Below are 114547 nucleotides of genomic sequence, written 5' to 3' on the forward strand. Positions count from 1 at the left end.
GCTCGGCTGGCTCCTCGTGGAGCGGCTGCGCGACGGTCACGCTACCTCGCTGGGCGCCGCCTCCGGCGCAGTCGCGGGACTCGTGGCCGTCACCCCGGCCTGCGGGTTCGTGGACCCCGTCGGGGCCATCCTGATCGGCACGGTGGCCGGGGCCGTCTGCGCGCTCGCGGTCGGGCTGAAATTCAAGATCGGGCTGGATGACTCCCTGGACGTCGTGGCCGTGCACTTCGTCGGCGGCCTGTGGGGGACCCTGTCCCTCGGGTTCTTCGCCCTCCCGTCCGCCAAGACCGGCGGCGGGCTGTTCTACGGCGGCGGCCTGGCCCAGTTCTGGCCGCAGATCCTCACCGCCCTGATCGTGACCGCGTGGAGCGCCGTCATGACCACGCTGATCGGCCTCGCGATCCACAAGACCATGCGCATGCGCGTCTCCGAGGCCGACGAGCTCTCCGGCATCGACGTGACGGAGCATGCCGAAACCGCCTACGAACTCCTGATGGTCGGCGGAAGCTTCCACCCCGGCGAATCGCGGGCCAGGACGGAACCCGCCGCTGCCCCGGCGGAAGTCCAGCCTGAAGTCCAATCCGAAGCCCATGCCGGCACGGAGTCCGTCGGCGGCAAGGTCTCGACATGAAGCTAGTCACGGCCATCGTCCGGCCGGACAGGGTCGGCGCCATCGGGGCGGCCCTGGAGCGGTTTGGCGTCAACGGCCTGACCGTGAGCCAGGCCAGCGGCTACGGCCGGCAGCGGGGCCATACCGAGGTCTACCGGGGCGCCGAATACACCTCCGACCTCGTGCCCAAAACGCGGCTCGAAGTGCTGGTCAACGAAGCCGACCTCGGCGGCGTCATGGCGGCCATTGCAGAAGGCGGCCGCACCGGGCGCTTTGGCGACGGCAAGATCTGGATCATCGATGTGAGCGACGCCGTCCGGGTCCGGACGGGGGAACGGGGTGCCGCGGCGATCGCGTAAGGGGTGAATTGGTAAACAAATGATGCGCAACACGAAACTTCGAGTGTATGATGGCTGTCACAACCGTCGATCAATCCTCGAAGGAGAGGCTTCTTTTGGAAGAGCTGCGCATCGAAGCCAATGGCAACCTTGGCCCCATCGATTCATCCCGGATCCCGCGTTATGCCGGGGCTGCAACCTACGCCCGCCTGCCGCGTCTGGACCAGGTGGCCAAGGCGGACGTCACGGTGGTGGGCGTGCCCTTCGACTCGGGCGTCTCCTACCGGCCCGGCGCCCGCTTCGGGGCCAACCACGTCCGTGAGGCCAGCCGGCTGCTGCGGCCGTACAACCCGGCCTGGGACGTCAGCCCCTTCGAGACCATCCAGGTGGCCGACGCCGGGGACATGGCCGTCAACCCGTTCAACATCAACGAGGCCATCGAAACCATCCAGCAGAACGCCCTGGACCTGACGGCGTCCGGCAGCAAGCTGCTGACCCTCGGCGGCGACCACACCATCGCCCTGCCGCTGCTCCGCGCCGCCGCCGAGCGCGCCGGCGGCCCGATTGCCATGCTGCATTTTGATGCCCACCTGGACACCTGGGACACCTACTTCGGTGCCGAGTACACGCACGGCACCCCGTTCCGGCGCGCCGTCGAGGAAGGCATCCTGGACACCGAGGCCATCAGCCATATCGGCACCCGCGGCCCGCTCTACGGCAAGAAGGACCTCGACGACGACCACCGCTTCGGCTTCGGCATCGTCACCTCCGCCGACGTCTACTACCAGGGCGTCCTGGAGACGGTGGCCAAGGTCCGCGACCGGATCGGCGACCGTCCGCTCTACATCTCGGTGGACATCGACGTCCTGGACCCGGCGCACGCCCCCGGCACCGGCACGCCGGAGGCCGGCGGCATCACGAGCCGCGAACTGCTGGAGATCATCCGCGGCTTCCGCGGCATGAACCTGGTGGGGGCCGACGTCGTCGAGGTCGCCCCCGCGTACGACCACGCCGAGATCACCGGTGTGGCGGCCAGCCACGTCGCCTACGAACTCGTGACCCTCATGGCCGACCGCGCCGTCGATGGCGACCGCTTCGGCGCCCCGAACGGCTACGCCGCCCAGGCCCTGGGCCAGGAAAACCGGCGCCCCGCGGGGTTCGGCTCCGCTGTGAATTCGACGGTGAACCCGACTGCGGTTTCGCCGGTGGCGTCCCGGTGACCGGCGTGCGCAACGGCGGGGACCTCGTCGTCGAAACCCTTGAAGCTCTGGGCGCCAAAACGGTGTTCGGCATCCCGGGCCAGCATGCCCTGGGCCTGTTCGATGCGATGGGGCGCGGGAACCTGCGCTTCGTCTCGTCCCGGGTCGAGAACAACTCGGCGTTCGCGGCCGACGGCTACTCCCGGGCCACCGGCGAGGTCGGCGTGCTGTTCCTCTCCACCGGTCCCGGTGCCCTGACCTCGCTGGCCGGGCTGCAGGAGGCCTACGCCACCGGCGTGCCCATGGTGGTGGTCGCGAGCCAGATCCCGCTGGAGGGCCTCGGCGCCCGGCGCAAGGGCATGCTGCACCAGCTCGATGACCAGAAGGCCTCGGCGGCGAACGTCACGAAGTCCCAGCGGCTGATCCAGCACGCCTCCGGCATCCCGTCGGCGATCCAGGACGCCTGGACCGAGGCGATCTCCTCGCCGCAGGGGCCGGTATGGCTGGAAATCCCGCAGAACGTGCTGCTGGATCCGATCGTGGTGCCCCCGGTGGAGGACGCCCTGGCCGAGGCCGCCGACAACCCGCCGCGGGTGGAACTGATCCGCGAAGCCGTCAAGTGGCTGGAGGCGGCGGAGCGCCCCGCGATCATCGCCGGCGGCGGCACCCGCCGCGGCCGGGCTGAGAAGTCGCTGCTCTCCATCGCCGAGAAGCTGCGCGCGCCGGTGATCTGCACCCCCGGCGGCAACGGCGCCTTCCCGTGGAACCATGAACTCTCGCTCCAGTCCTGGATCGAGGACCGGTACATGACCGAGCTCCTCGAGGACGCCGACGTGCTGATCGTGATCGGCTCCTCGCTGGGCGAGGTGACGTCGAACTACTTCACCTTCGAACCGCGCGGCCGGATCATCCAGATCGACGCCGAACCCCGCGTCCTGGAATCCAACCGGCCGGGCCTGGGCATCCGGGCCGACGCCGGCCAGGCCCTCGCGGCCCTCGACTCTGCCCTCGACGCAGCCCTCCGGCCGGAGCGGGACACGGCCCCGGACTGGCACGGCACCGCTCCCGAAGCCCTGGTCAAGGACACCCTGGCCAAGGTCAAGGCCCGCCTGGAATCCCAGGACCTGGGCAAGGAACTGAAGTTCATGGCGGACATCCGCGAGGCCGTGCCCGCGGACATGCAGACCTTCTGGGACATGACGATCTCGGCCTACTGGGGCTGGAGCTGCTGGGACGCCCGGCAGGGCCAGTTCCACTCCGCGCAGGGCGCCGGCGGGCTGGGCTTCGGCTTCCCCGCGGCGATCGGCGGCGCTGTCGGGCTGGAAACCACCGGCAAGGCCGCCGGCTCGGCACGGGTTCTGGCAGTCTCCGGCGACGGCTCGGCCATGTACTCCATCTCCGAACTCGCCACCGCGAAGCAGCACAACATCCCGGTCACCTGGCTGATCGTGGACGACGGCGGCTACGGCATCCTGCGCGAATACATGGTCGGCGCCTTCGGCAAGGCCACCGCCACCGAACTCGCCCGGCCCGACTTCGTCAAACTCGCCGAATCCTTCGGCGTCCCGGCCGTCCGGGTAGCCCCCGAAAACGTCGGGGACGCCCTCAAAGCCGGCTTCGCCGCGGACGGCCCCAACGTCGTCGTCGTCGAAACCCTGCTCAAAATGTTCGGCCCCACCCACCTGGCCACGTAGGCGCCCCGCCGAACCCGGCACGACACACCACCGGCACGGCACAGCGCACAGCGCGGGCCCGCCGCGTCCACCCCTCCTGAGGGCGGATGCGGCGGGCCCGCGCGTTTTCGTTTAACCCCGATTCGCGCCCGTCCCCGCAGCTCCCCGAAAAGGCTTAGTTTCCCAAAGCAACCAATTTCGGATATAGTTGCCTAGGGCAAACAAGGGAGGGGTGTCCACCATGTCAGTCGAATCCACTGCTGCTGCCAGCCTCGTCTACCAGATCTTCGATCTCCAGCGCGCCGTACGCTGCGTCGCTGCCGCCAACCTGCGCGGGCAGGATACCGGGGTGGCCCTGCAGGGCGTTCTGCGGTTCGTGGGGGAGGGCGAGTCCCGGGCGACGCACCTGGCCGAGCGGCTCGGCGTCAGCGCCCCGGTCCTCAGCCGGCACATCGCTGAACTCGAGGAGCACGGCTACGTGGTCCGCCGGCCGGACCCGGAGGACGGGCGCGCACAGCTGGTTGCCTTGTCCGCCTCCGGCGCGGAGAAACTGCGGGCCATCGAGGACCAGCGGACGGCAACCATCCAGGGCCTGCTGCAGGACTGGAGCGGGGACGACGTCGAACAGACGGCGCGGACCCTCAAGAAACTTACTGAGTCCCTCAGGGCCTCAGCCCGGGCAACGGCGGCCGGATCCACCAATACGACCGAGAATGTTGAGGAGTAGACATATGGCTAGCCACGCTGCCGTGACGGGGCCGGACACGGCACCGTTGAACACCGCGCCGTCGAGCCCTGCCGCAGAGCCTGCGGCCATGACCCACCGCCAGATCATGGAGGCCCTCACCGGGCTCCTGGCGGCCTTCTTCACCGCGATCCTGAGCAGCACGATCGTGGCCAACGCGCTTCCCACCATCATGTCCGAGCTCAAGGGCACCCAGACCGACTTCGCCTGGGTGATCACCGCCGCACTGCTGGCCAACGCCGCCACCACGCCGATCTGGGGCAAGCTGGCGGACCTCTTCAACAAGAAGGTCCTCGTCCAGCTGAGCATCGTCATCTTCGTGGCCGGCTCGGTCATGGCCGGCCTGTCCCAGACCATTCCGTTGCTGCTGACCGCCCGCGTCATCCAGGGCATCGCCATGGGCGGCCTCACGGCCCTCGCCCAGGCCATCATCGGTTCGATGATCCCGCCGCGGGACCGCGGGAAGTACTCCGGCTACATGGGCGGCGTCATGGCCGTCGGCACGGCCGGCGGCCCGCTGCTCGGCGGTTTCATCGTGGACAGCCCGCTGGGCTGGCGCTGGACCTTCTTCGTCTGCGTTCCGCTCGCCGTCGTCGCCCTCATCCTGCTGCAGATCACCCTGAAGATCCCGCACGTCAAGCGCCCGGCCAAGATCGACTGGCTCGGTTCCGTCCTGCTGACCTCCGGCGTCAGCCTGCTCCTGATCTGGGTCTCCTTCGCCGGGAACCCCGACTACTACGACTGGTGGTCGTGGCAGACGGTCGCCATGGTGGGCGGCGGCGTCGTGCTCCTTGGCCTGCTGGTGCTGGTGGAATCCCGCGTGGCCCAGCCCATCATCCCGCTCAAGATCATCTCCGAGCGCACCACCGCCCTCGCGATCCTCGCCTCCGTGGCGGTCGGCGTCGGCATGTTCGGCTCCTCGACGTTCCTGGGCCAGTACTTCCAGGTGGCCCGCGGCGCCACGCCGACGGAAGCCGGCCTGCTCACCCTGCCCATGATCGCCGGCAACCTGGCCGGCTCGGTGATCTCCGGCATGCTCATCAGCCGCACCGGCAAATGGAAGCGCTACCTGATCGCCGGCGCCGTCCTGCTGATCGGCGGTCTCGGCCTGGCCGGCAGCATGGACCACACCACTGATCTGTGGCTGACCGGCATCTACACGGCCATCCTCGGCATCGGGCTGGGCCTGCTCATGCAGAACCTCGTCCTGGCCGTCCAGAACACGGTCCAGGCCAAGGACATCGGCACGGCCAGCGCCTCGGTGGCCTTCTTCCGGTCCGTCGGCGGCGCGATCGGCGTCTCCGTCCTCGGCGCCGTGCTGGGCAACCGGGTCAAGGAACTCGTCGTGGACGGCCTCGCCGCCGCCGGCATCCAGGTCCCGGCCGGCTCTGCCGGCGCGAGCATGGACCTCAAGGACATGCCCGCCCCGATCCGCGACATCATGCGGGCCGCCTACGGTGACGCGATCGCGGAAGTCTTCCTGATTTCGGCCATCATCGGCGTCGTGGCGCTCGTGGCCATCCTGTTCATCAAGGAAGTTCCGCTGCGCCGGACGGTCGATATCCGCCCGGAACCGGCGGAGCAGGCCGGCGAGAAGGCGGCCGACGCCGCCGTGGCAGCCGCCGGAGGTGCCGCCGCGACCGCGCTGGGCGCCTCCGTGCGGACCACTCCGGGCGCCGCTGCCCGGGCCGCGGGGTCCGACGCCGGCACGGCCGGCGTGGACCTGGACCGGGAATTCATCGAGGTCCTTAGCCGGGAACGCGCCGAAACCCGCTTCCCGGACGGCGCCCGCCAGCGGGCCCGGACCCTGGTGGCGGAGGACCGGCCGGAAGCGGCCGACGTCGTCCCCGTGCTGCTGCAGACCCAGCAGCTGCTGGCCGAGCAGCAGCTCCAGCTGGCCGAAGCGCTGCGCGCCGTGTACGAGCAGGCCGCCAAGCAGCGCGCGGTGGCCGCCGAACAGGCGCGCGTCGCCGAGGAGCTCACGGCACTGCGCCGGCAGCTGGCCAAGCAGCGCAAGATGCAGCGCGCGGCGGCGGACTACATCGCCACGCACGGCCGGCACCGGACCGAGTAGGCCCGACCCCCAAGGTCGGACCCGAAGGTCGGACCCCGCAGGCCCTGTGGTCGCCTGACCGGCGGCCACAGGGCCTTCTCGGTTCGGGCCTTCGCCGTCCGCGGCCGGGCACAAAGTACACCGTATGGATGATATTCGCCCGTCCCGTGTTCCGCGCGGCCGGGGGATTTCGTAGAGTTGGATCGCTATTGCTGTCGGACCCTCCGGTTAGTCTCAGCTCAGCTTTACCGCACCTCATTTATCCAGTTCTCTGCAGTCTTCCAATCATCAGGTCTCCCGAAGGACTCGTGGGCATGCTCCTCACCCTCATGCGGCGTTATTCCAAGCCGTACCTGCCATACATCGCGGCTGTGGTCGTCTTCCAGCTGGCGTCGACCATCGCCGCCCTCTACCTGCCGAGCCTCAATGCCCAGATCATCGACGAGGGCGTCTCCCGCGGCGACACCGACTACATCTGGCGCACCGGCGGCGTGATGCTCGGCGTCGCCCTGGTCCAGGTGGCCACCGCGATCGCCGGCGTGTACTTCGGCTCGAAGGCGGCGATGGCGTTCGGCCGCGACCTGCGCCGCGGCGTCTTCCGGAAGGTCAGCAGCTTCTCGGCCCGGGACGTGAACCTCTTCGGCGCCCCGACGCTGATCACGCGCGGCACCAACGATGTGCAGCAGGTCCAGATGCTCATGCTCATGACGCTGAACTTCATGGTGGCCACGCCCATCATGTGCATCGGCGGGATCGTCATGGCCTTGCGCGAGGACCTCAACCTGTCCTGGCTCGTGTGGGTGTCGGTGCCGCTGCTCGTCGTGGTGGTGGGGTACCTGGTGGTCCGGCTCATGCCGCTTTTCCGGTCCATGCAGCAGAAGATCGACCGGCTCAACGGGGTCCTCCGTGAGCAGATCATCGGCATCCGGGTGGTTCGGGCGTTCGTGCGTGAGCCCCATGAGGCCGAGCGCTTCGGCGCGGCCAACAAGGACCTCACCGACGTTTCGCTGAAGATCGGGTCCCTGTTCGTGCTGATGTTCCCCGCTATCGGCATGATCCTGCACATCTCCACCGCGGCCGTGCTGTGGTTCGGCGGCCAGCGCGTTGACGCCGGCGAGATGCAGGTGGGCTCGCTGACGGCCTTCCTGCAGTACCTCCTGCAGATCCTCATGGCCGTCATGATGGGCACGTTCATGGCCATGATGATTCCCCGCGCCTCGGTCTGCGCCGATCGCATCGGTGAAGTGCTCGACGTCGAACCCTCCCTCCATGGGCCGCTCGCCCCGGTGGCCCCGGCCGCAGCGGCCGGGCGCGTGGAGTTCCGGAACGTGACCTTCGCCTACCCGGGCGCCGAGGCGCCGGTGCTGAGCAATATCAGCTTCACGGCCGAGCCCGGCCAGACGGTGGCGATTATCGGCTCCACGGGCGCCGGCAAGTCGAGCCTGCTGGCCCTGCTGCCGCGGCTCTACGACGCCGACGCCGGCGAGGTCCTGCTCGACGGTGTCCCCGTCACGGCACTGGACCGGGCCGAGATCACCCGGCGTGTGGCCATGGTGCCGCAGCGGCCCTACCTGTTCTCCGGAACCATTGAACACAACCTGCGCTTCGGCAGGCCCGAGGCCACGGACGAGGACCTGTGGGAGGCCCTGACGGTCGCCCAGGCAGCCGGCTTCGTGCGCGAGAAGAAGGGCGGACTCGCCTCGCGGGTCGCCCAGGGCGGCACCAACGTCTCCGGCGGCCAGCGGCAGCGGCTGTGCATTGCCCGTGCCCTCGTCACGGAGCCCAAGGTGTTCCTGTTCGACGACTCGTTCTCCGCCCTTGACGTCGCCACCGACGCCAGGCTGCGCCGGGCGCTCAAGGCCAAGACCGCCGACGCCACGGTGATCATCGTCGGCCAGCGGGTCTCCACCATCGCCGACGCGGACCAGATCCTCGTGCTGGACAACGGCAGGATCGTGGACCGCGGGACCCATGAGGAACTGCTGGAAACCTCCACCACGTACCAGGAAATCGTCGAATCCCAGCTGAGCGCGGAGGCCGTGGCATGAGCACCAATGAAAAAGTCTCCACTGTTCCCGCCACCGCGACCGACGTGACGGACGACGACTTCCTCGAAGAGGAGTACACGCCCGGTGAAGCCGACGGCGGCATGTTCGGCGCCGTGCCGGCCAAGAAGGCCCAGCACTTCTGGCCCTCGGCCAAGCGCCTCATGGGGCTGCTGAAGCCCGAACGCGCCGGCATCATCGCGGTCCTCGCCATGGTGACGGTCGCCGTCGTCCTGAACGTCATTGCCCCGCGGATCCTGGGCCAGGCGATGGACGTGATCTTCGCCGGAGTGGTCGGCAAGCAGCTCCCTGCCGGCGTCTCGAAGGATCAGTTCGTCGAAGGGCTCCGCTCCCAGGGCCAGGACAACTTCGCCGACATGCTGGCCAAGATGGACGTGGTGCCCGGCGCGGGCATCGACTTCCAGAAGCTCGCGTTCCTCATCAGCGTGGTGCTGCTGATGTACTTCGTCGCCAACATCTTCCTCTGGCTGCAGGGCTATGTCCTGAATGTGCTGGTCATGCGCGTGGTCCGCAAGCTGCGCGATGACACCGAGACGAAGCTCAACAGGCTCCCGCTGAACTACTTCGACACCCGCCAGCGCGGCGATGTCCTCTCGCGCGTGACGAACGACGTCGACAACATCCAGCAGGCGCTCCAGCAGGCCTTCGCGCAGCTCGTGAACTCGGCCCTGACGGTTCTCGGGATCGTGATCATGATGTTCATCGTGTCTTGGCAGCTGGCCCTGATCGCGCTCATCGCGCTGCCGCTGTCCGGGGTGGCCGCCGGCATCATCGGCGCCCGCAGCCAGAAGCTCTTCGCCGCCCAGTGGAAGAACACCGGCGAACTCAACGGCCAGATCGAGGAATCCTTCTCCGGCCACGACCTCGTCCGCGTGTTCGGCCGCGACGCGGACATGCTGGCCCGCTTCGACGAGCGCAACGAGGAACTCTACAAGGCCAGCTTCGGCGCCCAGTTCGTGTCCGGGATGATCATGCCGGTCATGCAGTTCGTCTCCTACCTCAGCTACGTCGGGATCGCCGTCGTCGGCGGTCTGCGGGTGGCCTCGGGCGCCATGAGCCTGGGCGACGCCACCGCGTTCATCCAGTACTCGCGCGAATTCACCCAGCCGCTGGGGCAGATGGCCGGCATGGCCAACATGCTGCAGTCCGGCGTCGCCTCCGCCGAAAGGGTCTTTGAATTCCTCGACGCCGACGAGCAGGACGCCGAAACCGCCACGGAGCACCTGCCCGCCAAGACGGACGGCCACGTCGAATTCCGGCACGTCACGTTCAGCTACTCACCGGACAAGCCGCTCATCGAGGACCTGTCCTTCACCGCCGAGCCCGGCCACACCGTGGCGATCGTGGGGCCGACCGGCGCGGGCAAGACCACCCTGGTCAACCTCGTCATGCGCTTCTACGAGCTCAACGCCGGCAGCATCACCCTGGACGGGGTGGACATCACCCGGCTCAGCCGCTCGGAGCTGCGCTCCAAGGTGGGCATGGTGCTGCAGGACGCGTGGCTGTTCGGGGGCACCATCTACGAGAACATCCGCTACGGCAAGCTGGACGCCACCGAGGACCAGATCATGGCAGCGGCCAAGGCCACGTTCGTGGACCGCTTCGTCCGGGCACTTCCCGACGGGTACAACACGGTCATCGACGAAGAGGGCAACAACGTCAGCGCCGGCGAAAAGCAGCTGATCACCATCGCCCGGGCCTTCGTGGCCGACCCGTCACTGCTCATCCTCGACGAGGCCACGAGTTCCGTGGACACCCGCACCGAGGCCCTGGTCCAGAAAGCCATGGCCGCGCTCCGCACCGAACGCACCAGCTTCGTGATCGCCCACCGCCTCTCCACCATCCGGGACGCGGACACCATCCTGGTCATGGAGGCCGGCCGGATCGTCGAACAGGGCCGGCACGCCCAGCTCCTGGCCCTGCAGGGCGCCTACTACCGGCTGTACATGTCCCAGTTCGCCGGCGAGGACGCGGACGCGTCCGTGGAGGACCCGGCGGAAGACGCGACGGCGGTGCACAGCTGAGCGCCGCCGGGCGCCCCGGGGATGCGGTCCCCGGGGTGCTTGAGGTCCAGGTGCCGATGCGCTGGGGCGACATGGACGCGTACGGGCACATCAACAACGTCCAGATCGTCCGGATCCTGGAGGAAGCCCGGATCGCGGCGTTCGGCCCGCCCCGCGGGGCCGGGCTGCCGGGGATAGAACCGCCGGTCTCGCTGTTCAACGCCGTCCCGGAGGGGACGCTGGCGCTCGTGGTGGAGCACAAGATCAGGTATGTCCGGACGCTTGAGTACCGCAACGTGCCGGCCGTGGTCCAGCTCTGGGTCGGGGCCGTGAAAGGCGCCAGCTTCGACATCCACTACCGGGTGCAGGATCCCCTCACGCGGGAGGACTGTGTCCGGGCCACGAGCCACCTGGCCTTCGTGGACGAGGCCACCGGACGGGTGCTGCGGCTGACGCCGGAACAAAAGGAACGGCTGGGCCCCTACACCGGGCCCCGCCCGGAGTAGGGTCTGCCCGGTTTCATAGCACCCCCGGTCCCATAGCCCCTACCCGGGCGCCGGTGCCGCTCCTACAATGAAAAATCCGGTCGCGAAAGGAGCAGTGGTCGCTGTGAATATGGGCAAGAGCATGCACAAGGGGCACCCCCGCAAGAAGACGTGGAAAGAGCTTTCGCCGCAGGCGCGGGTTGGCACCATCATTGGGGCAACAGTCCAGCTGATGCTGCTGGTCGCTGCCCAGCGCGACATCGCCCGCCGGCCGGCCGCGGAAATCCGCGGCAGCAAGGCATTCTGGCGGTTTGCCACGCTGGTGAACTTTATCGGCCCGGGATCGTATTTCACCTTCGGCGTGAAGCGCCACCTGGCCACCAAATAGCTCCGCCCGTCGGCCGCCCCGAATCCGCTGACCTGAACTACTGAGCAGTAGCTTCGGGGCGGGCTTAAATGCGTACGTTCAGATTAAGCCTGTAAATTGAACGTATGACCCCAACCAAAAAGCCCGCCCTGCACCGCGCCCTCGGCATCTCCAAGGAGATCGAAGACGCGGCGTGGTTCGTGCTGGGCCCGGGGCTGTTGGGCAAGGCCTCCGCCCTGGACGGCCGAACCAAGACGTGGTCTGTCCAGGCGGCCGCGGAGCTGCTGGAGCGCCTCGAGCGGGGCGTTCCGGACCCCAAAGCGCCGATGATGACCAACCTGCGCCAGAACCTGGAGGGCGCCACACGCGGGGCGAAGCAACTGGCGGTGGAGCTGTTGTTCCTGCAGTCCCTGCCGCTGGCCCACGAGGTCAAGTCGCTCAAGGTCAAGCGGGCCCGGGTGGCCGAGGCTGCGTCCTGGCTGGAGCCGCCGCTCGAGCTGCCCGAGGAACTGTACGCGGGGATGACGGACCACGGCGTGATCCGGGACCGCACCGCGGAGTTCAACTGGACCATCTGGGACCACCTGAAATGGCTTTGCCGGTTCGTGCAGCATGTCGCCCAGCGGCCGGCCGGGGTGGTCCAGGCCGCCGTCAAGGACCCGCTGGTCTTCCACCGGCTGGTCGCCGGTACCCCGGATGACCAGCCCGCCATCCGCCGCAGCATCGAGTTCCTGGTCTGGCCGAGCTACTTCGAACCCGTGGTGGCCGACGTCGAACGCCAGGAGATCCGGGACGCCTTCGCCTCGCTGGTCGGCGGGGCCAAGGGCGACACCGACGAGGACATTTCCGCGGACATCCACCGCATCCGCCTGCACCTGGACCAGCAGGCCGGGCAGCGGATCGACTGGTACTCCCGCCAGCTGGTGAGCCAGTGGCGGAAGGTCGGCGATCCCGGCCGCCGCGCGTGGCTGCTGCGCACCCACCACGACAACGCCGACCTGCTGGGGGAGTGGCGGGACGGGGAAGCGGTGACGCTCGACGTCGAACATCTCCGCCTGCTCGATCCCGGCGTCACCGCCGGGCTGGTTCAGAACGCGGTGGACGAGGACTACAAGCACCTTGGCTACGTGGAGCGCGAGGACACCAAGACCGCCGTCTTCGCCTTCCTGACCGTGATGAAACCCGGCGACCTCGCGCTGTACCAGAGCTCGGGGAAGGTCCGGATCGGCGTCATCCTGGGCGAACCGGAACACGGCAAGGACAACCGCCAGCTCCGCCGCAAGGTCCGCTGGTTCGACGACGAACACGACGTCACCGGCCTGCCCCGGCACGTGCAGCGGCAGCTGACTACTTCCGGCAACATCGTGGACATCACGCGCGTGATCCAGGCCCTCGAGGCCCTCCTGCCGGCCGAGGCGGAATCCGAGGACGGCGACGGCGTCGAGGCCGATACCGCCGTCGAACCGGCCCCCGACGGCTTCCGCCCGCTGACAGCCGAGTTCGCCGCGTCCCTGCACATGGACCTGGAACCGCTGCAGGAAATCGCCGAACTCCTCGAAGAAAACCGCCAGCTGGTGCTCTACGGTCCGCCCGGAACCGGCAAAACCTACCTGGCCAAGCACCTGGCCGCCGAGCTCGCCGGCGACACCACCGACGAGCGCGTCAAGCTCGTGCAGTTCCACCCCTCGTATGCGTACGAGGACTTCTTCGAGGGTTTCCGCCCGGACAAGACGGACGAGGGCCAGGTGTCCTTCAAGCTCGTCGCCGGTCCGCTGCGCCGCCTCGCCGAGGAAGCCGCCAAGCCCGGCAACGAGAGCAAGCCGTACTTCCTGATCATCGACGAGATGAACCGGGCGAACCTCGCCAAGGTGTTCGGCGAGCTGTACTTCCTGCTCGAATACCGCGATGACCGGATCTACCTGCAGTACAGCCCCAACGAGCCGTTCACGCTGCCGGACAACCTCTACATCATCGGCACCATGAACACCGCGGACCGCTCCATCGCGATGATGGACGCGGCCATCCGGCGCCGCTTCTCCTTCATTGAGCTCCATCCGAAGACGGAGCCGGTCAAGGGCTCCCTCCTGCGGTTCCTGCAGGCCCGCGACCTGGACACGACGCCGGCGCTGCTGCTGGATGCCTTGAACGACGCGATCGACGAATGGGACCGGGACCTGATGATCGGGCCCTCCTACTTCATGAAGAAGGCCGCGCAGACGCCGCAGGGCCTCCGCCGGATCTGGAAGTACGAGCTCATGCCGCTGCTGGAAGAGCACTATCACGGCCAGCTCAACCGCGCCCAGCTCGAGGAGCGGTTCGGGCTGGAACAACTCCTGGGCCGCCTTGCACACGTCTAGCCTGATGCCGCCCCGGCAGCCTACCGGTCAGATGCCCGGCCCGGTGGCCGGCCAATGGCCGGGCCAGGTGACCGGGCGGGGCCGCGGCCCGGTGGCGCCCTGCCGGCACATCGTCCTCGACGAACTCTCGGCCGGTGCCGTGGAGCGGCTCGACGCGGACACGGCGGCCTACATCAACGCCAGCGGCCTGGCGAAGGCCTCCCCGATGGGGATGGGCCTGTACCGGATTGAACCCGCGGGGACCGTCGGCTCGGTGCGCACTCCCACCGTGCAGCTGGAGGTCCGGCCGAAGGGACGGCTCGGGCTCAACGGGCTGCTGTTCCTGCTCGGCTACGCGGGGGACCAGGGGTTCCGGGACGAGTCCGTCGCCGCGGTGGAGCACACCGACCTGTGGAGCGCGCTGGCCGAATCCCTGGCGCAGTTGGCCGACCGGGCGCTGAGCCGCGGCGTGCTGCAGGGGTACCTCATGGTCGAGGAATCCCTCCGCACCGTGAAGGGCAGGATCCGGATCTCGGACCAGATTTCCCGCCGGCCGGGGATGCTGGTCCCGCTGGAAGTTTCCTATGACGAATTCACCGAGGACATCGCGGAGAACCGGATCCTGCGCGCCGCGCTGGAACGGATGTCCCAGGTGCCGCGCGTGCGGCCGGAGGTCCTCAGCCGGCTGCGCCAGCTCAAGGGAAAGCTCGACGCCGTGACGCGCCTTCAGTCCGGCGCGCCACTGCCATCGTGGCGGCCCAGCCGGATGAACGCCCGGTACCAGACGGCTCTCCGGCTCGCCGAACTGATCCTGCGGAATGCCTCGGCGGAGGCCGGCGACGGTAAGCAGCAGTCGGCGTCGTTCGTGGTGGACATGGCGAAAGTCTTCGAGGACTTTGTCGGGACGGCCCTGCGGGAGGCCATGGCTGCCTTCCCCGGGGAGATGCGGCTGCGCTACAACGCACTGCTCAACGAGGCCGTACACGACTCGGACCGGATCGTGGTGCAGCCCGGCGCCGTTCATTTCCTCGGCGGCCGGCCCGTGATGGTTTACGACGCCAAGTACCAGGCGGCGGCCGACGCCGGCGCGTCACTCTCGGGCGACCACTACCGAATGCTGGCCTACTGCACCTCCTTGCGGGTGCCGACGGCATGGATCATTTATCCGGGTGCGGGCGAGATCAAGCTGCGCCGGATCCTCAACACCGACATCGACATCGTCGAGTTCCCGCTGGATCTGTCCCGGCCGCCGTCGGAAATCCTGGCGCAGGTGGCAGACCTCGCCCAGCAGTCCTGGGGCGAGGTGCTCCGGCAGGCCAGTATCGACAGGTCAGCCGGTTAGGCCGATTCGTCCTGCCGGACGCCTACGGAGATCAGGTGTTCCAGAAGCGCCTTTTCGGGCCGGCCGGGGTTGTTCGCGACGTGCCACTTGAGCTGTTCGCGGACGTCGGCCTCGCCGGGGTCGACGCCGGCGAGGACTTCCTCAATGATCGAGATCGACTGCCGGCGCAGCGGCTCCACCTCCGGATCCGCCCCGCGGAACTGGCGGGGCCGGAGGACACGGTGCCTGGTATGGCCGAGGCGGCGGAACGCCAGCACGGTGGGGCTCGAGACGGCAGCCTCGGCGGCGGTGTCGGCAGACTCGGCGGTGGTGTCGGGTGCGTCGTTGGACGTCAGCAAGTGCGGCATCATGCGCTCCAGTGATAGCAGTACGCGTCGGTACTGTTCGAATAGTGCCTAAAGTCCCCCGAACCTGAATAGTAGCGGAGACTGTTCGGCCTGCCCCGGAGGCGGGGCTGCGCGACACGCCGCGCTTTTCAGCCCATCGTCTGGAAGAATTCGGCGGCTGTTCAGGCCGGCGGCGCGCCTTGGAGGAAGGCGTCCAGGCGGCCCTCCAGTGCCGACGCATCTTTGAGTTCGCACTCCCACACGGTAAGCACTTCCCAGCCGTCACGCTCGAGCCGGAGCCGCTGCTCGGCGTCGCGGGTGCGGGTCCGGGTGCGCTTGGTCTCCCAGAACTCGGCATTGGCTTCAGGGGCGTGCTGTCCGGCCCGGCAGTCATGGAAATGCCAGAAGCAGCCGTTGACGAAGATGACTTTGCGGCGTCCGGCGAAGACGAGGTCGGGGTTGCCCGGGAGTTTGCCGCCGGCCGCGCTGCCGTGCAAGCGGTACCGGTAGCCTTTGGCGTGCAGCAAACGGCGGACCAGCAATTCGGGTTTGGTGTTCTTGCCCCGGATGCGGGACATGTTCCAGCTGCGCCGCTCCCGGGTCAGCTTATCCGCCATTGTTTAAGTCTAGGCGGCCGACGATATTCGTCGTCGCGCGTCAGATGTCCCGCTCCGGGTGCTCGCCGAATTGGAAGTGGCGGCCGCTGACCGACGTCGGCGTTATTTCCACGTAGAAGTCCTTCAACGTGGGTACCCAGGGCTTGAGTCCGAGGGCCTCGGCCTCGGCGATATCGGCCGATTTGTCGAGAACGCGGGCAGTGCCGCGCAGGACCACCGACCACGCTTCCTCGGACAGGATGCCGTCCGTTTCGAAGAGCACCTTCGAATTGATGGTGAGTTCGGCCAGTTTGTTCCCCGGGGCCGTACGGAGGAACAGTTTCCGGTCGCCGACGGCGTAGTTGACCGGGAAGATGTCGGGCTCTCCGGCCACCGTGACCACGAGCCTGCCGTGTTTTGTGCCCTCGATCAGTTTCCAGGTTTGCTCGTCGTCGAGGGTTAGGACGGGATTGCCATCTTCGTGTTCGAACATCATGGGTTCATTCTTCTGAACCGGGCCGGAGATGGCTAGGGGCCAAAGGACCGGTCAGCAGCCTGTGGATAACACCTTCGCCCAAAATGTGACGTCGGTTACCCTTAATCCATTGCTTGGAATTGCTTGGATTCGCGCGTCTTGATTTCTATCGGGGGAGTAGCTGACCATGACATCTCGCATTTCGCTTTCCACTTCCTGGCGCGTCTGCGCAGCCGCCTTGGTGTCGCTCTCCCTGCTGTCGGTCACAGCCTGTACCGGAGGCGGAACTCCGCCGCCAGGATCCCCTCCGTCGGATTCCCAAGCTCCGTCTGCGTCGCCCACTCCCAGTGCCACCCCGACCCCCACACCCAGCTACAAACCCGCTGACGCCTCAGGCAGGGCGCAGAACGTCCCGGTTCCCGTGCTGCCCGAAGCGGCGAAGGCCGAGTCAAAGGAAGGCCTCGAAGCGTTCGCCAGGTACTGGTACACGACGCTTTCATACGCTTATGAGACGGGGGACATCAAGCCACTGGAGTCGGTCTCGAGTTCCTCGTGCGTTTCTTGTGGACGGGTGAAGAAAGTCGTTCAGGGATGGCATACCGAGGGGAGGTGGCTCGTCGGGGGAAAGATGGTCGTCGAAGGTGTCCAAACCAATTTCGTTGAAACAAGGCCAGCCGAGTACCAGGTTCTAATTCAGGTTTATCAGGACGCCCTGTCTTACTATCGGGCCGACAAGACTCTGGACGAAAAGACGGAGCCAAGCCCCGCGGCTGGTGACATCATGATCGCCTCGTACGGAGGCGGGTCTTGGAAAGCCGTAACCGTTGAGCACTTGGCCAAGAGCGGGTGATGACCATCATTGCCCGCAGAGTTTTTCCGGTTCTAGCGATGCTCATTCTCCTGTTAGGGCCAGCGAATCTCGACGCGAGAGCTGACTCGCCGGACTCTCCGGTGAAAGGGGGCTGGAACCAAACCGGCGCAACCGTTTCCTCATGGCATCTCGATCCTGCTTCCGGTGTCTGGGTGGATGCGCCCAGTGCGTTGTCGGAAGACCCGAACATCTACAAATTTGAGTACCTTTGCCTCGACCCGGCAAAGAACAATTTCGATACCGACTGTCTGGCGGGGGCCGTTCGGTGCGACAAGGGCGCTGACGGACGTCCCGTCCGGTGGTACTCCTCGCTGCGGGTCTTTGTTCCGCCGATATGGTCCACGATCCGTCCCGACCGCTGCGTCTACTCCGAGAACCCGGATGACGTCCTGGGTAGAATCGCCGCGCAGATCCAGTCCAAGTTTGAACAGTTGCCGGTCAGTCCGGGGACGTCGGTGATGCAGCCGAGCCCGCACACGCTCCGGGGCGCCGAGACCAACTTCTTCGCCGAGGCCGCCGAGCAAGCGTTCACCGTGGACATGTTCGGCCAGAGTGTCGCGATTACCGCCAAGCCTGTCCAATACGCGTGGAGCTATGGCGACGGCACGTCGCTGGGGCCGCAAACAGCCGCTGGCGGGCCCCTTCCACAGGACCGTTGGGGCGAAAAGACGCTGACAAGCCACGTCTACGCCCAGACCGGTGACTTCCCGGTGGTGCTGACGACGCACTTCCAGGGCACGTATTCCGTGAACGGGGGACCGGCTCTGCCGATTCCCGGCCAGGGCCTCTTCAGTTCGCCGCCGCAAACCGTCAGTGTCTGGCGCTCAATCACCCGGAATTACGCGGATACCTGCCTGCAAGACCCGCAAGGTCAGGGCTGCCCCGGCGTCGCCCCGGCCCCGTAGCCGGTCGCAGGGCCGGTACCGTGTTTAGGCGCGCAGTTCGCGGTCCACCCGGTCCATGCGGGCGCCCACCAGCTGCCAGCGCGGATCGCCCGGTCCGAGCAGTGTGGCCGCGGCCGCCGCCGTTGCGGTATCGGCCGATCCCATGTCGCTCATGCACCATTGCAGCATCAGCCGGGCATCGCCGCTGGACCGCACGGACGCTCCCATGGCCACGTTGAGCTCGTCGCGCATAAACCCGACAGCCAGGTTGGCCGACCGTGTGAGGAGCTGCGCCGGGTAGGCGGCTAAGGCCTCCGCAACCCGTCCGTCGCGCAGATGGCCGGCCACCACGGAGGCATCCGTCACGACGTCGACGGTTGATGAGAAACGGTACGGGTTTGCTTCGAGGACGTCGCCCAGGATGCTGCGGATCCGGTGCATCTCGGTCCGGATCGCCGCTCCCGTGCCCGCGTCGCCATGGATTTCGCAGGCCAGTTCATCGGCGCTCCAGCCTTGGCCGCGCGAGGCCAGGAGGGCCAGGATTTCGGCGCGCCGCACCGTGAGCGGGCGGCTGGCGCCGCCGTCGATCGCCGCCGACGGCGAGTCGCCCAACAGCCGCAGCACCAGCCGGGACCGGGTACCGCAGTCGCGCGCCGTCCGCCCGCCGGGATCTGCCGCCTGACTCCGGTGGCGCGTGCCGGCGTCGGGAGTTGGCGCTGATTTCAGCAGTTCCTCGGCAAGCCGCACGCCGCACCGCACCAGCCGGAGGCTGTCCGGCGTGACCGACTCGAACGGGCCGGAGACATCGAGGACGCCGACGATCTCGCCCGTGAAAGGGTCGCGAATGGGAGAGGCGGTACAGGCCCAGTCGTGATGGGTCCGCACGAGGTGCTCGGCCGAGAAAAGCTGCGCCGGGGCGCCCGTGACGAGAGCTTCGCTGATGGCGTTGGTGCCGACGCCGGACTCGGACCAGTCCGCACCCTCCACGAACTCCAGGGAGTCGGCGAGCCGCAGCGCCTGCCGGCTGCCGACCCGCCACAGGACTTCGCCCTCGTGGTCGGTCACGATCAGCAAATGGCGGCCGGTCACCGTCTCATCGGCCAGCAGCTGCGACAGGGCCGGCATCACCCCGGCGAGGCGGTGGCCAGCGCTGAGGGAGCGCGCCTCGGCGACGTCGTGCCGGTGGACCGGACGGTGCTGGTCCGGGTTGATGCCCAGCGCGAGGGACCGCTGCCAGGACTTGATGAGCGACGCCGGCAGGCGCGGGTCCGGGGTGCCGGAGATGGTGGCCTCGTGCGCCGCGCGCAGGGCGCGGGCGTATTCCTTGGGTGCGGAAAACCTGAGGTCGGACGGATGCGTGATGGAGCCGTTGCCCTGCCGCATGCTCATACTCCCAACTCGTCCTCGAATCGTCGCACCGGCAGGTTCCCCGCCGCCGTCGGATGCTGCGCGCACCGGCCGGCAGCGTCAGAGCTCCGTGTAACCCGATTGTAACCCCCTGCCACTTTTACTTGTGATGCGGGTCACTGCAAGGTCCGGGCGTCGCCCAGCGGGAGTGGCCCCTGTCAGCAACGGAAAGAGGAAACATGCCTGAGACACCAAACGGCGTCGTCGAGGCGTGGCTGGCGCAGTTCGATGAGGCGCTGCGCAGCCACAACACGGACGCCGCCCTGGAGCTTTTCGACGACGACTCGTACTGGCGCGACTTCGTCTCCTTCACCTGGAACCTCAAGACCCTCGAAGGCAAAGCGGACATCCGCCGGATGCTCGACGCCACCCTGGGTGACGTGCAGCCCGGCAACTGGACCCTGGCCGAGGACGCCACCGGGGACGCCGCCAACGCCGAAGCCTGGGTGAATTTCGAGACCGCCCAGGCCAGGGGACATGCCCACTTGCGGCTCCGGAACGGCAAATGCTGGACCCTGCTCACCACCATGCAGGAACTGAAGGGATTCGAGGAGAAGAAGGGGCCGAACCGGGACAAGGGAGTGGCCCACCAGATCACCAAGGGCCGCAAATCCTGGCTGGAACGCAAGGAAGAGCAGGAGGCCAGGCTCGGTTACGAGGACCAGCCCTACGCCGTGATCATCGGTGGCGGTCAGGGCGGGATCGGGCTGGGGGCGCGGCTGCGCCGGCTCGGCGTGCCCACCATCATCATCGAAAAGAACGAACGCGCCGGTGACTCCTGGCGCAACCGCTACAAGTCCCTGCACCTGCACGACCCGGTCTGGTACGACCACCTGCCCTACCTGAAATTCCCCGACGACTGGCCGGTATTCGCGGCGAAGGACAAGATCGGCGACTGGCTGGAGAACTACACCCGGATCATGGAGCTGAACTACTGGTCCAAGACCGAATGCACCAACGCCCGCTTTGATGACGCGGCCGGGAACTGGGTGGTGGAGGTGGTGCGCGACGGCGAACCGGTCACCTTGCGCCCACAGCAGCTCATCTTCGCCCTTGGCGTCTCGGGGTACCCCAACGTCCCCGCGTTCGACGGCGCCGAGTCCTTCCTGGGGGAGCAGTATCACTCGTCCAGGCACCCCGGCGGGGGAGACTGGACCGGCAGGAAAGCTGTGGTCATCGGCTCCAACAATTCCGCCCACGACATCTGCGCCGACCTCTGGGAACACGGCGCCGACGTCACCATGGTCCAGCGGTCCTCCACGCACATCGCCCGCAGCGAATCCCTTATGGACCTGGCGCTCGGCGGCCTGTACTCCGAGCAGGCACTGGCCAACGGCATCACCACGGAGAAGGCCGACCTTCTGTTTGCCTCCCTGCCGTACCGGATTCTGCCTGAGGCCCAGATCCCGGTGTACACCGAGATGGCCGAACGGGACGCCGACTTCTACGCCCAGCTGGAGGCCGCCGGGTTCGAGCTGGACTTCGGCGCGGACGGCTCGGGCCTGTTCCTGAAGTACCTGCGGCGCGGCTCCGGCTACTACATCGACGTCGGCGCCTCCCAGCTGATCATCGACGGCCGGGTCAAGCTCGCCAACGGCCAGGTCAGCAAAATCACCGGAAACTCCGTGGTGATGGCCGACGGGACGGAACTGGAGGCCGACGTCATCATCTACGCCACCGGCTACGGGTCGATGAACGGCTGGCTGGCGGATCTGGTCTCGCCCGAGGTGGCCGACGCCGTCGGCAAGTGCTGGGGCTTCGGATCCGATACGCCCAAAGACCCCGGGCCCTGGGAAGGGGAACTGCGCAATATGTGGAAGCCCACCAACGTGGACAACCTCTGGATCCACGGCGGCAACCTGCACCAAAGCCGGCACTACTCCGCCTACCTGGCGCTGCAGCTCAAAGCCAGGATGGAGGGGCTTCCGACGCCGGTCTTCGAACTGCAGCCCACGCACCACACCCGCTGACCCGGCCCGGCCGTGACAACCCGTGGCCGTGACAACCCGTGGCGGGGCGGCCAGACTGGGCGTACGCCCCCTGTTGTGAATCCAACGACAATCCGTGGATGCGCCCGGCCGGGCGCATCCACGGCCCGGAAAGCAAAGGTGAAACCATGAAAGCAGCACGATTCCATGCCCGGAAGGATCTCCGGATCGAGGACATCCAAGAGCCGGAGCTGCGCCCGGGCGCGGTCAAGATCGCCGTGGCCTGGTGCGGCATCTGCGGCACGGACCTCCACGAATTCCTGGAAGGACCCATCTTCACACCGCCGCCGGGCAGCCCCCATGTGCTGACGCATGAGGCCGCCCCGGTCACCCTGGGGCACGAGTTTTCCGGCACCGTCGAGGAACTCGGCGACGGGGTCACCGGCCTGGCCGTCGGCGACAGCGTGGTGGTGGAACCGTACGTCGTGTGCAACGAATGCGGTCCCTGCCTCAGCGGGCACTACAACCTGTGCACCAAGCTGGGCTTCATCGGCCTGGCGGGCGGCGGCGGGGGCCTGAGCGAGAAGATCGTTGTCGACGCCCGCTGGGTGCACCCCGTCGGTGACATCCCGCTGGACGAGGCCGCGCTCATCGAACCCCTCGCGGTGGCGTATCACGCCGTCGGCCGCAGCGGGCTCACCGCGGGGGACGTCGCCGTCGTCGGGGGCGCCGGCCCCATCGGCCTGCTGACCGCCGCCGTCCTTCGGGGCATCGGCGTCACCACGATCGTGACCGAGCTGTCGGCGGCCCGCAAGGAAAAGGCAACCTCCTCCGGGGTGGCCGATCACGTCCTGGACCCGGGCAGGGACGACGTCAAGGCCCGGGTGCTGGAACTGACCGGCGGCGAAGGTGCCGCCGCGGCGTTCGAGTGTGCCGGCGTGAATGCCGTGCTGGATACGATGCTCGACGTCGTGAAGCCGGCCGGCGTCGTCGTCAACGTCTCGATCTGGGGACACCCGGCGACGGTGGACATGCAAAAAGTGGTGCTGAAGGAGATCGACCTGCGCGGCACCATCGCCTACTGCGGTGATCACGCGGCCGCCATCAAGCTCGTCCAGGATGGCAAAGTCGACCTGAAGCCCTTCATCACCGGGCGGATTGCCCTGGACGACCTCGTGGATCAGGGGTTCGACACGCTGATCAACCGCAATGACACGGCGGTGAAAATTATTGTCCGGCCGAAGTGATTCGAGTCTCAGCGGGCTTCAACAGGAATAGTTGCAGACGCCTCGCAGTTGTGCACAGTGAACCCATTCACTGTGAAAGGAATTGCGCATGCTGTTTTCCCCGTTGACGCTCGGCGAGCTGGAGCTGCCCAACCGACTCGTGATGGCGCCGCTGACCCGGCTTCGCTCCGGCCGGGAGGGAATCCCGGGGCCGCTGGTTGCGGAGCACTACCGCCAGCGCGCCTCCCTCGGCCTGATTGTCAGTGAAGGCACCTACCCGAGCCACGCCGGCCAGGGCTTCCCGGGCCAGCCAGGCCTGGTGACCCCGGAGCAGCTCAAGGGCTGGTCCGAGGTCACCGCCGCGGTGCACGCCGAAGGCGGCCGGATCTTCGCCCAGGTCATGCACGCCGGCCGGGTCACGCACGAGGACACCACGGGCGGACACGAGGTTGTCGCGCCCAGCGCCATCGCGATCGACGGCGAAACCCGCACCTATGCGGGCAAGAAGCCGTTCCCGGTCCCGCGCGCCCTCACCACCGAGGAACTGCCGGGCATTCTCGAGTCGTTTGTGACGGCGTCGCGCAAGGCGATCGAGGCCGGGTTCGACGGCGTGGAGCTGCACTCCGCCAACGGCTACCTGCTCCACGAGTTCCTGACTCCCGCGGCCAACCAGCGCGATGACATCTACGGCGGCTCGCCCGAGAACCGCGCCCGCTTCGTCATCGAAGTCGCCGAGGCCGTGGTGGCCGCCGTGGGCGCCGACCGCGTCGGCATCCGCATCTCGCCGGAGCACAACGTCCAGGGCGCCCTCGAACTGGATGCGGCCGACGTGCGCGAGACCTACGGCCTGCTGGTCGACGGCCTGGCGCCGCTGAACCTGGCGTACCTGAGCATCCTGCACAAGGAGCCCACCAGCGCCCTGGTTCAGGACCTGCGCGCCCGTTTCGGCGGGACCTTCCTCGTAAACACCGGCTTCGGCGTCATCACCACCCGCGACGAGGCTCTCGCGCTGGTAGCGGACGGCCACGCTGACGCCGTCGTGGTCGGCCGACCGGCCATCGCCAACCCGGACCTGGCCCGCCGCTGGCGCGAGGGCCTGCCCGTCAACGAGCCCGACGCCTCGACGTTCTACGCCGACGGCGCCGTGGGCTACACGGACTACCCGGCCTACCAGAACTAGGCCCGGCCCCGGCCGGCCCCTTGCGGCTGGGGCATCGTGGCCTGACCTCCGCGGCTGGACATGCTCAGCTGCGACACTGGACATGCTCAGTTGCAACACTGGACATGCTCAGTTGCAGCCGCGAACAGTGGACAGAATGCCTTTCTGTCCACTGTTCGCGCTTAACGCTGAGCATGTCCCTCGCTAATCCGGGGCACCACTGGACATGCCCCGCCCCTGCGTCCCCGGACCAATGAGCATGCCCCACGCGGGGTGAACTGGCCCCGGGCCATTGGGCATGCCCCACGCTGCGTTCCTGGGCCAACGGACATGCTCAGCCCAGAGCGCGAGCACTGGACATAGTCCCAATCTGTCCAGTGCTCGCATCTAACAATGAGCATGTCCCTCGCGCCGGAGAGCTGCGGTGGGGCATGTCCCGTGATGGGGCTGAACCATCGAGCATGCTCCTCGCCGCGCGGGCGCACCATTGAGCATGCTCCTCGCCGCGCGGGCGCACCATTGAGCATGCTCCTCGCCGCGCGGGCGCACCATTGAGCATGCTCCACTGCCGGGGGTGGGACCGGGCATGCTCACCGGGCGGCGTTCGGAGCGGAGGGCCACCGATGAGCATGTCCCGTGGGGAACCCCAGCGGTGCCCGGTCCTATAGGATCTGAACATGCAACGAGCTTCCACCGGCAGCCGCTCCGAGGGGCGTTCCCCGGGCCGCGCCGTCAGCCGGCAGGTCCTGGCGGACCACGTCTATGAAGAACTTCTCGAGTCGCTCATGGATGGCCGGCTGGAACCCGGGGCCGCGGTGAGCATCGACGGGACCGCGAGGGACCTTGATGTTTCCCCCACCCCCGTGCGGGAGGCGCTGGCCAGGCTGGAACATACCGGCATGGTCCGGCGCGTGGCCCTCAAGGGTTACCGGGTCGCTCCGGTGTTCACCCAGGAGGACTTCGCGGAGCTCATGGAGGCCAGGCTCGCGATCGAGCCCGTCAATGCACGCTTGGCCTGCACCCGGCTGACGCCCGGCCGCCTGGCCGAACTGGAGCAGGCAGTAACCGATCTCAAGGACGCCCCGCGCGGGCCCTCCTTTGCCGAATTCCGCAGCTACCTCGAGGCTGATGAACGCTTCCACCGGCTCATCGCCGAACAGACCGGCAACCAGTTCATGGTCGCCGCCTACGCGGCCCTCGGCGGGCAGATCCAGCGGTTCCGCCTCTTCGGGGGAGTAGGCATCACCGACGCCGACCACGCCATCGCCGAACACCAGGCCGTCCTGGATGCGCTGGCATCGGGGGACCCGCAGAAAGCCGAAGCCGCCATGGCCGAGCACGTGCGCCAGGTCCGTGGCCGGGCCATCGCCGACGCCCCGGCCGACTGACCCCGGCGGCTGACCCCGGCCGACTGACCCGGCCGACTGATCTAGCCGGCGCCCCGGCGACCCCAGAATCCACCGCTTCAGCAGCCCTCTTCCCAGCTCAGCAAGATCCCTATAGGATCTTCGATTGTTACGAGCAGCCCCGATGTGACCTTGACAACAAGTTTTCGATAGTAAATCCTATAGGAAACAGGATTCCACGAAGGAGTGACCCATGGCCTACACCGCCGAAAACTGGCCCATCACCGCGGCGCTGCTGCAGTTCCCGGGCACCGACGCCCAGGGCACCCACATCAACGACGCCCCCGCCTCCGCCTGGGCCGAGGTGCTGCAGGAAGTCAAGGACGCAGGCTTCGCCAACGCCGACCTCACGGACAGCTGGGTCCGCCCGGGCGACCTCAGCCCCGCGCGGCTCGCCGAATTCAAGCAGACCGCCGACGCCGTCCGGATCGGCGTCCCGGTCATTTCCGCCATCCGCCGCAGCGTCATCGAGACCGGAAACTGGGAAGCCAACCTGGCCTACAGCCACCGCACCATCGACGCCGCGGCCGAGCTCGGCTGCGAGGTCGTCTCGTTCGGACTGCACCAGGCCATCACCCCGGAGCAGCAGAAGCAGCTGTGGTTCTGGACCGTCGAGGGCTACAAGGACCCGGTGGGGGACAAGGAAACCTGGGACAAGGCCGTCACCCGGCTGCGCGAACTCGGCCGGCACGCCGCCGACGTCGGCATCCTGCTCTCGCTCGAAATGTACGAGGACACCTACCTCGGCACCGCGGACTCCTCCGTCCAGCTGGTCCAGGACATCGGCCTGGCCAACGTCGGCCTCAACCCGGACCTCGGCAACCTGATCCGGCTCCACCGCCCCATCGAGGACTGGCGCGAAATGGTCGCCAAGACCCTCCCGTACTCCAACTACTGGCACATGAAGAACTACATCCGCGACGAGGACACCGCCCGTGGGACCTACGTCGCGATGCCGGCCCCGATGGAAAGCGGCCTCATCAACTACCGCGAGGCGTTCAAGGTGGCCCTCTCCGTCGGTTTCCAGGGCATCCTCTGCACCGAGCACTACGGCGGCGACGGTCTCAGCGTCACGGCCAGCAACCAGGACTACCTCCGCCGCCAGATCCTGCCGAAGACCGACGGCTACGCCCTCGGCCAAAGCCAGGTCGCCCAGGGCAGGCAGCTGCCCGCGACGGCGGAACTCGCCAGCGCCTGACCCCGGCACCCCTTCCCCAATACGGATTCAATGAGGAAACCATGACCCAGATCTTCGACAACCCCGCAGACTTTGCGGATGAGGCACTGGACGGCTTCGTGGCGGCCAACCGCGGCTACGTCGCCCGTGTCGACGGCGGCGTCGTCCGCTCCACCGAAGTCCCCGCCGGGCAGGTCGCCCTTGTGGTCGGCGGCGGCTCCGGGCACTACCCCGCGTTCGCGGGCCTCGTCGGCCCGGGACTGGCCACCGCCTCTGCCTGCGGCAACATGTTCGCCTCTCCCGCAGCCGGGCAGGTCTACCGCGTGGCCAAGGCGGCCAACGCCGGCGGCGGCGTGCTGCTCAGCTACGGCAACTACGCCGGCGACGTCCTGCACTTCGGCCAGGCCCAGCTGCGGCTCAACGCCGAGGGCATCGAAACCCGCACGGTCCTGGTCACCGACGACATCGCCAGCGCCCCGCTGGACCAGATCGAGAAACGCCGCGGCATCGCCGGGGACCTGACGGTCTTCAAGATCGCCGGCGCCGCCGCGGAAGCGGGCCTCAGCCTGGACGACGTCGAACGGCTGGCCATCCGCACCAACTACCGCACCCGGTCCCTCGGCGTCGCCTTCGACGGCTGCACCCTCCCGGGCGCCGCCGAGCCGCTCTTCCACGTACCGGCGGGACACATGTCCCTCGGTCTGGGCATCCACGGCGAACCCGGCATCTCCGACCACCCCATGCCCACCGCCTCCGAACTCGCCGACCTCCTGGTCGGCCGGCTGCTGGCCGACAAGCCGGAGGACGCCGGCACCCGCGTGGTCGCGATCGTCAACGGCCTCGGCACCGTCAAGTACGACGAACTGTTCCTGCTCTACGGCAAGATCGAGAAGCTCCTCACCGCCGCCGGGCTCACGGTGGTGGAACCCGAATGCGGCGAGCTCGTCACCAGCCTGGACATGTCCGGCCTCTCCCTGACCCTGCTGTGGCTGGATGAGGAACTCGAACAGTACTGGGCCGCCCCGGCCGACACCCCCGCGTTCCGCAAAGGCAACCTGGCGCCCCGCGCCCGCCGCGAACTCGCCGGCCCGGAGACCGCAACGGCCGCGGACGCCGAACGCGCCACCCCGGCGGCGGCGGAGCTGGGCCGGCTGGCCGCCGACCTCCTTGGCCAGGTGCGGGACGTCGTCGTCGAGCACGAAGAAGAGCTGGGCCGGCTGGACGCCATCGCCGGCGACGGCGACCACGGGATCGGCATGCGCCGCGGCGTGGAAGCGGCCGTCGCCGCGGCCCGGGAGGCGGCCGGGAACGACGGCGGCGCGTCGGCCGCGCGGATCCTGACCGCCGCAGGGGAGGCCTGGAGCGAACGCGCCGGCGGCACCTCGGGTGCGCTGTGGGGCTCGGCGGTGATCGCCGCCGGCCAGGCCCTCGGCAACCGGGACAGCTACAGCGGTGAGGACGCGGCCGCCGCGGTCACGGCCTTCACCGATGCCATCACCGCCCTCGGCAAGGCCGAGCCCGGCGATAAAACCATGGTCGACGCGCTGCTGCCGTTCCGGGACGCCTTCCTCACCGCGTTCGACGGCGGCGCCACCGCGGCCGGGTCACTCGCCGCCGCGGCGGCCGCCGCCACGGACGCCGCCGACCGGACCGCCGGGCTGCGCCCGCTCAAAGGCCGGGCCCGCCCGCTCGCCGAGAAGAGCCTCGGCCACCCCGACCCCGGGGCCGTGTCCTTCGCGCTCATCGCCGCCCGGGTCGCCGCCCGCGCCGCGGATTCACCCGCCCCAACCTCACCGGAACAGGCACTACAAGCAGGAGTACAAGCATGAGCACAGCACCAGGCTGGCGCGTCGTCATCGGCAACGATGAGGCCGGCGTCGAATACAAGAACGCGCTGAAGGCGCTCCTCGAAGCCGATCCCCGGGTGGCTTCCGTCCACGACGTCGGAGTCGGCGCCAACGACTCCACCGCCTACCCGCACGTCGCCGTCGACGCCGCCCGGAAGGTCGCCGGGGGCGACGCCGACCGGGCGCTGCTGATCTGCGGCACCGGTCTCGGCGTGGCCATCGCGGCCAACAAGGTTCCCGGCGTCCGGGCCGTCACCGCCCACGACAGCTACTCCGTGGAACGTTCGGTGCTGAGCAACAACGCCCAGGTCCTCACCCTGGGCCAGCGCGTCATCGGACTGGAACTGGCCAAGAAGCTCGTGGGTGAATGGCTGGGTCACCGCTTCGACGAAAACTCTTCCTCCGCCGCCAAGGTGGACGCCATCTGCTCCTACGAGCCCGACTACACGAAGGCAGTCTGACCATGACCGAACAAACCCAGCCGAACACCGCAGCCGCCATTAACGCCGCCCGCACGATCGCCGTCGTCGGCTCCGGCTACATGGGCGGCGGGATCGCGCAGGTCCTGGCCCTCGGCGGCGCGCGCGTCGCCCTGGCCGACGTCTCCGCCGAAGTGGCGCAGAAGAACTACGAGCGGCTGCTGGCCGAATCAGACGAGTTCGTCGCCGCCGGGCTGTTCCCCGAGGGCTCCACGGAGATCCTGAAGACCAACCTCTGGGCTGCGAAGGACATTGAGGAGGCCGTGGCGGACGCCGACTTCATCGAAGAAGCCGTCCCCGAGGTCATCGCCATCAAGCACGAGACCCTGGCCCGCATCAGCGCCGCCGCCCGCCCGGACGCGATCATCGGCTCCAACACCTCCACGATCTCCATCGCGGAGCTGTCCGAACCCGTCGCCCACCCGGAACGCTTCCTGGGTGTGCACTTCTCCAACCCGTCCCCGTTCATCCCCGGCGTGGAGATCATCCCGCACGCCGGCACCTCGGCGGCCACGGTCGGCGCCGTCCGCGAGCTCGTGCACGCCGCCGGCAAGCAGACCGCCGTCGTCAAGGACGTCACCGGCTTCGTGCTCAACCGGCTCCAGTACGCGCTGTTCCACGAGGCCGCCCAGCTGGTGGAGCAGGACATCGCGACCGCCGAGGACATCGACACGCTGGTCCGCACCACGTTCGGTTTCCGGCTGCCGTTCTTCGGCCCCTTCGCGATCGCCGACATGGCCGGCCTGGACGTCTACAACTTCTGTTACAAGTCGCTCCAGACCGACTTCCCGGAACGGTTCGCGACGCCGAAGATCCTCACCGACCTCGTGGAGGCCGGCAAGCTGGGCACCAAGTCCGGTGCCGGGTTCCTCAACGTCCCCGCCGAGCGCACACCGGAGCTGATCGCCTACCGCAACAAGGCCTACGTGGCCATGCAGCAGCTGCTCGAGGACCTCGGTCCCGCCCCGATCAACTGACCCCTCTTTCCGTTTTCTCCAAGGAGCACCATGAGCACTTTCCCCGCAGACCGCACAGCGATCGTCACCGGCGCCGTGTCCGAACGCGGCATCGGCCGCGCCACCGCCGGCTACCTGGCGGCGCAGGGCTGGAACATCGGCATCATTGACCTCGACGACGCCCTCTGCAAGGCCGCCGCGAAGGAACTGGCCGCCGAATACGGCGTCAAGGCCTACGGCGCCGGCGCCAACGTCGGCGACGAAGCCTCCGTCCGCGCCGCCATCGACGCCATCGAGGCCGAGCTGCCGCAGATCGTGGCCCTGGCCAACGTGGCCGGCGTCAGTTCCCCGGTGCCGTACATGGAACTCGACGCCGCCGAATGGGACCGGGTGCTGGGCATCAACCTCAACGGCGTCCACTACGCCACCCGCCGGGTCGCCGAATCCATGGTCAAAAACAGGATCGGGCGGATCGTCAACATCTCCTCCGTCTCGGCCCAGCGCGGCGGTGGCACCTACTCCAAGACGCCCTACTCGGTGGCCAAGGCCGGCGTGATCGGCCTGACCCGCTCCACCGCCCGCGAACTGGGCGAATACGACATCACCGTCAACGCGATCTCTCCCGGCCCCATCGACACCGACATCATGGGCGGAACCCTCAGCCAGGAACGCAAAGACGAGCTGACCAAAGACCTCGTGGTCAACCGGGTGGGCTCCACCCGCGACATCGCGGCCGCCATCGCCTTCCTCATCAGCGAGGACGCCGGCTACATCTCCGGCCAGACGCTGAATGTGGATGGCGGACTCTACATGCACTAAGGAAGAAGTCCCGTGGCACACCACAGCAAGACTGCAGCCCCCGGCGGATCCGCGGCCTGGAGCAAGGGCCGGAAGATCTACCTCGCCGTCGGGATCCTGGCCTGCGCGGCCGGGATCATGATGATGGCTTTCGGCCGCTAGCCGTTCGCCCCCTACGCACCACCCTGTTCTACCTTCCTGATCTACTCAAACTGATTCACTCAATGAGGAGTTTTGATGTCCGTAGCAACAACCTCCACCAGGGAGCTCCTGGAGACGCCGGTCCTGAAATCGGCCATCTCCAAGGCTTCCCGGCGGCTCATGCCCATGCTCGTCATCCTGTATGTGGTGGCGTTCCTGGACCGCACCAACGTGGGCTTCTCCGAGGCCGCCCTGGGGGTGGACAAGGGCATTAGCGCCGGCGCCTTCGCCCTGGGCGCCGGGATCTTCTTCATCGGCTACGCCCTGTTCGAGATCCCCAGCAACCTGCTCCTGACCAAGTTCGGCGCCAAGGTCTGGCTGGCCCGCATCGCCATCACCTGGGGCATCGTCTCCGCGTGCTTCGCGTTCGTGCAGGGCGAGACGTCCTTCATCATCCTGCGCTTCCTGCTCGGCGTGACCGAGGCCGGGCTCTTCCCGGGCGTCATCATGTTCCTGGCCGCCTGGTTCCCCAACAAGGTCCGGGTCAAGATGTTCGCGATCTTCTACCTGGCCCAGCCGTTCTCCCAGATGATGGGCGCCCCGCTGTCCGGCTGGCTCATCAACATCGGCGACCAGGTCCCCGGTGTCCACGGCTGGCAGGTCATGTTCTTCGTCGAAGGCATGCTCGCCGTCGTCGCCGGCGTCGCCGCGTACTTCTTCCTCATCAACAGCCCGCAGGACGCCAAGTTCCTGGACAAGGACGAGAAGAAAGCCCTCCAGGACGTCATGGCCCTGGAAGACACCGTCAAGGAGGAGACCGGCCCGCGCGGTGTATTCGCGGCCATGAAGAACGGCAAGGTCTGGTACTTCACCATCATCTACTTCTGCCTGCAGATCGCCGTCTACGGCGTCACGTTCTACCTGCCGCAGCAGGTGGCGCAGCTGACCGGGCAGAAGGTGGGCCTCGCCGTCGGACTCATGGCAGCGATCCCGTGGTTCTTCGGCATCTTCGCCTGCTACTTCATCGGCAAGGCCGCCAACACCGTGGTCCGCCGCAGGGTCTGGGGCACGGGGCTGTTCGTCTCGACCGGCCTGTGCATCTTCGGCTCGGCCTGGGCCGGCGCCAACCACGTCCCGGCCCTGGGCATCGTCTTCATCAGCCTCGCCGTCTGCAGCTTCCTGTCCATCGGCCCCATCGCCTGGTCCTACCCGACGGCGTTCCTCACCGGTACGGCCGCGGCCGCGGGCATCGGCCTGATCAACTCGCTCGGCAACCTGGGCGGCTTCGTCGCCCCGATCCTGCGGACCTGGGTCAACCAGGTCACCGCGTCCGACACCGGAACCATGGGCGTCTACGCCCTGGGCGTGCTCCCGTTCCTCGCCGCGGCGATGATGTTCGGCACCCGCCGGTTCAAGAACAAGGCCGACGAGCTGCTGGAACACTAGCCGGCAGGCTCTATCCCGCACGAGAGAAAGTACGCCATGCAGCAGAGTTCCAGCGGCCAGGCACCCGACGCCCGCATTCGGGCGGACGTCCCCATTTGGGTGGGTGTCAGCACCAAGATGTACCTCGGCTACGGGGACAGCCTGGACTGGCTGGGGCAGCTGCGGCAGGAAGTGGACGCCCGTCCGGCCCTCGCGGCCGGGCGGGTTGTCCCGTTTGTGATTCCGTCCTTCCCCGTCCTGCCCGCGGCGGCTGCGTTATTGGCGGGGTCGCCGGTGCTGCTCGGCGCGCAGGACTGCGGCTGGGCCGACGGTCCGTGGACCGGCGAGGTGGCCCCGTCCATGCTCGCCGAACTCGGGGTCCGGCTCGTGGAAATCGGCCACGCCGAACGCCGCCGCCACTTCGGCGAAGACGACGCCATGGTGGCGCGCAAAGTCCGGGCCGCGGTCGACGCCGGGCTGACGCCGCTGCTGTGCGTAGGCGAGACAGGCCACGGCTCGCCGGCGGCCGCGGCTGAGTTCGTGCACGGCCAGATCGCCTCGGCCGTCGACGGCGACTGGACCCTCGCCGGCCGCCTGGTGGTGGCCTACGAGCCGGTCTGGGCCATTGGCGCGGCGGAACCGGCGGCCGCCGGCTACGTCTCCGACGTCGTCCTACGGCTCCGCGGGCACCTCGCCGCTGCTGGCCTCTGCGACTTTCCGGTCATCTACGGCGGCTCGGCCAAGCCCGGGCTGCTGCCCACCCTCGACGGTGTCTCCGGCCTGTTCCTGGGCCGCTTCGCGCACGATCCCGCGAACTTCGGCCGCGTGCTCGATGAGGCCCTCCTGCTCGCGGACCGGTCCCCGGCATCCGCAGCCCCCGCCCCGTAGCCGGCCCTGCCGCGGGACATGCTCAGTCCTGGCCGCAGGCAACGGACATGATGCCATTGTGTCCACCGGCCGGGCCCCGCAGTGAGCATGCTCCTTGGTGCGGGAGCCCGGCGGATGAGTTGCCTTGGGATTTGCACCTGTCACGGGGCTGGTCGCCGCGGGACATGCTCAGTCGTGGCCGCCGGCAACGGACATGATGCCACTGTGTCCACTGGCCGGGCCCAGCAGTGAGCATGCTCCCTGGTGCGGGAGCCCGGGGGAGGGCATGCCCCATGCGCAGGGCCAAGATTGAGCATGCTCCTTGGTGCGGGAGCCCGGGGGAGGGCATGCCCCATGCGCAGGGCCAAGATTGAGCATGCTCCTTGGTGCGGGAGCCAAGATTGAGCATGCTCCCTGGTGCGAGAGCCTTGGCATGCGCATGTCCCAAACACGGGGCCAAAAATGAGCATGTCCCCCGGGCAGGGGAGGGCGGGCTGGATCAGGCGCCCACTGACCTCTGGCACAGGCCGATGAACCGGCCGAGCTGCTCCAGGCCCTCGGGGTGGGTGGGCAGGTAGTTGGTCAGTTCCGGGGCCCGGACAATGACGGCGCGCCACTGCCCGCGGGAGACGGCCACGTTGATGCGGTTGGTCGAGAGCAGGAACTCCATGCCCCGGGGGGCTTCCGCCACCGCCGAGCACGCCATGGACACGACCACGACGGCAGCCTCCTGGCCCTGGAACTTGTCCACGGTTCCCACCCGCACGTCCGGCAGCCCGGCCGCGTCCAGGGCCTCGCGGATCAGGTTGACCTGCGCGTTGTAGGCCGCCACGACGAGGACATCGGTTTCGGCCAGGGGCCGCGTCCCGTCCTCCGTGTGCCAGCCCAGCCCCAGATGCCGCAGCACCTGGCGGACCACCTCCTCGGCTTCCTCGGGCGAGGACGTGACGTTGCCGCTGTGCTCGACCATCACGGTTTCGATGCCGGCCGGAACCCCGTCCAGGTGCCGGGCGTCGGCCGCCGGCGCCGACTCCAGCCGCCCCTCGTAGGAGAGTTCGGACACGGCCCGGCACAACGGTGACGCCATCCGCCACGAGTCGGCAAGGAAGTAGCCGAGCTCGGGCGGCAGGGTGGGGTGGCCGGCGGATATCCAGCCGAGCGCTGATTCGTCGACAGGTTCGGGGTGCGAGCCCTGGCTGACCTGGGGCAGCTGCTGCGGGTCGCCCAGCAGCAGGAGCCGGCTGCCGGCTTGCGCCACGGCGAGGGTGTTGGCCAGCGAGAACTGGCCGGCCTCGTCTATCACCAGCAAATCGAGCGATCCGCGCGGCACGGTGGACCCGGTCATTGTCCACGCGGTGCCGCCGATCAGGGCACCGCCCGCGGACTCCAGCAGCCGGGCCACATCCTGTCCGGAACGCTGGGTCCAGGGCAGCGGCTCCCGGTGCTTCACATCTTTCGCGACCAGGGCGGGGTCGACGCCGGCCTTGCCCACCGCGGTCCGCAGCAGGTTTTCGACGACGGCATGGGACTGGCCGACGACGCCGACCTTCCAGCCGCGGGCGACCAGACGGGCGATCACGTGCGAGCCGACATGGGTCTTGCCCGTCCCCGGCGGCCCCTGCACGGCGAGGTACGAATGATCCAGGGCCCCGACAGCCTCCGTGATGGCTTCAATAAAGCGTTCCGGACCGTTCCCCGGCACCGGCAGTTGCCCTCCCGAGACGAGCCTGGGCGGGACCCGGCGCACGAGGTCCACGGCCGGATGCTTCCGGAACCGGCACCCGGCGGACGCCGGAGCGCGCAAACCGGCCGCGACGTCCTCGGCCAGCGCCGCCAGGGCATCCTCCAGGTTCCCCGTGGGGATGGGCTGGTCCTCGGTCAGCGCCATGGGCAGCTGCGGGTACGGCCCGATGTTCTTCTTGAGCTTGTCCCGGATGATGACGGTGTCCCGGCCGTCTTCCTCGCCAAGCTCCAGGACCTCAGTGCCGAACCAGCCGTTCCGGCCGGTGCGGTTGACGCCGGTGCCTTCAAGCCCGGCCGGAAGCGGGGGGTCGTACATGCGGAACCAGGTGCTGCCCTCCCGCAGGTCCGAGCCCGGGGTCACGGTGCCGGTCAGCTTCACCCGACGCTCGGGCAGCTTGGCTCCGTCTTTCCACCAGTCCTCGAGCGCCACAGCGTCCTCAACCAGGAAGACGTTCCGGTCCTGGGGATGGCGGGTGTCCGGTCCGTTCTCGCACCGGTCAAAGTGAGACCACCAAAACGCCTTGCGCTCGCGGCGGTGGTAGCTCACGGCGGCCGCGAGGATGGCGACCGCCTTCCGGTCGTCCTCCGTCAGCCCGGCATCGGGCTCAAGGAACCGGGCGAGGGACAGCTCCGCCGGTCCCAGCTCAGCGTCCGTCCCGCCCCGGCCGGGGGAAGCGCCGTCGGCCCCGGGCGCAGCCGGCGCGTCAAGCTGGCCGATCCCGCGGTCCCGCGCCAGACCCAGAAGCCAGTTCCGCAGCTCCAGCGTGGACAGACAGTCGTATTCGTTGTAGTCGGAGATTCCGGCGAGGATGCGGGCCGCGTCGTCATGCCGTTCAGCGTCCCGTGCGTCGCAATACTGGGCGTAGGCAACCACGGAGGCCCCGGCGTCCTTGACGTCCCCGGAGCGCAGGCGGGTGCCCATGTAGAGCGGTTCGAGCTTTTTGATGCTGTAAGAGTTCTCGGAAATCCGGATGCTGTTCCGGACGGTCTGGTACAGGTCCACCAGAAGCCCCTCACGCAGCCAGCGGTCCACGGTGTCCTCACCGGCAACATGCATCACGGAGAGTTTGCGCAGGGCGGTTTTCTCGTAGGCGGCGTAGTGGTAGACGTGCATGTCCGGATACCGCGCCCGGCGCTGCTCCACATAGTCCAGGAAGTCCAGGAACGCCTGCTTCTCGGCCTCCCGGCTGTGCGCCCAGAACGGTTTGAACACGCCGGGGGCGCCGGGCCGGACCGGAGCCTCGACCACGCCGAAGAGGTACTCGAGCCCCCACACCCCGGTGCCGCGGTCCTGCCACAGGGGATCGCCCTCGAAGTCGAAGAAGATGTCGCCCGCGCTGGGCGGCGGGAGCTCGGCCAGGGTGTTCCCCGGGGCCACCCGGTAGCGGATGCTGTGCTCCTCGCCGTCCTTGACGTACCGGACTTCCCCGTCGGCGGCGCCAACGCCGCTTTGCATCCGGGCCTGCTCCTGCAGGCGCAGCAGTGCGCTGTTCGCCCCGGTCAGCCGGGCCTCGGCAAGCTCCTTGACCGTAAAGATCTTCTGTTCGTGCAGCTTCTTGCGCTGCGCCGAGTTCATCCGGGCCACGAGCAGGAGGTCGTCGGTGGATTGGACCATCTCTTGGCAGTAATCGCAGCGGCCGCAGGCGGTGAGCCCCGGCGCACCCCAACCCACCGGCGCCGGCTGTGCCCTATGCGCCGCGGTCAGGGCCAGGAAGCGGTCGCGGCGCTCACGGAACACCGGCAGGATTTCGGCCAGGCTGTGGCGGCTGCGGACGTAGCCGTAGCCGCCGCCGTCAAGGGCTTCCGTGGCGCCGAGGACCAGGGTGACTTCCCGGTCCGGGGTGATCCCGGCCTTCAGCAGCTGGTCGCCGTACGCGGCGAGCTGCAGCAGGGCCGTCACCTTGGCGTGCCGGGCCAGCTTGGAGTCGAACACGGCGTAGGCGCCGCCGGGCCGGCGGACCAGGAAATCGGAGCGGCCGTGGAACCGGCCGTCAAAAAAGGCGGCCTGGAAGACGACGTCGGCACCCGCCCGCAGTGCCCCGATCGACTCGTGATGTTTGGCCAGCAGCGTGGCGCGGTCCATGGCTGAGGCCGGAACGACGTCGTACACGCCGCGTCCCGTTTCCGGATCCCAGTGGCCGAACTCTTCGACGAACCCGGCCAGGACGTTGTGCTCGTGGACGTCCCCCAAAGCTGAGGCGCGGACCAGCATTTCGTCGTCCTCGAAACCGGCTTTGGGGGAGCGGCCCAGCTTCTCGTCGAGTTTGCGCAGCAGTTGGTACTCGCAGCCCGCGGCCACCACAAGGTCACTCGCGGAGTAGACGAGGTCCGGTGCTGCCCCCGGTACAACAGGATCAAGTAAAAACACTGTGCCCCCTTCTGCTGTTCAAGTTATCAAAGCCCTCCGACAATCAGGCCGGACCCCGTCAATCTGCCCCTAGTGCCTGCCACGGGATCGGGGTAGGGTCTGAGCCCATGACTGAACAGCAGCCCTTTGAGCTGGTCCGCCGCTACGCGCACTTCGAGCTGCGCCGCTACCCCGCATATGTGGTGGCCGAAATCCGGGTTAACGCGACCTTTGACAAGGCCGGCAACGCCGCCTTCCGGCCCCTGTTCAACTACATCAGCGGCAGCAACACCGCAGGGCAGAAGCTGGCCATGACGGCCCCGGTCATTCAGGAAACCGGGGGTCCGGAGAAGATCGCGATGACCGCCCCGGTGCTCCAGAGCGGTCCGCTGCCCGGACGCGGGCAGCCCGCCGATTTTGCGGTTGCCTTTGTGCTCCCGGCGGGGATGACGGCGGAAACGGCCCCCGTTCCGTCGGACTCCGAGGTCAGGATCCGGGCCGTGCCCGGGTCGCTGGCCGCTGCCCTCCGGTTCTCGGGCAGCGGATCGGAAGCCGCCTTTGAAGAGCACACCACCGGCCTCCAGGCGGCACTGGTACTGGCTGGGCTCACCCCGGTGGGCCCGCCGCGGTTCGCCCGCTTCGATCCGCCGTTCAAGCCATGGTTCCTGCGCCACAACGAGGTTGTCCAGGACGTCCGGGAACCCGAGGCGGCCCCGGGCGAACCCGGCCGCTGACCCGGGTAAGGCAAAATAGGCTGGGTGACCCAACTCCCGCAGCGCCCCGCCTCACCCGCCGCCAGCCCGTCGCCGACGACCGCCGGCCCGTCGCCGAAAACACAGCCCCAGGAACCGGGCGGCGCGGCCCGGATTGCCGCCCAGATCGCCGACGAACTCGGGGTGCAGGCCTGGCAGGTCAAGGCCGCCGTCGAGCTGCTCGACGCCGGCTCCACCGTGCCGTTCATCGCCCGGTACCGCAAGGAAGCCACCGGGACGCTCGATGACACCCAGCTGCGCGACCTCGAAGAGCGGCTGCGGTACCTCCGCGAACTCGAGGACCGCCGCCGGACCATCCTCGAGGCGATCGCCGCCCAGGGTGCGCTGACCCCGGAACTGCAGGCCGCCGTCGTCGGCGCCGACACGAAGTCCCGGCTCGAGGACATCTACCTGCCGTTCAAGACCAAGCGGCGCACCAAGGCGCAGATCGCCCGCGAGGCCGGGCTCGAACCGCTTGCCGATGCATTGCTGAAGCGCCCTGAGCTGGACCCGGACCGCGAAGCCGCCAAGTACCTCAACGCCGAACACGCGATCGGGGACGCTGCCGCGGCGCTCGCCGGTGCCCGCTCCATCCTGGTCGAGCGCGTCGCGCAGGATCCGGACCTGGCGGAGACGCTGCGCGAGCGGCTGTGGACGCAGGGCCGGATGGTGTCCCGGGTCAGGAAGGGCAAGGAGGCCGAGGGGCAGAAGTTCAAGGACTACTTCGAGTTCTCCCAGCAGCCCTCCGGGATGCCCTCGCACCGCGTCCTGGCGCTGCTGCGCGGCGAGAAGGACGGCGTGCTGGAGCTGGATCTCGCCGAAGCTGCACCGGACGACGACGCCGCCCTCACCGCCGCGCGCGGCCGGTACGAAGCCGCCGTGGCCAGGTTCCTCGGCGTCGCCGACCGCGGCCGGCCCGCCGACGCCTGGCTCCTGCAGACCGCGCAGCAGGCGTGGCGCTCCCGCGTCCTGGCCCGGCTGACGGCAGACCTCCGCAGCCGGATGTTCGCCGCCGCCGAGGACGAGGCCGTCCGCGTCTTTGCGGCCAACCTGCGCGACGTGCTGCTCGCCGCGCCGGCCGGAAACCGCGCCACCCTGGGCCTGGACCCGGGACTGCGGACCGGCGTGAAGGTCGCCGTGGTCGACGGCACCGGCAAAGTGGTGGCCACCGATACGATCTACCCGCACGCCCCGGCCCGCAAATGGGACGAGGCTCTGCGGACCCTCGCGGGCCTGGCCACCAAGCACGGCGTTGAACTCGTCGCGATCGGCAACGGCACGGCGTCGCGGGAGACGGACAAGCTGGCCGGGGACCTGATCAAGCAACTCGCGTCCGGCACAGGAACCAAGCCGCAGAAGATCGTGGTGTCCGAGGCCGGGGCGTCCGTGTATTCGGCGTCGGCCCTCGCCGCGGCCGAGCTGCCGGGCATGGACGTGTCCCTGCGCGGCGCCGTGTCGATCGCCCGGCGCCTGCAGGACCCGCTCGCGGAGCTGGTGAAGATCGAGCCGAAGTCGATCGGCGTCGGGCAGTACCAGCACGACGTCACCGCCGCGAAGCTGGACCGGAGCCTGGACGCCGTCGTCGAGGACTGCGTGAACGCGGTGGGCGTCGACGTCAACACGGCCTCGCCGGCGCTGCTGAGCCGGGTGGCCGGCGTCGGGCCGCTGCTGAGCGAAAACATCGTGGCCTACCGCAACGAGCACGGCCCCTTCGCCAAGCGCAGCGACCTGAAGAAAGTCCCGCGGCTGGGCGCCAAGGCGTTCGAACAGTGCGCCGGCTTCCTGCGGATCACCGGGGGCGCGGAGCCGCTGGACGCCTCCAGCGTGCACCCGGAGGCCTACCCGGTGGCCCGGAAGATCAAGGCCGCCGCGAAGACCGGCCCGGTGTCGGCGCTGAACCCGCAGGACTTCGTGGACGGCTCCTTCGGCCTGCCCACGGTCCGGGACATCATCGCCGAGCTCGAGAAGCCCGGCCGGGACCCGCGCCCGGCCTTCGCCGCCGCCGCGTTCTCCGAAGGCATCGAGAAGATCTCGGACCTGCGCCCCGGCATGGTGCTGGAGGGAACGGTGACCAACGTCGCGGCGTTCGGCGCGTTCGTGGACATCGGCGTGCACCAGGACGGGCTGGTACACGTCTCCGCGCTCGCCAACCGGTTCGTCGCCGATCCCCGCGAGGTGGTGAAATCCGGCCAGGTGGTCCGGGTCAAGGTGCTCGACGCCGATCCCGAGCGGAAGCGCATCTCCCTCACGCTCAGGCTCGACGACGAACCGGCCCCTTCCGGGGGCGGCGCACCGTCGCGGGGTCAGCAGTCCGGGGAAGGCGCACCGCCGACCCGGGGCCGCCAGGGCCGGCCGCAACGCCAGCCCTCCCAGCCGAAGCCCGCGGCGTCGCCCGCCAACACCGCGATGGCCGAGGCCCTGCGGAAGGCGGGCCTCGGCAAATAGCCCGCCCCCGCGCCCGCCGCTGAAGCCGGTGGACCTACCGCTTATCGCGCCCTGACTACCGCTCGCCGCAAAACTAGTACGTTTGCTGATCATGTGCACCATGATTGCCGGAGGCAACGGACCGGAGAACGGCCGTGCGCCGCACTGTGCCGAAAACAAACGGTGCCGGACACCGACGTCGCTGACGAGCAAGGGGAACACTTATGGGCTGGCTGGACCGCGAACGCACCATCGCCCCGCCGGGGTTCAACCGGTGGCTCGTGCCGCCCGCTGCGCTCGCCGTGCACCTGTGCATCGGCCAGGCGTACGCGACGAGCGTCTACAAGACCGCGCTGGTGAAGCACTTCGGGGCCAGCCTGACCGAGATCGGCGTGATCTTCTCGATCGCGATCGTGATGCTGGGCCTCTCCGCCGCCGTCATGGGCACCTGGGTGGACCGGAACGGGCCGCGCAAGGCGATGTTCACGTCGGCCGTGTTCTGGGCCAGCGGTTTCCTGATCGGATCCCTGGGCATTTTCACGCACCAGCTCTGGCTCGTGTATCTCGGCTACGGCGTGGTGGGCGGCGTCGGCCTGGGGATCGGCTACATCTCGCCGGTGTCCACCCTGATCAAATGGTTCCCCGACCGGCCCGGGCTGGCCACCGGCATGGCCATCATGGGATTCGGCGGCGGCGCGCTGATCGCCAGTCCCGTCTCGACGGCACTGCTGAAAATGTACGATCCCGGCTCCGGTGCGACGGGCTGGGTGGCCAGCGGCGATGCCGTCGGCAAGCTCTTCCTGACTCTCGCCGTCGTCTATCTGGCCTACATGATGTTCGGCGCGTTCACCATCAAGGTGCCGGCCGAGGGCTGGAAGCCGGCGGGCTTCGACCCCGCCACGGTCAAGGCGTCCAAGCTGGTCACCACGGACAACGTCTCGGCGAGGAATGCGGTCAGGACCCGACAGTTCTGGCTGGTCTGGATCGCCCTGTTCTGCAACGTCACGGCCGGCATCGGCATCCTGGAACAGGCCGCCCCGATGATCCAGGACTTCTTCCGCAAGTCCGACGGCGCGTCCCTGGTCAGTGCCGTCGTCGCCGCCGGATTCGTGGGGCTGCTCTCCATCGGCAACATGGCCGGGCGCTTCGCCTGGTCCGCGACGTCCGACGTGACCGGCCGCAAGCGCATCTACATGTTGTACCTCGGCGGCGGCGCCGTGCTCTACACCGTGCTCGCGCTCGCCGGGTCCTCCACCACGTTCCTCTACGTGGCGCTGGCGTTCCTGATCATCTCCTTCTACGGCGGCGGCTTCGCGACGGCGCCGGCGTACCTGCGGGACCTGTTCGGGACCTTCCAGGTCGGCGCCATCCACGGCCGGCTGCTGACCGCCTGGTCCGCCGCCGGCGTCGCCGGGCCGCTGATCGTCAACGCCTTCCTGGACGCCCAGGGCAAGCCCGGCCAGCTCAACGCCGCGTCCTACCAGCCGGCCCTGCTGACCATGGTGGCGCTGCTGGTGGTCGGCTTCGCGGCCAACCTGCTGGTCAAGCCGGTCGACGCACGATTCCACGAACCACGCCCCGGCCGCGAGCGGTCGGCCGAACCTGCCCTGGAGGCCTGAGATGAGCACTGCACACACGCCCGGCGCGCAGCCGCCGGTCACAGCGTCCACCGGCAAACTGGCGGTGGCCTGGGCCCTGGTCGGGGTGCCGCTGGCCTACGGGGTGTACGAAACCCTGACCCGCGTGGCGGCGCTGTTCGGCTGATCTGGGACCTTCTCCATGACATTCACCGCACCTGATCACTTCAGCACCCGCCCCACCCTGCAGGGCACCTTCGGGATGAGTGCGTCCACGCATTGGCTTGCGACGGCGGCGGCCCAGTCGGTGCTGGAACGCGGCGGTAACGCGTTCGACGCCGCAGTTTCGGGAGCCTTCGTGCTCCACGTGGTGGAACCCCACCTCAACGGCCCGGGCGGCGACATGACCGGCGTCTTCGTCACGGCGGCCGACCCCGGCACACCGGTGGTGCTGATGGGCCAGGGGCCGGCCCCGGCAGCCGCCACGGTGGAGCACTACCGGGCCGAGGGCCTTGACCTGGTGCCCGGCTCCGGCGCCCTGGCCGCGGCGGTGCCTGCCGCCGTCGACGCCTGGCTCCTGATCCTGCGCGACCACGGCACCTGGGAGCTGGCCGCGGTCCTGGAGTTCGCGATCGGCTACGCCCGCGACGGGCACCCGATGCTGGGCCGGGTCGGAACCACGATCGCTGCGGTCGCGGAGCTGTTCCAGGAGCACTGGCCCACCTCCGCCGAGCAGTGGATGCCGGGCGGACGCATCCCGGCAGCGGGTGAACTCGTCCGGAATCCCGCCTACGCCCGCACACTGGAACGGCTCGTCGCGGCGGGGCGGGCTTCATGGGGCGGCACCCGGGAATTCCGGATCGACGCGGCCCGGCGCGAGTGGCGCGAGGGGTTCGTGGCACGGGCCATGGTGGAATCCGTGCAGGCCCCGCACCGGCACTCCTCCGGCACGGACCACCGCGGGGTGTTGGCCCTGGCGGACCTGGCGGGATTCGAAGCCGGGTACGAACCCGCCGCCACCGTCGAGTTCCGCGGGCACACGATCGCCAAGACCGGGCCCTGGGGCCAGGGGCCCGCGCTGCTGCAGACCCTGGCGATCCTCGACGGGTTCGAGGACCGGTTCCTGGACCCGTCCACCGAACTTGGAGCGCACACTATTTTGGAGGCGCTGAAGCTCGCGCTGGCCGACCGTGATGCCTATTACGGCGACTCCGACGTTCCGCTGGACTACCTGCTGTCCGCGGACTACTGCGCGGGCCGCCGTGCCCTCATCACAGACCGGGCGTCGCACGATTTCCGGCCCGGGAGGGTGCCGGGGCACGAGCCCTACCTCCCGCCGCTGCGGACGGAGTACGCGCCGCCCGCGCTGGCCCGCAGCGCGGCAGGCGCCGGCGTTGCCGGGCTGGGCGTCGGGGAACCTACTGTGGCGCCGACCGGGGAGACCCGCGGGGATACCTGCCACATCGACGTCGTGGACCGCTGGGGGAACATGGTCTCGGCCACGCCGTCGGGCGGCTGGCTGCAGTCCTCGCCCGCGATCCCGGAACTGGGTTTCTGCCTCGGCACCCGGCTGCAGATGACCTGGCTGGACCCCGGCACGCCGTCCACGCTGACGCCCGGCAAGCGGCCCCGCACCACCCTGACGCCGACTCTCGTGCTGCGCGGCGGCCGGGCTGTGACCGCACTGGGCTCGCCCGGCGGCGACCAGCAGGACCAGTGGCAATTGCCGTACCTGCTGCGGACCATCGTCGGCGGCTACTCGCCGCAGCAGGCCATCGACGCGCCCACCTTCCATACGACGTCGATGCCCGGCTCCTTCTGGCCGCGCACTTGGGAGCCGGGCGGCGCCGTCGTTGAGGACCGGCTGGGGGAGGACGTCATCGGGGGCCTTGAGCGCCGGGGCCACGTGGTCACCCGCGCGGGTGACTGGGCGCTGGGACGGCTGTCCGCCGTCGTCCGGGATCCCGCAACGGGGGTGCTGCAGGCCGCCGCGAATCCGCGGGGCGCGCAGGGGTACGCCGCGGGCCGATAGCGGGCGAACCGTTCTTAGCCGGAGGTCCGGAGGCGGTCCATGAAGCGGAGCGACTCGGCAACGATTTGCTGCTGCGCTTGTTCGCGGGTGGTGCCCGGTTCGCCGTCGCCGGGCTGCTCGCCATAGTCGCCGAAGAACGCATGCACGCCGCCCTGGACCGTTGCGAAGGTGGTGGTTGGCGGGAGCAGGGCCCTCGACGCCGAGATCTTATCCGGGGTGCTCAGCCCATCATTCGACCCGGAGATGGAGAGCACTGAGAGGTTCGGGGCATCGGCCATGTTCGCTGCCGGATAGGAGGCGAAGAGCAGGAGCCCGGCGACGTCGGGGTTCGAGGCCGCGAAGGCAGCGGCGCTCACACCGCCCAGCGAATGACCGCCGACGGCCCAGGACCCGATCTCGGGGTGCCGGTTCATGGCGGCGCGGGCCTGGTTGGTGTCCAGCAGGGAGACGCCGAGGGGTGCCTTCAGGATGATGACCAGATGGCCGGCGGCCGCGAGGGGCTGCAGCAGGTCCTGGTAGGCGTGTGCGTCGACCCTGGCGCCGGGGTAGAAGACGAGGCCCGTGGCGGCTGTGCCTGCCGGGGCAAGGGTGATTGAGGTGGCGTCTTCGGTACTTGACGTGGTCGCGGTGGCCGGGAGCGCCTGCCCGGGCTCGGGCTGGTGGGGGAACGGGTTGAGCCACAGCAGCGCCGCCATGATGCCCAGGACGGTGAGCCTGCCGGCGATCCCGCGGACCAGGCGCCACGTGGAAGCATCACCGCGGCGGCGGTACGTGCGCGGCTGCGGTTCTTTCGTCAGCTCCCGGTGCCTGATCAGGCTCAGCGCCCAGAGGATTCCCGCAGCGAGAGCGGTCACGAGGAGAGTCGGCAGGGCGGGGTGGCCGCCGAGGACGGCCGGGTTGCCGAGCAGCATCCAGAGCGGGACCACTATCAGCGCGGCGGCCGCGAGGGCGCCGCTCCAGGTCAGGAGCGAGGATTTCCAGCTCGCGCCCGGGCGCGGGGCCTCGGCGGGGTTCTCGGAACGAAATGGTCGGGTTTCCTTCACGGCTCGATGGTATCTCCATCATGGAGATACCTGTACGTCCACCAGCACTTAGGCCAACTCTCGTTGCTCGCAAATGAATCGGCAAAGTCTACGGCGATGGCCTCGGTCCGCAGTTCTACCTCGTCCCGTGAAGCCAGAGTCGACGCGGCCCGGCGGGGTGGCGGGAGGGCTCTGAGGCCTAATGTGTCGTCAGGCGTGTCGCCTCAGCGTCGCTGCCCGTCTCCCATTCCGGTCCCAGCGATGAGGATCCCGGGTTCTTGAGGAAATCAGCCAGCGCCGCCTCTACAGGACCAAGTTCGTTGACCAGCCGCGAAGGAATGAGACCCTTCACATCGCCCATCGGCACCTCCACCGCCTTGTCCGTCGGTTGCCCCGGCCGGACCAATACCGCCCATGACCTCTCGTCGGAAGCGTCAGAATTCCGGTGACAGACCATCCCGAGCCCCACACCGCCAGCCACCTCGAAACGGGCCGCCCCATGCTCTACGACCAGCCGGCCACCCGCTTTGCCGTCCAAGGCTTTCAGCGCAGCATTGGCCGCCTTCCGGGCTTCCGCCACGGTGTTGAGCTCGAGATCATCCACCGTCCATTCCGCCTTGACCATGCGGTGCTTGACGGCTTTCGTCCAGGCCGCTCCGAAATTGGCCCCTGCGATGAACCCACCAAACCATGCAATGCCCGGGACACCGCCCAAAGCGAACCAGACCCCAATGAACAGCACGAGCACCACGGGGCTGAGCCATCGCCAGGGCGGGGCAAAACGAACTAACCAGACGCCCACGGCGATCCCCGCCAGCAGGGCGATGACCTTTGGCCACGTCTGCTCCGTTGGCACCAACACCATCACCGCAATTGTGGCAATCAATACCACCCCACCGATGATCAATGAGTCCATCCCGGGACGCCGACGACTTTTTGCTGCCACTACCAATCTCCCTAACCTTGCTTCCGTTACCATCCGAGGGAGTTCTGTAAAGTATCCCCGCCGTAACCGACCGTGGCACCTGCGAGGGAGCCGCCCCACAGTCCCACGGTGTTTGTCTGGTTGAAGTTGAACATGCCGTCCCAGGTCCGCGGCGCAAAGTACGGCATCTGCCGCATCGTGCTTACGCCATTCTGTCTGAAAATCGGCACCTGCCCCAAAGGCAACGCGGACGCGCCCGCACCAAGCAACCCTGTCACCCCGGCCTTGGTGGGGTTAACGGGATCGCCGGCGACTACGTTCTCGAGCATCGACCCGGTTGCTGAACCAACGCCGCTGATGGCGGCCGTCGAACCTCTGGCAACCAATCCGGTCGAGGCAAACGACATACTCTTGGCGAGGCTTCCACCGGCCGGCCCGGCGAGGCCGCCGACGGCACCGGCGAAGCCACCGCCCGCGACCTTGCCCGCGAAGTCCCAGCCGTTGTTGATGCGCCCTCCGTTCTGAACCAGGTAGCCCGCCGCGCTTGCACCGGCGCCGAGGACACCATTGGCGCCCGCACTTACTCCCAAGGCCGCCGCGGCCTGTCCGGCCGGTGCACCTGCGAGGATGCTCTTCGTCCACATGGCAGCGCCGCCACCGGCAGCGCCAGCGGCCGCTCCCACGGCGGTGCTGCCAAGGACGGACCACCAATTGACAGAGCCATTCTGTGCTTTTTGCGAAAAGACCGAAAGACCGCCGGAGGTCAAAGCCCCGGCGATGGCTCCAGCCGCGATGATATTGAGCCCGGGGACGAACATCGCAGCGATGCCGCCCGCCACGGCGAGCCCCGCGACCACATACTCCCAGTGACTTCCGGCCGACTGGTCGTAGGCCTTCAGCTCAGCGTCAGTGAGGGGCCGCAGCCCGGTGGGGTCGGTGGTGTTCAGCGGGTTGTTGCCGGCGTAGGCGTAGGGGTTTCCGTCCCAGCCTGCGCCGAGGACGGGGGAGAGGGGGTCGGTGGCGAGGAAGCCCCGGGTGGCGGGGTCATACGCCCGTGCCCCGAGCCATTCCAGGCCCGCGATGTCCAGGCCGCCGTTGCCGGTCAAGGTGATCCCGGCAGGCAGCACACCGACCAACCCGGACGCCGCACTCAAACCGGCGATACCAGGACCGGCGGTGCCGCCCGGACTCGGGGCAGGAACTGGCAGCGCGCCGACGACGGCCCACGGGTCGGTCTGGTCGGTCGGGCGGGCCGCGCGCCAGCCCGGCGCCGTCCAGGCGTCCCCGAGGCCGGTGACACCACCGGGCAGGGGGAGGACCAGTGCCCCGCCGATGCCGGTCAGGGTGGGGATCGGGCTGGCGGTGTCCCACCACAGTTCCGACCCATCGATGGCGGCGAGCTCGCCCAGGGCGTCCACCCACAGCTCGTGCCGGGACGTTGCCGCACCGTCCGGTGTGCGCTCGGTGGCGCTCTCCAGGTACCCGGTGTGGCCCCAGGCGTACTCGGTCCAGGACCCGTCGGTGCGGATCTGCCGGGTGCGGCGGCCCAGTCCGTCATGGACGTACTCGGTCCGGGAACCGTCGGGTTCGGTGACGGACAGCAACTGCCCGGCGGGGTCGTAGCTGTAGGTCCGCGAGCCGGCCGGTGTGGTCTCGCGGAGAAGCCGGCCGCCGGCGTCGTATTCCCACTCCGACGACGGGACAGGGAGTGCCGGGTCCCCGGTGCCGGTGGTGGCGGCCGAGACCATTTGCCCGGCGCCGTCGTAGCCAAACCGGGTCACCGCGCCGGCCCGGGTCAGGGCGGTGATCCGGCCGTCCCCGTCCCCGTCCCGGCCGATCAGCGTGACATCGGCCGGGCCCGGGTTCGTCGGGTCCGTGCGGACGTGTTCGGTGAGGTACCCGTTCCGGTAGGCCCATTCCTGCATCAGATGTCCAGCGGTGGCGGAGGTGATACGCCCCGAGGCGTCGTAGGCAAACACGGCTTCCCCGAGCCGGGGGTTATGGACGGCCGCGAGCCGACCGGCTGCGTCCCGCGTGTAGGTGGTGGTGGTTCCGTGGGCGTCCGTGAACGCAGTGCGGTTCCCGTCCGCGTCATACCTCCAGGACAACCCCCGGGACCCGCGGGTGCGGGACGTCAGCAGCCCCCTCCGGTCGAAGCCCAGTTCGTGCTCCACCGCCAGACCGTCCGGAGCAGTGTGATCGGTGATGATCATCCGGCGGCGGAGCGGGTCGCGTTCGACGCCGGCGATGAGCTTCCCATCGTAGGAGGTGGTGGCTTCCCGCCCGGCGGCATCGTAGGTCCAGGTGGTGGTGTGCCCGTCCGGGTCGGTCCGGGAGAGCTGCCGCCCGGCCGGATCATACGTCGCCGTGGTCATCCGCCCCAGCGGGTCGCTCACCGAATCGACCTGGTCCGTGGCGGTGTAGGTCCGGGTGGTCACCCCGCCCAGGGGGTCAGTGATCCGGACCAGGCGCCCGCGCACGTCGTATTCGAACCGGGTCCGTCCGCCGACGCCGTTGACGGTCTCGGTCAGTTCCCCGGCGGCGTTGTATTTGAACCGGCGGGTGCCGTACCAGGTGTCCTGGGCGAAAGTCAGCCGCCCGGCTTTGTCGTAGCCGTACCGCGACACGCCCTGGCCGGGGGAGCGGCGGAGGATCGGCCGTCCGCACGCGTCGTACTCGAAGGTCTCGACCTCGCCCGTCGGCAGGGTGCGGGCGGCGACCCGCTGATCGGCGTCGTAGGCCAGTTCTGTGACGGCGCCGAGCGGGTCCGTGGTCCGCCAGGGCCGCCCGCAGGCGTCGTACTCGTACGCGGTGACGGCACCGGCGGGGGAGGTGATGGAGGTGATTTTCCCGGCCACGTCCCGGCCCAGGACCGTCAGGCTGCCTTCGCCGTCGACGAGTTCCACCGGGTTTCCCGCTGCATCATAGGAGACGAGCTCCGCAGAGCCATCCACTCCCTGCACCCGCGTGGGCCGACCGTACCCGTCAAAGCTGTACGTCGAGGACGCGAACGCGTCCGTCAGGGTGGCCGTGCCGGCCTTGCGGTCGGTGGCGGCGTCCGTGCGGACACCGGTGGGGTCGACGACGGCGGTCAGGGCGCCGACCTTGTCGTACTCCCGGATCCAGTCGTGGCCGGCAGGGTCGGTGACCCCGACCAGCCGGGACAGCGTGTCATGGGCGAAGCCCCACCGGGCGCCGTCCGGCAGCACCGCACCCGTGACGTTGCCGAGCTCGTCGAAGACCCGCTCAGTAGCGCGGCCCAACGGATCCACAGTCCGGACCAGTTCACCATTGACGGCGTATTCGAGTTCGGTCCGCCCGCCGTCCGGGGCGATAAACGCCGTCGGTCGCCCCGCCGAATCGTGCTCGAAGGACCAGACGGCGCCGTCCGGATCTTCACGCCGCACCAACAACCCCGCCGCGTCGTAGGCGAAACGGGTCTCAGCGCCGGACGGGCTGACCGCCGCAACCGGACGGCCGGCATGGTCACGGACGATCCTCGCGACGTCCCCTGCGGCGTTCCGGGTCGAGACCAGGTCCCCGAACCCGTCATACTCAAACTCGACAGCCACCCCTACCGGGTCCACGATTCGGGTCAGCAGCCCGCTCCGCCACTCCAGCTCGGTGCGCCCGCCCAGCGGGTCCAGGATCACCGAGGGTTCCCGCGACACCTCATCGGCATACTCATAGGCGATTACGGAACCGGTCTCCGTCACCAGGGTGGTGATCCGGTCCTGCTCGTCCCAGCCGTAGGTGAGGTCAGCGCCTTCCGGGGTGACGGTCCTGATTTTCCGTCCCCGCCCGTCATAGCCATGCACGGTGACAGATCCGTCCCGCTCCGTGAAGGCCACCAGGTTGCCGTGGCCGTCATAGGCCATGGACTGCCGCTGATCATGGGAATCGAGCACGCCGACCAGGCGGCCCTTCGCATCGGCGACCCAGGAGTTGGACCGGGTACCGTCCTCATCCGAGACCACCGTGACACGGCCCGGCAGGTACGCGAACCGGGTGCGGCGCCCGTGCTGGGTGACCTGCAGGACAACCCTGCCGCGGTCGTCGTAGGTGTTCTCGGCCTCGAGAACCCCCGCGGCCGAGACCACGGCCGCGATCAGGCCCTGCTCATTCCACCGGTACGTGCGCGCGCCCAGTTCCGTCGCCACGCTTGTCAGCCGGCCGGCGTCGTCGTAGCCGTAGTCCACCCGGCGCCCGTCCGAGGCTCGCACCGCGGCAACGAGGCCGTCCACGTGCTCGACGACGAGGAAGCGGCCCCGCGCATGCGCCAGGCGTGTCACCGGTCCGGCGCCGCCGGCCACGACGTCCGCCCCGCCGTCGACGCTCTTTTCCCGGAGCGCGGACACTGTCCGGCCGGGCCCGGACCCGGCACCGAGCCAGACGCCGGCGAGGCTGTACGCCCACCACGCACCCTGATTGTCCCGGACCACCAGGAGCTCCGCCGTACCGGCCGGCAGGGAGCCCAACTCCGCCGGGCCACCCGCCGTTACGGGCTCGCGGGCGAGCCAGTAGTTCTCGCCCGCTGCGCGACCCCAGCCGGTTCCCTCACGGGGGAACTCGACCGCCCGGCCGTCGGCCATCACCCAGCGGCATCCCTCATCGGAGAGCGTGAGGTGCTGGTCCAGCACCGAGGCCCACCCCGGACCGAACACGCCGGGCACATCCAAACCGGACGCCAGCGAGTTGTACATCCGCGACAGCACCAGACTGGAGGCGACCCCGGCAAACCCCAGATCCGTTTCCGGCTCGATGAAGTTTCCGGTCGAGGTGTTTACGGGATCATTCGCGTATCCGCTGGTGGGCATGGCGCCTGCTGCGGTGGGCGGAGCGATCACCAGCCCGGACCGGTTGGCGCCCACGCCAGCCGCTGCCAGTGCCTCATTCACCGCCGCGTCCGAGAGCGTGGAGATCTTCCCCTCGCCGCCGGCGGCGGCAAACGCGTCCGCGACAGTCACCGCCCATTTCGCGTCGTTCTCGTTGGCGTTCAGGTAGTTGCGGTACGCGCTGATAACCCCTGAGGCCTCGACCGATCCCCAGTAGCAGTTGGCCGCGAACGAGGAAAGTTTCCCCTCCAGTGTGCCCGGAGCGGAGGCCAGCCCGTCGTCCAGGCCGCGGGCGCTGGCCGCGAAGGACCTCAGATTCTCCGGACGCGCCGAGGACGTCCCGCCCCCGTACCCACCGCCGGGCGGCGGGGTCTCCCGGGAGCCCGTGCTGACGCCGGTCGGGGCAAACACCGGAGCCTTCCCCGTTGCCCCGTTCGGCCGCGCTTCCTCACCGAAGAGCCAGTCACCGGCCTGCTCCAACAGGTTCCGGTCATTGTGCCGCCGGACCCACTCGTTGTTCTTCTCACGCCGGGCGTCCTCTTCGTGCCCGGCGTCGATCATTTGCCCTACGTATCCGGCCACCGTCCGCAACGCCGAGACCAAGGCATTCGCGTCATTCCGCGCCGTGGCTGCATTCGCCTCGAAAAGGTCCGAGAAATGCCCCTTGAAGTCCTTCTTCGCGGAAGCGACGTACGACGTGCGCGAAGCGGACTGCTCCTCAAGCCGTGACGCCGCCGCCTCGAAGGCGGACTTCACCGACCCGGCCACGGCGTAGTTGAACCGCCCGCCGTCAGTGGCATCCGAAGCCGGCAACAACGGCACCTCAACGAACTCGGTCACAGCCAAAGCCCCCCAATGAACAAGAACTGGAATAGGAAGAACAACAAGCGGAACGGCCAGGCAGCCGGCCGCTCACCCAAGCGGCGCGGCTACCCGGCCCTCACATCACCGAATATGGGCTCAGGCGCCGCCGCCGGCTGCGAAAATGTCCTGCGAGATCTTCTGCAGCTGCCCGCGCAGCTGCTCCAGCTCTTCCTTGGCCTTGTCCAGGGCAGCCTTCGTTTCCGGCCACGTCGAACCACGGAATTCCGCCGCCAAGGGACCGTCCCAGACGTTCGGATCCGACAAGACGCGTCCCTGCGCGTCCAGCGCGGAGATCTGATCGGTGAAGCCGCCGTTGATGATCGACTGCACCTGCCCAATCGCAGCTTTCGCCTGCTCCGTAGACAACACACGTGACATAGAAATTCCTCCCAAGTGACAACCGCTTCTCCGCCGGACCCGTAATCGTCGGCGATTGGACGCTGCCGAGGCTACCAATACCCGTCAATAAATCCAACAAAAGGAAAAACAGTGGGCTGATCATCTCGCTGCGGTGTGGAAACCTATCCAGCACAAACCACAATTAGTCCATTCGTGAGATCAACCCCGTATCATGCTGAAGGCACCATGAACGAAGAGGGGACGATCATGCCGAGACGCACTAACACGCACCAGCACAACCCGAGGGGCCGCACCGCTCCAGGGCGGGCGCTGGGCGCTGTCCTTGCCGTTCTGGGGCTGATCGCGACGACGTCGTGCACCGGCGCCCCCGTGGCGGAGCCGGTGTCCAACCCCGTCAAGCTGCTGCAGAGCGTGCGGGTCGGACTCTCCCCGTCCGCCGGCGTGGAGACGATCGACGGCACCACCATTTCCGTGTCTGCGGCCGGCGGCTCGTCCGCGGAGGACACGAAGTACGACGCCGCCCAAGTAGTGGGCGAACTGCCGGTCCGGGTGAGCCTGCAGTACCGGGCCGGGGACAGGTCCGGCTCCGACCTCACCGAGCTTCGCGGCCATACCGGGCCGGTGGAGATCGACCTGACCTTGGAGAACCTCACGGTCAAGCCGCGGGTCATCGAATACGATGCCGCGGGTCAGGCCCGTTCCGACACCGCACTGGTCGGTGCCCCGCTGACGATTGCCGCCTCGACGACGCTCCCCGGCGTGCGGGCCGGCGACGTCGCCGCGGGCGCCGCGGACGGCGGGACAGGCACCAATGGTGTGCTGAGCAGCACCGAGGACGGCTCCACGGTGGTGCAATGGGCCACCGTGCTGGCACCGCCGCGTTCCGGTGCGAGTACTACACTGCGCCTCGTCGCGGACGTCCGGGACTTCCAGGTCCCCACCTTTGACGTGGCGGTCCAGCCCGGACTCAACACCGACCTCAGCGCCGACGGCGTGCTCGCCGGCGCGTTCTCCTCCGGCTCAGGTTCCGAGATGGAGCTGCAACGCCGCACCATCTCGCTGGTCTCGGACGTCAACACTGTGCTGGCGAAGGCCGGATCCACCATCACCGATGTGCGGCGGAACCTGCAGGAGACCTCCCAGACCCTCGGCGCGAAGACCGCGGGCGAGCTGCGCGATAACTCCACGGCGCTCGCCGCGACCATGGTGGACCTGAAGGGGCAGCTGAAGACTCTCGGCACTGACCTGGAGACCGCCACGAAAACCACGCAGTCCACGACGGCGGCCCAGCTGAAACAGACCGTCTCCGCCGTGGACGCGATGCTGGGCGACACCTCAGCCGTGCCCGCGACGGCTGCGATCGACGGCGAGGGCTGCACCGCCGACGTGCCCAAATCCGGCAGGGCGGCCACCGTCTACTCCAGCGTCCTGACCATGGCGTCCCAGCTCGACGCCTACGCAAAGGTCAGTGCCGGCTGCCGGGACACCGTGGCGGGCGCCATAAAGACCACCATGGGCCCCGACGCCCCCACTGCGGAGCTGTGCGCCGAGCAGGGCTCGATGACCTGCTCTCTCTACGGCTCCGCCGTGACCGTGACCGGGGCCCTGCTGGGCCTGGTAAAGAAGGGTGACGAGCTCGTGGCGGGCCTGCAGCCGCAGGTGGTCGAGGGCGCCATCAAGGATCAGGAGGCCGCCGCCGCAACACTGCGGCAGGTGCGCGCCGACTTCGCTGGAATCCTCGACGGCGCCAAGACCCCCGAGGACTACGAGACGGCCCTCGCAAACGTGACCGACGCGATCAAGTCCGCCCGGGCCTCGGTCGGCGCGACCCGTGACGCCGCCGCGACGGCCCGCGACAGAATCGACGGCCTGCGCCAGAAGCTGATCGGCATCGGAAAGACCGCGCAGGGTGCCAGGAGCGAAGTGGGTGACAGCTCGCTGCTGAACGGCTCGATGACGCAGCAGACCCGGCGGCTCGCCGACGAGCTGTGCAAGATGGCCGACGGCGCCCTCCCGCGCGAGGGCCGGCTGTCCGCCGAGCAGGCGGAGCGGCTGCGCTCCTACTTGACGTCCGCCCCGTGCGAGCCCGCGGACGGGAGCAACGACCCGGCGCAGGAACTGCGCCCGCCGTTGGGCTTCAAGGATCCGCTGGACGCACGGCTGGAGGGCCAGGCCGCCGCCTGGGACGCGGTCCTCGCGGCCACCGACACCACCGCCCCGGACCAGGCAATCGGCCAGTCGTTCACTAACCTGACGGCGACCATCGATGCCATCGACGCGAAACTGGAGGCCATTAGCGAGGCCACGAAGGCACTCGACAGCGCCGCCACGGGCAACGTCACCAGCACCAGGCACGGGCTCGAGGCCCTGAACGACGCACTCGGCGACGCGATTGACTCATCCTCCCGGGTCGGCACGACGCTCGCTACGCTGAAGGAACAGCAGGACGGGCTCGGCGAGAAGATCAGGCAGTCCCTCCGCGACGCCTCGGCCGAGACCGCCGCCGAAGTCTACAAAACCGTGGATGAGCAAGTGCGGCAGGTATCCGAGATCGGAGACGCGGGCTCCGAGGCCGTGATTACGGCCTTCAACCGGTCCATCTCGGGGTTGAAGTCCACGTCGGACGAGGTGGTGAACGACGCCGAGGGGACGGTGAACAAGCAGCGGGACGAACTGTTCCGGCAGAGCGACGCCCTCGCCGGTTCCCTGGCCAAGGGCACACAGTCCTCGCTCGCGAACATCGCCTCCAGCACCTCCGGCTCGACCCGTGACGTCGAGGGCGCCAGCGCACTCCTGGCCTCAAGCCTCAACAAGGTCATGCTCGACCTCGGCGACCGCTCGGTGAACGGATCCGGCCTCCTCGGTTCCATGGCCGCCAGCGCCGCCAAAGCCGACACCGCTGACTACCAGCTGGCACTGGCATCCCAGAACGCCGAAGGATACGCCAACATCCGCTCCCGGGACGTGGCCGGGCTGCTGCTGCGCCAGGCACAATTCAAGGCCTCACTCACCGCGGTCGATGAACTGCCACCGTTCCACCTCGAGGTGCCGCAGGGCGCCAAGTCGCAGACCCTGTACACGCTGAAGATCGGCGGCGCCGCATGAGCCCCCGCAGCCGGCTGATGACCCTGATCGCCGCGGGGGCCGTTGTCCTGGTCGTGGCGGCGATCGCCCTGACAGCGACACTGAACCGCCCCAAGGAGGCACCCCGGCCCGATCCGGTGGCCGCAACGGTTCCGGTCGCGCTGAAGGCCGAGGGTCTGCCGAAGGACTTCTCCCTCGGCGTCGTCCTCACACTGGGCCAGTCCGGCGAGCCCGGTTCCGAGTACAACCGGGCGGCACAGGGCGCGATCGTCGCCGCAAAGCGCTTCGCCCTGGGCGGTGCCGCCGTCGCCCTCACCGCCCAAAACGACCACGGCACCGAGGACGGCGCGCGCGGCGCCGTCCTCGCGCTCGCCGAGCAGGGAGTCTCGGGTGTGATCGTGGCGACCACGGGCCCCCAGGCCCGGGCCGCGGCAAAGACCGCCGGAGAGCTGGGCCTGCCGGCAATCCTGCCCTACGCGCAAGCACCGGACCCCGCACCGTCCACCTGGACTACGGGGCCCTCACCCGCATCCGTCGAGGCTGCTCTTCGCACCGCCCTGAAGGGCAAGAGCAGGGTGCTGCTCGTCGGTGACGGCGGCGAGGTCCCAACCTCGGTCGGGATCTCGCAGACCCTGAACCTCGACACTTTCGGCCAGGTGACGGATCTGGCCCAGGAGGCCGCCATCCGGACAGGCGACCAGCTGCGGCCGCCGGCGGGGGATGCCCCCGCCGGCGCCGCATCCGCGAGGGTCGCCGAGCCCGCGGATGCAGTGGTCGTCTCGGCCGCCACCCCGCAGCGGCTGGCCCGGCTGGTGCAGGCCCTGCAGTCCCGCGACGTGTCTGTCCCCGTGGTCCTTGCGGACGGCGCCACCGCACCGGCGTTCGCTTCCACGCTCGCCGAACTCGACGGCGCCGCCTCCGGGCAGCTGGTCAGCGTTGCCCCGGCCGCAGACGATGCCACGGCGCTCCAGCAGGATGCCCGGGGGCGCGGCATGTCCGCGTTCCTTTCCGCCGTGCGACTGGCGTCCGCCGACCCGGAGCTCAAGAACCTGACGGGCGACGCCCCGTTCGCCGCGGACGCATGGGCGGCGGACTCCAGCAGCCATGACGCCGTCGTCGCCCTGGTGCGGGCGGCCGCATTGGCCGGAAGCGGAGACCCGGCCAAAGTCGGTGCGGCGCTGCGCACCGCGTCCCTCGGCCCCGGGGAGGGCATCGCGGGCCCGGCGCTGGACTTCTCGCGTTCCGCGGCGCTGACCGCGGACGCCATCCCGGTTTACGCGTCCGCTCAGGACCTGGGCCTGCGGCCTCCGGATGAGAACGCCCCGCGGCTCGTCTGGGTGCCGGCGCCGGCAAACCCCTGACCATGCTGCCCCCGGCGCCTACCGCGCCGGCGGGTCACGAATCCACGACGGAAGGAGCGCCCCGGTGCGTGTGCTGATCGACCTGGACGAGCGTGCTTTTGAGTGCGAGGTGGCTCAGGCCGCGCCGGCCACCACACTGTCAGATGTCGTGGAGGCCGCCGGCGGCCCGCGCCTGACACCCGACGAGGCGGTGTTCGTGGACGAGGCCGAGGTGCGTGGTTCCACTCCCGTCTCGGAGCTGATCCTCCTGGAGGGAACCCGCATCGCGCGGGCGCCGTGGCAGATTCCGCAACGCGTGCGGGGCTGGAGCGTCACGCTCGCCGGCGGTGAGCGCACCGGCGGCGTGATTGAAGTTCCGCACGGACGGGAGATGCTCATCGGCCGGTCCCCCCACGCCGATCTGAGCCTTCCCACCGAGAGCGCGTCCTGGGACCACTGCCGCCTGCGCCGGGAAGAGGACGGACTACGGGTGCTGGACAGCGGGTCCACGAACGGCACCCTCGTCAATGGCGAGCCGGTCGGGGAGGACGGCGTCCTGGTCACCGAAACCGCCACGGTCACGGCGGGCGGCACGGTGCTTCTCCTGCGCCGGTCCCTGGACGAGACTCCGGCCCCGGTGCCCGGCAGCCTGCACAACCTCACACCGGCGGCGACCGCGCCCTTCAACCGGCCCCCGCGGCCCGGGCAGGCTCCGGCCGGCGACCCGCTGGTCCCGCCCGGACGCAAGGACGTGCCGCCCGCCAGCAAGTTCAGCTACATCACGGTGCTGGCGCCCCTGGTGATGGCGGCCGCGATGGTGCTGATTCTGCGGGATCTGCGCTTCGCGATGTTCGCCATGCTCAGCCCGGTGATGGCCGTAGGCATGTGGTTTGAACAGAAACGCCGTCATGCCCGGGGCCTGAAGGAGGAGGACACACGCTTCGACGGGGCGCTCGAGGAGTTCGAGCAGCAGGTCCGCGCCGCCGCCGCAGCAGAAACCGCGCGGCGTCATCGGATGATCCCCGACCCCGCCACCGTTGTCCGGCGCCCCGCACTCCCGGCCACGTCCTTGTGGCAGCGGCGCGGGGACGCCGACGACTTCCTGGCCCTGCACGCCGGGACAGGTGACGTGCCCTGGAAGCCCGACGTCGACCGTACGGCCGGGGCGCGGCTGGACGGCAAGGTGAAAGACTCCCTCGCGGCGGCGCGCCTGCAGGCCGCGCCCGTGCTGGTGGACCTGACCGACGCCGGCGTGGTGGGTCTCGTGGGACCGCGGGAGGGGGCGCTGGCGCTCGCACGGTCCCTCCTGGCCCAGGCCGCAGTGCACGTGGGACCGGCAGACCTGACCGTCGGCGTCTTCTGCGACGCCGGGCGCGCTGACGAGTGGGAGTGGGCCTCATGGCTGCCGCACACGCGCCAGGCCGGCAGCAGCACCGGCGAGCGGTGGATGTCCGCGCACCGCGAAACCAGCATCGCCATGCTGCGCACGCTCAAAGACACCGCCCAGGAACTGCCCACACCGGCGCTGCTGGTAGTCCTGGACTCGGAGGTGCTCACGGAAGGCAGGGACGCCCCGGCGCGGGCCCTGCTCGGCCTGGGCCGCACCGCGCCCGGAAGCCCGGTGAACCAGCAACAGCGCCGGGTCGCGGGTATCGTCATCGCAACGTCCGAGGAACAGCTGCCGGCCTCCTGCACCTCGATCATCACGGTGGACTCGGACGCCGCGGCCACCGTGTACCAGCCGGAGGACCTGACCCGCGTGGAGGACGTCATCCTGGCGGGCCTGGACCGGGAGGAGGCCCTGCGCTGCGCGATGCGCGTGGCGCACTTCGACGATCCGGAGCTGAGCGTGCCCGGCGCTTCACTGCCCTCGCTGGTGCGGCTGCCCGGGCTCCTCGGCTATGACCGCCCCGACGCCGCCACGATTCGTCGCCTGTGGCAGGCTCCCACCGGGGTCTCCACGCCGGTCGGCACGGGGGAGAACGGCGCCCTGACCCTGGACCTGGTCAAGGACGGCCCGCACGGCCTGGTCGGCGGCACCACCGGCTCCGGCAAGTCCGAGTTCCTCCGCTCGCTCGTGGCCGGCCTCGCGGCCCGCAACGATCCGACCCGGCTGAATTTCATCCTCGTCGACTTCAAAGGCGGGGCCGCCTTCAAGGCCTGCGAACGGCTTCCGCACACCATCGGTACCATCTCCAATCTGGATGAGCAGCTCGCCGATCGCGCCCTCCGGGCCCTGGAAGCGGAGATGGAGCGCCGCCAGAGGGTCTTCGCGGAAGCCGGCGAGGGGATCGATAACCTGAACGCCTACCTGGCCACGAACCCGGCCGAGCCCATGCCCCGGCTGCTGTTGGTGATCGACGAATTCGCCATGCTGGCCAAGGACTTCCCGGATGTGCTCAAGGCGCTCGTCAGCGTGGGCGCGGTGGGCCGCACCCTGGGCGTGCACATGATCCTGGCCACGCAGCGCCCGGCCGGCGTCGTCAGCGACGACATCCTGGCAAACACAAACCTCCGGGTGGCCCTGCGCGTGCAGAGCCGCGACGACTCCAATAACGTCATCGGGGTCCCTGCCGCCTCGGCAATCGGCCGGGACCAGATGGGCCGCGCATTCGTCAAACTCGGCCAGGACGACATCACACCCGTGCAGACAGCCCTCGTGACCGGGCGGGCGCAGCCCGGCGTCGGGCCCGCTGTTGACGTGCGCGAGGTACGCCAGTTCGGCGTCCCCGTCCCCGCGGCGGCCCCGCCGCGGTCCGCGGCAGTGGACGAAAACGACCTTGACCTCCTCATCGACGCGGTCCTCGAAGCGAACGCGGAGGCCGGGTACGCCCCGCCGCGGCAGGTCTGGCCCGAGGCCCTGGGCGAGCGGGTGGAGCTGGAGGGTTTCCTGCCGCACCCGGACGCGGGCCTGCCTTCGGTGGGCGCGGTCCGGAACTCGTCTGTCCAGGTGGCCATCGTGGACGAGCCGGAGCTGCAGCGGCAGTCCGCGGCAGGATGGGACATGTCCGCCGGGAACCTGATGCTCATGGGCGTGGCCGGCTCCGGCACGAGCACCACGCTGGCCTCGATCGCGCTGACCCTCGCGAAGGACGCCGATCCGGCCGGGCTGGACCTGATGATCCTCGACATGGGTTCCCGCGACCTTGAGCCGCTCGAGCGGCTGCCGCACACCGTGGCGTATGTGGGCACCGGTCCCGGCGCCAAGGAGCAGCAGGCCCGCTTCCTGCGGCACCTGAACACCGAGCTGGAGCGCCGCCGTGCGGAGCCTGGCAGGCACCGCCGTACCGTGGTCCTGCTGGACGGACTGGCCTCGCTGCGGGACGAGTTCCAGGATTTCGAAGGGCAGCAGCTGCTCGCGCTGCTTTACCGGGCGTACGCGGACGGCCCGGCGCTGGGACTGTCCTTCGCGGTTTCCACCACCCGTGCCAAGGCGGTGCCCTCGGCCATGAACGAGGTGACGCTGCAGAAGTGGCTGTTCCGGCTGGCCGACGCCTACGACTACTCCTCGCTCGGCGTCCGGGGCAAGGAGATCCCTGCCGCGCTGCCCGGGCGCTGCGTGGATCCCCGCACCGCGCTCCAGATGCACGTGGCCACCCCCGGCATCGGGGTGGAGGCTGCCGTGGATCGCGTCCGGCACAGCTGGGCGGATGCCGCCGCGAAGGCCCCGGCGATCAGGCGCCTGCCCTCCGCTGTCACGATCCCGGAGCTGGGCGTGGAACCCCGGCTGGCGGACGAGCCCTGGCTCATCCCGGTGGGAATGCGGGAAGCGGACCTCGCCCCGGCCTTCCTGGAGGTCTACGAGGGCGAGCACGTGCTCGTCGCCGGGCCCGCCCGGTCCGGTAAGTCCACGCTCCTGTTGGCCTTGGCCGCCGCCCTGCGCGGCGCAGCCACCTCCCGGGGACCGGCGCAGGTGTGGGGCATCTGCGATCGCCGTTCGCCCCTGGCAGCCGCCGGCCTGGACCGCGCGGCCGTCGGCGCGGACGAAGTGCCGGCCCTGCTGGCCTCATTGCGGCTTGAGCGGGGCCCGGTGTTCCTGTTGATCGACGACGCCGAACGCTTCGACGACGCCGATCAGTCCATCGCGGGGGCCGTGACGTCCGGGCAGCCGGGGCTGTGCGTCATCGCTGCCGGACGGGCCGCGGACCTCCGCGGGCTCTACAGCCACTGGACCAGGACGCTGCGCAAGTCCCGCCTGGGCGTGCTGCTGCAGCCGGATGTGGATTACGACGGCGAGTTGCTGGGCGCCGCACTGCCGCGCAGGGCGCCCGTGGCGCTGACTGCCGGGCGTGGATATCTCGGCGTCGGCGGCCAGGCGGCGCTGATCCAGTCGATCAGCACCGGGGGCTGAGCGCGGCGGCGAACGCCGGCTCGGAACCTGCCCGGAAGAGGGCCTCTGTGAACAAGATCGAGAACGTTGGAGGGTACGGCATGCAATTCGCACAGACGGGCCAGGCGCTGGGAGCGTCCTACCGCTTCGGCGAACGGGTGGGCTCCGGCGCCGTCGGTGAGGTCTGGACAGTCACCTCGGCCGACGGCCGGACGTTCGCTGCCAAGGTCCTGCGCCCGGAGCACGCTGACGATCCCTCGCTCGTCGAGCGGTTCGTCCGCGAGCGTTCCGTACTGCTGGGGCTGCAGGACTCCCACATCGTCACCGTGCGGGACATGGTGGTGGAGGGCCCGCGGCTGGCCATCGTCATGGACTACGTCGCGGGAGGCTCGCTGCGTGAGGTGGTGGAGCAAGCCGGCCCGCTGCGTCCCGCGGATGCCCTCAATGTCGCCGCCGAAGTGTTCGACGCACTGGCGTTCGCTCACTCACGGGGTGTGACGCATCGCGACATCAAGCCGGACAACGTGCTCCTGGTCCGCCCGTGGTCCGAGTCCGGTGCGGGCGACGTGCGGGTCTCCGACTTCGGCATCGCCGACGTCGTAGGCGAGCGGATCCGCCAGACGACCGGTCTCATCGGCACACCGCAGTACATGCCTCCGGAGCTCATCAGCCAAGGCCGGTCCGGCCCGGCGGGCGATGTGTACTCAACGGGCGTCCTGCTCTATGAGCTTCTTGCCGGGCGCACTCCCTTCGCGGGGCCGGGCCCGGACTTCAGCGTCGCCTACCGCCATGTTTCCTCGCGCCCGCCACGGATTCCCGTGGACGACGCCTTGTGGGACATCCTGGACGGACTCCTGTCCAAGGACCCCGCCCGGCGCCCCACGGCGCATGAGGCCGCGGCCTCGCTCCGGCGTCTCGCGCCGCGGCTTGCCGGCAGCGCCGCGATGGGGCGCGCCGTGGCCCCGGAGGACTTCGACGCCGTCGAACGGCCGGCCACCGTGGTCCGGGGCGCCTTCACGGATGAGGAACTCACCGCCTTCGCGTCCGCGTCGCCGGTTGACCACGCCGCCGAGGCGCCCGAGCTCGGGGAGGCCGGCAGCGCAACCATCGCCCGCCCGATCCCGCGCCGCGAGGTGCGGCCCCGGCCGCAGGCCCGGCCCGAGCAGAGGGATGCCGGCCCGTTCTGGCGCACCCGGAAAGCGCTGCTCCTGGCCGGCGCCGCGGCCCTCCTCCTCGTCGCGATGGTCGCCGGATTCGTCGTCCTCTCCCCGGCGGGGCAGGACAGAGCGGCCGCGCCGGGCGGCGATCCGGTGTCCAGGCAGCTGCAGGACCCGGCCCTTCCCACCGGCCTGACGATCTCGCGGGAGGCCTCCTTCGAGCCGTCCTCCGGCCAGGTCCGGCTGAAGGTGGGGTACGCGGCGCAAAAGGCGCCGCTGTCCGGCGACTTCCTTGAGGTGCTCCCGGACCTGGCCGGCGGGGACGCCTGCCCGACGGTCACCTGGGACGGGGCCTCGGTGAGCCGGAATCAGGCCTCGATCACCGGCCTGGATGTCCAGTGCGGCTGGAAGATCTCAGGGCTGGAAGTCCCGGCAGGAGGGTCGGTACAGGTGACCGCGACGGTGCCGGCGTCGTCAGCTGACCCGCAGGTGCTCGACGCGTGGCTGCGCGCCGTGTCGGAGGGGACCAACGCCGCGACGCAGGACCCCACCGTCAAGGGGACCGCCTATCCCGTGCAGCGGCTCAAGGGCGTGGAGGTGCTCACTCCGGCGCGCGTCGTGACGCCCAGCCCGCTGAAGATCACCCTGGTTCCGGTGTGGGCCGGCGGCGCCGACGAGCTGAACCCGATGTACGTCAGTCCGGCGTCGGGCAAGCCCTCGCAGATGCTGGCCGCGGTCGGCGGCGGGGAGAAGGGGGTACGGTTCTCCGACGGTTGCGGCGGGGCGCTGGCGGTGGACAGTTCGGGGCTCACCGTGACCGCCCTGCAGATCACGCCGCAGTGCACCGTCCGGGCCAGCGTCGGGAACTTCACCGAGCTGCAGTCCCCGCCCTTCGGGATCACCTCGCGGGAGAACGCGCAGGGCTGAGGGCCTACGCCTGGGCGCCGGCCGGAGGCAGGCCGCCTGCCGGCCGTGCGAGGGCCCGCGGCCGGCCGAACCGGGTGTGGACGCCCGGCGAGTAGAGCACCGATGCGGGCGGTCCGGCCACGTCGATCCCGGCGGCGCGCACCAGCTGGTCCTCGAGCACTGTGACTTCCGCCTGGTACAGCGGCCAGGCGCTGTGTGTGTTCGGAACGTAGAGGGTGCGGCCCCTGAACCGATAATGCAGACCAAACCGCGCCGTGAGGTGAACGGACAGGGGATCGGTCGCTTCGGCGTCGAGCTTGGGGACAACGGTGAAATCGCTCCCGGCGCCGCCCCGGAAGCGGCGGACGGCGTACCCGGAGCTCCGGTGCACGTGGCCCGCAGGATCCCAGGCGAGGCCATTCAGGAAGCCAGTGCGCGACCACACGTACGGGATCCCGGCAGCCCGCGCGGTGAGCACCACAGCCAACCGCGACGCGTCCAGGCTGAGGAAGACCACGCCCCGGGTCCCGTCCGGTTCCCGGGAGTAGAGGCGCACGTTGATCTCGGTGAAGGTCCCGAAGTAGGGGACGCCGGGTCCCTGCCCCAGGCCCGCGCTGCGCATCCGGAATCCGACCAGACCCACCCACGCGGATCCGTCAAAAGTGTCCGGGGCAACGCCGGGAGGCATGTACCGCGCCGCCACCGGCTCAGGGATGCGCCAGTGCAGGAAGACGGCGTCGCTCCAGCGCTGGTCCATGATGACCGGGCGGGGGAGGTCAGGGGCCGCGGGCCAGGGATCCGGGCGCATTCGACGTCACCGGGAAGCCGGGTCAGCCGGCCGTCGAGGCGGCAGCGGGATCGCGCTGGGTCTGCCACGGCCAGCGTCCGGTGATTTCCAGCTCGAGCGAGAAGCTCAGGAACGTCCGGATGAGCACGATGATGCCCAGCACCCCGACACTTTCAAAGGTCGGCGTGATGGCGACGGACCGGATGATGTCGGCCGCGACCAGCAATTCAAGCCCGAGCAAGATGGAACGGCCCAGCAGCTGCCGGTACGCACGGTAGAAGGACAGCGGCTCGGACCCCGGTGGCAGGCGGCTCGGCTGGTATCCGCGGAACGCCAACGGGACGGACACGACGGCGCCGAGCACCATGACGGCCACGCCGGCGAAGTCCACGAAACCGCCGACCGTCTCAATGATGTGCTGAAGTTCCATGGTTCCCCTCGCAGAAGTGAGCAGTGAAATTCCAGGCAGGCCTAGGGATGCCGGACCCCGTCACCGGCAAGGATAGCGCGGTAGCCTTCACGGAAACTTGGATACTGGAAATCGAGGCCGGTGCTGCGGAGCAGCGCGTTGCTGCACCGCTTGTTGCCGCCCCGCGACGGTTCGCCGCTTGACCGTTCGCCGCCCGGCGGTTTGGAGCCCGACGCCGGCCCGCCGCCCGTGCTGATGTCCGCCTCCGTCGGCGGCTGGGGGAGTCCCAGCTCGGCTGCCAGGAAACGCAGGACCTCGCCCAGCTCGGCCGGTTCGTTGTCCACGCCCAGGTAGACGGGGCCGGGCACGGTGTCCATGGTGCACAGCCGGACGATGGCCGCCGCGGCGTCGTCCCGGTGGATGCGGTTGGTGAAACGCGATCCGGCCGGAATCTCGGCGGTCCCGCTCCGCACCATGTCGATCAGCCGCGTCCGGCCGGGACCGTAGATCCCGCCCAGCCGCAACACCACGGGCGTGATGCCGGTGCCGTCGAGACGGCTGTAGAGGAGGTCCTCCGCTTCGCGGATGATGCGGCCGGAGAACCCGCCGGGGGCCGGCGTCGTGCGTTCATCGATCCAGTCCCCGCCGGCGTCGCCGTAAACCGCGGTGGAGGACACAAACAGGACCCGGCGGACGCCCGTCCCGGAGGCCAGGACCGCGTCCAGCACGTGTGCGAGTGAGTCCACGTAGGCGGCGCGGTAGGCCGCCTCCGTGGGGGAGTCCGCGGCGATCGCGACCACGACGGCGGCGGTGTCCGCCGGGAGGGGCGGCAGGTTGCCCGAGCTCAGGTCCGCGGCGACGCCGTCAATGGCGGCCGGCAGTTTTTCCGGCGAACGGCGCCAGCCCACCACTCTGTGGCCGGCCGCCGCGAAACGCAGCCCCGCCTCGGTGCCCAGATCGCCGCAACCGGCCAGCAGTACAGTCATAAGGCCAGTCTGCCAGCAAACGCCCGGTCGCGGCGGTCAGCGCTCGCTGGTGGCCGAAGCCGTCAGTTCAGGTGCTGTTTGTCGGGCTAACGCGAGGGCGCCGATTGGCTCGCGGCAGGCGCCGGGTGCGGGGCCGTTGGTGCCGCCGGACGGGCGTGGAAGGCGAAGCTCAGGAACATGGATACACCGACGATCAGAAACACCACCTTGACCAGCAGTCCCAAGCAGCCCGTCCGCGCGGACCGTCCGCGAAGTTTATGCGTGTCGTTTGTCTTGGCCGGTGGGGCTGTACGCGTCCGCCAGTGCCGCAAAGACCCCGCAGGGGCGTCGTCCCGGCCAAATTGCGCCGTGGTCAGAAGCTGAGGACTTGTTGTCCCGCCGAGAAGTCCCTGAAGATAGCCGTGGACGGTGCGCACGATGTCCGGGGGGAGAACGGGCGGCAACGCGGCCACGGCATCACGGAGGCTACCCAGACCCTCAATCCGGATCCCGCTCCTTGTAGTGCCGCGAAGTTCCGGCTGTCCGACGAGGCAGATCCAACCTTGGACCAAGCGGCGGTGATCCGGTTGCAGAACTGCCGCCAAGGCAGCGCTCTGTTGAAGGATCCCCGAGACTTCCTGTTCCCTTGAATAGCCGTTTTGACGGAGGACTCCGTCCCGCACGCGGACGTCACCGCTCCAGTTCTTGGCATCTACAATCACGATGCCACCGGGCCCGACCATGATGTGGTCGATGTTGGCCTTCGGCCTACCCGGCCAGTGGACGTCATGAAGCATGAGCCAGCCGAGGGGTTCCAGCTCAGCCAGCGCCTCAGCGACGCGGGCTTCGCCAGCCGCACCTGCCGACCAAGCTTGCGCACGGCGTTCTGCTTGCTCCAGCTGCTGGCGCAGGCGTTCTACGCGTTCAGCGGCCAGCCTCGATTGTTCGGCAGCCCTGTCTCCTGCAGCCATTTCGTCCCCCCGACATGCGATGGCCTGCGCGGCTGCCCCGGACGGGTGCCGTCGTGTGGACGACACCATAATCCAGGCACCGGGAAAATCCCAGTCAAATGCGGTCCCGCCCGGGCTACCTCGCCGGAATCGGGAAGAAGGCGCGCGGGTCCTGCAGCAGTGCGGGGTAGTCGAAAGCCGCGCGGTCCACGATCTCGTCGATCTCGAAGTTGCGCGCGAACTGCCCGTCCACGGTGATCGGACGGCCCAGGACCTTGCCGATTGCGAAGGAGCTGCCGCCGTTGAGCGGGATGGCGACCACGGACTTGCCCGGCAGCGTGGCGAACGCCTCTTCCTGCTGCCGGCGCTTGCGGGTGGGCTTCTTGGGCAGCTGCTTCGGGGGCAGCTTGCGGACCGTGGGCCGGCGGGAGCCCGACTCGGCGTAGACGAACTGGTAGTCGTCCTCGCCCGGCGCCGAGGCGCCGCCTTTGGCGCGCCCGGCCGGCGGCAGGCTGACGGTGCTCAGCTGCTCGGCCTCCGTGTCGCCAAGGGGCAGGCGCAGGACCCACATGCGGTCCCCGGCCGGATCCTCCGGCAGGAGTTCGTGCTTGGGCTCGGGCCAGACGTACTCCAGGTCCGGGGCCGTGTCCGGGAAAACAGCGGCGTAGAACTTGGGATCCTTGGCAACCAGCCGGGACTGGTGGCTGAGGTGGAAGTCCGGCTCGCCCAGCCACGGGGGCATCGGAATCTTGCCGGCGTAGCCGGGGTGGGCCGCCTGCGGGGCGAACTCCATGATCTTCTCGCGGGTGGTGTCCTCGCCGCCCCGGGCCGTCCATTCATCCACCATGGCCAGGCCGTACTTCGTCAGTGCGGGAACGTAGCCCATCCACATCCGGACGGCCGGGTGCGACTGCCAGCCGTACTCCGGGATCACCAGCGCGCGCAGGATCTGCAGCGCCTCAACACGCTGCTTGCCGAGCCGCGCACGGTCCAAAACCGCGGCGCTCTGCTGGAAATCGGGGAAGGGGAGGAAAGTATGCATCATTCCAGTTTGAGGCCACAAGCCAAATGCGCCAATTGCGGCCGGCCCGGAGGTGGGCATGTTCACATTCCGAGATTCGCGAGACATCTTATCGCCGGGAGGCGTAATATAGCAGGAGCCCATCTATGCCGCCCGGAGGACACGCCATGACTCTTGCCCCAGTAATGCCGTTTGTGCCGAAATACGGCCAGATGCTCAGTCCGGAAGCGAACGGCATTGTGGTGCTGGAGGAGGTCGTCCTGGATCCGGTCGCGGCCCGCAGCGAACAACACGGTTTCCGCGCCGCTATGGCCTCGTTCGCGCTGACCATGCGCCGGATCCTCGCGCTGCGGCTGGTCATCGCCATCGTTGCGATCGCCAACCTGCCCCTGTTCCTGCTCAACACGGGGTGGTGGATCTACGCGATCTCCCTGGCCGTCGTCGTCGGCGTCCACGCCGCCGTGTCCTGGCTGAACAGACACGAGCCGCGGCTCCGCCAGCGCAGCCAGCTGGAACTGCACCTGCACCGGGAACGCAGCGCCAACTACCGCAAGGTCCGCGACGCCGTGAAGTACGTGATCGACGCCCCGGCCCGGATGAACGAGAGCCTCTATCTGGAGCTGCTCGCCGCCAAGCGCGTGGCCCTGCACCTGACCATGGGCACCGTCGCCCTGCTGGACACGAGCGACGACGCCGCGTGGAAAGTCCAGATTGTCCGCGAACTCCCGCAGGCCGCCTGAGGCCGCCAACAAAGCAAAGCGTCCGACGCCGGAGCCCGCCCGCGAGGGTGCGCTCCGGCGTCGTTGTTTTCTCACGTTGGCCCCGAGGTCAGCTGATCTTGCGACGGTAGGCGGCAATCGCGAACGCGTAGGCGAGGGCCAGAATGCCGACCAGCCACGCCAAGGCGATCCAGATGTCGCTGCCGGCGGGTTCCTCGGCGAACAGGGCCCGGAGGGTGTCCACGATCGCGGTCACTGGTTGGTTCTCGGCAAACCAGGCGACTGGGCCGGGCATCGTGTCGGTGGGTACGAAGGCCGAGCTGATGAACGGCAGGAAGATCAACGGGTAGCTGAACGCGCTCGCGCCGTCGACTGACTTCGCCGAAAGCCCGGCGATCACGGCGATCCAGGTCAGGGCCAGGGTGAACAGGATCAGGATGCCGGCGACGGCGAGCCAGGCTGATATGGATGCTTCCGTACGGAATCCCATGACCAGTGCGACGCCGATGACGATCGCGACCGAAGCCAGGTTTGCGGCCAGCGAGGTCAGCACATGCGCCCAGAGCACGCTCGACTTCGCGATCGGCATGGACTGAAAGCGCTCGAAGATGCCGCCCTGCATGTCCAGGAACAGCCGGTACGCGGTGTACGCGACGCCCGACGCGATGGTGATCAGCAGGATGCCGGGGAGCATGTAGTTCACGTACGACTCGCTGGATCCGGTGCTGATCGCCCCGCCGAAAACATAGACGAACAAAAGCATCAGCGCGATCGGGGTGACCGCAGTGGTCATGATCGTGTCGGGGCTGCGGAGGATGTGCCGCAGCGACCGGCCGGTAAGGACGCGGGTGTCGCCGAGGACGTGGGTGCTCATCGGGGTTCCTTTCGTGCCGGGGCGGCGGTGGCGGGCCCGCCGGAAGTGGACTCGCCGGTGTCACCAACGAGGGCGAGAAAGACGTCCTCGAGGGAGGGTTGCTTCTCGACGTATTCCACCTTTGCGGGCGGAAGGAGTTGCTTGAGCTCGGCCAGGGTCCCGTTCTGGATGATCGTGCCTTCGTGCAGGATCGCGATCCGGTCGGCCAGTTGTTCGGCTTCGTCGAGGTATTGCGTGGTCAGCAGTACGGTGGTGCCGTCGCCGGCGAGCTGCCTGATGGTCTGCCACACCTCGATGCGAGCTTGGGGGTCCAGGCCCGTCGTCGGTTCGTCGAGGAAGATAATCGGCGGGTTTCCGATCAGGCTCATGGCGATGTCGAGCCGGCGTCGCATGCCGCCCGAGTAAGTTGACGCCTTGCGGTTGCCTGCTTCGGTGAGCTGGAAGCGGGCGAGGAGGTGGTCCGCGGTCCCGGCCGGGTTCCTCACGTGACGCAGCCTGGCGACCAGCACCAGGTTCTCCCTGCCGGTGAGGACTTCATCGACCGCGGCGAACTGGCCGGTCAGGCTGATCGACTCGCGGACCTCGCCGGGCTCGGCGGCGATGTCGTGGCCGTTGACGGTGGCGGTGCCGGCGTCGGCTGTCAGCAACGTCGACAGGATCCGCACCAGCGTGGTCTTGCCCGCGCCGTTGGAGCCGAGCAGCGCGAAGATGCTCCCCGCCGCCACGTCGAAGCCGACGTCCCGCAGCACGTGCACGTCCTTGAATGACTTCTCGATGCCCTGCACCCGGATCGCGGGGGCGAAGGCCTGGTTGGTGGTCATGGCCGCTTCCTTCGTTCTTGACGCGTTTATGCGTTGTCGCCGGCGGCCTGATCGATGGCATCGGTCAGGCGCTTGCGCTCCTTGTTGATCCACTGGCCGTCCGAGTAGTTCCGGATGAAGGTGTCCGCGAACTCCACGGGGTCGTCCCCGACGATGTCGCGGATCGGGGTCCCGTCGACGGCGGCCCTCTCGATCAGGTCTGCGAGGTCTTCGAGCATCTGCATGAGGACATCGCCCTTGACGATCGACCCGGCGTACGTGAAGTAGCGCTCGAGCCCGTCGATTGCGGTCCGGTAGCTCGCGGGGAGCTGCTCCTTGCGCGCCTTGTAGTGGCGCCAGCGTTTCTTGTCGTCCAAGGAGCCTGTGATTTTTTCCAGCCACGTTGCGGCCATGGTTACTCTCCTTCGTTCCGGGTGCGTTCGATGCGGTGATGAAGCCGTTCAATCCGTTGTTCGAGGAAGCTCCAGCTCCTCCAGAACTCGTCGAGGTACTCCCCACCGAGTGCGTTCAGCGAATAGACCTTGCGCGGTGGTCCTTTCTCGGACGGGACCTTCGCCACGTCCACGAGACCGCGCTGCTCGATCCTGACCAGCAGCGCGTAGACGGTGCCCTCGACGATGTCGGAAAAACCCTCCTCGCGCAGCCGTGCCGTGATCTCGTAGCCGTATGCCGGCTGCACGGCCAGGATCGCGAGGACGATGCCCTCCAGTGTTCCCTTGAGCATCTCGGTCATCTGCTTGCCCACGGGATCCTCCTTCTAGCTACTTAGTGCTGCTGACTACCACTAGATAGTAACACTGAATAGCGGTGGGACAAGAGGTGGAGGCAGGAACTCCAGATGCGGTTTCCGGCGCCGCCACGAGCGGGGCCAGGGCAGGGGAAGCCGGGCGGACCCGTTTAGCCCTGTCCGACGTCCTGGACGGTCCGGGACAGCAGACAGAACTCGTTGCCCTCGGGATCACCCAGGACCACCCAGGAGACGTCGGCGCCCTGGCCCACGTCCACGCGCCGGGCGCCGAGGACGAGCAGGCGCTCAAGCTCCTCGGCGGTGGACACGCCGTCGGCCCGGAGGTCGAAGTGCAGCCGGTTCTTCACGGTCTTGCCCTCCGGCACCTGGATCACGTCGATGGACGGCCAGGCTTTGTCCCGCGGTCCGATGCTGATGACCTCGCCGTCCGTTTCGACCACGTGCCAGCCGAGGACCTCGCACCAGAAGTCGGCCACCACCTGGGGCCGGTTCGCGTCGATGGCGATGACAGCTAATTTGCTGGGCATGGCCCCACGATATAGCAACCCCGTAAATGACGACGCCGCGTGGGTTCAGCCGCCGAGCGCGCCGGCCAGGTACGTCGCCGTCCGGCTCGCCGTGGAACGTGCGACGGCGGCCGGCGTACCGGTGGCAACGATCTTGCCTCCGGCGTCGCCGCCGGCCGGGCCCAGATCGATCACCCAATCCGCGGCGGCCACCACATCCATGTCGTGTTCCACCACAACGACGGTGTTACCTGCGTCCACGAGCCGGTGCAGCTGGGCCATCAGGAGCTGGACGTCGGCCGGGTGCAGGCCGGTGGTGGGCTCGTCCAGCAGGTAGAGCGAGTGGCCCCGCTGGGTGCGCTGCAGTTCGGTGGCGAGCTTGATCCGCTGGGCCTCCCCGCCGGAGAGTTCGGTGGCGGGCTGGCCGAGACGGAGATAGCCCAGGCCCACCTCGCGCAGCGTCTGCAGGCTCCGCGCCGCCGCCGGGACCGCTTCGAGGAACCCGGCCGCGGCGTCGACTGTCATGCCCAGGACCTCCGCCACGTTCTTGCCGCGGTACGTGACCTCGAGGGTTTCGGGGTTGTAGCGCGAGCCGTGGCACTCCGGACAGGGACCGTAACTGCCGGGCAGGAACAACAGTTCCACGGCCACGAAGCCCTCGCCCTGGCACGTCTCGCAGCGGCCCCCGGCCACGTTGAAGGAGAAACGGCCGGCGCCGAAGCCCCGGGCCTTCGCCTCGTCCGTCGCCGCGAATTCCTTGCGGACTGTGTCGAAGAGGCCTGTATAGGTGGCGAGGTTGGACCGCGGGGTGCGACCGATCGGCTTCTGGTCCACCTTGACCAGGCGGTCCAGCCGGTCGAGGCCTGAGACCGCTCCGACACTGACCGGTCCGGTGGTCCCGCCGGCGTCGGCCTCCAGATGCTCAGGGGTCTTCGCCGCGTCCGGCTCCGGGTGCAGCCGGGCGCCGACCACTTCGGCCAGGACCTGGCTGACCAGGGTGGACTTGCCGGACCCGGAGACGCCCGTGACCGCGGTCAGGACGCCGAGCGGGAAGTCGGCGTCGAGTTCGCGCAGGTTGTGCCGGCTGATGGCGCGCAGTTCCAGCCAGCCGACGGCATTCCGGCGCGTGCCGCGGGCGGCGGAACCGCCGTCGTCCGCAATGCCGGACCCGTCAGCCGAACCATCCGACCCGTCCCGGAACAGGAACGGCCGGGTGATGGACGCGTCGACCCCGGCGAGTCCGGCCACTGGCCCGCTGTAGAGCACCTCACCGCCGCCTTCACCGGCCCGCGGGCCTACGTCTACCAGCCAGTCGGCGCGCTGGACGATGTCCATGTTGTGCTCCACCACGAACACCGAGTTGCCGGAGGACTTGAGCTGGTCCAGGACTGTGAGGAGGGGCTCGGCGTCGGCGGGGTGCAGGCCGGCGGAGGGCTCGTCGAGGACGTAGATCACGCCGAACAGGCCGGAACGGAGCTGGGTGGCGATCCGGAGCCGCTGCATCTCGCCGGGGGAGAGCGTGGGCGTGGGCCGGCCCAGCGCCAGGTAGCCCAGACCCAGGTCCAGCAGCACGGTGACGCGCTGCAGGAGGTCACGGGTGATGGCCACGGCCACCTCGTTGCCCTCGCCGGAGGACTGCTTGCGGGACGCGGTCCCGGCCTCCGTGAGCTCGGTGGTGGGGCGGATGATCTCTGCCAGTTCGGTCATCGGGACGGCGTTGAGGTCGGCGATGGTGTGCCCTGCGAAGGTGACGGCGAGCGCGGCCGGGGTCAGCCCGCTGCCGCCACAGACCGGGCACGGGCCGGTTTCCATGAAGCGCAGCACCTTCTCGCGCATGGTGGTGCTCTTGGAATCGGCGAGCGTATGCATCACATAGCTCCTGGCGCTCCAGAACCGGCCCTTGTACGGCTTGGCGACGCGGTCGCGCTGGGGCGTAACCTCGACCACCGGCTGTTCCTCAGTGAACAGGATCCAGTCGCGTTCTTTTTTGGGCAGCTTCCGCCAGGGGGTGTCGACGTCGTGGCCCAGGTGGGTCAGGATGTCGCGCAGGTTTTTGCCTTGCCAGGCCCCGGGCCAGGCGGCGATGGCGCCGTCACGGATGCTCAGCGAGGTGTCCGGGACCAGCGAGGACTCGGTGACCGTGTGGGCGATGCCCAGCCCGTGGCACTCCGGGCAGGCGCCGGCGGCCGTGTTCGGCGAAAACGCGTCCGAGTCCAGCGGGCTGGCGCCGTCCGGATAGCTGCCGGCGCGGGAGAAGAGCATGCGCAGCGAGTTGGACAGTGTGGTCAGGGTGCCCACCGTGGACCGGGAACTCGGCGTCCCGCGGCGCTGCTGGAGCGCGACGGCGGGCGGCAGCCCGGTGATCATTTCCACCTTGGGGTTGTGCCCCTGCTGGATGAGCCGGCGGGCGTAGGGGGCCACGGACTCGAAGTAGCGGCGCTGCGCCTCGGCATAGATGGTGCCAAAGGCCAGGGAGGACTTGCCCGAGCCGGAGACGCCGGTGAAGGCAACGATCGCGTCGCGGGGCACGTCCACGTCCACGTTGCGCAGGTTGTTCTCCCGGGCGCCGCGCACCCGGACAAATCCGTCCGTCGGATTGCCCGGAGCCGGGTCAGGAACGCCCGGGCGCGGCAGATCGGAAGCATGCTGTTTACTTTGCATCGATTCGACTCTATCCGCTCCCGGCAGCACCGGGCATATCCTTACCGGATGGAAACGAACGACGCCGGCCCGGGCACCGACCCCGCTGCCGGCCCTGATGTGGCCGGCCCTGACACCGGGGCGGCCCCCGAATTTGCCGAGGTCCCCGAAGAAGTCCTCGCACTCCCGGTCGCCGAACTGCACCTGCACATCGAGGGCACGCTGGAACCGGAGCTGATCTTTGCGCTCGCCGAACGGAATGGCATCCAGCTGCCGTATGCGGACCTGGACGAGCTGCGCGCCCGCTATGAGTTCACGGACCTGCAGTCGTTCCTGGACCTCTACTACGCCAACATGGCCGTGCTGCAGACCGAACAGGACTTCGCGGACATGACCCGGGCCTACTTGGGCCGGGCAGCTGTCGCCGGGGTGAAGCATGCCGAGATCATGCTGGACCCGCAGGCGCACCTGTCCCGCGGTGTTTCCCTGGCGACGTGTGTCAACGGCGTGGCCTCCGTCCTCGCCGTCTCCGAGCAGGAGTTCGGCATCTCCACCCTGCTGATCGCCGCGTTCCTGCGGGATCTGCCGGAGGAATCGGCCCTGGAGGTCCTCGAACAGCTGCTGGCCATGGACGCCCCGATCGCCGGGATCGGCCTGGATTCGGCCGAGGTGGGCAACCCGCCGGCGAAGTTCCAGCGGCTGTTTGCCCGGGCCAAGGAGGCCGGCCTGCACCGGATCGCCCACGCCGGCGAGGAGGGCCCGGCGTCGTACATCACCGACGCCCTGGACCTCCTGGACGTCGAGCGGATCGACCACGGCATCCGGTGCATGGAGGACCCGGCGCTCGTGGAGCGGCTCGTCGACGAACTCATGCCGCTGACCGTATGCCCGCTGTCCAACGTCCGGCTCCGGGCCGTGGACACCCTCGCCGGGCACCCGCTGCCGGCGATGCTCGCGGCGGGCCTGAACGTCAGCGTGAACTCGGACGACCCCGCGTATTTCGGCGGCTACGTGGATGACAACTTCGCGCAGCTGAAGTCCGTGATCGGCCTGTCCGAGTTCGACTGCGTCCGGATGGCCGCGAACTCGATCCGGTCCTCCTTCGCCAGCGAGGAACGCAAGACGGAGCTGCTCGCCGTCCTGGCCGCCTCCGGCCACTAAGAGCAACGCGGGGTCAGATATCGCCCATCCGGAGGCTCCGGACCGGCGCTAAGTGACCCCGCGTTGCTTTGTTGGACGGCTGATTAGACGTCGATCGAATCCATGTGCGGGTACCGCGCCCCGGCTGCCGCCCCGGCCGGGGCGAGCTCCTCCAGCCGGCTCAGGTCCTCGGCGGAAAGGTCGACGGCGGTGGCGCCCAGGTTCTCCTGCAGGCGGTCGCGCTTCTTGGTGCCCGGGATCGGAACGATGTGCTCGCCTTGGGCGAGCAGCCACGCCAGCGCCAGTTGCGCCGGGGTGCAGCCTTTCGCGTCGGCCAGCTCCTTGACCCGGTCCACGAGCTGCAGGTTCCGGGTGAAGTTTTCGCCCTGGAACCGCGGGGAATGCCGGCGGAAGTCGTCCGCGGGGAAGTCCTCCGGGGTGCGGAACTGGCCGGTCAGGAAGCCCCGGCCGAGGGGGCTGTAGGGGACAAAACCGATGCCGAGTTCGGCCAGGACCGGGAAGACCTTGGTCTCCGGCTCGCGCTCCCACAGCGAGTACTCGGTCTGCAGGGCCGTGATGGGGTGCACCGCATGGGCCCGGCGGATGGTCTCGGCGCTGGCCTCGGACAGGCCAAGGTGCCGGACTTTGCCGGCCTCGACCAGCTCCGCCATGGCGCCGACGGTGTCCTCGATCGGGACGGTCTTGTCCACGCGGTGCTGGTAGTACAGGTCGATGTGGTCCACGCCCAGCCGCTGCAGGCTCGCGTCGCAGGCGGCGCGCACGTACTCGGGGGAGCCGTTGATGCCCACCCAGGATCCGTCCGCCCGGCGTTCGTTGCCGAACTTGGTGGCCAGCACGACGTCGTCCCGGCGGCCGGCGATGGCCCGGCCCACCAGGGTTTCGTTCGTGAACGGACCGTACATGTCCGCGGTGTCGAGCAGGCTGCCGCCGGCATCGAGGAAGGCCTGGATGGTGGCGATGGACTCGGCATCGTCGCCGTGGCCGTAGAACTCGCTCATGCCCATGCAGCCCAATCCGAGGGCCGAGACAGTGAGCGATCCGAGCGTGCGGGTTTCCATAGATTTCTCCAAACGTGATTGGGGGCGGCCTCATGGTGGGCAGACCGCCACTCTAGGCCGATCGGGCCGGCGGCACAACGGACGCTCCTCGCCGGCCCCGGCTATCCGGGCTCACCCGCGCAGGGGGATGCGCCGGGCGATACCGGGCGGCAGAGTGCTCTTATGACGAACACTCGACGGCGTCGCATGGGCCCGCTGCGCCGGGTGATGCCCGGCCTCGATGTTCCCGCGACCTACCAGCGGGAGTGGTTCGGCAAGGACATCATCGCCGGTGTGGTGCTGGCGACGCTGCTCGTTCCGCAGGGCATGGCCTACGCTGAGCTGGCCGGCTTGCCGACGATCACCGGGCTGTACACGACCATCCTGTGCCTGGTCGCCTACGCCATCTTCGGTCCGTCCCGCATCCTGGTGCTGGGCCCGGACTCGGCGCTCGGCCCGATGATCGCTGCGACCGTCCTGCCGCTTGTGGCGTCCGACGGCGACCCCCAGAAGGCGGTGGCGCTCGCCTCGCTGCTGGCGATCATGGTCGGGCTCATCATGGTGCTGGCGTCGGTGGCCAAGTTCGGTTTCATCGCCGACCTCATCTCCAAGCCCACAATGATCGGGTACATGAACGGCCTCGCGATCACCATCCTGGTGGGCCAGTTGCCGAAGCTCTTCGGGTTCAAAGTGGACAGCGAAACCTTTGTCGGCGACGTCGTCGGGTTCGTCCAGGGGGTGGCCGCCGGCGAAACGGTCGTCGCGGCCGCGGCGATCGGCATCGCGGGAATCGCGTTGATCCTGGCCCTGCAGCGGTGGCTGCCCAAGGTCCCCGCCGTGCTCGTGATGGTGGTCCTCGCGATCCTGGCGACAACCGTTTTCGACCTCGCCAGCCGCGGCGTTTCCCTGGTCGGGGAACTCCCGCGGGGCTTTCCGCCGTTCACGATCCCCAGCGTGGACATCGCCGACGTCGGTCTGATGTTCGCCGGGGCCCTGGGCATTGCGCTGGTGTCCCTGACCGACACGATCTCGAATTCGTCGGCGTTCGCGGCACGCTCCGGCCAGGAGGTCCGCGGCAACCAGGAGATGATCGGGATCGGCGCCGCGAACATCGCCGCCGGCTTCTTCCAGGGCTTCCCGGTCAGCACCAGCGGCTCCCGGACCGCTGTCGCGGAACGCTCCGGCGCCAAGACCCAGCTCACGGGCCTGACCGGCGCCGTGCTGGTCCTCCTCATGCTCGTGCTGCTGCCGGGGCTGTTCCGGAACCTGCCGCAGCCGGCGCTGGCGGCCGTGGTGATCACCGCGTCCGTCTCCCTGGCGGATATTCCCGGCACCGTGCGCCTGTGGCGGCAGAGCAAAGCCGAAGTCAGCCTGTCACTCGCGGCCTTCCTCGGCGTCGCATTCCTGGGCGTGCTCCCGGGCATTGGCATTGCCGTGGGCCTGTCCATTCTCAACATCTTCCGCCGCGCCTGGTGGCCGTACGAGACCGTGATCGGCCGGGTCCCGGGCTACGAGGGGTTCCATGACGTGAACTTCCACCCGGACGCCAAGCACCTGCCGGGGCTGGTGATCTATCGGTGGGACGCCCCGATCTTCTTCGCCAACGTCAAACCCTTCCGCGACAACATCCGCCAGCTGGCCCGGTCCGAGCCCAAACCGCGGTGGATCCTGCTGGCCGCCGAACCCATCACCGACATCGACACCACCGCCGCGGACGTGCTAATTGAGCTGGACCGCGAGCTGGACGCGCAGGGCACCTCCCTGGTGTTCGCCGAGCTCAAGCACCGGGTCAAGGAGAAGATCGAGCTCTACGGGCTCAAACAGGAAATCGATCCGCACCACTTCTACCCGACCCTCGACGCGGCCGTAGCGGCTTACAAGGCCCACGCCGGGGTCGAATGGAGCACCGAGGACTGACCGGCTCGAGCGGCCGGTGTATCCCGGTTTCCTACTGGCGGGTACTGGTGAGTTGGTCCCGCATCCGCCCCGGTCTGCGCTGTCATAGTGGGTCACGACACACAGAGTTAACGGATTCCACTCGCAAAAATTAACATTTCCTTGGCAAAATGCAGGTGGATCAATTGCTTCTAAAGGAGACCCATGGGCGCGAACACCGCGGAAAACACCAACCTTCGGCTTAAGGCCGTGCTGGATGTCCTGGCAGAGGAGGTATGGACCGGCGAGAAGCAGAACGCGGGTGCCGTCCTGGGCGAGGCAATCGCGCGGGTTCCCCTCAACGAGCACGAAAGTGAACTTCTTAGCGGCGGCATTCCCCGCGGCCACAAGACGCTGACCACCGCCACGGCCAAGCTGGTCAAGGCCGGCTGGCTGGTCAAGGGCCGGTCCGGTTGGTCCATCACCGAGGACGGCCAGCGCGCCACGGTCGCGTTCGCCGAGCCCGCCGCCTTCTCTGCAGCGCTCGACGCCGGCACTCCGGTTCCGGCCGGCACCCCGCTGCCGTCGGCTCCCGCCGAGAAGCCCGCCGCGAAGGCCCCTGCCAAGTCTGCGGCGAAGGCCGCGGCGAAGGCCGACAAGGCTCCGTCGAAGACCGCCAAGGTCGCCGACAAGGCTGCCAAGCTGGTCGAGGAAGCTGTCGCCCCGGTCGCCAAGGCGGTGCGGAAGCGCAAGCCCGCCGCCAAGGCCCCCGAGGCCGAGGCCCCGGCGGAAGCGCCGGCTGTCAGCGTCGAAACCATCGAGCAGCCCGAATCCGTTGCCGTGGCCGGTGACTTCAACATCCTCCTGGGCGCCCCGGCCAACTGGGCACCGCAGTACGACGAAGCCCAGATGGAGCTGGACCTGGTGGACCAGCGCTGGAAGATGGCCGCGGACATCCCGGCCGGCTTCTACACCTTCAAGATCGCCCTGAACCGTTCCTGGGACGAAAACTACGGCGCCTTCGGCACCTTCGACGGCCCCAACCACGAGGTCCACCACGGCGGCGGACTCCTGGTCATCCAGTATGACCACCGCACCCGGGACATTGTCCTGGCGTAGGAGTACTTTGCCGCGGCGCCACCCCTCTGGCGACGCACAAGTTATCTGACGACGCGCAAATGCCTCTTCGCTGCCGGAATATGGCCGCGGAGGGGCATTTGCGCGTCGCGGGAGCTTATGCGCGTCGTCGACATGCCCGCGGGACAGCGCACCGGCCTAGCATTGCCTTATGGACAGCGTCGAGGTCGCGGGTCTGCGAATCCGGTACCGGCGGGAGGGGCAGGGGCAGCCGCTGGTCCTGCTGCACGGCGCCTATGAGGACAGCCGCATCTGGCGGCGGCAGCTCGACGCGCTCTCGGACGAGTTCACGGTCTTCGCCTGGGATGCCCCCGGGTGCGGCGGCTCGGACGACCCGCCGCCGGACTTCACCGGGCGGCAGCTGGGCGAAACCCTGGCCGGGTTTCTGCGGGAGGCCGTGCCGGGCCGGCCGCACCTTCTTGGCCTGTCCATGGGCTCCGGCATTGCCCTGGAGCTGTACCGGGCGCATCCGTCCGTGCCGGCGTCGCTTCTTCTGGTCTCGGCGTACGCCGGCTGGGCAGGATCTCTGCCGCCGGAGGAAGTGGAGCGGCGCTACGCACAGGTGCTGGCCGAACTCGACCAGCCGCCCGAACAGTTCATCCCGGAGTGGTTGCCCACTCTCTTCACGGAGCACGCTGATCCGGCGGCCGTGGAGGAAACCAGCGCCATCATGGCCGACTTCCATCCGGCCGGCATGCGGGCCCTGCTGAACGCGAACGCGCGTGCCGACTACCGCGACGTCCTGCCGGCCATCGCGGTCCCCACCCTGTTGCTCTACGGCACGCGGGATGTCCGCTCGCCGCTGAGTGTGGCCCGCGAGATGAACCGGCAGATCCCGGGGTCGGCGCTCGTGCTTATTCCCGACGTCGGGCACATGGCGCCCGTCGAGGCGCCGGAGGCCTTCACCACGGAAGTGCGGAACTTCCTGCGCGGGCTTGCCGGATGATCCAGCTGGCTGAGCGGCCCCCTCAAAGCCAGCCCTGAGGCCGGCCGCCTGGACCCGGCAGCGCTAGAACCGGGTCGGGTCCGGGCGCGGCGGCACCGGGCCGGGGTCCGGGATCGGCAGGGGATTGGGGGTCGGGAACGGACCCGGCGCCGGCGACGGCGTGGGTCCGGGCCGGGGCCCCGGTTCAGGTTCCGGCTCCGGGCCCGGACCGGGTTCCGGAACCGGCGGGGGCGTGACCGGACCGGGTTCGGGCGGGAACGGGTCCCCGGGCTGCGGCGGCGGTGTGGTGGGCCCCGGATCCGGCGGGAACGGATCGGGTCCGGGGGGCGGAGGAATGGTCATGCCGGGCTTCCTTCCTTGGCTGGCGCTCCGAAATGTGCCGGTGCGGGTGTCGCGATGATTATCGGCCACTTCGGGGAGGCTGGGAAGACCTTGCCGGTGCCGCGTGCAGCCGGTGGGGTCGGACGGCTGCAGGGAGGACCGGGCTAGTTCTGCGAGGCGATGGCGTTGTCGCGGTCTTCGAAGACTTCCTCGCCGGGACCGGAGAAGGCCTTGGAACGCTGGATCGCCTCGATGGATCCGGTGAACAGCTGGGAGTCGTGCGGGTCCGGGTGCCGGTGGTGCGCCGCCGCGGCGGGCTCCTTGCCCGGGCGCGGAGTCCCGGGACGCTGGGATCCGGGCCCGGCGTCGGACGTGGCGGTCCCGGCAATTGCACCGGACGCACCCGCCAGCGATTCGAGGCGCACGTGCGGCAGCGCCGTCGGGTGGTCCTGCTGCAGGAACAGCACGAGTTCCTCGCGGATCAGGCAGCGCAGGTCGAACAGCGAGGCGCTGTCCGCGGCGCTGACCAGGATGCGCACCCGGACAAAGCCGGCGGTGGCGTCGGTGATCTGCAGGATCCCCACCCGCTTGTCCCACAGCGGGGTGTCCGCGAGGACCTTCTTCAGCTCCGCGCGCATCGCCTCCACCGGGGCCCGCCAGTCGAGGTCGAACTCCACGGTGCCCATGACCTCGGACTGCCGCCGGGTCCAGTTCTCGAACGGGGTGGTGGTGAAGTAGGTCGAGGGCAGGATCAGCCGCCGGTCGTCCCAGATGTGGACTACCACGTAGGTCAGGGTGATCTCCTCGATCCGGCCCCATTCCTTTTGGACCACCACCACGTCGTCCACCCGGATCGCGTCCGTGAAGGCGAGCTGGATGCCGGCGAAGACGTTGACCAGCGAGGTCTGCGCGGCGAGGCCGGCCACAATCGAGATCAGGCCCGCGGAAGCCAGCAGACCGGCGCCCAGGGCCTGGATCGCGGGGAAGGTCAGCATCATGCTGCCCAAGGCCACCACCACAACCAGGGCGACGCCGATCCGCCGGGCCAGGATCACCTGGGTCCGCAGCCGCCGGGCGCGCCGGTTGTCCGCGACGTCCACTCGGTACCGGGTCAGGACCATCGCCTCGACGATCAGCAGCACGGCGATCGCCAGCCAGGCCAGGCAGGCAATCAGCCCAATGAGCAGCAGGTGGTCCAGGGCGTGGCGCCATGGGAGGTCCTCGCCGGTGGTGGCCAGGGCGATCCGCACGGCGATCAGGCACATCGACAGGCGCAGGGGCAACCGGGCCACGCGGGAGGTCTCGCGCAGCTCGGGCTTACCGCGGTTGAGTCGCAGCACAATCTTGCGCACCAGCCAGGACAGGACGAGTCCGGCCGCCACGGCGAGGGCCATCGCCAGGAAAGGCGTTGCTTGGGTCAGGAACTCTTGCATCACTTAAGCTCTAGCAAGCTTCGACGGCCAATTGAAATCGGCGGGATGTCAACGTGGGGCCGGTCACGGCCGAATCTGCCCCGGCGGCCGCGGCCGGGACACCGCCGACCCCGGCGCCCCGGGGGCGCCGGGGTCGGGACTTTCGACTCTGGTATCTGCTCCCGGGCGTCTGAGAATAATCGGACCAGTTGAATCCCGGGGGGAGGGTGACATGCGTCGACGCGGGGCAATCGGCACGGCAGTAACCGCCGCGTTCGCGGTTGCGGCACTCGTTGGCGCCTGCGGCGCCCCGGCCGGCCCGAGCTCCGCATCGCCCACCATGCCCTCCGTGCCGCCGCTGACGTCCGCGCCCGCCACCGGCGGAACAGGCGACGCCGTACCGACCGAACCGTCCACGGCGCCCGGCACGCCGGCCCCCACGGCGGCGAAGTGGCAGGCGTTCAAGACCCCGGACGGGAAGCTGCAGTTCGAGTATCCGGCCGAGTGGACCGTCAAGGACCGGGGCGCCGAGGCCGCTGCCGGCGCGGTGTTCCTGGAGGTCCTGAACCCGCACGGCAAGTCACTGGCCACCCTGCGGACCAACGTGCCCACCACCTCCGAATGCTCGCCCCGGATCCCGTACTCGGTGCTCGACCTCGTTCCGGTTCCCGCCCTGGCCCAGCAGGGGGCCACACCCCACTTCATCTTCGAACTGCGGCTCTACCCGGCGGAGAAAGACCCGATGAAGGCCAACATCATGGCCTACGGGCTCAGCTCGGCGCCCAAACCGTCCGGTCCCGACGCCTGCCCGATCCACCAGTTCTTCACCTGGCCGCCGGGCGGGGCGTCGTTCGGGGGCGTCTACAACCCCTTCGACACCACCCCGGGCAACGAACCCAACATCGACACCCCGGAGGCCTACCTGGACACCGCCGAATACCAGAACATCCGGAAGATGATCACCTCGCTGCGCCCGGCGGGGCAGTAGGGCCCGGCGCGTGGCACGGCACACGAAACAGACAGCAACGGTTCCGGCCCCCATCCGGGGCCGCACACGCTACGGACCGGCGCTCGCCGCCCTGCTGCTCACCGCCCTGGTGCTTGCCGGGTGCGGTTCGACGCCGGGTCCACCGGCGCCGGGCGGACCGGCAACGGCGACAGCGCCGACGTCGGGCACGGCGCCCGCCGGAAGGCCGCCGGGAACGGGACCGGAGACGGGCACCGGTACAACGCCGCCCGGGACATCTCCGGGACCGGGAGCTTCGCCGGGGACCGAGTCCGGTACGGCGTCGGGGACCGCAGCGCCGGGAGAGTCGACGACGCCGGCCGGGGCGCCGTCGTCGTCAAGCTGGAAGACGTTCACGACGTCGGACGGGACGCTGAGCTTCGACTATCCGGAAACATGGACGGTCAAGGATCCGGCGGGGCAGGCGCCGCTGGGCGGCGAGTTCGTGGACGTCCTGAACGCGGCCGGGAAGCAGATGGCCGCGCTGCGCACCAACGTGGTCACGGGCGCCGAGTGCGGCGACCGGCAGCCCTACCTGCTGATCGATTCGGCGCCGATGCAGGCCCTCGCGGAACCAGGGGCCGCGGACCGGACCGGGCCGCGCTACGTCTTTGAGGGCCGCGGCGACCCGGAGGCGGCGGACGCGACGCCGCCCACCATCGCGGCCTACGGCATCACCATGATGCCGGAGGAGACCGGGACGACGTCGTGCCCGCTGTTCCAGCTCTTCCTGTGGCCGCCCAGCGGTGCGCTCTTCGGCCAGGTCTACAACCCGGCGGCCAACACGACGCCGGGGGACCCCGGGCTGCCGTACCTGGAGAAGGCGAAACTCTACGCCACCACGCCGGAATACCAGGACGTCCGGAAGATGATCACGTCGCTGCGGCCCGCCGGCCCGGCGGCGTCGTCGGAACCGGCGGATTAACCGGCGCATTAACTGCGGGAACGGCCCTCAGCGCATCACACGGCGGGCAGGTGCCGGCGCCGGGGTGCTGTCGACCCCTGGCCGCGGCCGGAGCGCTGCCCGGTCCACGGGTTGCTGCGGACCTCACGGATCAGGCCGGTGCCGGCGCATTCGCGGACCGCCATGATGGCGTTCGCCGCCTCGCGCTTGTCCTCGAAGGCCCCGGAAGTCGCGAGCACGGTCCCGTCCGCGGCGAGCAGCCGGAACCGGACGTTGGACTCCGCGTCCGTGAAGATCTCGAATTGTCCAGCCATCATCTTGTCCTTTCGTGCAGCTGTTGCTGCCGGGGAGGGTAAGAGCACTTCCTTGTGCTGTTGCCGGGTTTCGACAATCTGCACCGCAGGGCTAACAAGTGTGCCGCGGCAGCAGGTTGCCCGAAAAGAGGCAAAGGTCCCTTCGTGTCTGGGGGGTGAGACTAAACCCGTGGACTGAACCTGTCAGACCAACCTGAAAGACCGCCGGGAGACGCCTGAGACCAGCCCTGCCGGGGCTACATTGGGAGCATGACGGACAAACACCCCGAACGGTTTTCCGCGGACACCGGTGAGGCCGTTCGGTTGAGCGCGCGGGTGACCGGTGTGGTCCAGGCGGTCGGGTTCCGGTACTGGACGGTCCGGAAGGCCGACGAGCTCGGGCTGACCGGGACCGTGCGGAACAACGACGACGGCTCGGTGGGCATCGTGGCGGAAGGTCCGCAGGCTGTGGTGCTGGAGTTGCGGCGCTGGCTGCGCTCGCCGGACGCGCCGGGCCGGGTGGACGACGTCCAGGAGTCGGTCTCGGCGGCGACCGGGGCGTTCACCGAGTTCCGGGTGACTTACTAGGGGAGCAGCCCGGGGCCGCGGTGCGGGCCCCGCTACTCGGGGCAAAGGACCCTCGGCAGGGAACCTGTTTCTGAGTAGGGTGACCCCATGCAGAAGATATCGCTCGATGCCCTTGCCCGGCAGCAGATCGCGGCTGCCGTGGCGGCGCCCAGCGGACGTGCGGCGGATACGGCGTTTGGCGGCCACGAGAAGATTCTCCGCCAGACCGTGATGGCGTTCCGGGCGGGGACCAAGCTGAGCGAGCACCAGAACCCCGGTGAAGCGACCGTCTTTGTACTCCGTGGCTCTGTCCGGCTGCGTGCGGGCGAGGAGTCCTGGGAGGGCAAATCCGGGGACCTGCTGATTGTTCCGGACGGGCTGCACAGCCTGGAGGCGGACGAGGACTCGGCGATCCTGATGACCGTCGCGAAAACCAAGACCTGACGGCGCAGCCGCAGGCGGGAGACCGGACCGGGGCAGGGGCCGGATAACCGCAAGGAGCAGCACATGACTGTCATCCCGTTCGACGACGTCCCACAGACCCGGCGCTGGTGGGCGAGAGCCGCGTATCTCGCGATCATCCTCGCGGCGGTCGTCCCCCTTGCGGGTGCAGGCCTTCTGGGCACCATTGCCTCGCTCCTGACCGGAGCCGGCGGCATCGTGGTGACCGTGGCAGCGATCTACTGGTTCCTTGTCAGCCGCGGCGTTCTGCGCTGGTGTGCGCTGGCGCTCGCGGCGCTCGCCCCGTTGGTTGTCATATTCCTGTTCATTCAGGCCGGCCTGCTGTTGGAGGTCATCGTCTCCCTGGCCTTGGTGTCCGTTGCGTTTGCGTGTGCCCGCGCCGCCCTCCGGGAGAGCCGGGGTGACGCGGCCATGGCCGAGTACCCGGCCCCGACGTGGCAGCATCCGTTCCTGATCATGAATCCGCGCTCCGGCGGCGGCAAGGTGGTGAAATTCGACCTGCAGCGGAAGGCGGAAGAGCTCGGCGCCGAGGTGGCGTTGCTGGAGGGGCCCGGACAGGTGGATGTGGATGCGATCGCCCGGCAGGCGGTGGAGCGCGGGGCCGACCTCCTCGGCGTCGCCGGCGGGGACGGCACCCAGGCGCTCGTGGCAGGGATTGCGGCCGAGCACAACCTGCCGTTCCTGGTGATCAGTGCCGGGACCCGCAACCACTTCGCCCTGGACCTCGGACTGGACCGGGAGGACCCGACCGGCTGCCTGGAGGCCCTCCGCGACGGCGTGGAGCTGCACGTGGACCTCGGCAGGATCAACGGGCGCACGTTCGTCAACAATGCGTCCTTCGGGGTGTATGCCGAGGTGGTGCAGAGCCCCGAGTACCGCGACGACAAGGCCGGGACCGTGCTGCAGATGCTCCCGGACCTCATAAAGGGAGCCAAGGGCGCGCGGCTGCACGCCGAGATGGACGGAACCACCGTGGACGGGCCGCAGGCCGTGCTGGTGAGCAACGGCCCCTACGGCAGCAACGACCTCGCCGGCCTCGGCCGCCGGACCCGGCTGGACCGCGGCGTGCTCGGCGCCGTGGCGATCTCCGCCGCCACCACCCGCGAGGCCGTGGGACTGCTGCGCCGCGCCACCAAGCGCGGCCTGATCCAGCGCACCGCGGCCGAAGTAACGGTGAGCGCGGAGGTGCCCGAGATCCCCGTGGGCGTGGACGGCGAGGCCCTGCTGATGGCCACTCCGGTGCGGTGCACGATCGAACCCGCCGCGCTGCGCGTGCTGGTTCCGCGGCGCCGGCCGGGCGTCCTGCCGCCGCAGCCGGCGCTGGACCTGGTCCGGCTCCGCGAGCTGGCGTGGGGGCACCCGTCGTTCCCCGTCCCGGCATCGCCGCCCATGCCGCCGCGTCCTGGCGGGTGATGGCATGGCCGGTTCTGCGGGCGGCTCCGCCGGCATCCCTGCAGACAGCCCTGCGGACAGCAAGGTCTGGACGGAGTACAACGCCGCCCAAGCGACACGTGGTGTGCGCCCGCTCTGCCGCGCGGCCATGGCCTTCGCCGGTCCGGGGAACGGCCGCCGTGCCATCGACCTTGGGTGCGGGGCTGGCAAAGAAACCCTGGCGCTGCTCGACGCCGGCTGGCGGGTTCTCGCCGTCGACTCACTGCCCGACACCCGGGAGCGGCTGCTCGGCATTGTGCCCGCGGCGCTCGCCGGACAGTTGGAAATTGAACTCAGCCCCTTTGAGCGGCTCCCCCCGCTCCCGGAAGCGGGGCTCATCCTGGCCAGCTATTCGCTGCCGTTCATCCATCCGGAGAACTTCGCCCGCGTCTGGCGGGTGCTGCTCGCGGCGCTGGCCCCATCGGGTGTCCTCGCAGTGAACCTCTTTGGTGAGCGGGACTCCTGGGCCGTCATTCCCGACTGGAACTTCCATACCGAAGCCCAGGCCAAGGCCATGTTCCAGGGACTTGAGATCCTTGAGTTCGGGGTCTACGACGCCGACGGCCAATCCTTCCGCGGCCCCAAGCACTGGCACATTTTCGACGTCATCGCCCGGAAACCGTGACGCGCCCGCTGAGTCGGTGTCACGCCACGCAGGCTTTCCCCGCCCGGCGGTGAGGTGTTCCGCGGGTTTCCGGGGAAGCCGGGCTGAGGGAGCGCCGAAAGACTGCCCTGCGTGACGCGGGAGCCCGTCCCGGCAGGTGACACCCGGTTCGATTCGCCCGGCGCCGTAGGACAGACTGTTGCCGTGAGCAACTCTCCCCGGACGGGCATCGCCGTCGCCGGTCTCAGCCTCGGCACGGCCCTGAACCCGCTGAACTCCTCGATGATCGCCGTGGCCCTGGTGGTGCTGCGCGCGGATTTCGGGCTCGACGTCGCCACGGTCACCTGGGTGATCACGGCGTTCTACCTCACCTCGGCGGCCGGGCAGCCGCTCATGGGCCGGCTGGCGGACCGCTTCGGCCCCCGCCGGCTGTTCATGCTTGGCATGGCCGTGGTCGCGGTGACGTGCGCGCTGGCTCCCTTCGCGCCGAACTTCGCCCTGCTCTGCGTGGCCCGTGCCTTCATGGCCCTTGGCACGGCGACCGCCTACCCGAGCGCCGTCGTCATGGTCGCGGCGCTGGCGCGGCAGGCGAACGTGAAGTCCACCCGGCCGCTGGGCCGGATCCAGATGGCGAACACGTCGGCGGCCGCGGTCGGTCCCGTGGTGGGCGGCCTGCTGGTGAGCCTGGTGGGGTGGCAGGCGCTGTTCCTGGTCAACGTCCCGCTCTCGCTCGCGGCCATCCTGCTGGTCCGGCAGTACGCCCCGGCCGACGAAGGGCGCGAACACGGCCGGGTCTCCGAGCTGCTGCGCGATTCGGACGTTCCCGGGATCCTGGCATTCCTTGGCGCCATGGTGCTGGTCATGATGGGGCTCCTCAACGTGGCGCCCGACTACCGCTGGTGGCTGCTCGGCGCCGGGTTCCTGCTGGCGGTGATGTTCGTCGGGCGCGAACTGCGCTTCAGCCCGCCGTTCCTGGACCTGCGGCTGCTGGGCCGCAACCGGCCGCTGCTGCTGGTCTACCTCGGCTTCGTGGTGTTCAGCGGCGTCTATTACTTCGCGTTCTTCGGCCTGCCGCAGCTGCTGCAGGAAGCCGGCGGCTACGATCCCGGCGTCGTGGGCCTGATGATGCTGCCGCTGGCGGCGATGTCGGTGCTGGTGACCCCGTTCGCGGTCCGCGCGATCGACCGCTTCGGCGTGAAGCGAGTGCTGGTGGCCGGCGTCGTGCTGCTCAACGTGGCGGCCGCGGCGATGTGGCTGCTGACGGCGTCGTTCGCCATCCCGCTCGTCATTGCGCTGACCGCCCTGATGGGCGTGCCTTACGGGGTGGTGGGCATTGCATCCAGCCAGGGCATGTACCTCTCCACCCGGCTCCGGGAACGCGGCGTGGCGGCCGGGATCTATCAGACGTGCCGGTACCTCGGCGCGATTACGGCCACCGTGCTGATCGGCATCTTCTACGGCACCGGCGTCACCCAGGCGAACTGGGGGCGGATGGTGTTCGTCATGCTGGGGCTCGGTGCCGTGGTGTTCGTGGTGTCGCTGCTGTGGCGGGAACGGGAACAGGTTTAGGGAAGGTACGACGGCGGCAGCCGGCGCGGGCGCTCAGGTCGCGGGCGCGCGCGGCGCGGGACTCACTACAACCAGGCCTGCACAAAGCCGCCGCGCTGCTCGTCCGGAGAACCGGCGGTGCCGGAGGGCCCAGCGCCGGGGTCTCCGGCGTCGGGGTTCAGGGAGATGCGGCGGCCGTACCGCGAGCACAGCTCCTGGACCGTGTGCCGGGTGCAGCGCCAGCCGGCCTCCTCCAGGACCCGGGCCGGATCCGGCGGGTCGGTCCGTGCTAGGAGTTCGGTCATCGGCAGCCCGGTCCGGTCGCTGAACTCGCGCAGCTGGGCCTCGAAATCGTCCGTGCGGGGCAGGGCGACGGCGCGTTCGATCACGGCCCGCGACCCCGGCGCCGACAACGCCACGACCTCCGTCAGGGTCTGGAGCTGGGCGTCGGAGTCGAGATAGGGCAGCAGACCCTCGATGACCCAGGTGGTGGCCTGGTCCGGGTCGAAGCCGGCGGCACGGAGCGGCCCGCCCCACGGCAGGGAGAGGTCGGCCGGCACGGACACGAGCTCGCACCCCGGCTCCGCCGCGAGCCCGGCCATCACCCCGGCCTTGAACCCCAGAACGCCGCCGAGGTCCAGTTCCAGCAGACGGGCGCCGTCCTGCCAGGGGAGCCGGTAGGCGCGGGTGTCCAGCCCGGCGCCGAGGATCACGGTCTGGCCGGTCGGGTCGCCGGATGAGAGGATGTCGTCAATGAAGCGGGTCCGCATGCCGATGTAGGTCGAGGCCAGCAGGAGCGGGTGCTGCAGCGGGGGAGCATCCTGCGGTTCCGCCGGCCACGCGACCGGCAGATCAAGCGAGGACTGTGCACCGTCCACCAGGGCCGCGGCGAAAGGATCGGCCATCAGCCTGTCCGGGCGGGTCGTCTCCACCGCCCGTCCGGCCGCGACCGCCACGGCCGTCATGGGTAGCCCCTGGCATTCCAGACCTGTCACTGCCGGACCTCCTCGCTCGTGTGGTGCCATCCTTGCACAGCGGCTAAAACAGCCGGGCCCTGGCCGGTTCGTGTTCGCCGAGAGCGGCCCTAGTTGGCCGTGCCGGGAGTGTCTTGACAGCCCCGAAGGCCCGGAATACGGTCGGCCTTAACGGGCACCTCCGCCCGTATCCGCATAGTTCCAGCGCATCACTCACGCGCCTTTTACGGGCGCTTCTGCCGCGCACCCATGGACAGTGTCCGGCGGAAAATCACACCGGTCTCTTGCACCCTAAGGAGTCCACCATGTCCACGAGTTTGATCAACCGTTTTTACGCAGAAGTCCTCTCCGGCGGTAACGTCGCGCTTGTCGACGAAATGGTCACGGACGACTTCCTCGACCACGAGCTCGCCCTTCCGGGCCAGCCGCCGGGCAAGGACGGCGCCAAGTTCTTCGCGAACACCATCCGCTCCGCCTTCCCGGACATCGCGGTCAAGGCGGCCGAGCCCGTCGTGTCCGACGGTACTTTCGAAGCCCTCCATGTGGTCCTGACCGGCACGCACCAGGGCGAACTGATGGGAATCGCGCCCACCGGCAAGACTGTCGAGTTCGACGCGACGGACATCATCCGGATCCAGGACGGCAAAATCGCCGAGCACTGGGGAACCACGGACACCATGACCCTCATGCAGCAGATCGGGGCTGTTCCGGAGTAAGGGGCCGTACCCTAAGCGCGGCCCACCGCTTCTTCCTCGACGGTCCCGGCGGGCAGGGGAGCACCCTCCTGCCCACGGGGCCGCGCGGCGCCACCGGTCAGGGCCACGCCCAGGGTGAGCAGTGCGGTGAGCAGCACGCCGAAGCCCGGATGCACGTGCAGGAGCGCCGCACCTGCGGTGGCGCCGGCCAGGATGAGCACGACGGCGCCCAGCCGGCGGCCCGCGTGCGCGCCGTTGCCGCCGCCGAACCGGGAATCGGCGGCCAGCCCGGTCAGCGTCGAGGTGACCACCACGGTGGTGACGTCCTTGACGCTGAGGTGCCGGGCCGTGGCTGCCTGGATGCCCATCGCGACCGCCAGCGCGCCCGTAATGCCCAGGGTAACGGGGTCACCGGCGTGCGGGGCGTGGAAGAACAGGACGACGGCGACTCCCGCCATCGCGGTGCCGACGGCGGTCAGCAGGGCGGTGGTCCGCCGGCTCCAGCCTGCCGCTTCGGGCCGGAAGGCCCGGCCGGCGATCACAGCGCCGAGCATGAAACAGGCCAGCGCAATCGACGGGCCGACCACCGGCAGGTTGTCGGCGCCGATCAGGGCCATGCCCAGGATGACGACGTTGCCGGTCATGTTGCCGGTGAAGACCCGGTCCAGGCCCAGGTAGCCGACGGCGTCGATGACCCCGGTGGAGAACGTCAGCACGAGCATGAGGATCAGATGCAAACGGGCCGGCTCGGTGGACTTCAATTTTTGCAGCATCGGTTCACTCTTCCCGGTTCGTGGCCAGCCGTTGAAGGGGGCGGTCAGGCGATGACGTCCGCGGTCAGCCGCTCGCCGTTGAAGAATTCAAGGTTCCAGCCGTCCGCGGGGTGGTGGTGTGCCAGGTTGAGCACGGCGTTCTCGATGCCCGGCAGGGTGCGGCCGGCAACGCGGCTCAGGCTCACCCGGAGCAGCGAGCCGTGCGCGACAACCAGGACGCGGCCGCCGCGGTATTCCTCGGCCAGAGCCTCCAGTGCGGCCACCCCGCGCCCGGCTGCGGCGTCGTCGCTTTCGGCGCCCCGGAACCCGCCGGGAATGCGCAGGGCGTCGAGCTCCGGGCCGTCCTGCAGGCCCTCCGCCGGGCCGTAATAACGTTCCGTCAGCTCCGGGACGCGCCGGGCCACGTTGAGCCCGAGCCCCGCGGCGATCAGGTCAGCGGTTTCCGCGGCACGGCTCAGCGGCGAGGACACGATCGCGTCCCATTCGTACCCCGACAGTACGGCCACGGCGTCCCGCGCCTGGGCCCGTCCGACGTCGTTCAGCGGAATATCAGTGGATCCCTGCAGCCGGCGCTGCGCATTCCAGTCGGTCTGGCCGTGGCGGATGAGCGCGAAAGTTGTAAGGGTCATGGCTTCCATTCTGCCCTGAGAGAGGCTGGGCCCGGAAAGACGGTCCCATGAGGGCAACTACGGCCTCGTTGTTGCGCTGAACCACGACCGACCAGGGCCACAGAACCGCCTTCACAGCAACGCGGAGTCACTTCCAGCCCATCCGGAGGGCATTTATGGGCGCTAAGTGACCCCGCGTTGGCGCCGTATGGCAGCCGTGCGTCAGGCGGCCTGCGCCGGGGACACCTCGACCACCTTGACCGTTACGCCGGACTGCCGGAAGAGTTCAACCTGTTCCGGGTCCGCGCGGTTGTCCGTGACGAGGATCCAGGGTGCGGGCAGCCGGACCCAGGCGTGGAAGGGGCGCTTGCCGAGTTTGGTGGAATCGGCGAGCACGTAGACGGTGTTGCCGCGGCGGGCCATGAGTTCCTTGAGCCGGGTCTGCGCCTGGTCGGCCTCGCACAGGCCCGCGTCCACCGTCACGGCGTCCGCGCCGAGGAACACCCGGTCGAAGCTCATCCGCTCCAGCGCCGCCTCGGCAATCGGACCCACGAAGGTCTGGCTGAGCCCGCGGAGCCGGCCGCCCAGGCAGTCCACCTGGATGCCCGGCGAGTCGGCGAGCTCCTGCAGCGTGTTGATGCCCGGGGTGGTGACAGACAGGTTGTCCCGGTCCCGGAGGGCATGCGCCATAGCCCCGACGGTGGAGCCGCCGTCGAGCAGGATGTTCTCGCCGTCCTTCACCTCGGACGCCGCCCACGCGGCGATGGCGTGCTTCTGTTCGAAGGCCTCCCCGGTGCGCTGCCGCAGGGACGGCTCGGGGTGGGCGCCCAGGGCGACGGCGCCGCCGTAGGTGCGGGCGAGCTTCCCCTGTTCGTTCAGCACGGCCAGGTCCCGGCGGATCGTCGAGGCGGTGACGGCGAAATGCCGCGACAGCTCCTCCACGGAGGCCAGGCCCGTGGTCACCGCGAGGTGGTAAATCTCTTCGCGCCGTGCTTTGGCGGTCGTCATCGTTGGCCCTCTTTCACCGGATGCACCCCTCGGTACATCGCTCTCATGCTATTTGGCGCCGCCGCACATCGTTTCACAGCGACGCGCCGCCGCAGATCACGTAGTTCTGCCCCGTGATGGACTTCCCGTGGCTGCCCAGCAGGAAGCCGGCGAGCGCGGCCACGTCCTCCGGGTCCACCAACTGCCCCAGGGCGGGCATGATCGGCGGTGTGGCGGACCGGCCCGGATCCGCCAGCATCGGCGTGTCCGTGGGGCCTGGGGAGAGCACGTTGACAGTGATGCCGCGGGGTGCCAGTTCCTGCGCCCAGGTCCGGCCCATGCCGAGCAGGGCCGCCTTGGTGGCCGCGTACTGGCTCTTGCCGGGGGCGCCGGTGGAGGTGCGGCTGCCCAGCAGGAGTACGCGGCCGCCGTCGGGCATGTTCGGCACCAGGGCGTTGGCCAGGGTGCTCGCGGCCGCCACATGGACGGTGAACATCCCGGCCAGCGCCGCCGGATCCAGTTCGCCCAGGAGGGCGGTCCGCTGGAAGCCGGCGGCGTGGACCAAGGCGTTCGCCGGGGCTAGGTCCTCGACAACCTCGGCCAGGGACGCCGGGTCCGCGAGGTCCGCGGGCCGCCACTGGAAGCCCGGGCCGAGTTCGGGTTTGCTCCGGCTGAGCCCGGTCACCTGCCAGCCGTCGGCCAGCAGCCGGGCGGCAATGGCCTTGCCGATCCCGGAGCTGCAGCCGGTGACGACGGCGTGCGGCGTGCTGCTCACTGGAGGTCGCCGCCCGGCGTGCTGGTTCCCCCATACGCCCACTGCGGATCCACCCGCACGTACTTGATGGCCTGCCGGAAGTAGGTGTAGGCGATGTTGAGGGCGCCGTCCGGGCCCTGATGGATGGACGGGTAGGAGTATTCGCGGTTCAGCCCGTCGCGGGAGTTGTTGGACAGGCAGTAGCCGTCGCCGACGTCGAGGTTCCGGCGGATGGGCCAGCTGCGGCCGGAGTCCTCGGAGATCGCCAGCGTCATGGGGGACCGCGGGGTGCCCCAGAAGGCCTTCCGCTCGCCCTCAGAACCGCCGCCCGGAACCGAACCATCGGTGACCACGGGTTCGGTGATCCGGCCCTGTTCGTCGGCGAGGCCGTCGTCGTCGATCTCGTCGTAGAGCGAGAGCCGCCGCTCGGTGGAGGCCTCGGCCCGGCTGTGGTTGTAGACCAGGGCCAGCCGGCCGTCCGCGAGGGCGGTGAACTGGATGGAGGAGTTGTTGTTCGGCAGTTCGGTGGCGACCGGTTCGCTCCAGGTGGTGCCGCCGTCGGTGGACCGGGATTCGTAGATCGAGTCGGCCCAGCGGCTGCGGAACAGGGCCAGCAGGGACCCGTCGGCCACGGGCTGGATGTTCATGTGGACGCAGCCCAAGCTCCCCGGGAGGACATGCTCAGTCCAGGTGGCGCCGGCGTCGTCGGAAATCATGACGGCGCTGTCGTCGCTGTTGCCCACCCACTTCTCGCCGGGCGTGGTGATGCAGCGGAAGATCGGGATGATCAGCCGGCCGGACGGCAGCACCACGGGCAGCTGCCGCACGAATACGCCGCCGGTCTCGTTGGCCGCGAACAGGGTCTCCACCGGACCCCAGGTCCGTCCGCTGTCCGTGGAGATCCGACGGCGGACCTCGGCGGTGTCCTGGTTGCCCGCCTTCTGCGCGGTGTACAGGAGCCACAGCCGGTTGTCCGGGGCGGCGAACAGGATGGGGTTCTGCTCGGAGCGGGTGGGGTCGTCGGAGAGCTGTTCGGCTTCCGACCACTGGCGGCTGCCGGGCTCCAGGGTGGAGAACCAGATCGAGATGTCCGGCACGCCTTCCTGGGTGCCGCCGAACCAGACGCAGCCGAGCCGGCCGTCGGGCAGCGTCAGCAGGTTCGCGGCGTGGCTCTGCACGGTGGGCGCCGGCAGGTACGCGTACTGGCTGCCGCCGGCGTCCCTGACCTCGCCGTCGGGCGTGATGGTGGAGTAGGCAGATGCGGGCGCGTCGGTTGAAGTCGCGTCAGTTGAAAACACAGGTCAGTCCTTTGCGGTTGCGGCGGCCAGGTGCGCCTTGGCGGCCAGCTCCAGGTGGGTGAGGTCGGAGGCGACCGTGGCGAAGGTGTAGCCCTGGCGCAGCCGGAGCGCGGCCGCCTCCCCGGCCGGGGTGTGGATGCCGGCGGCCACCCCGGCGGAAGCGGCGGCCTCCGCGATGGTCTCCAGCGCGGCGTTGAACTCGGCGTCGACGGCGGGGTCACCGGGGTAGGCGCCGCCCACGGCGATGCACAGGTCCGAGGGGCCCACGTAGATGCCGTCCAGCCCGGGGGTTGCGCAGATTTCCTTGACGTTGGCCAGCCCCTCCGGGGTCTCGATCATCGCGAAGACCAGGGTGGCGGCGTTGGCTTCGGCGGGGACCGGGCCGATCCGCAGGGCCGAGCGCATGGGCCCGTAGGAGCGCCCGCCCAGCGGCGGGTACTTGGCCGCGGCGACGGCCGCGGCGGCGTCCGCCGCGGTGTTGACGAGCGGGACGATCACGCCGACGGCGCCGGCGTCGAGCGCTTTGCCGATCGCGGTGAAGTCGTTGGCCTCCACCCGCACCATGCCGACGGCGGTGTGCCCGGCGTCGATCGCCATGAGCCCGTTCAGCACGCCCGAGTAGCCCAGCAGCCCGTGCTGTGCGTCCAGCGCGACGTAGTCGTAGCCGAGCCGGCCGATGCGCTCGGTGGCGACCGGTGCGTCCAGGACGGCCCAGTAGCCGATCGCGCGCTCGCGGGCGCGGATCCTGCGGGCGAATTCGGTAGCGAGTTCAGATGTCATGTCTTCTGCCTTCAGGTCTCGGAAATCAGCGGGAGTCAGCGGTTGTAGGCGGGCATGGGGCCGCGCAGTCCGGCCCCGACGGCGTCGCACGCTTCCGTGACGTCGGACGGCAGCGGGCCCTTGGCCACGGCGGTGATGTTGGCCTGCAGCTGCTCCACCTTGGATCCGCCGAGCAGCATGGAGCCGACGCCGTTGCGGTACGCGAGCCAGCGCAGGGACAGCTCGGCGAGGCTGATCCCGGCGTCGTCCGCGATGCCGGCCAGGGCGTTCACGGCGTCGAACAGCTGCTTGTCCCAGTACCGCTGGGTGTACATGGCGGCGAGCTTGGAGTCGCCGAACCGGCCTTCGGAGGGCTTCGCGTCGAAGCTGTGCTTGCCGGTGAGCAGGCCGCCGCCGAGCGGGTTGTAGACCATGGTGTGGACGTCGTGGGTGGCGGCGAATTCGAGGTATTCCTCCTCCACCCGGCGGGCCACGAGGTTGTAGAGCTGCTGGGCGACCACCGGGCGGGGCGCGCCGACTTCACGGGCCGTGTGGATGACGTCGGCGATCTGCCAAGCCGCGAAGTTGGACACGCCCAGGGCGCCGATTTTGCCTTCGGCGGCGAGCTCGGCCACGGTGCCCAGTGTTTCCTGCAGCGGGGTGGCCCGGTCCGGCTGGTGGAGGTAGAAGAGGTCGATGCTGTCCGTTCCGAGCCGGCGGAGGCTGCCTTCCACGCTGTTGCGCAGGCCTTCTTTGGACAGCGGGGCGTGCTGGCCGTGGTCCGGATGCGGCATGCCCGCCTTGGAGGCGAGGACGACGTCGGCCCGGCGGTCCTTCAGGAGGCGGGACAGCATCTCCTCGGTGGCCCCGCCGACGTAGGCGTTGGCGGTGTCGATCGTGGTGATGCCGGCGGCCAGCGCCTCGTCCACCATGCGTCCCGCGGTGGCCTCGTCGGCGGTGTCGCCGAACGTCATGGTGCCCAGGACGAGCCTGGAGATCGGAAGCTTCAGGCCCTCCACGGGGGTGCCTTCGGGCTGGTTGCTCATGGGGTGGTTCCTCGGGGTGTCGGTGAAAAGTCGGGTCGGCTTGTGAGGTGGGCTGGCGGGCTCAGGCGCTGTTCTTCAATGCCAAGGATGAGACCACGTGCCGCGGCTTGAGTCCGGTCATGGTGGACGGGTCCAGGGCGGCGCGGCGGAGCTTGCGGGTGTAGTCCTCGGCCGGCGAGGTCAGCACCTGCGCCGTCGTGCCGTGCTCCACCAGCTTGCCGCGCTGCATGACCATCACGGTATCGCTGATTTCCTGCACCACGCCGAGGTTGTGGGAAATGAAGACGTAGGTGATGCCGGTTTCGTCCTGGATGGATTTCAGCAGCCGGAGCACCTGGGCCTGGACGGAGACGTCGAGTGCGCTGGTGGCCTCGTCGCAGACCAGCAGTTCGGGCCTGGACGCCAGCGCCCGGGCGATGCCGATGCGCTGCCGCTGGCCGCCGGAGAACTCGGCCGGGTGCTTGTCCAGGGACGCGGCCGGCAGGCCCACCTGGTCGATCAGGCTGGCCGCCGCCTTGTGCCGTTCGGCCCGGGACCGGACGCCCTGGAGCTTCAGCGGCTCGGCCACGATTTCCTGTGCCGTGAGGTGCGGATCCAAGGAACCGTAGGGGTCCTGGAAGACCATCTGAAATTTGGAGCGCAGGGGCCGGAGTTTGGCCTCGCTCAGCGGCGCCAGGTCCGTGCCGTCCAGCACGATCCGGCCGCTGGTCGGCGTGACCAGGCGCATGAGCGCCTTGGCGATGGTCGACTTCCCGCAGCCGGATTCCCCGACGACGGCGATCGTCTTGCCCTTGTCCACGGAGAAGGAGACGTCGTCCACGGCCCGGAAGGTTCCCTTCGAGACGTGGTAGTCCACCACGAGGTTTTCGACGGACAGGAACGGCTTAGTCATGGCTGGCTCCAGTGGTGGTCAGGGCGGTGGCGGCCGGGGTTTCGTCCCAGGCGCCCAGGACGGGGACGGCGGCGAGCAGCTTGCGGGTGTACTCGGTGGACGGGTTGTCCACGATCTGCTGGACCTCGCCGGACTCCACGAAGGAGCCGTCCTTCATGACGTGGATCCGGTCCGAGATGAGCCGGGCCACTCCGAGGTCGTGGGTGATCATCAGGATGCCGATGCCGCGCTGTTCCTGCAGCTCGAGCAGCAGGTCCAGGATGCCGGCCTGCACGGTGACGTCCAGGGCGGAGGTGGGCTCGTCGGCCACCAGCAGCTGCGGTTCGCTGGCCAGGGCGATGGCGATCAGGACCCGCTGGAGCATGCCGCCGGAGAGCTGGTGCGGGTATTTCTTCAGCTGCGCATCCGGGGTGGGGATGTGGACCTGCTCCAGCAGCCGAATGGCGCGGGCGCGAACGGCGCCCGGCTCCTTGGAAGCGGCGCCGGCAATCCTGATGGCCTCGGAGAGCTGGTTGCCGATCGAGTGCACCGGGCTCAGCGCCGTCATGGGGTCCTGCGGGATCAGGGCGAGCGTCCGGCCGCGGACCTTGTCGATCGCCTTGGCGTCGGCGATCACGTCCACGCCGTCGATCCGGACCGATCCCGAGAGGACCGCGAGGTCCTCCGGCAGGAGCCTCAGGAGGCCCATCGCCGTCGTCGATTTCCCGGAACCGGATTCACCGATGATGGTGACGGTCTCGCCGCGGTGGATGGAGAAACTGACCTGGTCCACGGCGCGGACGATGCCGGCGTCGGTGATCAGTTCCACCTGGAAATCGCGGACCTCCAGCAGCGGCTGTGCTGTGAACTCGGCCTTGTCAGTGTGTGCGGTCATCTCAGGCACCCTTCTTCTTGCGGCGGGGACGGTCGCGGAGGCCGTCGCCCAGCAGGTTCACGCCCACCACCATGAGCACGATCACCAGGCCGGGCAGCGTCACCAGCCACCAGGCGGTGGTGATGTAGTCCTGGCCGTCGGAGATGATGCGGCCCCAGGTGGCGAACGGGCGTTGCGGGCCGGCGCCGAGGAAGCTGAGCGCGCTTTCCAGCAGCACGGCCTGGGCCAGGAGGAGCAGGACCACCAGCGTGGCCTGCTTGATGACGTTGGGGATGATGTGCTGGATCAGGATCTGCACGCGGTGCAGGCCCAGGATCCGGGCGGCCGATACGTAGGGTTTTTCGCGTTCCACGAGCACCATGGACCGGGTCAGGCGGGCCACTTCCGGCCATTGGGCGATCGCGATCACGAACGTGATGACGGGGATGGACGGGCCGAAGAGCGCCACGACCAGCAGCAGCATCATCAGCAGCGGCAGGGACATCTGCGCCTCGATCAGGCGCGAAACCACCGTGTCCAGCTTGCCGCCGAAGTAGCCGGCGGCCGCGCCGGCGATGACGCCGAGGACGCCGGAGACCACCACGGCGAGGACGCCGATGGTCAGTGAGACCTGGCCGCCGTGCAGGACCCGGGAGAGGAGGTCGCGGCCCAGCTGGTCCGTGCCGAACAGGTGTCCATCCGTCAGGGGCGGGAGCAGCCGCTGCGCGAGGTCCTGGTGGTTGGGGTCGGGCAGCGGCAGGACATTGGCCAGCAGGATGGGGATGGCCACCAGCAGGGTGCAGATGATGCCGGTGCGGATTTTCACCTTGGAGGAGATCCGGCGTCGGGTGGCCGCGGCCTTGGCGATGAGTTCCTTGGTGACGGCGCTGGGGGAGGAGTTCCGGACGGGTGCCCCGGCGGCGGGGCCCGAGGGGGCGCCTCCCGGGTTGCCTGCCGGGTTTCCTGCCGGAGGCGTTGCGGTGTCGCTGAGGCTCATGCTGTGGCCGCCTTTCCAAGACGAACGCGGGGATCAAGAAGCGGGTAGGCGAGGTCGATGATCAGCTGGACTCCAACCGCCAGCAGTGCGGTGACTAGGACGGTGGCCACGATCAGCGGGTAGTCGCGGGTCTCCAGCGCCCGGACAACGAGGGAGCCGACGCCGGGCCACGCGAAGACGACCTCCACCACCACCACGCCGTTGAGCATGGCCGCGAAGCGGGTGCCGAGCGCCGTGAAGACCGGAATGGCCGAGTTGCCCATGGCGTAACGCCAGGTCAGCAGGGAATTCCGGACGCCGCGGGACCGGGCCACGGTCAGGTAGGGGGCGGCGAAGTTGTTGGTCATTTCGCGCCGGACCATCCGGGAGATCAGGGCGATCTGCAGGATGGCGATGGTGACGGTCGGCAGGACCAGGGCGCCCCACGTGGCGAAGCCGGAGGCCGGGAAAATCGGGATCAGGACTGCGAAGAAGGTGAGCAGCATGATGCCGGTCCAGAAGTCCGGCATGGACTGTCCGGCGATGGTGAGGACGTTGACGCCGAATTCCTTCTTGGTGTCCGGGCGGCGGGACATCCAGACGCCCAGCGGGATCGCGACCACCGCGGTGAGCAGGATCGAGGCCGTGGCCAGGGTCAGCGTATACGGCATCCGCTCCAGGACCACCTGAATGGCCGGGGCCTGGAAGGAGTACGAGATGCCGAGGTTGCCGGTGAACAGTTGCTGCAGGAAGATCCAGTACTGCTCAATCAGGGGCAGGTCCAGGCCGAACTGCTGGCGGACCTTGGCCAGCTCTTCGGTGGTGGCGAGCGGTCCGGCATAGGCCACGGCGGGGTCGCCCGGGGCCAGCCGGATCAGGATGAACACGGTGGAGACCGTGAGGAACACGGTCAGCAGGCCCTGTCCGAGCCTCTTGAGGATGTATGTCGTCATGGTCTAGGCCTCCAGCCGGACGTCGGCGAGCGGGTAGGAGTTGGTGGGGGCCAGCGCCAAGCCGTCCACACGGTTCCGGTGGGCCAGCACGGACTTGGGCACGAACGCCCAGGCGCACGGCCAGGTGTCCCAGATGGCCTGCTGCGCCACGGCGAGCAGCTGCTGCCGGCGCACGGGGTCCACCTCGGTGGCGGCGGCCTGGATCTTGGCCTGCACGTCGGGCTTGACGTAGCCCTGGTAGGTGTCGCGGGTCTTTTCCTTCTCCGCGGTGCCGGCGTACATGCCCTGCATCATGGTGATGGCCAGGCCCGTGGGGCTGCTGAAGCCGTTGCCCAGCAGGTCCCAGTCTCCTTCCTTGCCCTGGCGCCAGGCCAGGATGTTGCCGCCGGGTTCGAACTGCTGGAGCTGGGCTTTGACGCCGATGTTGCCGAACATCTCCACCAGCGCCTCCATGACGGAGGTGTCGGACGCGAATTCGCCGGTTTCCCAGATGATCTTCAGGGTCAGGTCCGTGACGCCCAGCTCCTTGAGCTTGGCCTTGGCCTTCCCGGGATCGTAGGTGTACGTGCCGGTCTTCGCGAAGCCGGTCAGGCTGGACGGTGTGACGCCCTCGGCCTGGCTGACGGAGTTCACCAGCACGTCCTTGACCAGCGCCTCGCCGTCGATCGCCCAGCTGAGCGCCTCACGGACCCGGACGTCGGCGAGCGGGTGCCCGGCCGGCTTGCGGAAGTTATAGAAGATCTGGTTCAGCCGCAGGCTGGACGCCTCTTTAAGCACGACGCCGGGAAGTCCGGCGAGCTGTTCGCGCGAGTCGGGCGTGATGGAGTCGATGACATCCACCTCGCCGCTGCGCAGTGCAATGACGCGGCTGGATTCCTCCGGCAGGAACCGGACCTCGACGTTGTCCACCGCGGGGGCCGGGCCCCAGTAGTTCTCATTGCGCTTGAGGCTGTAAGTGCCGGCGCCGCGGTTGAACTTGGTAACGACGTACGGGCCGGTGCCCACGCCCTCCTGCAGCTCGGCCGGCTTGTTCTTGGCCGCCGGGCTGATCAGGATCATGCTCATGAGCGAATCCAGGATGGGGATGGGCTTCTTCGATTCCATCCGGAAGGTGCGGTCATCCAGGGGCACCACGGTGGGGAACTCGGGGAAGAAGCCGGCCACGAACGAGCCCTGGACCTGCTGGTACATCTTGAGTGCCGTGGCGACGTCCTCGATCTTCAGGGGCGTGCCGTCGGAGTACTTGATGCCTTGGCGGAGCCGGACGGTCCATACCGTGGGGGAGGTCATGACGAAGCTTTCGGCCAGGACCATGACGGGCTTGGTCTCGGGGCCGATGGCCGTGAGGCCCTGGCGGACGGCGCGCTGGACCGTGACGGCGGCGTCGAACTGGTTAAGTTTGTTGTCCAGGCTGACCAGGGACCGGTTGAGCGCCAGGGTCAGGGTGCTGGGTCCCGGCAGGCCGGTGGGGCCGGCACATCCTGCGACGGTGCCTGTGCCCAGGAGAAGTCCGGCCAGTCCGCCAAATTGCAGCAGGCGGCGCCGGGAAATCTCGGGTCCTTGAGGAAGAACGGTCATCGTTGACCTCTCGGTTGAACGGGGACGGCTGGCGGCCGGATGGCCTGTGCCGTGTTACATGGATCACCTTGCCACGTTTGCGCGATTCGCGCAACAGTTCTAGCGCGATTCGCGCAGTTGTGTCATGATGAGGACATCGAAAGCTTGATGAATAGCTCGATAACCAGCTTCATTACCCGCTTGATGACCAGTCCGATCCAAGGGAGGAGGGAGACGTGGCAACAGTGCTCATACAGGCCGACGACTTTTCCGGCGCAGCTGAAGTGGGGGAGTGTTTTGCCCGGCAGGGGTTCGATGCGCGGATCCTGCTGGAGGCTTCTTCCGGGACTTCCGAGGTGATCGTCGTGGACACCCACTCGCGTGCTGCCGCAGCGGAAGTTGCCGCGGCCGCCGTGGCCCGGGTCTTTTCCGGACCGGCCGCGGCCGGCGCTTCCGTGCTGTTCAAGAAGATCGACTCGCTGTGGCGGGGGAACGTGGGCGCCGAACTGGCGGCCCTGGCGGATCGTGGTTTCCATGTGCTGGTGGCCGGTGCGCTCCCGCAGTTGCGGCGGACCGTGGTGGACGGACGTCCCTATGCCGACGGCGTGCCGCTGGCAGACGCCGGACTCTGGAAGGCGGAGGCAACTGAGCCGCCCGCCCGGGTGACTGATGTCTTGGGGTCTGCCGTGCGGCCGTTGGATCTGGCCGCGGTCCGGTCCCCGGACCTGGCTGAACGGCTCATGCATTTGTTCTCGTCTGATGGCGCCGTGACCGTAGTGGCCGACGGCGAAACCGGGGCCGACCTCGAGGCCGTCGTCGCGGCCCTTGGAGAGTTGGACTTCGCCGCCGGAGGCCGCAGGATCGTCCTCGTGGGCACGGGCGGCCTTGCCGACATGCTCGCGCAGACTCTGCGGCTGGCAGCGCCCGACGCGGCACCGGCGACTGCGCGAAACGCGCAGATTGCCGCAGAGGACTCCGGCACCCCGGACGTGACTGACCATGACGCCGCGCGGCCGGTGCTCGCCGTCGTCGGCTCCGCGTCCGACGCCGCCCGCCGGCAACTGCGGGAGCTGCAGTCCGGGGGTTTCACTCTCGTCGGGCTGAGCCCGGCGGAACTCCGTGAGCCCGGGACGGGCCCGGCGCTCGGCGTCGTCCGCGAACTCACGGCCGCCGGTGAACCCGTGGCGCTGACCGTCGTCGCCGAGACGGTGGATCCGCGCGACGCCGCTGCGATCGTCCGCAACCTGACGGACTTCGTGGCCGGCGCCCTCCAACCCGAGCCGGGCCCCGAAAACACAAGCTCCGGCGTCGTCCTTCCCGACCTCATCCTGACCGGCGGCGAGACCGCCCGCGAGGTCCTGGACCGCATTGGCGTCCGGGCGCTGGAGCCGCTCGGCGCCCCACAGCACGGCGCGGTGGTCAGCCTCGCCGACGACGGCCGACTGGTCGGCACCAAACCCGGCAGCTTCGGCGACGACCGCGCCCTGCTGCAGCTCTTTCACTCCATCCAAAGCCGCCGCGCCGGTGAACCGGCCGGCAGCGCACCCCGCGAACCACTCGACCCTTCCGAAAAATCTGGAGAAGCAATGAATTCAGCGTTGACCCCGACCAAGCAGGACACCCGACCCTACATTGCGGTCACCATGGGCGACGGCGCCGGCGTCGGGCCCGAAGTGACGGTGGGCGCGCTGCTGGCCGAGAACGCCTACCGGGACTGCCGCCCGGTGGTGATCGGCGACGTGTACCGGCTGGAACTTGGGGCGAAGGCGCTGGGCGTCACCGCGGACATCGTGGAGATCCAGGACGTGGCCGAGGCCGTGTTCGAGCCCGGCCGCATCAACGTGATCGACCCGAAGCTCCTGCCGCACGACCTCGCCTGGGGCGTGGAGTCCGCCGAGGCCGGCAACGCCGCGTACCACTACATCCGGATCGCCTGCGAGCTCGGGATGAAGGGCGATGTCCAGGGCATCTGCACCGCGCCGCTGAACAAAGCCGCCCTGCACAAGGCCGGGCACATTTACCCCGGCCACACGGAACTGCTGGCGCACTTCATGGGCATTGAGGAAGTGTCCATGATGCTCTCCACGCCCAAGGTCAAGGTCATTCACGTCACCACGCACATCGGCCTGATCGACGCGATCAACAAGATCGAGCCCGGCCTGGTGGAACGCACGGTCCGGCGCGGGCACAGCGCCATGCAGCGCGCCGGCATCGAGAACCCCAAGATCGGCGTCTGCGCCATCAACCCGCACGCGGGGGAGAACGGCCTGTTCGGCTACGGCGAGGAAGCGGAGAAGATCACCCCGGCCATCGAGAAGCTGCAGGCCGACGGCATCGACGCCCGGGGCCCGCTCCCGGCCGACACCGCCTTCTTCCTGGCCGGCCGCGGCGACTACGACCTCATCGTCGCGATGTACCACGACCAGGGCCACGGCCCGGTGAAGGTCCTGGGCATCGAGGCCGGCGTCAACATCACGGTGGGCCTGCCGGTAATCCGCACCTCGGTGGACCACGGCACGGCCTTCGACATCGCGGGCAAGGGCATCGTGGAGGTGGGCAGCATGATCGAGGCCCTCCGCCAAGCGGCGGAGATGTCCCCGAGCCCGGTGCTGCAGGGGTAGGGCTCCACAGCAACGCGGGGTCACCTACGGCCCATCCGGAGGGCATTTATGGGCGCTATCTGACCCCGCGTTGTGCTCCTGAAACGGCACTTTCCGGCACCCCTCCGTTGGACACGCCTAAAACCGAATAAGAAGGGCGCCGTCCGGGGCTGGTTGTCCCGGACGGCGCCCTCCTTGGTTCAGGGATGGTCAGTTGGCGCTGACGCGTTCCTGTGCAATCGCTGCGTTCTTCTCGTCCAGCTCCTGGGCGGCGGTGATGCGCCGGTCCAGCTTCTTAAGCGTTTCGGGTGCGAGGATGGTCGCCACAACCGTGATGACGCCGATGATGCTGAAGTACAGGATCACCCAGCCCGGCTTGCCGTTGCCGGCGGTGAGCAGCGCCACTGCGACGAGAGGTGCGATGCCGCCGGCCAGGACCGAGCCGAACTGGTAGCCCATGGACGCGCCGCTGTAGCGCAGCTTGGTGGAGAACAGTTCCGCAAAGAAGGCAGCCTGGGGGCCGTACATGGAGTTGTGGAAGACAGCGAGCCCGATGATGATGGCGAGCGTTGCCAGCAGTGCGCTGCCGGTGTCCGTCATGACGAAGTACAGCGGGAAGAACAGGAGTCCGCCGATGGAACCGAACAGGTACAGCGGCTTGCGGCCGATCTTGTCGGAGAGGATTGCCCACAGCGGCACGGCGAAGACGCCGATGGCCGAGGCGATCAGAACGGACATGGTGCCCTGGTTGGCGCCTTCGGCACCGAAGGTCTTCATGATGTAGACCACGGAGAAGGTGGTGTACAGGTAGAACGCGGAGTTTTCTGCCAGCCGCATTCCGACGACGAGCCAGATGCCCTTGGTTTCCTTCTTCATGGCCTCGCCCAGCGGCTTCTTGGCGGTCTGGTTCGTGGCCTGGAGTTCCTTGAAGTCGTTGGAGTCTTCAAGCTTGTTGCGGACGATCATGCCGGTAATGATCAGGACCACGCTGAGCAGGAACGGGAGGCGCCAGGCCCAAGCATCGAACTCTGCTGCCGGGACGGCAGCCTTGACGGCAAGGACGCTGGAGTTGGCCAGCAGCATGCCGGCCGGCACGCCCATCTGGGTGAAGCTACCGAAGAATCCGCTGCGTCCGGCTGGGGCGTGTTCGATCGAGATGACGGCCGCGCCGGCCCACTCGGCTCCGGCGCCGAAGCCCTGCAGCAGGCGCAGGACCGTCAGCAGGATGGGAGCCCAGACGCCAATTTGCGCGTACGTGGGAAGCATTCCCATGGCCAGGGTGGCGAAGCCCATGATGAGCAGGGAGAGCACCAGCATGGGCTTGCGGCCGATCTTGTCCCCGAAGTGGCCGGCGAACATACCGCCGAAGGGACGGGCCACGAAACCTACCGCGTAGGTGACAAATGCCATCAGCAAGCCGGTGGCCGGGTCCTGTTCCGGGAAGTACAGGCGGCTGAAGACGCCCGTAGCGGCGAGCAGGCCGAAGATGTAGTAGTCGTACCACTCGATGGTGGTGCCGATGAAGCTGGCAGCCGGAACGCGCCAGGGCGCCTTCGTCTTGGCTTTGGTGTTGGAGATCGTCATTGGTCTTTTCTTTCGGATGGGAACGAAGGGAGCGCCAGCGCTACCAGTCGAGGGCGATGTATTTGGTTTCGGTGTAGTCCAGCAGGCCCTGGTGGGCGCCTTCGCGGCCGAGGCCGCTCTGCTTGACTCCGCCGAAGGGTGCTGCGGGGTCGGAAACGAGTCCCCGGTTGAGGGCCACCATGCCGCTTTCGATGCGCTCGGAGACCCGAAGCCCGCGGCGAAGATCCTCGGTGAACACATAGGCGGCGAGGCCGTACTCGGAGTCATTGGCGGCGGCGATTACTTCCTCTTCGGTGTCGAAGGGGATGACCGAGGCCACCGGTCCGAAGATTTCCTCGCTGACCATGCGGGCTTGGAGCGGCACGTTGGTGACGACGGTCGGCGGGTAGTAGTACCCGGCGCCGTCGATGGCCTTGCCGCCGGCGAGGAGCCTGGCGCCCTGGCTGACGGCGTCGCGGACCAGCGAGTCGACCTTGCGGACGCTGGCTTCATCCACCAGCGGACCGACCTCGGTGCTGGCGTCGGTGCCGGGGCCCACGCGCATGGCGCCCATGCGTTCGGCCAGCCGGCGGGCGAACTCGTCGTGGATGCCGCGCTGGACGTAGATCCGGTTGGCGGCGGTGCAGGCCTGGCCGCCGTTGCGCATCTTGGCGATCATGGCGCCGTCCAGGGCCAGATCGAGGTCCGCGTCGTCGAAGACCAGGAACGGGGCGTTGCCGCCAAGTTCCATGGAGCACTTGAGCACGTTGTCGGCCGCCTGCCGCAGCAGGTGGCGTCCGACGCCGGTGGAACCGGTGAATGACAGCTTGCGGACGCGGGGGTCGGCAAGGATCGGGGTCATGACCTCGTTGGTTTTGCTCGTGGTGATGATGTTGACGACGCCGGCCGGGACGCCGGCGTCGATCATCAGCTGGGCGATCGCCAGGGTGGTCAGCGGAGTGAGGGTGGCGGGCTTGAGCACGGCGGTGCAGCCGGCGGCCAGTGCCGGGGCCAGCTTCCGGGTGGCCATGGCCGCCGGGAAGTTCCAAGGGGTGATCAGCACGCAGACGCCGATCGGCGGGTGCTGGACCAGGATCCGGTTGGCGCCCGACGGCGAGACGGACACGTCGCCGATGATCCGGACCGCTTCTTCGGCGTACCAGCGGAAGAATTCGGCGGCGTACGCCACTTCCCCGCGGGCGTCGGCGAGGGCTTTGCCGTTTTCGAGGGAGATGAGGTGGGCGATCTGCTCGCTGCGCTCGGTCATCAGGTCGAAGCAGCGGCGCAGGATTTCGGCGCGGCGGCGCGGCGGCGTCGCGGCCCACTCCGGGAAGGCTGCGGCGGCGGCGTCGACGGCGGCGAGGCCGTCCTCGACGTCGGCGTCGGCGATGTCGGTGATAACGGAAGCGTCGGAGGGATTGATCACCTCGACGGTGCCGGCGTCGCTGGCGTCCTGCCAGTTCCCGGCGATGAGCAGCTGGCGGGGAACCGTCAGGCCGTCGACGTCGAGTGGTTCAGAGGTTGAAAGGAGGGTCATCATTGGTCCTTTTGCTGATCAGCGGATGGTGCGGTCGCCGGCGTAGGCGGCGTTCACGATGGAGGTGACGGCGTCGAGATCGAGCGGCACGGGGTTGTTGTCGATGAGCCGCTTGGAGTTCAGCGAGAGCTTGGCGATCTGGGCGAGGTCGTTCTCCTGCACGCCGAGGTCCTGCAGGGTCGGGGGCAGCTCGATGGCGGCGATGACCTCGTCGATTGCCTCGACGCCTGCGACGGCGGCGGCGCGCTGGTCCAGGCCGCGGATATCGCGCCCCAGGGCTTCGGCGATCTGGGCCAGCTGCGGCTGGATCGCGTCAAAGTTGTGGCGGACGACGTAGGGCAGCAGGAGGCCGACGCCCACACCGTGCGGGGTGTGCGTCAGTGCGCCGACCGGGTACTGGATGGCGTGTGCCGCGGCGGTCCCGGCGTTACTGAGGACCACACCGCCGTACAGTGCAGCGAGCATCATCCCGGCGCGGGCCTCGGTGTTTTCCGGGTCCTTGTAGGCGGTGACCAGGCTGCGGCCCACCAGCCCGATGCCGTTCAGGGCAATCGAGTCCGTCAGGATGTTCTTGCCGACGAAGACGCGTTCCGCGGCCAGGGCAGGGGTGGGTTCCCGGGTGATCGCCGTGAAGGACTCGACCAGGTGCACGAAGGTGTCCGCGCCGGTGGCCGCCGTCAGGGGAGCGGGGGAGGAGTAGGTCAGTTCGGGGTCGCATACCGCGGCGAACGGGATGATGTGGGGGCTCGAGATGCCCATCTTCATGCCCAGGTCAGGATCGGAGACGACGGCGATCGCCGTCGCTTCGGAGCCGGTGCCCGCCGTCGTGGGCAGCGCGATGACCGGCTTGGTGGGGCCGGGAACGGCGAATTCGCCGTAGTAGTCGCTGGGCGTGCCGCCGTGGGTGAGCAGCACGGAGACGACCTTGGCCATGTCCATGCAGCTGCCGCCACCAAAGCCGATGATGGCGTCGATCTCCTGGCCCTTGAGCTCCTCGACGCAGGCCAGGATCCCGGGAACCGGCAGTTCGGCCTGGGTGTCGCCGTAGACCCGTACGGTCAGGTTCTTGTCCTCGAGGCTCCGGACGAGGTCCCGAAGTTCCTCCGAGGCGGCCAGCCGCGGGTCGGTGACGACCAGGACGTTGGTGCCGAATTCGGCTGCGATGTTGGCGACGGCGAAGCGCTGCTGGGCGCCGACGACGACGCTCCGCGGCAGGCGGAGGACGCCGAAAGTTGTGGGACGGATGCCCGCTGCATGCGCACACGACATTGTGAATAACTCCTAGAACTGGGATGAGCGGGCTGCCCGAAAGGCGCCGCAGATCCCAGCATTCCAGAGCCACGTGACACTCACCATGTGGTCTAGCGCCATATGCGGAGCCTGAATATGTGTGCCGCCGACATGGGCGTCGCGCAGGCGGAGGCAGATCGCCCCTTGTCAGGAGCCCCCGGTGGTGACCCCGGCCGTCTTCATCCGCCACAGGCGCAGCGCCACTTGGACGTCCAAGGAACGGCTTCCCCGGCGCCACGAGGCGCCGATCAGCGCGTCGATCCGGTCCAGCCGCTGCCTCAGCGTGTTGGGGTGGATATGGAGGGAGTCGGCCGTGTCCTGGAGGGTGCCGCCATTCTCATGGAACGTCCACGCGGTGAGGACCAGCTGGGTTCCCCGCCGCTGGTCGTAGTCCAGAAGCGGCCCCAGCTGCGCGGCCAGCAGCTGTCCGGCGAAGGGGCTGTCCATTGCTCCGAGCAGCATTCCCGCGGTACCCAGTGCGGCCCGGTCCGCTGCCTCGCCGTCCCGCGAGAGGGCCTGCAGTGCACGGAGGACTGCATGGGCCTCGGTGTGGGCTGCGGACAGCCGGGCAAAGCCGGTGACGGGTTCCGATGTCCCGACGGTGGCCGTGATCCGGCGTCGTTTCAGTTCGTCGATGATGGACTGACCCGGGCGGCCGTCACTGCCGGCTTCGCCCGGGCGGCCGTCGTGCCGTTCCCAGGGTTCGATGATGCACAGGTGTGATTCGTGCAGGGCGATGATTCCGGGGAGTCCCTCGGACCGGTGCCTCAGCAGGGAGAGTGCCCGTTGGCGCTGGTCGTCGCCGACACCCACCACGCGCACCACGAGTTGGAGGTGGTTTGCCAGGCCGAACTGCCCGGCCCTGCGGGCAAGGGCCGCAGCGTTTTCGGCGCGCGGGCTGAGCAGGTCGTCAATGAGTTCGAGCTGCAGCCGGTATTGGGCGTCCTGGAAGGTGCGGTCCAGCAGCAGGGACACACTGAGCACCAGGGCGCTGCGTTCCAGCACCGCCAGCCGGGCTGGGCTGAGTTGTCCGGCGACAATGACGGAGGCGAGGTGCTGGTCGCCCGCCACCGCGGACATGACGATGTACTGCTTGTCCTTGATTTTGAAGTGCACGGCGGCACTCTTTGCCGCAGATTCCTCGGCGGCGCTCAGGGCAGGGAAGCTTCCGAAATCTCCCCCCTCGGCTGCGGGTCCCGCCAGGGGCTCGCCCATGGGCGAGACCAGGTAGACAGCGGTGTCCAGGGACTCCGCCAGCAGGTTGAGCAGCTGCGGAAGGCTGCCGGTTGAGGCCAGCGTTTCCATAAGCCGTCGGTCCAGGGTGGAGAGCTCCTCCAGGGCCCTTACGTGGGCGAGGTTCTCCTGCTGCGCCTGGTCCAGCCGGGCGAGGGCGCTGGCCATTTCGCTGAAGTAGCGGGCGTTCTCCAGCGCGACGGCTGCGTGCGTGCCGATGGATTCCATCAAAGCCACGTCGTCACTGCTGAACTGGTGGGGATGCCTGTCCGCGACCAGGAGCGCGCCGATGACTTTCCCTTCGGCCCGAAGGGGTACACCCATGATCGCCCGGACGCCTTCGGCAGCCACAGCGGCGTCGCTGGACTCCAGATGCGATTTGGACTCGTCCATGAGGTAGTCGGCGCTCTGGGCAGGTGCCTCGCCGGTCGCCACGGCGCCGAGCACCCCTTCGCCGAGGGGCATGCGGATGTTGCGGAAGAGGGCGGTGGTGGCGCCGTCGGTCACCCGGACGTAGGACTCGCCGCTGTCGTAGTCGTTCAGGCTCAGGTAGGCGACGTCGCTGCCGATCAGTGACCGGGTGCGCCGGACGATGGCTTTGAGCACAGCCTCGACGTCGCGTATCCCGGTCAAGTCGGTGGCCGTATCGTAAAGGACTCGCAGCAGGCCTTCCCGGCGGCTCGCCTCCCACAAGCGGGCGTTCAGGCTGCGTGCCGCCGCCGCGGTGGACTGGTCAATGGCGCCGGCTTCCAGCCATGCGGACAGCGTGGTCTCCAGGTCAGCCGCGGAAACGCCATGGTCAAGGATGGCCATGAGTTGGCCGGCATCCTTGGTATCGCCAGAAAGAACTCCACCGCTACGAACGGCAGAACTGTCATCGGCTCCCATGAACCTAATGCTAGTGGGTGAGGGCGGTCCCAGACCGGGACGCCGTGTGCCAGGTGTGGCCCGGCAACGAAGCCCCGGATCACAGCCGTCCAGAGCTCCGTTGCGTTCGGCGGCGGCGGTTCAGGGCGTCGGAGACTGCCACTCCGATGAGGGGAAGAACGGCCCCTATAGCGGCAACGAAGGCCGGGAGGAGAAAGCTCAAAGTTGCCAGGACCGCCAAGGCCCCGATCCCGGCGAGATCAGATGGTTGGCGGTGGCCCAGTACCCGTCGAATAAAAAAGCCTCGGCCGGCCAAGAAAAGAGCCGGCCCACCAAAAAGAAGCAGAATGGTCGCCAGATCGGGGCGGGCGGCCGGATCAGTGATCACGAGCTGATCGCCAACCGCCACCAGGATCAGGCCCGCCAGTAACACCACCAAGGTGTTGCCCGCCAAAATACCGGGCCGGAACTGATCATCGACAGAAGCAAGCTTCTCCAGAATCTCCTGCTCAAGGCCGTGGAAGTAGCACCACCAGATCGCGACGCTTCCGGCCAAACTGACGGTCCCGGTCAGAAATATCAAGGGGTCCTCCAGATTGCCCGCAATCGCCACACCGGTTGAAAGGATCGTCTCGCCGAGCGCGATCAGGTAGAACAACCCGAACCGCTCAAAGATCCTCTCGCCCGGGAGCGGGACCCGGCGTCCTTCGGTTTTCCGGCCCGGCAACCGGTGCGCCAGCATATGGCCGCCCAGATCGATCGCGGCAGCGACACCCCAGAACATCAAACGGGGCCCCGGACCGAAGAAAACGCCGGCAATCCAAAACGGCGCGCTCATACACCCCCAGATCAGCGTGCGCACGAAATGGTTGTGAGTCGTCCGGTCAAGTCCGACGGTGAGTATCCACGCACCTCGGCCGAGCTGGACCAGGAGATAGCTCGCGGCAAAGAGCCAGCCGGAGGCGCCGAACGCTGATCCGATTGAGGCGTTCATGAACAGGGTGACAAGCATGACGATCAGCAGCATCCACTGCACCTCAAGCCGCGACGTGTCCAGCAATGTCGCCGTCCAGGTCGTGTACACCCACACCTTATAGACCGCAAGAAGAAGCACAAATGTCTCACCGGCCCCCACCCATGAGGGATGCTCCAGCAAATGATGGGACAGCTGCGATAGCGCGAAGACAAAGACCAGATCGAAGAACAGCTCAAGGCGCGTAACCCGGTCTCCGGAGGTCGCGGAACGCATCAGCGACCTGGCACGGAACATCAGTATCCTCCACGGGGCTTCAGGAGCGGACGGACGCCCCCTCCTGTTGTCGAAAAGACTGACGACGGTCAGCAGAGATGTCAAGGGCGGTCTCGCCGGAGGCGTCTGATCGACTGAACGATCACGACGACGGAAGGCCAAAATCTTCCTGGGCACCGTCTCCGGCCCGCTGGCAATTTCCAACGCCAAAAGGCAGAGGCGCTGCACCCTTCCTCAGGCGCGGCTGTCTAGTGCCGCCTGCCATTTCTCGAACGATTCGGTCCAGCCGTTGCGGTGCAGGGCCAGCCGCTCCGCCGTCAGGAACGGTCCCTGCGAGAGCACTACACGGGTGCCCTTGGCCCGCGCTCCCCAGTGAGAGGTCGATGACGGTTTCCCGGTCGTCCGGCGTCGGTTCCTCCCAGCGGAAGGTGTACACCAGACGCCATGGAGGACCGCTCTCCAGGAATTCGTCGGTAGCAGCTACCCGCGCGCTACTTCGTGTCGGATTTTCCACGCCGGACGTGCCGGTGGTGCAACTCGTAGCTGTCGAACACATCGGATGAGGTGCTTCCTGAGTGGCCGAATTTGCCGCGGAGGACGTCCGCGAGTCCGTCCAGTGCCGCGTGGAGCATCCGCCCGGCGAATTGGAGTTCAGGGTTGTCGCTGCGCTGGGCCTGGGATGCCAGCTCCTGGGCGTAGGCGACGGTGGCCGGCAAGGAGCCGCGCTGCTCGATTTCACGAAAGTAGTAGGTTTCATGGAACGCAAGCAGATCGATGCTCACTAGCGCGACGTTTCCGGCCATGGACTCCAGGAGCCCGGCAGCATGCCGCGGTTCCAGGGACAGGACACCTGCAGGAGCTGCAGCCTCCCTGAACAGGGTCAGCTCGTGGGCCAGGGCCCGGCGGCGGTTAAGGGCCGGGTACATCTGCAGAATCCAGGTGACCGTTGCTGTCAGCAAACCGAAACCCGTGACCGCCTCGAGGGCCACAACCAGCCTGAGCACCGGATACACCGGCACGATTTCACCGAATCCCGCCGTCGAAAGCGTGACCAAGGAGATGTAGAGCGCCTCGGCGAAATCGCCCTGCTGCGGCACCCCGGAACCGTAAACAAAACCCTCCGGCAGATGGGGCAAGTACAGCAGGGCCCATCCGATGGCCGCGAGGCCCGCCCAGGCGCCGATGACAGCGGCCATGGCCAAAGGTGCTGCTATGAAGGAGCCCCGGCCCCGTATTTTTCTCGATACAAGCCAGAATCCGCGCATGATCGCGTGGCCCAGAGGACCGGAACCATGTGGATAAAGGAGTGTACGGAAGACGTCAACGAGCATCAGCAGAACCAGCCCGGCCCCCAAAACCGTCCAGAGCGTGTCCTCGAAGTCCATGCCTCATCTTAGAGGCGGCACTGTTTGAGGAGCAGCCACACGGTCCGGGCAACGGACCGGGTCGAGGGGTACGTTGTGGGGTGGGGTCTTCGGCCGCAGGAAAGGATACTGCCGCGCTGGGCCAGAGCCGCCGTCGTGAACTACCTGTCCGTGACGGGCTGGCTGGGTGCCCATGCCTCGGACGGCTTCGATGCCGTGGCCTTCAGATCTTTTCGCTGACCTTAAGGCCCGCGGGGCGCTCGACATCTGGCGGCTCCGATCTATGCAAGGATACCCCGCCAGAACCATTAGCTGGCGGGGTTTCTTTGCGATCAAAGCGACTGAGGTTGGGCGAACGCGAGTCGCTATTTAGCGACGGCGGTAGTCGGGACGGACGTCCGGAAGAACGTGGTGTAGCCCGGCTTGGACCCCGTCACCTTTACCGTGAGGGTCTTCGCCACGTCCGTTGCGGTGGGTTTATAAGTCGCGGCGTTGGCGCCGGTGATCGCAACGCCGGCCCGGTACCACTGGTACCGGAGCGTGACGGGTGCCGGTCCCCAAACGCCGGAGTTCGCCGTGAGGGTGGACCCCACCTTCGCGGTCCCGGTGACGGTGGGCGTGGCCCTGATCAGTGATCCCTTGACCACCGCAGCTGTGGCAGCGGAGGTTCGGGAGAACGTGGTGTAGCCCGATTTGGACCCGGTGACCTTCACGGTGAGGATTGCGCCAAGATCTTCCGGCACGGGGACGTAAGTGGGGGAGGTGGCGCCGGTGATCGCGACGCCGGACCGGTACCACTGGTACCGGAGCGTGACGGGTGCCGGTCCCCAAACGCCGGAGTTCGCCGTGAGGGTGGACCCCACCTTCGCGGTCCCGGTGACGGTGGGCGTGGCCCTGATCAGTGATCCCTTGACCACCGCAGCCGTGGCAGCGGAGGTTCGGGAGAACGTGGTGTAGCCCGATTTGGACCCGGTGACCTTCACGGTGAGGATTGCGCCAAGATCTTCCGCCACGGGGACGTAAGTGGGGGAGGTGGCGCCCAGGATCGCGACGCCGGACCGGTACCACTGGTACCGGAGCGTGACGGGTGCCGGCCCCCACACACCGGAAGCCGCCGTGAGCGTGGACCCGACGGCGGGAACGCCGGTGATCGTGGGAACTGGGGTGGTGCTGAGTGGGCCGTTGGCTATGGCCGCGGTCGGGGCGGACGTCTTGGAGACCGTGCTGTAGCCGGCCTTGGTGCCGGTCACGGTGACGGTGATGGTCTTTCCGGTATCACCCCCGACAGCGGTGTAGGCGGCGCCGGTCGCCCCGATGATCGCTGAGCCGTTTGCCTTCCACTGGTAGGCCAGGGCGACTGGTGCCGGGCCCCAGATGCCCGGGACGGCGGTGAGGGTCGATCCGACCTTCGCGGTTCCGGTGATCGTGGGAACCGGGGTGGTGCTGAGTGAGCCGTTGGCTATGGCCGCGGTCGGGGCGGACGTCTTGGAGACCGTGCTGTAGCCGGCCTTGGTGCCGGTCACGGTGACGGTGATGGTCTTTCCGGTATCACCCCCGACAGCGGTGTAGGCGGCGCCGGTCGCCCCGATGATCGCTGAGCCGTTTGCCTTCCACTGGTAGGCCAGGGCGACTGGTGCCGGGCCCCAGATGCCCGGGACGGCGGTGAGGGTCGATCCGACCTTCGCGGTTCCG

91 protein-coding genes and 1 pseudogene (1 of these 92 only partly in view) are annotated in these 114547 nt (G+C 68.8%); 49 read left to right on the top strand and 43 right to left on the bottom strand.

Annotated elements, in window-relative coordinates:
* From CFN17_RS11235 to CFN17_RS11290, 12 genes are all read left to right on the top strand, one after another.
* Nucleotides 1-631, top strand: partial view of an ammonium transporter gene (locus tag CFN17_RS11235; RefSeq protein ID WP_208747797.1) — the 3' end only. The gene continues 797 nt to the left of window position 1, outside the view; the window shows 631 of its 1428 coding nt (coding positions 798-1428); its start codon lies off the left edge, out of view; the stop codon is at nucleotides 629-631.
* Nucleotides 628-969 carry a P-II family nitrogen regulator gene (locus CFN17_RS11240; RefSeq protein ID WP_208747798.1) on the top strand — a complete coding sequence of 114 codons (342 nt, stop codon included), beginning with the start codon at nucleotides 628-630 and terminating at the stop codon, nucleotides 967-969. The genes CFN17_RS11235 and CFN17_RS11240 overlap by 4 nt, the downstream gene beginning before the upstream one ends.
* A 95-nt stretch (nucleotides 970-1064) precedes the next feature.
* The gene (gene speB / locus CFN17_RS11245) at nucleotides 1065-2168 is read left to right on the top strand and encodes an agmatinase (protein ID WP_208747799.1); all 1104 of its coding nucleotides are present in this window, start codon (nucleotides 1065-1067) and stop codon (nucleotides 2166-2168) included.
* Nucleotides 2165-3841 carry a thiamine pyrophosphate-binding protein gene (locus tag CFN17_RS11250; protein ID WP_208747800.1) on the top strand — a complete coding sequence of 559 codons (1677 nt, stop codon included), beginning with the start codon at nucleotides 2165-2167 and terminating at the stop codon, nucleotides 3839-3841. The genes speB and CFN17_RS11250 overlap by 4 nt, the downstream gene beginning before the upstream one ends.
* A 220-nt stretch (nucleotides 3842-4061) precedes the next feature.
* A complete protein-coding gene (locus CFN17_RS11255; protein WP_208747801.1) occupies nucleotides 4062-4547 on the top strand; it encodes a MarR family winged helix-turn-helix transcriptional regulator in 486 nt (161 codons plus the stop codon).
* 4 nt (nucleotides 4548-4551) lie between these two features.
* Nucleotides 4552-6639 (top strand): MDR family MFS transporter, encoded by a 2088-nt coding sequence (locus tag CFN17_RS11260; protein WP_395924874.1) that lies wholly within the window; start codon nucleotides 4552-4554, stop codon nucleotides 6637-6639.
* 293 nt (nucleotides 6640-6932) lie between these two features.
* The gene (locus CFN17_RS11265; RefSeq protein ID WP_208747802.1) at nucleotides 6933-8666 is read left to right on the top strand and encodes an ABC transporter ATP-binding protein; all 1734 of its coding nucleotides are present in this window, start codon (nucleotides 6933-6935) and stop codon (nucleotides 8664-8666) included.
* Nucleotides 8663-10708 carry an ABC transporter ATP-binding protein gene (locus CFN17_RS11270; RefSeq protein WP_315968634.1) on the top strand — a complete coding sequence of 682 codons (2046 nt, stop codon included), beginning with the start codon at nucleotides 8663-8665 and terminating at the stop codon, nucleotides 10706-10708. The genes CFN17_RS11265 and CFN17_RS11270 overlap by 4 nt, the downstream gene beginning before the upstream one ends.
* Before the next feature lie 56 nt (nucleotides 10709-10764).
* Nucleotides 10765-11193, top strand: coding sequence for a thioesterase family protein (locus CFN17_RS11275; RefSeq protein WP_208751448.1), 429 nt, complete (start codon nucleotides 10765-10767; stop codon nucleotides 11191-11193).
* A 67-nt stretch (nucleotides 11194-11260) separates the two neighbouring features.
* Nucleotides 11261-11560 carry a hypothetical protein gene (locus CFN17_RS11280; RefSeq protein ID WP_395924878.1) on the top strand — a complete coding sequence of 100 codons (300 nt, stop codon included), beginning with the start codon at nucleotides 11261-11263 and terminating at the stop codon, nucleotides 11558-11560.
* Nucleotides 11561-11664: 104 nt separating this feature from the next.
* The gene (locus CFN17_RS11285) at nucleotides 11665-13896 is read left to right on the top strand and encodes an McrB family protein (protein WP_208747803.1); all 2232 of its coding nucleotides are present in this window, start codon (nucleotides 11665-11667) and stop codon (nucleotides 13894-13896) included.
* Nucleotides 13897-13927: 31 nt separating this feature from the next.
* Nucleotides 13928-15217, top strand: a complete 1290-nt coding sequence (locus tag CFN17_RS11290) for a 5-methylcytosine restriction system specificity protein McrC (RefSeq protein ID WP_208747804.1) — start codon at nucleotides 13928-13930, stop codon at nucleotides 15215-15217.
* Here the strand turns inward: CFN17_RS11290 and CFN17_RS19945 are convergent.
* The 3 genes from CFN17_RS19945 to CFN17_RS11305 form a co-directional block, all read right to left on the bottom strand.
* Nucleotides 15214-15567 (bottom strand): hypothetical protein, encoded by a 354-nt coding sequence (locus CFN17_RS19945; RefSeq protein ID WP_261792160.1) that lies wholly within the window; start codon nucleotides 15565-15567, stop codon nucleotides 15214-15216. The two genes, CFN17_RS11290 and CFN17_RS19945, sit on opposite strands and share 4 nt — an antisense overlap.
* A gap of 158 nt (nucleotides 15568-15725) precedes the next feature.
* Nucleotides 15726-16160, bottom strand: coding sequence for a very short patch repair endonuclease (locus CFN17_RS11300; protein WP_208747805.1), 435 nt, complete (start codon nucleotides 16158-16160; stop codon nucleotides 15726-15728).
* 40 nt (nucleotides 16161-16200) lie between these two features.
* On the bottom strand, nucleotides 16201-16635 hold the full coding sequence (locus tag CFN17_RS11305; protein ID WP_208747806.1) for a pyridoxamine 5'-phosphate oxidase family protein: 435 nt from the start codon (nucleotides 16633-16635) through the stop codon (nucleotides 16201-16203).
* A gap of 166 nt (nucleotides 16636-16801) precedes the next feature.
* On the opposite strand from CFN17_RS11305, the gene CFN17_RS19810 reads away from it, so the two are divergent.
* Nucleotides 16802-17464: a DUF6318 family protein gene (locus CFN17_RS19810; RefSeq protein WP_222612627.1), complete on the top strand. Its 663-nt coding sequence runs from the start codon at nucleotides 16802-16804 to the stop codon at nucleotides 17462-17464.
* Nucleotides 17464-18390: a PKD domain-containing protein gene (locus tag CFN17_RS19950; RefSeq protein ID WP_261792161.1), complete on the top strand. Its 927-nt coding sequence runs from the start codon at nucleotides 17464-17466 to the stop codon at nucleotides 18388-18390. The genes CFN17_RS19810 and CFN17_RS19950 overlap by 1 nt, the downstream gene beginning before the upstream one ends.
* A 24-nt stretch (nucleotides 18391-18414) precedes the next feature.
* Here CFN17_RS19950 and CFN17_RS11320 read toward each other — a convergent pair whose 3' ends face one another.
* Complete coding sequence (locus tag CFN17_RS11320; protein WP_208751452.1) at nucleotides 18415-19752, bottom strand: GAF domain-containing protein; 1338 nt, start codon at nucleotides 19750-19752, stop codon at nucleotides 18415-18417.
* A 203-nt stretch (nucleotides 19753-19955) separates the two neighbouring features.
* Between CFN17_RS11320 and CFN17_RS11325 the strand changes: the two genes are divergently transcribed.
* The 12 genes from CFN17_RS11325 to CFN17_RS11375 all read left to right on the top strand — a co-directional run bounded on the left by CFN17_RS11325 (nucleotide 19956) and on the right by CFN17_RS11375 (nucleotide 33206).
* The gene (locus CFN17_RS11325; RefSeq protein ID WP_208747808.1) at nucleotides 19956-21746 is read left to right on the top strand and encodes an NAD(P)/FAD-dependent oxidoreductase; all 1791 of its coding nucleotides are present in this window, start codon (nucleotides 19956-19958) and stop codon (nucleotides 21744-21746) included.
* Between the two features lie 146 nt (nucleotides 21747-21892).
* Complete coding sequence (locus CFN17_RS11330) at nucleotides 21893-22951, top strand: 2,3-butanediol dehydrogenase (RefSeq protein WP_208747809.1); 1059 nt, start codon at nucleotides 21893-21895, stop codon at nucleotides 22949-22951.
* Between the two features lie 88 nt (nucleotides 22952-23039).
* Nucleotides 23040-24110, top strand: coding sequence for an alkene reductase (locus CFN17_RS11335; RefSeq protein WP_208747810.1), 1071 nt, complete (start codon nucleotides 23040-23042; stop codon nucleotides 24108-24110).
* A gap of 656 nt (nucleotides 24111-24766) precedes the next feature.
* Nucleotides 24767-25477 carry a GntR family transcriptional regulator gene (locus CFN17_RS11340; RefSeq protein WP_208747811.1) on the top strand — a complete coding sequence of 237 codons (711 nt, stop codon included), beginning with the start codon at nucleotides 24767-24769 and terminating at the stop codon, nucleotides 25475-25477.
* A 211-nt stretch (nucleotides 25478-25688) separates the two neighbouring features.
* Nucleotides 25689-26693 carry a sugar phosphate isomerase/epimerase gene (locus CFN17_RS11345; RefSeq protein ID WP_208747812.1) on the top strand — a complete coding sequence of 335 codons (1005 nt, stop codon included), beginning with the start codon at nucleotides 25689-25691 and terminating at the stop codon, nucleotides 26691-26693.
* Nucleotides 26694-26734: 41 nt separating this feature from the next.
* Nucleotides 26735-28501 (top strand): dihydroxyacetone kinase family protein, encoded by a 1767-nt coding sequence (locus CFN17_RS11350; RefSeq protein ID WP_208747813.1) that lies wholly within the window; start codon nucleotides 26735-26737, stop codon nucleotides 28499-28501.
* Nucleotides 28498-28980 (top strand): ribose-5-phosphate isomerase, encoded by a 483-nt coding sequence (locus tag CFN17_RS11355; protein ID WP_208747814.1) that lies wholly within the window; start codon nucleotides 28498-28500, stop codon nucleotides 28978-28980. The genes CFN17_RS11350 and CFN17_RS11355 overlap by 4 nt, the downstream gene beginning before the upstream one ends.
* 2 nt (nucleotides 28981-28982) lie before the next feature.
* Complete coding sequence (locus CFN17_RS11360; protein WP_208747815.1) at nucleotides 28983-29975, top strand: 3-hydroxyacyl-CoA dehydrogenase family protein; 993 nt, start codon at nucleotides 28983-28985, stop codon at nucleotides 29973-29975.
* A 30-nt stretch (nucleotides 29976-30005) separates the two neighbouring features.
* A complete protein-coding gene (locus CFN17_RS11365) occupies nucleotides 30006-30773 on the top strand; it encodes an SDR family NAD(P)-dependent oxidoreductase (RefSeq protein WP_208747816.1) in 768 nt (255 codons plus the stop codon).
* 12 nt (nucleotides 30774-30785) lie between these two features.
* Nucleotides 30786-30914, top strand: a complete 129-nt coding sequence (locus tag CFN17_RS19955; RefSeq protein WP_261792162.1) for a hypothetical protein — start codon at nucleotides 30786-30788, stop codon at nucleotides 30912-30914.
* 75 nt (nucleotides 30915-30989) lie between these two features.
* On the top strand, nucleotides 30990-32339 hold the full coding sequence (locus CFN17_RS11370; protein WP_208747817.1) for an MFS transporter: 1350 nt from the start codon (nucleotides 30990-30992) through the stop codon (nucleotides 32337-32339).
* Nucleotides 32340-32375: 36 nt separating this feature from the next.
* A complete protein-coding gene (locus CFN17_RS11375; protein ID WP_208747818.1) occupies nucleotides 32376-33206 on the top strand; it encodes a triose-phosphate isomerase family protein in 831 nt (276 codons plus the stop codon).
* A 478-nt stretch (nucleotides 33207-33684) separates the two neighbouring features.
* Here CFN17_RS11375 and CFN17_RS11380 read toward each other — a convergent pair whose 3' ends face one another.
* Complete coding sequence (locus CFN17_RS11380; protein WP_208747819.1) at nucleotides 33685-37296, bottom strand: bifunctional RecB family nuclease/DEAD/DEAH box helicase; 3612 nt, start codon at nucleotides 37294-37296, stop codon at nucleotides 33685-33687.
* A 107-nt stretch (nucleotides 37297-37403) separates the two neighbouring features.
* Here CFN17_RS11380 and CFN17_RS11385 point away from each other — a divergent pair, with 107 nt between their 5' ends.
* The 5 genes from CFN17_RS11385 to CFN17_RS11405 all read left to right on the top strand — a co-directional run bounded on the left by CFN17_RS11385 (nucleotide 37404) and on the right by CFN17_RS11405 (nucleotide 44060).
* Complete coding sequence (locus tag CFN17_RS11385; protein WP_208747820.1) at nucleotides 37404-38009, top strand: heme-binding protein; 606 nt, start codon at nucleotides 37404-37406, stop codon at nucleotides 38007-38009.
* Between the two features lie 24 nt (nucleotides 38010-38033).
* Nucleotides 38034-40472, top strand: coding sequence for a Tex family protein (locus CFN17_RS11390; protein WP_208747821.1), 2439 nt, complete (start codon nucleotides 38034-38036; stop codon nucleotides 40470-40472).
* Between the two features lie 203 nt (nucleotides 40473-40675).
* Nucleotides 40676-42070 (top strand): OFA family MFS transporter, encoded by a 1395-nt coding sequence (locus tag CFN17_RS11395; protein ID WP_208747822.1) that lies wholly within the window; start codon nucleotides 40676-40678, stop codon nucleotides 42068-42070.
* Nucleotide 42071: 1 nt separating this feature from the next.
* Entirely contained in the window at nucleotides 42072-42215 is a 144-nt protein-coding gene (locus CFN17_RS11400; protein WP_208747823.1) for a hypothetical protein, read from the top strand.
* Nucleotides 42216-42230: 15 nt separating this feature from the next.
* A complete protein-coding gene (locus CFN17_RS11405; RefSeq protein WP_208747824.1) occupies nucleotides 42231-44060 on the top strand; it encodes a gamma-glutamyltransferase family protein in 1830 nt (609 codons plus the stop codon).
* A 14-nt stretch (nucleotides 44061-44074) separates the two neighbouring features.
* On the opposite strand, the gene CFN17_RS11410 is transcribed toward CFN17_RS11405, so the two are convergent.
* The 4 genes from CFN17_RS11410 to CFN17_RS11425 form a co-directional block, all read right to left on the bottom strand.
* Nucleotides 44075-45103: an alpha/beta hydrolase gene (locus CFN17_RS11410; RefSeq protein ID WP_261792163.1), complete on the bottom strand. Its 1029-nt coding sequence runs from the start codon at nucleotides 45101-45103 to the stop codon at nucleotides 44075-44077.
* 178 nt (nucleotides 45104-45281) lie between these two features.
* Entirely contained in the window at nucleotides 45282-45998 is a 717-nt protein-coding gene (locus tag CFN17_RS11415) for a hypothetical protein (RefSeq protein ID WP_261792164.1), read from the bottom strand.
* A 56-nt stretch (nucleotides 45999-46054) separates the two neighbouring features.
* The gene (locus CFN17_RS11420) at nucleotides 46055-51682 is read right to left on the bottom strand and encodes a DUF6531 domain-containing protein (protein WP_208747826.1); all 5628 of its coding nucleotides are present in this window, start codon (nucleotides 51680-51682) and stop codon (nucleotides 46055-46057) included.
* A gap of 120 nt (nucleotides 51683-51802) precedes the next feature.
* A complete protein-coding gene (locus CFN17_RS11425; protein ID WP_208747827.1) occupies nucleotides 51803-52084 on the bottom strand; it encodes a pyrophosphorylase in 282 nt (93 codons plus the stop codon).
* A 228-nt stretch (nucleotides 52085-52312) separates the two neighbouring features.
* Between CFN17_RS11425 and CFN17_RS11430 the strand changes: the two genes are divergently transcribed.
* The 4 genes from CFN17_RS11430 to CFN17_RS11445 all read left to right on the top strand — a co-directional run bounded on the left by CFN17_RS11430 (nucleotide 52313) and on the right by CFN17_RS11445 (nucleotide 62904).
* Nucleotides 52313-55171 carry a hypothetical protein gene (locus tag CFN17_RS11430; RefSeq protein WP_208747828.1) on the top strand — a complete coding sequence of 953 codons (2859 nt, stop codon included), beginning with the start codon at nucleotides 52313-52315 and terminating at the stop codon, nucleotides 55169-55171.
* Nucleotides 55168-56511 carry a hypothetical protein gene (locus CFN17_RS11435; RefSeq protein ID WP_208747829.1) on the top strand — a complete coding sequence of 448 codons (1344 nt, stop codon included), beginning with the start codon at nucleotides 55168-55170 and terminating at the stop codon, nucleotides 56509-56511. Before CFN17_RS11430 ends, CFN17_RS11435 begins: the two co-directional genes overlap by 4 nt.
* 64 nt (nucleotides 56512-56575) lie before the next feature.
* A complete protein-coding gene (locus tag CFN17_RS11440) occupies nucleotides 56576-60841 on the top strand; it encodes an FtsK/SpoIIIE domain-containing protein (RefSeq protein WP_208747830.1) in 4266 nt (1421 codons plus the stop codon).
* An 80-nt stretch (nucleotides 60842-60921) separates the two neighbouring features.
* A complete protein-coding gene (locus CFN17_RS11445) occupies nucleotides 60922-62904 on the top strand; it encodes a serine/threonine-protein kinase (RefSeq protein WP_208747831.1) in 1983 nt (660 codons plus the stop codon).
* Nucleotides 62905-62908: 4 nt separating this feature from the next.
* Here the strand turns inward: CFN17_RS11445 and CFN17_RS11450 are convergent, their stop codons facing one another.
* From CFN17_RS11450 to CFN17_RS11470, 5 genes are all read right to left on the bottom strand, one after another.
* A complete protein-coding gene (locus tag CFN17_RS11450) occupies nucleotides 62909-63691 on the bottom strand; it encodes a YqjF family protein (protein ID WP_208747832.1) in 783 nt (260 codons plus the stop codon).
* 22 nt (nucleotides 63692-63713) lie between these two features.
* Nucleotides 63714-64100 carry a DUF1622 domain-containing protein gene (locus tag CFN17_RS11455; RefSeq protein WP_208747833.1) on the bottom strand — a complete coding sequence of 129 codons (387 nt, stop codon included), beginning with the start codon at nucleotides 64098-64100 and terminating at the stop codon, nucleotides 63714-63716.
* A 41-nt stretch (nucleotides 64101-64141) separates the two neighbouring features.
* Entirely contained in the window at nucleotides 64142-65065 is a 924-nt protein-coding gene (locus CFN17_RS11460; RefSeq protein WP_208747834.1) for an NAD-dependent epimerase/dehydratase family protein, read from the bottom strand.
* 86 nt (nucleotides 65066-65151) lie between these two features.
* A complete protein-coding gene (locus tag CFN17_RS11465; protein ID WP_208747835.1) occupies nucleotides 65152-66015 on the bottom strand; it encodes a nuclease-related domain-containing protein in 864 nt (287 codons plus the stop codon).
* A 115-nt stretch (nucleotides 66016-66130) separates the two neighbouring features.
* Nucleotides 66131-67036 (bottom strand): MSMEG_6728 family protein, encoded by a 906-nt coding sequence (locus CFN17_RS11470; protein WP_208747836.1) that lies wholly within the window; start codon nucleotides 67034-67036, stop codon nucleotides 66131-66133.
* Nucleotides 67037-67182: 146 nt separating this feature from the next.
* Here CFN17_RS11470 and CFN17_RS11475 point away from each other — a divergent pair, with 146 nt between their 5' ends.
* The gene (locus CFN17_RS11475; RefSeq protein WP_208747837.1) at nucleotides 67183-67755 is read left to right on the top strand and encodes a hypothetical protein; all 573 of its coding nucleotides are present in this window, start codon (nucleotides 67183-67185) and stop codon (nucleotides 67753-67755) included.
* 88 nt (nucleotides 67756-67843) lie between these two features.
* Here the strand turns inward: CFN17_RS11475 and CFN17_RS11480 are convergent, their stop codons facing one another.
* The 6 genes from CFN17_RS11480 to CFN17_RS11505 all read right to left on the bottom strand — a co-directional run bounded on the left by CFN17_RS11480 (nucleotide 67844) and on the right by CFN17_RS11505 (nucleotide 73344).
* Nucleotides 67844-68608, bottom strand: coding sequence for an ABC transporter permease (locus tag CFN17_RS11480; protein ID WP_208747838.1), 765 nt, complete (start codon nucleotides 68606-68608; stop codon nucleotides 67844-67846).
* Nucleotides 68605-69429 (bottom strand): ABC transporter ATP-binding protein, encoded by an 825-nt coding sequence (locus CFN17_RS11485; protein ID WP_208747839.1) that lies wholly within the window; start codon nucleotides 69427-69429, stop codon nucleotides 68605-68607. The genes CFN17_RS11480 and CFN17_RS11485 overlap by 4 nt, the downstream gene beginning before the upstream one ends.
* A 26-nt stretch (nucleotides 69430-69455) precedes the next feature.
* Nucleotides 69456-69821: a DUF1048 domain-containing protein gene (locus CFN17_RS11490; RefSeq protein WP_208747840.1), complete on the bottom strand. Its 366-nt coding sequence runs from the start codon at nucleotides 69819-69821 to the stop codon at nucleotides 69456-69458.
* 2 nt (nucleotides 69822-69823) lie between these two features.
* Nucleotides 69824-70174, bottom strand: a complete 351-nt coding sequence (locus tag CFN17_RS11495; RefSeq protein WP_208747841.1) for a PadR family transcriptional regulator — start codon at nucleotides 70172-70174, stop codon at nucleotides 69824-69826.
* 152 nt (nucleotides 70175-70326) lie between these two features.
* Nucleotides 70327-70704: a VOC family protein gene (locus CFN17_RS11500; RefSeq protein ID WP_208747842.1), complete on the bottom strand. Its 378-nt coding sequence runs from the start codon at nucleotides 70702-70704 to the stop codon at nucleotides 70327-70329.
* A gap of 45 nt (nucleotides 70705-70749) precedes the next feature.
* Entirely contained in the window at nucleotides 70750-73344 is a 2595-nt protein-coding gene (locus tag CFN17_RS11505) for an excinuclease ABC subunit UvrA (protein WP_208747843.1), read from the bottom strand.
* Nucleotides 73345-73392: 48 nt separating this feature from the next.
* Between CFN17_RS11505 and CFN17_RS11510 the strand changes: the two genes are divergently transcribed.
* Entirely contained in the window at nucleotides 73393-74484 is a 1092-nt protein-coding gene (locus tag CFN17_RS11510; RefSeq protein ID WP_261792165.1) for an adenosine deaminase, read from the top strand.
* A gap of 83 nt (nucleotides 74485-74567) precedes the next feature.
* Here CFN17_RS11510 and CFN17_RS11515 read toward each other — a convergent pair whose 3' ends face one another.
* Complete coding sequence (locus CFN17_RS11515) at nucleotides 74568-75542, bottom strand: aldo/keto reductase (protein ID WP_208747844.1); 975 nt, start codon at nucleotides 75540-75542, stop codon at nucleotides 74568-74570.
* Between the two features lie 162 nt (nucleotides 75543-75704).
* Here CFN17_RS11515 and CFN17_RS11520 point away from each other — a divergent pair, with 162 nt between their 5' ends.
* The 3 genes from CFN17_RS11520 (at nucleotide 75705) to CFN17_RS11530 (ending at nucleotide 79479) form a co-directional block, all read left to right on the top strand.
* Nucleotides 75705-77438: a SulP family inorganic anion transporter gene (locus tag CFN17_RS11520; protein ID WP_208747845.1), complete on the top strand. Its 1734-nt coding sequence runs from the start codon at nucleotides 75705-75707 to the stop codon at nucleotides 77436-77438.
* A gap of 183 nt (nucleotides 77439-77621) precedes the next feature.
* Nucleotides 77622-78515, top strand: coding sequence for a glycosidase (locus CFN17_RS11525; protein WP_208747846.1), 894 nt, complete (start codon nucleotides 77622-77624; stop codon nucleotides 78513-78515).
* Between the two features lie 169 nt (nucleotides 78516-78684).
* Nucleotides 78685-79479, top strand: coding sequence for an alpha/beta fold hydrolase (locus CFN17_RS11530; RefSeq protein ID WP_208747847.1), 795 nt, complete (start codon nucleotides 78685-78687; stop codon nucleotides 79477-79479).
* A gap of 485 nt (nucleotides 79480-79964) precedes the next feature.
* Here CFN17_RS11530 and CFN17_RS11535 read toward each other — a convergent pair whose 3' ends face one another.
* The gene (locus CFN17_RS11535; protein WP_208747848.1) at nucleotides 79965-81233 is read right to left on the bottom strand and encodes a mechanosensitive ion channel family protein; all 1269 of its coding nucleotides are present in this window, start codon (nucleotides 81231-81233) and stop codon (nucleotides 79965-79967) included.
* Nucleotides 81234-81444: 211 nt separating this feature from the next.
* Between CFN17_RS11535 and CFN17_RS11540 the strand changes: the two genes are divergently transcribed.
* Nucleotides 81445-82200, top strand: a complete 756-nt coding sequence (locus tag CFN17_RS11540) for a hypothetical protein (RefSeq protein WP_208747849.1) — start codon at nucleotides 81445-81447, stop codon at nucleotides 82198-82200.
* A gap of 10 nt (nucleotides 82201-82210) precedes the next feature.
* Nucleotides 82211-83143: a hypothetical protein gene (locus tag CFN17_RS11545; protein ID WP_261792166.1), complete on the top strand. Its 933-nt coding sequence runs from the start codon at nucleotides 82211-82213 to the stop codon at nucleotides 83141-83143.
* Nucleotides 83144-83178: 35 nt separating this feature from the next.
* Here the strand turns inward: CFN17_RS11545 and CFN17_RS11550 are convergent, their stop codons facing one another.
* Nucleotides 83179-83436: a DUF1508 domain-containing protein gene (locus tag CFN17_RS11550; protein WP_208747850.1), complete on the bottom strand. Its 258-nt coding sequence runs from the start codon at nucleotides 83434-83436 to the stop codon at nucleotides 83179-83181.
* 249 nt (nucleotides 83437-83685) lie between these two features.
* Between CFN17_RS11550 and CFN17_RS11555 the strand changes: the two genes are divergently transcribed.
* The 5 genes from CFN17_RS11555 (at nucleotide 83686) to CFN17_RS11575 (ending at nucleotide 88048) form a co-directional block, all read left to right on the top strand.
* Nucleotides 83686-84003: an acylphosphatase gene (locus CFN17_RS11555; protein WP_208747851.1), complete on the top strand. Its 318-nt coding sequence runs from the start codon at nucleotides 83686-83688 to the stop codon at nucleotides 84001-84003.
* 87 nt (nucleotides 84004-84090) lie between these two features.
* Nucleotides 84091-84426, top strand: a complete 336-nt coding sequence (locus CFN17_RS11560) for a cupin domain-containing protein (RefSeq protein WP_208747852.1) — start codon at nucleotides 84091-84093, stop codon at nucleotides 84424-84426.
* 63 nt (nucleotides 84427-84489) lie between these two features.
* On the top strand, nucleotides 84490-85857 hold the full coding sequence (locus CFN17_RS11565; protein WP_208747853.1) for a diacylglycerol kinase family protein: 1368 nt from the start codon (nucleotides 84490-84492) through the stop codon (nucleotides 85855-85857).
* Between the two features lie 4 nt (nucleotides 85858-85861).
* Complete coding sequence (locus tag CFN17_RS11570; protein ID WP_208747854.1) at nucleotides 85862-86500, top strand: trans-aconitate 2-methyltransferase; 639 nt, start codon at nucleotides 85862-85864, stop codon at nucleotides 86498-86500.
* A gap of 183 nt (nucleotides 86501-86683) precedes the next feature.
* Nucleotides 86684-88048, top strand: coding sequence for an MFS transporter (locus tag CFN17_RS11575; protein ID WP_208747855.1), 1365 nt, complete (start codon nucleotides 86684-86686; stop codon nucleotides 88046-88048).
* A gap of 65 nt (nucleotides 88049-88113) precedes the next feature.
* On the opposite strand, the gene CFN17_RS11580 is transcribed toward CFN17_RS11575, so the two are convergent.
* A complete protein-coding gene (locus CFN17_RS11580) occupies nucleotides 88114-88992 on the bottom strand; it encodes an SAM-dependent methyltransferase (protein ID WP_261792167.1) in 879 nt (292 codons plus the stop codon).
* Between the two features lie 314 nt (nucleotides 88993-89306).
* Here CFN17_RS11580 and CFN17_RS11585 point away from each other — a divergent pair, with 314 nt between their 5' ends.
* Nucleotides 89307-89717: an ester cyclase gene (locus CFN17_RS11585; RefSeq protein WP_208747857.1), complete on the top strand. Its 411-nt coding sequence runs from the start codon at nucleotides 89307-89309 to the stop codon at nucleotides 89715-89717.
* Nucleotides 89718-89728: 11 nt separating this feature from the next.
* Here CFN17_RS11585 and CFN17_RS11590 read toward each other — a convergent pair whose 3' ends face one another.
* From CFN17_RS11590 to CFN17_RS11645, 12 genes are all read right to left on the bottom strand, one after another.
* Nucleotides 89729-90469, bottom strand: a complete 741-nt coding sequence (locus CFN17_RS11590; protein WP_208747858.1) for a YoaK family protein — start codon at nucleotides 90467-90469, stop codon at nucleotides 89729-89731.
* A 44-nt stretch (nucleotides 90470-90513) separates the two neighbouring features.
* Entirely contained in the window at nucleotides 90514-91107 is a 594-nt protein-coding gene (locus CFN17_RS11595; protein WP_208747859.1) for a histidine phosphatase family protein, read from the bottom strand.
* A 192-nt stretch (nucleotides 91108-91299) separates the two neighbouring features.
* Nucleotides 91300-92085 (bottom strand): DeoR/GlpR family DNA-binding transcription regulator, encoded by a 786-nt coding sequence (locus CFN17_RS11600; protein WP_208747860.1) that lies wholly within the window; start codon nucleotides 92083-92085, stop codon nucleotides 91300-91302.
* A 73-nt stretch (nucleotides 92086-92158) separates the two neighbouring features.
* A complete protein-coding gene (locus CFN17_RS11605) occupies nucleotides 92159-92839 on the bottom strand; it encodes an SDR family NAD(P)-dependent oxidoreductase (protein ID WP_208747861.1) in 681 nt (226 codons plus the stop codon).
* The gene (locus CFN17_RS11610; protein ID WP_208747862.1) at nucleotides 92836-94116 is read right to left on the bottom strand and encodes an exo-alpha-sialidase; all 1281 of its coding nucleotides are present in this window, start codon (nucleotides 94114-94116) and stop codon (nucleotides 92836-92838) included. The genes CFN17_RS11605 and CFN17_RS11610 overlap by 4 nt, the downstream gene beginning before the upstream one ends.
* A 3-nt stretch (nucleotides 94117-94119) precedes the next feature.
* Nucleotides 94120-94896: an HpcH/HpaI aldolase/citrate lyase family protein gene (locus CFN17_RS11615; RefSeq protein WP_208747863.1), complete on the bottom strand. Its 777-nt coding sequence runs from the start codon at nucleotides 94894-94896 to the stop codon at nucleotides 94120-94122.
* Between the two features lie 35 nt (nucleotides 94897-94931).
* On the bottom strand, nucleotides 94932-95921 hold the full coding sequence (locus CFN17_RS11620; RefSeq protein ID WP_208747864.1) for an aldo/keto reductase: 990 nt from the start codon (nucleotides 95919-95921) through the stop codon (nucleotides 94932-94934).
* Between the two features lie 61 nt (nucleotides 95922-95982).
* Nucleotides 95983-96813 carry an ATP-binding cassette domain-containing protein gene (locus CFN17_RS11625; protein ID WP_208747865.1) on the bottom strand — a complete coding sequence of 277 codons (831 nt, stop codon included), beginning with the start codon at nucleotides 96811-96813 and terminating at the stop codon, nucleotides 95983-95985.
* Nucleotides 96806-97687: an ABC transporter ATP-binding protein gene (locus CFN17_RS11630; protein WP_208747866.1), complete on the bottom strand. Its 882-nt coding sequence runs from the start codon at nucleotides 97685-97687 to the stop codon at nucleotides 96806-96808. Before CFN17_RS11630 ends, CFN17_RS11625 begins: the two co-directional genes overlap by 8 nt.
* 1 nt (nucleotide 97688) lies before the next feature.
* Nucleotides 97689-98663: an ABC transporter permease gene (locus CFN17_RS11635; RefSeq protein ID WP_208747867.1), complete on the bottom strand. Its 975-nt coding sequence runs from the start codon at nucleotides 98661-98663 to the stop codon at nucleotides 97689-97691.
* The gene (locus CFN17_RS11640; protein ID WP_208747868.1) at nucleotides 98660-99595 is read right to left on the bottom strand and encodes an ABC transporter permease; all 936 of its coding nucleotides are present in this window, start codon (nucleotides 99593-99595) and stop codon (nucleotides 98660-98662) included. Before CFN17_RS11640 ends, CFN17_RS11635 begins: the two co-directional genes overlap by 4 nt.
* 3 nt (nucleotides 99596-99598) lie before the next feature.
* Entirely contained in the window at nucleotides 99599-101173 is a 1575-nt protein-coding gene (locus CFN17_RS11645) for an ABC transporter substrate-binding protein (protein ID WP_208747869.1), read from the bottom strand.
* 215 nt (nucleotides 101174-101388) lie between these two features.
* Here CFN17_RS11645 and pdxA point away from each other — a divergent pair, with 215 nt between their 5' ends.
* Nucleotides 101389-103773: a 4-hydroxythreonine-4-phosphate dehydrogenase PdxA gene (pdxA, locus tag CFN17_RS11650; RefSeq protein WP_208747870.1), complete on the top strand. Its 2385-nt coding sequence runs from the start codon at nucleotides 101389-101391 to the stop codon at nucleotides 103771-103773.
* A gap of 189 nt (nucleotides 103774-103962) precedes the next feature.
* On the opposite strand, the gene CFN17_RS11655 is transcribed toward pdxA, so the two are convergent.
* The 7 genes and pseudogenes from CFN17_RS11655 to CFN17_RS11690 all read right to left on the bottom strand — a co-directional run.
* The gene (locus CFN17_RS11655; protein ID WP_208747871.1) at nucleotides 103963-105336 is read right to left on the bottom strand and encodes an MFS transporter; all 1374 of its coding nucleotides are present in this window, start codon (nucleotides 105334-105336) and stop codon (nucleotides 103963-103965) included.
* 40 nt (nucleotides 105337-105376) lie between these two features.
* Nucleotides 105377-106852, bottom strand: coding sequence for an NAD-dependent succinate-semialdehyde dehydrogenase (locus tag CFN17_RS11660; RefSeq protein WP_208747872.1), 1476 nt, complete (start codon nucleotides 106850-106852; stop codon nucleotides 105377-105379).
* A gap of 18 nt (nucleotides 106853-106870) precedes the next feature.
* Nucleotides 106871-108121 carry an iron-containing alcohol dehydrogenase gene (locus tag CFN17_RS11665; RefSeq protein ID WP_208747873.1) on the bottom strand — a complete coding sequence of 417 codons (1251 nt, stop codon included), beginning with the start codon at nucleotides 108119-108121 and terminating at the stop codon, nucleotides 106871-106873.
* Nucleotides 108122-108289: 168 nt separating this feature from the next.
* Complete coding sequence (locus CFN17_RS11670; RefSeq protein WP_208747874.1) at nucleotides 108290-110188, bottom strand: GAF domain-containing protein; 1899 nt, start codon at nucleotides 110186-110188, stop codon at nucleotides 108290-108292.
* A 154-nt stretch (nucleotides 110189-110342) separates the two neighbouring features.
* On the bottom strand, nucleotides 110343-111512 hold the full coding sequence (locus CFN17_RS11675) for a low temperature requirement protein A (protein WP_208747875.1): 1170 nt from the start codon (nucleotides 111510-111512) through the stop codon (nucleotides 110343-110345).
* A gap of 470 nt (nucleotides 111513-111982) precedes the next feature.
* A complete protein-coding gene (locus CFN17_RS11685) occupies nucleotides 111983-112687 on the bottom strand; it encodes a potassium channel family protein (protein ID WP_261792168.1) in 705 nt (234 codons plus the stop codon).
* A 533-nt stretch (nucleotides 112688-113220) separates the two neighbouring features.
* A pseudogene (locus CFN17_RS11690) lies at nucleotides 113221-114547 on the bottom strand (carboxypeptidase regulatory-like domain-containing protein); the annotation flags it as partial.

It is taken from the genome of Arthrobacter sp. PM3 (assembly GCF_003352915.1).
GTDB lineage: Bacteria > Actinomycetota > Actinomycetes > Actinomycetales > Micrococcaceae > Arthrobacter.

What these genes read in the sequence shown, in the direction of transcription:
- CFN17_RS11565 (WP_208747853.1), top strand. Translation starts at nt 84,490, where the DNA reads ATGACTGTCATCCCGTTCGACGACGTCCCACAGACCCGGCGCTGGTGG.
- CFN17_RS11585 (WP_208747857.1), top strand. Translation starts at nt 89,307, where the DNA reads ATGTCCACGAGTTTGATCAACCGTTTTTACGCAGAAGTCCTCTCCGGC.
- CFN17_RS11335 (WP_208747810.1), top strand. Translation starts at nt 23,040, where the DNA reads ATGCTGTTTTCCCCGTTGACGCTCGGCGAGCTGGAGCTGCCCAACCGA.
- CFN17_RS11525 (WP_208747846.1), top strand. Translation starts at nt 77,622, where the DNA reads ATGGGCGCGAACACCGCGGAAAACACCAACCTTCGGCTTAAGGCCGTG.
- CFN17_RS11590 (WP_208747858.1), bottom strand. Translation starts at nt 90,469, where the DNA reads ATGCTGCAAAAATTGAAGTCCACCGAGCCGGCCCGTTTGCATCTGATC.
- CFN17_RS11445 (WP_208747831.1), top strand. Translation starts at nt 60,922, where the DNA reads ATGCAATTCGCACAGACGGGCCAGGCGCTGGGAGCGTCCTACCGCTTC.
- CFN17_RS11580 (WP_261792167.1), bottom strand. Translation starts at nt 88,992, where the DNA reads ATGACGGCCGTGGCGGTCGCGGCCGGACGGGCGGTGGAGACGACCCGC.
- CFN17_RS11395 (WP_208747822.1), top strand. Translation starts at nt 40,676, where the DNA reads ATGGGCTGGCTGGACCGCGAACGCACCATCGCCCCGCCGGGGTTCAAC.
- CFN17_RS11425 (WP_208747827.1), bottom strand. Translation starts at nt 52,084, where the DNA reads ATGTCACGTGTGTTGTCTACGGAGCAGGCGAAAGCTGCGATTGGGCAG.
- CFN17_RS11620 (WP_208747864.1), bottom strand. Translation starts at nt 95,921, where the DNA reads ATGAGCAACCAGCCCGAAGGCACCCCCGTGGAGGGCCTGAAGCTTCCG.
- CFN17_RS11360 (WP_208747815.1), top strand. Translation starts at nt 28,983, where the DNA reads ATGACCGAACAAACCCAGCCGAACACCGCAGCCGCCATTAACGCCGCC.
- CFN17_RS11240 (WP_208747798.1), top strand. Translation starts at nt 628, where the DNA reads ATGAAGCTAGTCACGGCCATCGTCCGGCCGGACAGGGTCGGCGCCATC.
- CFN17_RS11320 (WP_208751452.1), bottom strand. Translation starts at nt 19,752, where the DNA reads ATGCGGCAGGGCAACGGCTCCATCACGCATCCGTCCGACCTCAGGTTT.
- CFN17_RS11665 (WP_208747873.1), bottom strand. Translation starts at nt 108,121, where the DNA reads ATGTCGTGTGCGCATGCAGCGGGCATCCGTCCCACAACTTTCGGCGTC.
- CFN17_RS11285 (WP_208747803.1), top strand. Translation starts at nt 11,665, where the DNA reads ATGACCCCAACCAAAAAGCCCGCCCTGCACCGCGCCCTCGGCATCTCC.
- CFN17_RS11275 (WP_208751448.1), top strand. Translation starts at nt 10,765, where the DNA reads ATGCGCTGGGGCGACATGGACGCGTACGGGCACATCAACAACGTCCAG.
- CFN17_RS19810 (WP_222612627.1), top strand. Translation starts at nt 16,802, where the DNA reads ATGACATCTCGCATTTCGCTTTCCACTTCCTGGCGCGTCTGCGCAGCC.
- CFN17_RS11265 (WP_208747802.1), top strand. Translation starts at nt 6,933, where the DNA reads ATGCTCCTCACCCTCATGCGGCGTTATTCCAAGCCGTACCTGCCATAC.
- CFN17_RS11455 (WP_208747833.1), bottom strand. Translation starts at nt 64,100, where the DNA reads ATGGAACTTCAGCACATCATTGAGACGGTCGGCGGTTTCGTGGACTTC.
- CFN17_RS11270 (WP_315968634.1), top strand. Translation starts at nt 8,663, where the DNA reads ATGAGCACCAATGAAAAAGTCTCCACTGTTCCCGCCACCGCGACCGAC.
- CFN17_RS11480 (WP_208747838.1), bottom strand. Translation starts at nt 68,608, where the DNA reads ATGAGCACCCACGTCCTCGGCGACACCCGCGTCCTTACCGGCCGGTCG.
- CFN17_RS11550 (WP_208747850.1), bottom strand. Translation starts at nt 83,436, where the DNA reads ATGGCTGGACAATTCGAGATCTTCACGGACGCGGAGTCCAACGTCCGG.
- CFN17_RS11400 (WP_208747823.1), top strand. Translation starts at nt 42,072, where the DNA reads ATGAGCACTGCACACACGCCCGGCGCGCAGCCGCCGGTCACAGCGTCC.
- CFN17_RS11405 (WP_208747824.1), top strand. Translation starts at nt 42,231, where the DNA reads ATGACATTCACCGCACCTGATCACTTCAGCACCCGCCCCACCCTGCAG.
- CFN17_RS11555 (WP_208747851.1), top strand. Translation starts at nt 83,686, where the DNA reads ATGACGGACAAACACCCCGAACGGTTTTCCGCGGACACCGGTGAGGCC.
- CFN17_RS11345 (WP_208747812.1), top strand. Translation starts at nt 25,689, where the DNA reads ATGGCCTACACCGCCGAAAACTGGCCCATCACCGCGGCGCTGCTGCAG.
- CFN17_RS11375 (WP_208747818.1), top strand. Translation starts at nt 32,376, where the DNA reads ATGCAGCAGAGTTCCAGCGGCCAGGCACCCGACGCCCGCATTCGGGCG.
- CFN17_RS11615 (WP_208747863.1), bottom strand. Translation starts at nt 94,896, where the DNA reads ATGACATCTGAACTCGCTACCGAATTCGCCCGCAGGATCCGCGCCCGC.
- CFN17_RS11505 (WP_208747843.1), bottom strand. Translation starts at nt 73,344, where the DNA reads ATGCAAAGTAAACAGCATGCTTCCGATCTGCCGCGCCCGGGCGTTCCT.
- CFN17_RS11325 (WP_208747808.1), top strand. Translation starts at nt 19,956, where the DNA reads ATGCCTGAGACACCAAACGGCGTCGTCGAGGCGTGGCTGGCGCAGTTC.
- CFN17_RS11635 (WP_208747867.1), bottom strand. Translation starts at nt 98,663, where the DNA reads ATGAGCCTCAGCGACACCGCAACGCCTCCGGCAGGAAACCCGGCAGGC.
- CFN17_RS11370 (WP_208747817.1), top strand. Translation starts at nt 30,990, where the DNA reads ATGTCCGTAGCAACAACCTCCACCAGGGAGCTCCTGGAGACGCCGGTC.
- CFN17_RS11385 (WP_208747820.1), top strand. Translation starts at nt 37,404, where the DNA reads ATGACTGAACAGCAGCCCTTTGAGCTGGTCCGCCGCTACGCGCACTTC.
- CFN17_RS11645 (WP_208747869.1), bottom strand. Translation starts at nt 101,173, where the DNA reads ATGACCGTTCTTCCTCAAGGACCCGAGATTTCCCGGCGCCGCCTGCTG.
- CFN17_RS11655 (WP_208747871.1), bottom strand. Translation starts at nt 105,336, where the DNA reads ATGACGATCTCCAACACCAAAGCCAAGACGAAGGCGCCCTGGCGCGTT.
- CFN17_RS11350 (WP_208747813.1), top strand. Translation starts at nt 26,735, where the DNA reads ATGACCCAGATCTTCGACAACCCCGCAGACTTTGCGGATGAGGCACTG.
- CFN17_RS11450 (WP_208747832.1), bottom strand. Translation starts at nt 63,691, where the DNA reads ATGCGCCCGGATCCCTGGCCCGCGGCCCCTGACCTCCCCCGCCCGGTC.
- CFN17_RS11640 (WP_208747868.1), bottom strand. Translation starts at nt 99,595, where the DNA reads ATGACGACATACATCCTCAAGAGGCTCGGACAGGGCCTGCTGACCGTG.
- CFN17_RS11300 (WP_208747805.1), bottom strand. Translation starts at nt 16,160, where the DNA reads ATGGCGGATAAGCTGACCCGGGAGCGGCGCAGCTGGAACATGTCCCGC.
- CFN17_RS11490 (WP_208747840.1), bottom strand. Translation starts at nt 69,821, where the DNA reads ATGGCCGCAACGTGGCTGGAAAAAATCACAGGCTCCTTGGACGACAAG.
- CFN17_RS11670 (WP_208747874.1), bottom strand. Translation starts at nt 110,188, where the DNA reads ATGGCCATCCTTGACCATGGCGTTTCCGCGGCTGACCTGGAGACCACG.
- CFN17_RS11465 (WP_208747835.1), bottom strand. Translation starts at nt 66,015, where the DNA reads ATGGCTGCAGGAGACAGGGCTGCCGAACAATCGAGGCTGGCCGCTGAA.
- CFN17_RS11280 (WP_395924878.1), top strand. Translation starts at nt 11,261, where the DNA reads ATGAAAAATCCGGTCGCGAAAGGAGCAGTGGTCGCTGTGAATATGGGC.
- CFN17_RS11500 (WP_208747842.1), bottom strand. Translation starts at nt 70,704, where the DNA reads ATGCCCAGCAAATTAGCTGTCATCGCCATCGACGCGAACCGGCCCCAG.
- CFN17_RS19945 (WP_261792160.1), bottom strand. Translation starts at nt 15,567, where the DNA reads ATGATGCCGCACTTGCTGACGTCCAACGACGCACCCGACACCACCGCC.
- CFN17_RS11260 (WP_395924874.1), top strand. Translation starts at nt 4,552, where the DNA reads ATGGCTAGCCACGCTGCCGTGACGGGGCCGGACACGGCACCGTTGAAC.
- CFN17_RS11365 (WP_208747816.1), top strand. Translation starts at nt 30,006, where the DNA reads ATGAGCACTTTCCCCGCAGACCGCACAGCGATCGTCACCGGCGCCGTG.
- CFN17_RS11255 (WP_208747801.1), top strand. Translation starts at nt 4,062, where the DNA reads ATGTCAGTCGAATCCACTGCTGCTGCCAGCCTCGTCTACCAGATCTTC.
- CFN17_RS11600 (WP_208747860.1), bottom strand. Translation starts at nt 92,085, where the DNA reads ATGACGACCGCCAAAGCACGGCGCGAAGAGATTTACCACCTCGCGGTG.
- CFN17_RS11435 (WP_208747829.1), top strand. Translation starts at nt 55,168, where the DNA reads ATGAGCCCCCGCAGCCGGCTGATGACCCTGATCGCCGCGGGGGCCGTT.
- CFN17_RS11355 (WP_208747814.1), top strand. Translation starts at nt 28,498, where the DNA reads ATGAGCACAGCACCAGGCTGGCGCGTCGTCATCGGCAACGATGAGGCC.
- CFN17_RS11660 (WP_208747872.1), bottom strand. Translation starts at nt 106,852, where the DNA reads ATGACCCTCCTTTCAACCTCTGAACCACTCGACGTCGACGGCCTGACG.
- CFN17_RS11460 (WP_208747834.1), bottom strand. Translation starts at nt 65,065, where the DNA reads ATGACTGTACTGCTGGCCGGTTGCGGCGATCTGGGCACCGAGGCGGGG.
- CFN17_RS11515 (WP_208747844.1), bottom strand. Translation starts at nt 75,542, where the DNA reads ATGGAAACCCGCACGCTCGGATCGCTCACTGTCTCGGCCCTCGGATTG.
- CFN17_RS11470 (WP_208747836.1), bottom strand. Translation starts at nt 67,036, where the DNA reads ATGCATACTTTCCTCCCCTTCCCCGATTTCCAGCAGAGCGCCGCGGTT.
- CFN17_RS11595 (WP_208747859.1), bottom strand. Translation starts at nt 91,107, where the DNA reads ATGGAAGCCATGACCCTTACAACTTTCGCGCTCATCCGCCACGGCCAG.
- CFN17_RS11305 (WP_208747806.1), bottom strand. Translation starts at nt 16,635, where the DNA reads ATGATGTTCGAACACGAAGATGGCAATCCCGTCCTAACCCTCGACGAC.
- CFN17_RS11340 (WP_208747811.1), top strand. Translation starts at nt 24,767, where the DNA reads ATGCAACGAGCTTCCACCGGCAGCCGCTCCGAGGGGCGTTCCCCGGGC.
- CFN17_RS11510 (WP_261792165.1), top strand. Translation starts at nt 73,393, where the DNA reads ATGGAAACGAACGACGCCGGCCCGGGCACCGACCCCGCTGCCGGCCCT.
- CFN17_RS11485 (WP_208747839.1), bottom strand. Translation starts at nt 69,429, where the DNA reads ATGACCACCAACCAGGCCTTCGCCCCCGCGATCCGGGTGCAGGGCATC.
- CFN17_RS11625 (WP_208747865.1), bottom strand. Translation starts at nt 96,813, where the DNA reads ATGACTAAGCCGTTCCTGTCCGTCGAAAACCTCGTGGTGGACTACCAC.
- CFN17_RS11685 (WP_261792168.1), bottom strand. Translation starts at nt 112,687, where the DNA reads ATGGCCGCTGTCATCGGCGCCTGGGCGGGCCTCGCGGCCATCGGATGG.
- CFN17_RS11570 (WP_208747854.1), top strand. Translation starts at nt 85,862, where the DNA reads ATGGCCGGTTCTGCGGGCGGCTCCGCCGGCATCCCTGCAGACAGCCCT.
- CFN17_RS11630 (WP_208747866.1), bottom strand. Translation starts at nt 97,687, where the DNA reads ATGACCGCACACACTGACAAGGCCGAGTTCACAGCACAGCCGCTGCTG.
- CFN17_RS11535 (WP_208747848.1), bottom strand. Translation starts at nt 81,233, where the DNA reads ATGCAAGAGTTCCTGACCCAAGCAACGCCTTTCCTGGCGATGGCCCTC.
- CFN17_RS11290 (WP_208747804.1), top strand. Translation starts at nt 13,928, where the DNA reads ATGCCCGGCCCGGTGGCCGGCCAATGGCCGGGCCAGGTGACCGGGCGG.
- CFN17_RS11530 (WP_208747847.1), top strand. Translation starts at nt 78,685, where the DNA reads ATGGACAGCGTCGAGGTCGCGGGTCTGCGAATCCGGTACCGGCGGGAG.
- CFN17_RS11675 (WP_208747875.1), bottom strand. Translation starts at nt 111,512, where the DNA reads ATGTTCCGTGCCAGGTCGCTGATGCGTTCCGCGACCTCCGGAGACCGG.
- CFN17_RS11430 (WP_208747828.1), top strand. Translation starts at nt 52,313, where the DNA reads ATGCCGAGACGCACTAACACGCACCAGCACAACCCGAGGGGCCGCACC.
- CFN17_RS11520 (WP_208747845.1), top strand. Translation starts at nt 75,705, where the DNA reads ATGACGAACACTCGACGGCGTCGCATGGGCCCGCTGCGCCGGGTGATG.
- CFN17_RS11540 (WP_208747849.1), top strand. Translation starts at nt 81,445, where the DNA reads ATGCGTCGACGCGGGGCAATCGGCACGGCAGTAACCGCCGCGTTCGCG.
- CFN17_RS11475 (WP_208747837.1), top strand. Translation starts at nt 67,183, where the DNA reads ATGACTCTTGCCCCAGTAATGCCGTTTGTGCCGAAATACGGCCAGATG.
- CFN17_RS19950 (WP_261792161.1), top strand. Translation starts at nt 17,464, where the DNA reads ATGACCATCATTGCCCGCAGAGTTTTTCCGGTTCTAGCGATGCTCATT.
- CFN17_RS11330 (WP_208747809.1), top strand. Translation starts at nt 21,893, where the DNA reads ATGAAAGCAGCACGATTCCATGCCCGGAAGGATCTCCGGATCGAGGAC.
- CFN17_RS11560 (WP_208747852.1), top strand. Translation starts at nt 84,091, where the DNA reads ATGCAGAAGATATCGCTCGATGCCCTTGCCCGGCAGCAGATCGCGGCT.
- CFN17_RS11415 (WP_261792164.1), bottom strand. Translation starts at nt 45,998, where the DNA reads ATGGACTCATTGATCATCGGTGGGGTGGTATTGATTGCCACAATTGCG.